The sequence below is a fragment of the Roseibium aggregatum genome (assembly GCF_014692675.1).
In the GTDB taxonomy this organism is placed as follows: Bacteria; Pseudomonadota; Alphaproteobacteria; order Rhizobiales; family Stappiaceae; genus Roseibium; species Roseibium aggregatum_C.
Map to the genome: position 1 here is coordinate 55,637 of NZ_JABFCZ010000009.1, position 112,106 is coordinate 167,742.

Genomic DNA, 112,106 nt, shown 5'->3' on the forward strand with positions numbered 1-112,106 from the left:
CCAGGCGCTTGAGCGCCAGGTCTCCGGAGCGAGCCTCGACGACCATTCGATCTGGACCTCCCGCCTGTCCGCCATGGCGGGGGCCGTCGTCATTGCCGGCTTCGCGATCATGGCGCTGGTCATGGCCTCCATGGTGCTCAGCGTGGTCTTCGCGACACAGGCGGCCATGGCGGGCAACAAGGACGTCGTTTCCGTCCTCCACTTCGTCGGCGCGGAAGACAGTTTCATCGCGCGGGAGTTCCAGCGTCACTTTCTGCTTCTCGGCCTGAAGGGCGGCGTGACCGGCGGGGCTGTCGCATCGCTTTGCTTCGTCCTGCTCGACATGTTCACCCGGGAGACCGCAGGACAGGCAAGTTCCGACCAGCTGTCGGCTCTTTTCGGAACCGTTTCGGTCAGCCTGCCGGGCTATCTCGGGGTCGTTGGCATCGTCTTTCTGGTCGCCGTATTGACCGCTCTGACCTCAGGGCTCGCGGTCAAGGCGCATCTTGCGAAGGCCGATTGATAAAATACCCTTCCGCTTTTTCCCAAAAGCAACCCATTTTGCACGCAAAAAGGCCGAATCATCTAAGATAATAAGGATATGAGCAGTACGCGGACTGCCGATGACAATCATGCGGAAGCCTGTGAGGTCAGCGGCATGCAGATACCGGCCGAACCGAAACCGGAAAGCGGCCTCTCGACACCGGCCGGAAAGACGCGCCGGCGCAGGACAGGTGTACGGTCTGTCCTGGCTCTTTTCTGCGTCCTCATTCTGACGGCAGTGACCGCATCCTTCATCCGCTTTGCGGACAAGGTCGCGTCGATAACCATGCCCGACGACATCCAGGCGGATGCCATCGTCGTCCTGACCGGGGGAACCGAGCGCGTGTCCCATGCGATCAGGCTGCTTGAGGAAAATCGCGCCGAACGCCTGTTGATCTCGGGCGTCCATCCGGGAACCACCGTGGCCCAGATCTCCACCATGACCGGCAGCGATACGGCTCTGTTCGATTGCTGCGTCGATCTCGATCGTCTTGCGTTGAACACGGAAGGCAACGCCATTGAAACCGCAAGCTGGGTCCGCAAACATGCGTTTTCGTCGCTCTTGCTGGTGACCAGTGCCTATCACCTGCCCCGCGCAGAAGCGGAACTGCAGGGCGCCTTGCCGGATGTGCGCCTTATTCCCTATCCGGTCCAGCCGTCCGGAATGGATCTGAAGTCCTGGTATCGCGAACCGGCGACAATCCGGCTTCTCTTGCGCGAATATGTGAAGTATACCGTCGCAAGCCTTCGGATCCTCGGCCAGAACGCCCTACGCTCGCTTCGCTTCTGACGGACGTGGCCAGCCGGGTACCGCGCCCCAAATGCCTCCAGGTGCCATGCTTTTCCTGCGTTCCTCCATCTTCCAGGTCCTGTTTTACACGGTCACCCTCGCCCTGATGGTCATCGGCTCTCCCTTGCTCCTGCTGCCGCACCGGTGGGGCTGGTGGATCGTTCCGTTCTGGGCCAACGTCATGCTGTTTCTCCTGCGTCTGGTCGTCGGGCTCAAGGTTGAGGTGCGCGGCAAGGAAAACATTCCGCAAGGCGGCTATCTCGTTGCCTCCAAGCATCAGTCCGCTTGGGAAACCTTCGCGCTGATCCCCCATTTCCCGAGTGTCACCTTCATCCTGAAGCGGGAACTGCGCTGGATCCCGATTTTCGGCTGGTACACCGCCAAATACCGCCAGATCCCGATCAACCGCGGCAAGCGTGCCGCAGCCCTTGCCGCCATGATCGAAGCCGCCAAACAGGCCATTGCCGACGAACGGCAAATTCTGATTTTCCCGGAAGGGACGAGGCGTCCGGCCGGCGCAGAACCGCAGTTCAAGTTCGGCATCGCGCACCTTTACCGCGACCTGGACTGCCCGGTGCTGCCCGTCGCCCTCAATGCCGGCCTCTACTGGCCCCGCGCGTCGTGGGTCATCTATCCGGGTACGGTGATCGTCGAATTCCTGCCGCCGATTGCGCCGGGCCTCGGGCCGCGTGCCTTTCACGTAACCCTCGTGGAAACCATCGAAAGGGCAACCACCCGCCTGTGCGAAGAAGCGCGAAACGCGGACAACCCGACGCCCATGCTCGCCGTCTACGACCGGAACCGGAAGGCGGCCGGCGCGAAGGCTTAGGATCAGGCCCCTGGGATATGGACTCATTCCGGCCAATATTATGGGTTCGAATCCCAGGATTGCGCTGGATCGTTTCGATTCCCATATGAAAGGGCAACCGGCAAATTCGTTCAAAACGGATTTGTCAATGTTCCTCTTCTGTTCTAGTATGCGGCATGTCTACGACGTCAGTTACCGGTTCCAGTTCCTCTCCCGGCTTTCTGAGCGGTCTCGCCCAGGCGGAACGCTATCGCTATTTCGCCGGACGCAGCGGACAACGCTATATTTTCACGAAGATGTCCGTCGCCGATCTGGAAGATTGCCGGCAGGCCGTCGTCATCCTGCTGTCGAAACCGGACCCGAGGTCGGGAAAACGAAAGAGCGACTGTCCGGTCTGGCTCGGTGAGATCGACCGGCACGGCAAGCGCCACGGCCCGCGGCTCACCAAGGGCAAACTGGCAAGATCGGACGTATTTGTGCACCTTCTGGCGGAAAATGCCGGCATGCGCCGATCGATCCTGGAAGATCTGTCGGTTCCCGACGAGGAAGATTAGGGTAGCCAATCAGCCCTTCAGCTGCTCGGCGAGCCAGCCGACGCTGTGATCGACGATCCCCAGCTCCTCCAGGTGTGCTGCGGTGCTCAGCACATAGTCCGGATTCCGGCCCGATTTCCCAACGGCGCCGATCACGATGCCGAGCTGGTCTGCAAGCGGCAGGGCGCCCGCGTATTGAGGATGCCTGCGGTCAACGACGTAGGTCAGTGCTTCAGCCGTCTCCCCGCCGCCGAGGGAAATTTTCCGCCAGCTCTCCTGATAGACGCCGGTCACCTGTTCGCGCGCCCTGAGATAGGCGATGGTCTCTTCCCGGTTGTCGCCATGAACCCGGAATGCCATCCCGCGGCAGGCGCCGCCGTGGTCCAGACCGAAGACAAGACCCGGATTTTCCTCCGTTCCGCGGTGAACCCACGAATAGACACAAAGCGACCGATGCGCCCCGCGCAGAAGCGCCGGCCGTGCCATATCGTGGTCAAAGCCGGGGTTCCACATCAAAGACCCATAGCCAAAGACCCAAAAATCGCTCATATCCGTCCGTTAAATCGTCAAGGTTTCCGCTCAGATAACAACGGTCGGAGGCCGGTGCAACGGGCAGCGCATCGCCGCAGCAGGATTTTGAAGCACAATTGCAGGAGACCGCCTTGGGCGCCGGACCGAAAAAAAACCTGAAACTCCGTTACATAACGATGGCCGCGGCCGTTGCCGTCCTCATCGCGGTCTGGTCCGGCGGCTGGTTCTACATTCGCGGCCTGGTGGATCAACGCATGACCGCCGGACTCGACGCCATCAACGGTTCGGGAAACCTGATTGCCTGCAAGGACAGGGAGATCGGCGGATTTCCCTTCCGCTTCGAAGTCGGCTGCATCGGGCCGGTCATAACCGACCCCTCCGGCCTGTCGGTTTCTCTCAAGCGTCTGGAAGCCGTCGCCCTGGTCTACAATCCCTGGCATGTAATTTTCGAGGCTGACGGCCCGGCTGCCGCAGGCCTCCCGGTGCAGGGAAATGCCCTGTCAGCCACGTGGACGTCCGCGCTTTCCAGCATGCGCGTTTCAGGTAACGGCATTCGCCGGGCCGATCTGTCGGTCAAGGATTTCGATCTCGCTTCGAACGATATCGACTTCGCGGGCCTCAAGGCCAAAACGGTCGAGTTTCATGCCAGGCCGGTTCCCGAGACGCCCGATGCCATCGAGGCATTCGGCTCGGCGGACGGGCTTCAGGTCCATCAGCCGGGCGGGCTTGCCGCCCCGGTCGACACCCGCGTGCATCTGCGCCTGGAAAACGGCCTTGCTCTTTTCTCCGCCGCTCCGTTGAGCGCACTTCCGCACGACGACGACGGGTCGCTGCCGATCGACCTTGTGTGGATGTCGCTGAAATCGGAACAAACCGAAATCACCGCCAGCGGACATCTCCGGCTGACCGCCGATGGCACCCTGTCGGGAAAGGTCGACCTGAAGATCAAGGGCATCGATCAGGCCGACGATCTGCTGTCACGCCTGTTTGCCGCCGAAACCGGCATACCTTCAACACTGAAGGGAACCGCCATCGCCTTCGGTGTCCGGGAAACGGATCCCGACGGCACCCCGGTTACCCATCTGCCGCTGACGATCGACGGCGGCGCGCTCCGCGTCGGGATCGTGCCGCTCGGCATCACGATCCCGCCGTTGGAAGCGGGCATGTCCTGAACTTTGGTGCTTCAGTCGCCCGCGATCCGGTCGATCGGAATGACATAGCTCTTGCGATGGTCGGGCTCGGCAATCTTTTCGTAGAGCGTCACGGCCGGGACGTTCTTGCCCGGAACCAGCCAGCGCAGATGCAGCCAGCCCCGGCTCTGGCCCTCCGCCACCAGGGTTTCGACCATCTTGCGGCCGATGCCCTGCCTGCGGCTGTCCGGATGCACGTAGATATCTTCAAGCTGGCCGATACGCAGACCGGTGATCAGTTCGGGCAGATCGAAGAAAACCGCGAAACCGACCAGTTGGTCCTTCTGGAACGCACCGATCACCTCGGCCGTCTTGTCGGCGAGAATCCGTTCCGCGTAGTAATCGTCGGGGCGCCGCGGGGCGCCGCGTTTCAGAGCCTGGGCATTTTCGGCAATGAGCGGTGCAAGTTTATGGGCCTCGTCGGACCTGATGGCCCTGATGTCCGTTTTGCTCATAAGATCTCCGGGAGCTGATCGGTATGTGAGTGCGCAAGATGTCCCGAAATGCGGCTGACAATCAAGCGCCCCGGTAAAATTCCGGTTGCGAATTGGCGCCCGTGTCCGCCATATGCCTCTGCAACAAACCGAACGACAACAAAAGCGCAAGGATTGGGACCCCCATGTCAGCTCACGCCGGTCGGCTGCGTGCCACGCTTATCGGGCTGAGCGCCATTCTGATGTGGGCAACCCTCGGCCTGTTCGGCGCCGGTTCGGGAAAGGTTCCGCCGTTTCTTCTGAATGCCCTGTGTTTCGGCCTCTCAGGCGTGCTTGCCATCCTGTGGCTGGCCGCGAAGGGAAAATTGTATCTGCTGCGCCAGCCCCTGAAGGTCTGGGCCTTTGGAACGCTCGGGCTTTTCGGCTTTCATTTCTTCTACTTCACGGCCATTCGCAACGCCCCTCCGGTCGACGCCAATCTGATCAACTACACCTGGCCACTCCTGATCGTGGTCTTTTCCGCCTTCCTGCCCGGCGAACGGCTGAGGCTCCATCACGTTATCGGAACCGTCCTGGGCCTGGGCGGTGCCGCCCTGCTGATTACCGGCGGCGAGGGCCTGTCCCTTGAGGGCGGCTCGGCGCTCGGCTACGGCGCGGCGGTTACATCATGCCTGTTCTGGTCCTCCTATTCGGTCCTGTCCCGCCGGCTCGGCAGCGTTCCGACCGAAGCGGTCGCCGGCTTCTGCCTGATGACGGCCCTGCTGTCCGCCCTGTGCCACGTCTTTCTGGAACAGACCGTCTGGCCCGCCGAGGCAAGCGAATGGCTGTCCGTCGCCGCCCTCGGACTGTTTCCGGTCGGACTTGCCTTCTTCACCTGGGATATCGGCGTGAAGCGCGGGGATATCCAGGTGCTGGGCGCTGCCGCCTATTCGGCGCCGCTTCTCTCCACCCTGCTTCTGATCGCCTTCGGCTTTGGCGCCTTCACCCTTTCGGTCACGCTTGCCTGCATCGCGATTACGGTCGGCGCGGTCATCGCGGCCAAGGACATGATCTTCCGCAGGCGCGCCCGGCCGGAAACCGCTTCCGAAGCCTGATCGCGGCAGGGCCGTCTTCCACCCTTAGGTGAATTCCATCCCGGATCGGCTTCCTCTAAGTTGGCTGCACGAATTTCCGGTACCGAGAGACCCTCCGATGACGACATCCATTCGCCCGCGCCGTTCCGCCCTCTACATGCCCGGGTCCAATGCCCGCGCGTTGGAAAAGGCCAAGAGCCTCGACGTCGATTGCCTGATCCTCGACCTCGAGGACGCGGTCGCACCCGACATGAAGGCCGACGCCAGGGCCCAGATCGTGGCAGCCGTTCAGGGCGGCGGCTATGGCGACCGGGAAGTCGTCATCCGCATCAACGGCCTGGACACGGCCTGGGGCGAGGACGACCTGAAGGCGGCCATCGACGCCAGGCCCGACGCGATCCTGATCCCGAAGGTCAACAGTCCGGCCGACCTGGAGCGGGCCGCACACAAGTTGGCGCTCGGCAACGCACCCCAGACCGTCAGGCTCTGGGCAATGATGGAAACGCCGCTCGCCATGCTCAATGCCGCCGCCATTGCCGCCTGCGGCCGGGACCCGGAAGTGCGCCTGTCCTGCTTCGTCATGGGCACCAACGATCTTGCCAAGGAAACCCGCGCCAAGCTCAATCCGGGCCGGGCGGTGATGATGCCCTGGCTGATGACCTGCGTGGCGGCAGCGCGCACCGGCGGCATCGACATTCTCGACGGCGTCTACAACAACTTCTCCGATCTGGACGGCTTTGCGGCGGAATGCGCGCAAGGGGTGGAAATGGGCATGGACGGCAAGACCCTGATCCACCCGAAGCAGATCGAGGCCTGCCATGCCGCCTTCAGCCCGTCGGAAGAGGAAGTGGCCTGGGCGCGCAAGATCAACGAGATCTTCGCCCTGCCCGAAAATGCCAGCAAGGGCGCAATTCAGGTGGACGGAAAGATGGTCGAGCGGCTACATGCGGATATGGGCCTGCGCGTCATCGCCATCGCCGATGCCATCGCGGCCCGCTCCAACGCATAATCCCGAGCCTGAGAAGAGACGGATATCATGAGACTTTACCGCTTCATCACCGGTGTCGATGACAGCGAATTCTGTCATCGCGTGACCCAGGCGCTCAACAAGGGCTGGGAGCTTTCCGGTTCGCCGTCGCTCACCTATGATGCGGCCCGCGGCCGGACCATGTGCGGCCAGGCGGTGACCAAGGACGTTCCCGGCGAATACACGCCGGACATCAAGCTCGGCGATTATTAAGCCCTGAGCCGCCGGTTGATGGCGTCGAACACTCGGTTATAGGCGGCTTCGGCAACGGTCGCCTGAGCGGCCCCGAGCGGATGCAGCTGATTGAGGCCCGGCGCGGCGTTCACTTCCAGAATGGCATACCCGTCTGCCGGATCAGACAGGTTGGAAACCAGCATATCTACGCCAAAATAATTCAGGCCTAGTTTTTCTCCGGCTAAGACAGCGATTTCCATAAAGGCGCTGCCGAGGTCGTCGGTCACGACAGCCCCGGTTCCCCCTGACGACAGATTGGCGGCCGGCAGAAGCCGGACAGTGCGCCCGGATTCAGGCACGGATTCAAGCGTCAGGTCCTGTTCGGCAAGTTCCGCCAATAGCCGCAGATCCGCCCGCGTCTGCCCGGGCATGTCGGACAGAAGGACCTCGACCGTCCGCACGCCGTCACCGCGGATTTCCGCGGGCCGGCGCTCAATTGCGCAAAGAACCTTGCCCTCCAGCACGACGATCCGGAGATCGCGGCCCGCAACCGCCTCCTGGACAAGCAGGTGATCGTGATGCCGGAACAGGCGGGTCAGGCCGGTTTCGAGCTGATAGGGGCTTGAAATCTTGAGGACATCGACGCCTTCCCGGCCGTCATTGGGTTTGACGAAGACGGGAAACCCGGTTTCTGCGGCAAAGCCTTGCGCGTGATCGGGACCGATCATCCTTTCGGCCCGGGCCGGATTTTTCCTGCCGATGGCATCGATTGCGGTCGGAGCGCTGACAAGAACGCCGCGCGGCACCTGGAACCCGGCTTCTTTCAGGAAATGCGCGGTATAGGCCTTGTCTCTCGCAATCTCCGCAGCGCCCAGGGGATTGAGATCGAAATGGGTTCCCTTGAACCAGGACCGCCGGCCGTTCGGCGCCTCGATGTAGCCGGCATGGCCGATCTGCGGATCAAGCGCGAGCCGCAGGCCGTTCTTGGCGCAATACTCCGACAGGAGCCGGGCCACGAGAGGCCCCTGCCCGGTCGCATGTCCGGGCGGGCCGGAAAAGGCGGAACCGCTCACTCGGATGGGTCCTGAAACGGCCTAGTTACGGCCTTGCCGGGCATTCGCCAGATAATCGATCTTGAACAGGTCCGGGTTGGTCGGGCCGTTGGCGACGACGTTATAGACCGCGACAGAGGTCTCGTAGCCTTGCGCATCCCGCACCGTCCACTGCTTCAATTCATAGGTCTTGGCATCGAAGATCAGGGTCAGGACACCGGAATTGAACGTCGTCTGGTCGGTGAGCGTCACCGTGACCAGATCGTCTTCGACCAGGACGTTGGTGACATTCGTGTCCTTTTGCAGATCGATGTTGTCCGCCAGGAGGAAGCGCAGCGGCGTCTGGCTCAAGGGCCAGATATCCTGGGTCGCCATTTTCCGGTCCTTGACCGAGACGGACTTGCCGTCGGCGATGATGTCGAGCTTGGCCGGCGGATTGTAGTAGAAGCGCACCTTGCCGGGCCGGGCGATATAGAATTTGCCGTCGGACTGGCTGCCTTCGGGACCGAACTGGACGAAATCGCCGTTCATGGTTTTGACCGAATTGAAATAGGCGTTCACGTCCTCAAGCGTCTTCGTTTCTTCCTTGCTCAGGGCGAGAGCCGGTCCGCCGGCGACAAGCGCCAGACCGGCGGCAACAATCAGCGTCTTCATGGCAAAGGCGAATTTGCGGATCGGCATGTCGTTTCCTGCGTCGGTAGTGTGGTTCGTTTCAGCCTACGTAGCGCTTTGTTGTGGCAAAGCTTGGGCATGGCACCGCCTATAGATCGTCTTCCACCCCGTTCTGTACAAGGATCTCGCGCTTTCCGGCGTGGTTGGCCGAACTGATCAGCCCCTCCTGCTCCATCCGCTCGATCAGCGAGGCCGCGCGGTTATATCCGATCGACAGCCGGCGCTGCACATAGGAGGTCGAGGCCTTCTTGTCGCGCAAGACGATGGCAACGGCGCGATCATAAAGATCGTTGCCTTCATCGCCGCCGGCAAGGCCACCGTCGTAGGGGCTGTCGACCTCATCATCTTCCTCGGTAACCGCTTCCAGATACTGCGGCGTTCCCTGAACCTTCAAGTGCGCCACGATCTCTTCGACCTCGTTGTCGGAAACGAATGGTCCGTGGACACGCTGGATCCGGCCGCCGCCGGCCATGAACAGCATGTCGCCCATGCCGAGCAGCTGTTCCGCGCCCATTTCGCCGAGGATTGTGCGGCTGTCGATCTTGGAGGTCACCTGGAACGAGATACGCGTCGGGAAGTTCGCCTTGATCGTACCGGTGATCACGTCCACCGACGGACGCTGGGTTGCCATGATCAGGTGAATGCCGGCCGCACGGGCCATCTGGGCGAGCCGCTGGATCGCGCCTTCGATGTCCTTGCCCGCCACCATCATCAGGTCGGCCATTTCATCGACCACCACGACGATGTAGGGCATTTTTTCCAGCGGCAGCTCTTCTTCCTCGTAGATCGGCTGGCCGGTATCCCGGTCGAAGCCGGTCTGGACGGTCCGGGTGAAGCTTTCGCCCTTTTCGAGCGCCTGCTTGATGCGCGTGTTGTAGCCGTCGATGTTCCGCACACCCATCTTGGACATCTTCTTGTAGCGGTCCTCCATTTCGCGGACGGTCCACTTCAAGGCAACGACGGCCTTCTTCGGATCGGTCACCACCGGGGTCAGCAGATGGGGAATGCCGTCGTAGATCGACAGTTCCAGCATCTTCGGATCGATCATGATCAGTTTGCAGTCGTCCGGTGTCAGCCGATAGAGCAGCGACAGGATCATGGTGTTGATCGACACCGACTTGCCCGAGCCGGTGGTCCCGGCCACCAGCAGGTGCGGCATGCGGGCGAGGTCCGCAACGACGCTTTCGCCATTGATCGTCTTGCCCAGCGCAAGCGCCAGCTTTGACTTGGATTTCTCGAAGTCCTGTGCAGCCAGAAGCTCACGCAGATAGACGGTCTCGCGGCGGGAGTTCGGCAATTCGATACCGATGGCGTTCTTGCCCGGAATGACCGCGACACGGGCCGATATGGCGCTCATGGACCGGGCAATATCGTCGGCAAGGCCGATGACCCGGGACGACTTGATGCCCGGCGCCGGCTCCAGTTCGTAAAGCGTCACCACGGGACCGGGGCGAACCTCGATGATTTCGCCGCGCACGCCGAAGTCCTCCAGGACGCCTTCCAGGATCCGGGCGTTCTGTTCGAGTGCATCGGGCGAAAGCCCGGGGATCTTGCCGCCGGCCTTGGGCTCGGCAAGGAGGCGGAGCGGCGGCAATTCATATTCCTCCGGAGCGCCGAGGAAAGAAGGCTGAGCCTCGGCGATCACCCGTTTGCCCTGCTTCGGCCGGGGGGCCGGCGGAATAACGCGGCCGGACGCGGCCTCGGTATTGGGTCCCGCGATACCGACCGGTACCGCTGCCGGACGGTCGGACACGGGCCCCTTGTTGATCAGGAGATCGTCGGGTTCGAAACCTTCGCCTTCGTCCTCGAAAATATCCTCTTCCGGGTCGTCATCGTGAGTCGTTTGACGGCGCTCGTAGAATTCGGACAGGCCGTCATCGTCGTCCGGCATCAGCTTGCCGGCAAGGGCGCGGCGGAACGCATGCAGGGCGCCCCTCTGGCGCGTATCTTCCGGTTCGTAGACCTCGTCGTCCTCGTCCCAGTCTTCTTCATGCGCCTGGCGGTTCATGGGCCGTCCCATCAGACGGCGGACAAAGGAGAACGCCATCAGCGACCAGTGGCCGAGCAGACCCAGGGTGGCCGCCATGAAGAGTGCGATGCGCGAATCGCCGCCGTCCTCGTCATCAAGACCGAGATCCGATTCAAGCGACTTGCCGTGACCCGTCGCCGTGGCCTTGCCGTTCGCCCGTTCCGCCTCTGCGCGCGCAAACAGGCCCGTGGCCGAAACCAGAAGGAAGATGGCGGGCAATCCGAGCCCCAGCACACCGATAATGGTCGCGGCACCTTCGGTGAAGTTGTCGGTGATCATGCCCGGAACGGAATGGACCGCATCGCCCAGGAAGCCGCCGAGCCCGGTCGGCAACGGCCAGCTTTCGGGCACCGGCAGGGCGGCAAGCGCACCCGCCGCCAGAACGGAGCCGGCGAACCAGTAAATGAGGCGCCTGCGGCCGATGCGCAGCGCATGGCCGGCCAGCAACCGCCAGCCCCAGAGCACGATCGGCACCAGAAACACGGCGGTAGCCAGCCCGATGGTCTGCATCAGGATATCGGCGATGACAGCCCCCGGTGTACCGAGGGCGTTTCGCACCGGTTCTTCCGTCGCGTGGTTGAGGCTGGGATCCGTGATCGACCAGGTTGCCAGGGCCGCCGCCAGGGCTGCGGCAAGCGCAATCACGCAAAGTCCGGAAAATCCGGCGACATTGCGTTTCAGGAACCGCTTGATCGGGCTTTGCGTATCCAGAAGATCGATGGAGGCGCGGCGCGTATTGCCGCGCATGGCTGTTGCCCGTCTCATGCCCCGTTCCCCGTACTCATGGTTCTCAGTGTCTTGTCTCCCAGCCAGTTCGCCAGCCGTTCAAGAGCGGTTTCGGTAATTTCAAGCGGAGCGCACAGTCCGACGCGAATGTAGTTCCGGCCCGGATTGGTGCCGTCGGACTGATCGGACGCCAGGTAGCCGCCGGGAAGAACCTTCACGCCTACATCGCGCCACAGATCCCGGGTCACGGAGACCGAATCGCCCCAGCGCGAAATATCGAGCCAGAGGAAGAAGCCGGCCTCCGGCGTCACCGGTCCGAGGATCGGCGACAGATACCGTTCCGCGGCCGCGAATTTTTCGTTGTAGAGCCTGCGGTTTTCGATCACATGTGCCTCGTCGCCGTAGGCCCTGACCGCGACTGCCTGATTGGGCAGCGGCACCTGGGGTGCGGCTAGCCCGCGAAACTTCGCCCATTTTTCCAGGAAATCCGGGTCGCCCGCCGCAAATCCGCAGCGCAGGCCCGCCAGGTTCGACCGTTTCGACAGGGAATTCAGGACGATGATCTTGTCGAGCCCGCCACCCATGGCTTTGGCGGCTTCCAGAATGCCGGGCGGGGGCGTATCGCGGTAGATTTCCGAATAGCACTCGTCGGCAAAGATGAAAAAACGGTGCTTGCGAGCAAGGGCAATCAGCGTCTGCAGATACTCGATGTCGGCAATCGACCCTTCCGGATTGGTCGGCGAGGCGATGTAGAAGGCAACCGTCTTATCCAGCAGATCCGCGTCGAGGCTGTCGAGATCGGGCAGGAAATGGTGCCCCGACTTGGCGTCAAGCAACAGGCTCTGCGCATCCGCGATATGGGCCGCGGCCGCATAGGTCTGATAGAACGGATTGGGCAGGATCACCACCGGATGGTCGATACCCTTCGCCAGTTGGTCCCGTGCCGCTATCGCGCCGAAAGACAGGCCCTCGCGCGACCCGTTGAGCGGCAGAACGCCACGGTCCCGGTCGATCATGCCCTCCAGCCCATAGCGCCGGTCCAGCCAGTCGGCCACCGCGCGCCGGAATTCCGGCGTTCCGTTGATCGACGGATAACGGCGGAAGTCCGCCAGATTCTCCATGAGAACCTCGCCGGTGAAATCGGGAATTGCATGCTGCGGTTCGCCGATTGTCATGATGATCGGCGGCATGCCGGGCTCCTCGCCGTCGAGCAGGGCGGCAAGGCGCTGGAATGGATTGGAGACCGGCAGGGCGGCGCCGCGCCGGTAGCTGGCAATGGAGGCAGTCATGAATGTCCTGGCCATTCGATACGCGTAACTGCCCTACCCTATCCTGCGCTTGGTAAAGCGCTTGTTAACCAACGGCTTTTCCGCGAAAGAGTTGAACGTAAAAAATGCACCGCCTTGCTGGCCGGTTCGCCGCTCATTAAGGTCACAGGCAAATCGAGTGTCAGAAGAAGGTCTTTTCAAAATGAGCCAGTCGGGCAAACCGGTCAGCGTCGTCTGCTTCGGCGATTCCCTGACCTGGGGCTTCAAACCGGGGGACCGCACGAGGTACGGCCACGACGTCCGCTGGACACGGCTTCTGCAGAAGGAACTCGGCGACGATTTTTACGTGATCGAGGAAGGCCTTAACGGCCGGACGACGGTTTTCGAAGATCCGGTGCGCGGCGACAAGAACGGCCTTGAACATCTTGCCACGGTCCGCAAGACCCACATGCCGATCGATATTCTGATCATCATGCTGGGCACCAACGACCTGCAGACCCGCTTCGGCATGAGCGCGGGCGCCATCGCGTTCGCCATGTCGCGTCTTCTGGACTATGCCCGCCAGCCGACCGACGATCCGGAAGGGCGCGCGCCGAAGGTGCTGCTGATGTCGCCCCCGCCGCTCGGCGATTTCTCGGTCTCGCCGCTGGAACCGATGTTTTCCGGCGACAAGAGCCGGGCCGAATCGGAAAAGCTGAAGGACGAGTACAAACGGATTGCCGCCGAGTACGGCGCCGCCTTCTTCGACACCGGCTCGGTGGTCACGGTGAGCAAGGTCGATGCAGTTCACCTGGATCCGGAGATGCAGCAACCGCTGGCGGAAGCGATCGCCGGCGAAGTCCGGACGCTCGCCTGGAACGACAGGGACTAGGGTCTAGCCTTAAAAATCCGAAGTCAGACCCTTGATTTCCCAGTCGTCGTAGCGGGTCGGCTCCAGGCCGCCGCGGCCGTTGACTTCCTTCGCCATGGCCGCCTGTTTGGCGTCGATGTCCTTTCGGCGTGCTTCCGCTTCCTTCAGCGCTCTTTGCGCAGCCGGCGGCAGGTCCTCGAACCGGCGCTTCGGGGTCTCTTCCACGCGCGTGTCAAGTGACGGCGCATCGGCGGCAACCTTGAATTCAGGGCTTGCGTCACTGTCCCCGGCCATCATGTCACTCCCGATTTCTCCGGATCCGTGCCGCCTCCTGCTTGCAGGATTTGCGGAACGTCCCCATTTCTAACTCGATTTGAGGCTATATAGAGCCTCGCTCCCAATTGCAAAAAGGACCGTGCCGGGAAAGCACGGCGGAAACGCAAGATGAACTACATCAAGACGGCAATGCTCCTGGCGGCGATGACCGCCCTGTTCATGGGCATCGGCTATATGATCGGCGGCCAGAGCGGCATGGTGATCGCGCTCGCGATCGCAGCCGCGATGAACATGTTCAGCTACTGGAATTCCGACAAGATGGTCCTGCGCATGCATCATGCGCAGGAGGTGGACGAGCGCACCGCGCCCGAATACTACCGCATCGTCCGGCAACTGGCCGCCAACGCCGGCCTGCCCATGCCGAAGGTCTATCTGATCGACAACCCCCAGCCGAACGCCTTTGCGACCGGCCGGAATCCGGAGAACGCCGCGGTTGCGGCGACCACCGGCCTGTTGAACATCCTCTCGGCCGAAGAGGTCGCCGGGGTCATGGCCCACGAGCTTGCCCATGTGAAGAACCGCGACACGCTGATCATGACCCTCACGGCGACCATCGCCGGTGCGATTTCCATGCTGGCCAATTTCGCGTTTTTCTTCGGCGGCAACCGCGACAACAACAATCCGTTCGGATTTGTCGGGGTGCTCCTGGCGATGATCGTCGCTCCGCTTGCCGCAATGCTGGTCCAGATGGCGATCTCGCGCACCCGCGAATATGCCGCCGACCGGATGGGCGCGGAAATCTGCGGCGAACCCCTGTGGCTGGCCTCCGCGCTGCACAAGATCGCGGGCGGTGTGGAGCACATCCACAATCCGGATGCGGAACACAATCCGGCGACCGCGCACATGTTCATCATCAATCCGCTGTCGGGCGAACGGATGGACAATCTCTTCTCCACCCACCCGAACACGGATAACCGCATCAACGAGCTGCGCAAGCTCGCAGCCTCGGGCATGGGACATGGCGGATACGGGGGCGGATACGGGGGCGGATATGATGCCGCTCCGGCGGCCGGTGCATCCGGCCCCTGGGGTTCCGCTTCCCGGGAACCCCGGCGCCCGAGAGGGCCGTGGGGCTAAAAGCCAAGGGATAAGAAAGCGCTTTCGCGACGCGAAGCCTGCGCTTATGATCAATGTATGCACGCCGCGGCCGGCAATCGGTCGCGGCGCTTCTCTTTTTATCGCACGAACCGGAAACACCCTTGGCAAAGCCTCCCCGTCCAAAACAGAAACAAGGCGCGCAAAAAAGCGCTGACAGACCGGAAAAACCCGGATTTGCCGCGCGAAAGGTCGCAGCGGACATTCTCGGCAATGTGGTCCACAAGCACCGCCCGCTCGACGGCGAACTGGACACGGTTTCCGGTCATTCCGGTTTTCGGGCGCTGGCCGCCAACGACAGGTCCCTGGTGCGGGCCATCATCGGCGCCGCCCTCCGCCACAGGGGTGAGATTTCCGAAATCCTGACCCGGTTGCTCGACCGGGATATCCCGGAAAAAACCGGACGCGTGCTCGATATTCTCCATGTCGCCATCGCCCAGATGCTCTATCTCGACATTCCCGACCGGGCGTCCGTTTCGCTGGCCGTCGATCACGCCTCCACCGACAAGCGCGCCCGGCCGTACAAGGGCCTCGTCAACGGCGTCCTGCGCCGGCTCGGACGGGAACGGGAGGATATCACCTCCGACCTCGATGCGGACCGGCTGAACACGCCTGACTGGCTGTTCGAAAGCTGGACAGAAACCTACGGCGAAGACCAGGCCCGCGCGATTGCTAGCGCCCACAAACGGGAAGCCGCACTCGATCTCACCGTCAAACAGGACCCGGAAGCCTGGGCCCAGCGCCTCGGGGGAGCCGTCGTCGGGGCCGGAACGGTGCGGCTGTCGAAGAAAGGCGCCGTCGACAAGCTGGAGGGCTTCGAAGCCGGCGCCTGGTGGGTGCAGGACGCAGCCGCCTCCCTGCCGGCGCGGCTTCTGGGCGACATCTCGGGCAAACGGGTCGCAGACCTGTGCGCGGCGCCAGGCGGCAAGACGGCGCAACTTGCCGCGGCCGGCGCAAACGTGATCGCTGTCGACATTTCCAAAAGCCGCCTGAAACGGGTGAGTGAAAACCTCGCCCGGCTGAACCTGACGGCGGAAATCGTCGCATCGGATCTGCGTGAATGGGAACCGGCCGAACCTTTCGACGCCATTCTTCTCGATGCACCCTGCAGCGCGACCGGAACGATCCGCCGCCATCCGGACGTGCCCTGGATCAAGCGGCCCGGGGACATCGAGAAACTTGCCGAGATCCAGGCAGAGCTCCTGCGCCGGGTGTCCGGCTGGCTGAAACCCGGCGGCCTGCTGGTCTATTGCACCTGTTCCCTTGAACGTTCGGAAGGGGAGGGCCAGATCGGTGCATTCCTGTCGGATGTGCCGGGTTTCGAGGTGGTCCCGGTCCTCCCGAAAGAAATCGGCGGGCTTTCCCAGTGCATCACCCCGGAAGGCTACTTGCGAACGCTGCCCTGCCATCTGACCGACACGGAAAACATCGCCGGCGGTCTGGACGGCTTTTTTGCCGCACGATTGAAACGGTTTTAACGGCACTTAAACCGTTCGTTCGCTCATAATTGAAATGATTTGATAACCTTACCGCTTCGTATAAGCCTCCTTTGAAAGGGATTTCAGTATTCGCGCGCGCGTTCATACCTATGGCGGGTTCCTTCGGTGACCATGGATGCCGTCCTGGAAAAAAGCCGCATCTGGCGGCTGATGGCGCACTATGCGTGGCAGCGCGGGCTGAGATGGATCCACGGCGGACCGCTCTTCCGTCTGCAGCCTCTGACCGGCGTGCCGCAGCGCCTGACGATTGCCCCCCAGGATCTGCGCACGACGGATGCCACCAATGCCGCCGATATCTATGGCGGACGGTTTCTGTTTTCCGGCCACCTGATCGAAACCCAGGGCCGCTCTCCGTTTGAAATCATGCCCGCCCACCCCGACTGGCAGCGCGAGTTGCACAGTTTCGGCTGGCTGCGCGATCTGAGAGCCTCCAACAGCCAGGTCGCGCGGCAGAACGCCCGGGCGCTTGTGGACGACTGGATCAAGCATTGCGGCCGGCGCCATGCCATCGGCTGGGAAACCCCGGTCGTGGCCAGGCGGGTCATGTCTTGGCTCGCCCAGTCGCCCTTTCTCCTGGAAGACGGCGACCATCATTTCTACGAGCGTTTCCTGCGCTCCCTCGGACGGCAGGTCAAATTCCTGCGCAAGACGATCAACGAGGTCAATGAGGGCGTCGAGCAGCTTCATGTCGCCATCGCCATTACCGCCGCCAGCGTTTCCATGGCAGGGCAGGGGCGGTATATCCGCCAGGCGATCCGCCGCCTCGATCAGGAGCTGAAAAAACAGATCCTTCCCGACGGCGGACATATTTCCCGCAATCCCAGGGCCATTATCGACATCCTCACCGATCTTTTGCCCGTCCGCCAGGCGCTGGTGTCGCAAGGGCTGGAATTGCCGGCGACGATGCTCCAGTCGGTCGACCGGATGATGCCGATGATGCGGTTCTTCCGCCACGGCGATGGCGCCTTCGCCCATTTCAACGGCATGGGATCCACACCCAGCGACCTTGTGGCGACGATCATGGCCTACGACGACGCCCGCGGCGCGGCGCCGTCGAATGCACCCCATTCCGGTTACCAGCGCCTTATGGGCGGCGATACGGTCGTGATCGCAGACACGGGCAAACCGCCCGACCTGTTGCTGAGCGAAGACGCGCACGCCGGCTGCCTTTCCTTTGAATTTTCCAGCCATCTCAACCGCATCGTCGTCAATTGCGGCGTGTCGCCCAGATCGGACGAGATCTGGCGCCGGGTGAGCCGATCCACCGCCGCCCATTCCACGGCGACGATCGACGATACCTCCTCCTGCCGCTTCCTGTCCGACAGGTACCTGAGCCACTGGTTGGGTGCCCCCGTCATTTCCGGACCGAAATCAGTCGAAGTCCAACGCTCCGACGAGGAAACTGGCATTCACGTCGCCGCATCCCATGACGGCTATGTCAAGGAATTCGGCGTAATCCACGCCCGGGACCTGCGGCTGGCCGGCGACGGAACCGTCCTCGACGGCATCGACATCTTCACGCCGGCCGGACCGGTCGATCCGGGCCATACCTATGCGATCCGCTTCCATCTGCATCCGCAGGTGCGCGCCAACCTGCTGCGCAGCGGAACATCTGTGCTTCTGATCTGCCGCGACGGCGAGGCCTGGGAATTCGATGCGCCGGGCGCCGAACTGACCCTTGAAGAATCCATCTACCTGTCCGACGTCTACGGCCACCGCAAGACGATGCAGATCGTGCTGTCGGGCCGATTGGGAGATGCACCCTCCCAGGCCTGGCAATTCCGCAGGACCGCGGTCGCCAAACCCCGAGCATCAGAAATGGAAATCGAGGAAGAAGCCGAGCTTCCCTTCGAATAGAGCATCAGGCGACTTTCGGTTTGCCGGCTTTCGTGATAGGGCGACGCCAAATCCCACCTCACGAGGCAAATCGATGGCCATTGTTTCCAAAAGCGTCCCAGTTCCGCCGCTCGTTCCCGTCAAGCGCGCGCTTCTTTCCGTCTTCGACAAGACCGGACTGATCGACTTCGCAAAGGCTCTTGCAGATCGTGGCGTGGAACTGGTTTCCACCGGCGGGTCCTACAAGGCCCTGAAGGACGCCGGGCTGACCGTGCTCGATATTTCCGAGGTCACCGGCTTTCCGGAAATCATGGACGGCCGGGTGAAGACGCTGCATCCGGCGGTCCACGGCGGCCTGCTGTCGATCCGTGACGATGCGGATCACCAGAAGGCCATGGCCGACCACGGCATCACCGGCATCGACCTTTTCTGCGGCAATCTTTATCCCTTCGAGGATGTCGTCGCCAAGGGTGCGGATTATGCCACCGGCATCGAGAACATCGACATCGGCGGCCCGGCCATGACCCGCGCGGCCGCCAAAAACCATGCCTATGTCACGGTCGTGACCGATCCGGCCGATTATGAAGAAGTAATCGCCGAACTGGACAAAAACGGCGGTCAGTCGCCGATCGAGCTGCGCAAGAAGCTCGCCCTGAAGGCGTTTGCACGTACCGCCGCCTATGACGCGGCCGTCTCCAACTGGATGGCCGACCAACTCGGCGAGGAAACGCCGGCCTATCGCGCGGTTGGCGGCAAGCTTGCCGAAGTCATGCGCTACGGCGAGAACCCACACCAGACGGCCGGCTTCTACAAGACCGGGGAAGACCGCCCGGGTGTCGCGACCGCCCGCCAGATCCAGGGCAAGACGCTGTCCTACAACAACATCAACGACACGGATGCCGCCTTCGAGCTGGTCAGCGAATTCGATCCGGCCCGCACCGCCGCCGTTGCGATCATCAAGCACGCCAATCCCTGCGGAGTCGCCGAAGCGGCAACCCTGAAAGACGCCTACGAACTGGCCCTGCGCTGCGATCCGGTATCGGCGTTCGGCGGTATTGTCGCCCTGAACAAGACCCTGGATGCGGCCGCAGCGGAGGAAATCGTCAAGATCTTCACCGAGGTGATTATCGCGCCGGACGCGGACGAAGCCGCGCAGGAAATCATCGCCTCCAAGAAGAACCTGCGCCTGTTGCTCACCGGCGGCCTTGCCGATCCGCGCGCCAAGGGCCTGTTCGTCAAGTCGGTCGCAGGCGGCCTGCTTGCCCAGTCCCGCGACAACGGCGTCGTCGACGATCTCGATCTCAAGGTCGTGACCAAACGGTCGCCGAGCGACCGGGAACTGGCCGACCTGAAATTCGCCTTCCGCGTCGCCAAGCACGTCAAGTCCAATGCCATCGTCTACGCCAGGGACGGCGCCACGGTCGGTGTCGGCGCCGGTCAGATGAGCCGGGTCGATTCCGCGCGCATCGCCGCCCGCAAGGCGCTCGACGCAACCGAAACGGCCGGCCTTGCCGAACCGCTCACCAAGGGCTGCGTGGTCGCTTCCGACGCCTTCTTCCCCTTTGCGGACGGTCTGCTGTCTGCGGCAGAAGCCGGTGCCACTGCGGTGATCCAGCCGGGCGGCTCCATGCGCGACGACGAGGTGATCGCGGCGGCCGACGAAGCCGGTCTCGCCATGGTGCTGACCGGCATGCGCCACTTCCGCCACTGATCGGACGCTACCTCCTGTCGAATACGAACCGCGCCGTCTGGTTTCAGGCGGCGCGGTTTTCCTTTGTCAGGAACAGAAGCACGCCGCCGACGGCGAAAAAACCCAGGATGACGGACATGCCCGCCGCCTGGCTGCCGCTCCACGCTGTCATCAGGCTGACCGACAGCGGCGCCAGAAAGCTGGTCACCTTGCCCGACAGGGCAAGCAGTCCGAAGAACTGTGTCATCTGCTCCTTCGGTGCGAGCGCGACCAGCAGGCTGCGCGACGCCGACTGAAGCGGGCCGGCCGCCATGCCGATCAGGGCGCCAAGCGCCAGAAACATCTGCTCCGGCAGGGAGCTGAAAAGACTGCCCGGCGCGCCGGGAGCCGCAGGTATCACGAACAGCACCGTGTCCCGGTCGATGGAAATCAGACCCAGCCCGCAGACGATCAGGATGCCCAGCGCGCCGAAGAGGACCGCCTTCGGGCCGTAGGCGTCGTCCATCCGTCCGCCGATAACCGCGCCGATCGTGCCGGTGATCGTCAGCAGAATTCCGAAACTGCCGATCTGGATCGAGCCCCATCCGAGCTGGCCGGCGGCATAGATCCCGCCAAAGGCAAAAAGCGCGACCAGCCCGTCCTTGTAGATCATGTTGGCGATCAGGAAGGTGAAGAGCACCTTGTTGTCCCGGGCATCGCGGAAGGTCCGTGCAAGATTGAAAAGACCTGCCCGCACCGCAGGCCCGAGCCGCGCCTTTTTCGGCGCATCCGGCACGAACAGGAACAACGGCAGCACGAAGACGATATACCAGAGCGCTGAAAACGGGCCCGACGCCCTGTCCCCTTCGCGGGTGATCGGATCGAGTCCGAACAGCGGCTTCAGGCCGAAAAGCGTATGCCCGGTTTCCGGGTTGGCGGCCAGAAAACCGAGCGCCACGACGAGGCTCAAGAGACCACCCGCATAGCCCGTCGCCCAGCCGGTCCCGGACAGGCGTCCGATCCGGCCGGGCGGCACCAGGTCGGGCATCATGGCGTTGTTGAAGACGGTCGCGAACTCGATCGACAGGGTTGCGATCGCGAAGGCCACAAGAGCGGTCGTGATACCCGACGGCTCGCCGGGCGCTGCATACCAGAGCATCAGGCAGGCCGCGACAAAGGGAACGGAGAATGCAAGAATCCAGGGTTTCCGGTGTCCCGTCGCATCGGCAACCGCGCCAAGGACCGGAGCCAGGACCGCAATGGAGAGACCGGCAGCGGCCGTTGCATATCCCCACAGTGTCTGACCCTCGGCCGGTGTTGCGGCCAGCGCGGAGGCGAAATACGGCGCAAAGACGAAGGTCGTGATCAATGTGAAAAACGGCTGCGCCGCCCAGTCGAACAACGCCCATGAGACAATGGCAAGGCGGCCCGCCCCTTTGCCCATGACATCCATGCGATCAAACCTTCAGAAAAGGGAACGTGCCCGTCGCAGACAGCCCTAGAGGGAGACCTCGGCCAGAAGGCTTGCCGCCACGGAGAATTTCGACACGGTCAGGTCGCCATCCAGAATTTCGTTGACGGTTCGGATGGTCCGCTCGACGACCTTTTCATGGGTCGAGAGCCAAGTCTCGAAACCGCCGGCAGCGATCGCCTGAACCGACAGATCCCGATGGGCGAAACCCAGCGCGGACCGGGCCCGGTCGAGGGCAAGACCGTCGTAATAGTCGTTGAGCATCAGATTGCGCGCCAGCGAATGCATGTCCTCGATGTGGAAGAATTCCGCGACCTCGAAGAAGGCCTTGGCGGCAACGTCAAGCTCCGCCTCGGTTTCCTCCGCCACCATGATGATGTCCGGAATGGCAATCTCGACCGGCTGCCAGCCGATCCGTTGCGCCAGCGCCTCCGGAACACCTGCCTCCAGATACCGCTGGGCTTCCGCATCGAGAGACTCGGCCAGCGCCTCGCTGACGGCCGTCTTGAGGCGTGGCCGCAGGTCGGCAATGCCGCGACTGAAGCGGTCGACCACATCGGCCATGCCCTGCTCGAAGGACACGTGGCGCTTGAACCAGAGCACCCGTTCCAGAAGGAGGTCCTGGACTTTGGCATAAAGTTCAAGCTGAAGAGATCCGTCGATCTTTGTGTCCAGCGCATCGATCTGATTGTTGAGATCCGTCAGGTCGAAGCTGTTGCGGACGGCGACGAAACAATTCGCGATATCCTGTGTCGTCGCGCCGGTCTGATCCTTCAGCCGGGTGAGGAAGGTCGGGCCGCCGCGGTTGACCATCGAATTGGCAAGCATGGTGGCGATGATTTCCCGCCGCAGCCGGTGTCCGCTGATCTCGTCGCTGTAGGCCTTGGCCATTTCGTCCGGAAAATACCGGAACAGTTCAAGGCCCAGATAGTCGTCGTCGGGTACCGTGCTTTCCAGCAGTTCGTCGTAGAGCGTGATCTTCGCGTAGGCGAGCAGGACACCGAGTTCGGCGCGGGTCAGCGTCTGGCCGGTCTTCACCATTTCCGCCAGGGTCGCCTCGTCGGGCAGCTGTTCCACCTGACGGTCCAGAAGGCCGGCCTGTTCCAGCCGGCGCATCATGCGCACCTGGAAGCCAAAGTCCTCCGTCCCGCGACGTTCCGTCATGGATAGGGCGAGCGTCTGCAGATAGTTGTTTCTCAGGACGAGGGCGGCCACTTCGTCGGTCATGTGCGCAAGCAGCGCGTTGCGCTCTTCGATCGACAGTTTGCCGGCCTTGACCGCCGCGCCCAGCGCAATCTTGATATTGACCTCCATGTCGGAGGAGTTGACGCCGGCCGAATTGTCGATGGCGTCGGAGTTGCAGCGCCCGCCCTTGCGGTGGAATTCGATGCGCGCCAGCTGGGTCAGACCCAGGTTGGCGCCTTCACCGATCACCTTGGCGCCGACATCCGGCGCCACGATCCGGATCGGGTCGTTGGCCCGGTCGCCCGCATCGGCATCGGTCTCGGTCGTCGCGCGGATATAGGTGCCGATCCCGCCGAACCACAACAGGTCCACCTTCAGGCGCAGGATCGCCGACATGACTTCCTGCGGTGTGGCCTTGGCCCGGGCAATGCCGAGCAATTCCTGCGTCTCGCGCGACAGCTCGATCGACTTGGCGGACCGGGAAAACACCCCGCCGCCCTTGGAAATGAGCGACGTGTCGTAGTCCTGCCAGGACGACCGGCCCATGTCGAACAGGCGCTTGCGCTCCACCCAGGAGGTTGCCGGGTCCGGATCCGGATCGATGAAGATATCCCGGTGATCGAAAGCCGCCACCAGCCGGGTGACCTTGGACAGGAGCATGCCGTTGCCGAAGACGTCGCCGGACATGTCGCCGACACCCGCCGCCGTGAACGGTTCGGTCTGGATGTCCCAGTCCATTTCGCGGAAATGCCGCTTGACCGCCTCCCAGGCGCCGCGGGCGGTGATGCCCATTTTCTTGTGGTCGTAGCCCGCCGACCCGCCGGAGGCAAAGGCATCGCCAAGCCAGAAATCCCGGCCTTCCGAAATCCCGTTGGCCGTATCGGAGAAGGTGGCTGTGCCCTTGTCGGCGGCGACGACCAGATAGGGATCGTCGTCGTCGTAGCGTTGGACGTCCTTTGGCGGCACCACCTTGTCGTCCACCAGGTTGTCGGTGACATCGAGCAGCGCGTTGATGAAAATCTTGTAGCTTTCGGTGCCTTCCTTGAAGATCGCCTCCCGGTCGCCGCCTTCCGGCAGATGCTTCGGCACGAAGCCGCCCTTCGCCCCGACGGGAACGATCACCGCATTCTTGACCTGCTGCGCCTTGACGAGACCCAGAACCTCGGTGCGGAAATCCTGCGGCCGGTCGGACCAGCGCAATCCGCCGCGGGCGACCCGCCCGAACCGGAGATGCACGCCTTCCACCCGCGGGCTGTAGACGAAGATTTCCCGGAACGGACGCGGCTGCGGCAGATCGGTGATCTTGCGCGACTCCACCTTGAACGCAAAGGTCGGCTTCGGCTGGCCCGCGTCGTCCAGCTGGTAGAAATTGGTGCGCAGGACCGAATCGATCGCGTTCTGAAACCGGCGCAGAATCCGGTCGTCGTCGAGACTGGAAACCGCTTCCAGCGCATTGTTGATTTCGCTTTCCAGGCGGGCGGTGCCGAGGGTGCGGTCTTCGCCGTCCGTGCCGGGGTTGAAACGCAGATGAAACAGCTCGACCAGCTTGGCCGCGATCTCCGGGTAACTGTTGAGCGTGGTCCACATGTAGTCTTCCGAAAACCGGACGCCCGCCTGCCGCAGGTATTTGGAAAGCGCGCGAACCACGGCGATATCCCGCCAGGCGAGACCCGCCGTCAGGACCAGACCGTTGTAGCCGTCGTTTTCGGCCCGGCTTTGCCAGACGGCCATGAACAGACGCTCCAGGCGTTCCTTCAGATCGGCGGTAAAATCGATCTCGCTCCCGCGGCTCGCCTCAAGCGTCATCTCGTGCAGATAGGAAAGCGTCCTGTCGGTGGGGGTGATCCGGTAGGTCCGCTCGTTGATGACCTTGAAGCCCATGTTTTCCAGAAGCGGAACGCGGGCGGAAAGCGGAATCGGCGCGCCCTGGTGATAGACCTTGAGCGACAGCCTGTTGGCGTTCGAACCTTCGGCACGCAGAAAGGTAACCGCCGTATCCCGTTCTTCCGACAGCGCCTCGATCTTGACCACGTCGGAGAGCGCACTTTCGGAGTTGTAGACCTCCTTGTAGCCGCCGTGGAAGGCAAGCGCATAACGCTCCGCCAATTGGCGCGCCGTGACCGGATCGAACCGGGTCCGCATCGCATCGCGCAGGCTGTCCGGCCATGTCCGGATCAGGTCGGCGACCGCACGTTCCAGCTCGGCCTGGGGCGGCTCCGGCGTCTTGCCCTTGTACCGGCCGACAATGAAATGCACCCGTGCCAGCGGGCTTTCCAGATAAGTGACGTACCAGGCCGATAGCCGGCCTTCGTAAACCCCGGCAAGATAGGTCCCGATGTTGAGACGCACCTCGGTCGTGTACCGGTCGCGCGGCACGAAACACAGGATCGAGACATAGCGGTCGAACTTGTCGGCGCGCGGCAGGACCCGGATCCGGGGGCGTTCGTCGAGCTGCAGGATCGCGATCGCGAAATCGAACAGGGTGTCCCTGTCGATCTGGAACAGCTCGTCGCGCGGGAACCCTTCCATCACGTTGATCAGCGCCCGGCCGGAATGGCTGTCCGGATCGTAGCCGGCCCGGGCCAGAACGCTGGCGACCTTCCGGCGCAGGAACGGAATGGTGCTGGTCGGTTCCGTATAGGCGGTGGATGCGAACAGGCCCACAATGCGCAATTCGCCGACCATGGCGCCGTCGTCATCGAAAATCTTGGCGCCGACGTAATCCATGTGAACCCGCCGGTGAACCCGGCTCTTCACATTGGCCTTTGCGATGATCAGCGGTTCCGGCTTCAGCAGGAACTCGCGGATTTCCGGCGTGATCTGGACGAATTCCGATCCACGGCGCAGAACGCGGACATCCGGATCGGCCAGGAGACCCAGGCCCGTTCCCTCATGAGGCGAAAGTTCGCCCCCTTCCACGCTGCCGTCGAACTTGTACTCGCGCATCCCGAGGAAAATGAAATTGTTCTTCGCCAGCCATTCCAGGAAATGAATGGCTTCCCACATCTCGTCATTGCTGCTGGCGGTTCCGGTGGTCTTGTAGGCATCGATGGCCTCAAAGAGGCGATCCTGCATCGGCTTGAAGTCCCGGACCGCGGAACGGACATCCTTGAGAACCAGGTTGAGCCGCTCTTCCAGGGCGGCTCTGGCTTCTTCGGAATCGATGCGGGCGACATGGATATGAATGAGGCTTTCCTGCCGGTCCGAGTGCTTTGCCTTCCGCTTCGGCGCAACCGCCGACTTGAGCTTCCCCTTCTTGTCCCGCTCGACGATATAGGTCGGATGCAGCACGAGGTGGACTTCAAGCTTGCTTTCCTGCAGTTCGTCCATGACGGAATCGACCAGGAACGGCATGTTGTCGTTGACGACCTCGACAACGGTCAGTTCGCCCGCTTTCTCGCCCGGCGCATCGAATGCGGGATTGGAAATGCTTACACGGTGGGTGCCGAGGTCGTGGGACTGGAAGTCCCGCCACGCCAGCCGCGCGAACCCGCACAGCTCTTCATGGGTATAGGCGACCAGGTCTTCCGCGGCACCGCGGGCGAAAAAGGCATCTGCGAAATCGGCAAGCGCCTGATCTTCCTTCGCGAGAGAAGCATGCACTTTTTCAATAAGTTGCAGCTTCTCTGCTTCGCGCGACTCCGGCATTTCCAACCCCTTTGTATTTTTATCCCTTTCGGGAAGCCCATGCTAATCTGATATGATGAACCGAATTAAAACAACGTCTGCGACCGGGAGATAAAACTTGACGGACAAACCGACGGCTCTGGATATTGAAGCCACCGCACCGCTGAGCGAGAAGACACAGGCCTATTTCGATCTGTGCCAGGAGAAACTCGGCCTGGTTCCGAATGTTCTGAAAGCCTATGCCTTCGACGAAACGAAGCTCAGAGCCTTCACGGACATGTATAACGACCTCATGCTGGCGGAATGCGGACTGTCGAAACTCGAACGTGAAATGATTGCCGTTGCGGTATCTTCCGTCAATCGTTGTTTTTATTGCCTGACCGCTCATGGTGCCGCCGTCCGTGAACTTTCCGGAGATCCGGTCCTCGGCGAACTCATGGTGATGAACTACCGGGTGGCCGATCTTTCCAAACGCCAACGTGCCATGCTTGATTTCGCTGTCAAGCTTACCGAGCGGCCGGCGGAAATCCTGGATGCGGATCGCGAAGCGCTGCGCGACGCCGGATTCACCGACCGGGACATCTGGGACATCGCCTCCGTCGCCGCCTTCTTCAACATGACCAACCGGGTCGCGGCGGCAACCGACATGCGGCCCAATCATGAGTATCACTCAATGGCCCGTTGAGTTCGCGCAAGCCTAATAGCGGTGACATTTTCACCGATTGGGTGTATGAGGCACGGGTTTTCGCAAGGAACACAGGAGAGGGAGCCGGGACGATGGTCGCGCGGGTATTCATTGATGGCGAAGCAGGTACGACGGGTTTGCAGATCCGTGAGCGCCTCGCCACGCGCACGGACATCGAACTCCTGTCGATCCCGGACCACCTGCGCAAGGATTTGAGCGCCCGCGCGGATCTCCTGAATTCCACCGACGCGGCCATCCTGTGCCTGCCGGACGATGCCGCGCGGGAAAGCGTGTCGCTGATTGAAAACGACACCACCCGGATCATCGACGCCTCGTCCGCCCACCGGGTGGCCGATGGCTGGGTCTACGGCTTTGCCGAAATGGACAAGGACCAGACCGCGAAGATCAAGTCGGCCAAGCGGGTGACCAACCCGGGCTGCTGGCCCCAGGGCCTGATCGCCCTGGTGCGCGCGCTTGTCGAAGCCGGCCTGCTACCTGCCGACCATGCGCTGACCTATAACGGCATTTCCGGCTATTCCGGCGGCGGCAAGTCGATGATCGCCGATTATGAGGCAGCCGGAGCGGCGGCGAATGTCTACGCTCCCTACGGGCTGACCTTCAATCACAAGCATCTGCCGGAAATGCAGCGCTATTCCGCGCTGACGTCCACGCCCCTGTTCACGCCGTCGGTGGGCAACTACTACAAGGGCATGCTGACCTGCGTGCCGCTGCAGCTCTCGACGCTTGACAAGGTGCCGACCGGCGCGGACCTGCATGCGGCCATCGCCGACCATTTCGCCGGTATTTCCGGCGGCTTTGTCGAAGTCGCACCGCTTGCCCCGCTCGACCGGATGCCGGAGCTCAATCCGCAAGCGCTGAACGACACCAACAACATGCGCCTGCATGTCTTTGCCAACGACGCACGGGCACAGGCGTGCCTGATCGCCGTCTACGACAATCTCGGCAAGGGCGCGTCCGGCGCCGCCGTGCAGAACCTCAACCTGATGCTGGGCGTCGACGAGGCAACCAGCCTGGCCGCCTGAGCGCAGGAACGGGCCGAATAACGACAAGAAACCACTGGAGTAATCGCCTTGGAAAAGTTCGAAACGCTGACCGGTGTCGCAGCACCGCTGCCGATCATCAACATCGACACGGACATGATCATTCCGAAGCAGTACCTGAAGACGATCAAGCGCACCGGTCTCGGCACCGCGCTGTTCAGCGAGATGCGCTACAACGAGGACGGCTCGGAAAACCCGGATTTCGTTTTGAACAAGCCAGCCTACCGGAACGCGAAGATCCTGGTCGCGGGCGACAACTTCGGCTGCGGCTCCTCGCGTGAGCACGCACCCTGGGCGCTTCTCGACTTCGGCATCCGCTGCGTGATCGCCACGTCCTTTGCCGACATCTTCTACAACAACTGCTTCAAGAACGGCATCCTGCCGATCCAGGTCTCCGAAAAGGAGCTGGAAAAGCTCATGGACGACGCCTCGCGCGGCTCCAACTCCACCATGACCATCGACCTTGAAAACCAGGTGATCAAGGGTCCGGACGGCGGCGAGATCGCGTTCGAACTCGACCCGTTCCGCAAGCATTGCCTCATGAACGGCCTGGACGATATCGGCCTGACCATGGAAAAGGCGCCGAAGATCGACGCTTACGAATCCAAGATGGCCGAAGCCCACCCCTGGGCCTGAGTTCGGCGACAATGCCCGATTTCGTCATTGATTGGATTGGGTAACTTAGAAACAGCTGCCCCCCTTGCTCCATTCTCCCCCCTTGAGGGGGAGATGCACAACCGCAGGTGACAGAGGGGGGTTACGAAGCGAACGTCACGCTCCCGCGTCGCGATACGCCGCGAGGTCCAACACCCCCCTCTGTCCGCTATTGCGGACATCTCCCCAAGGGGGGAGACGGGAGCCCTGCTTTGTCCAGCTTTTGATTTTAAACGGTTGCCGAACACCCGGCCATCACCGAGGCTTGAACAGGCGTTAGGTGAAAATTCGCTCATAGCCCTCTAAATGCAGGGCATGACAGTCGCTTCGACCCCACTCCGCTTTGCGCCTTGGACCGACCGGAAAGGCCAGCTTTCGCCGTTGCGGCTTGCGGTTTTCATCGGTCTGCTCGTGCCGGCCGTCGCGATCTTCGCCGATCTCATTTTCGGCCCCATGCGTCCGGAACCCTTCAAATACGCCCTTCTCGAAAGCGGCAGGTGGGTCGTTCGCTTCCTGCTGCTTTCCCTGGCAATCACACCGTTCCGGCGCATTCTCGGCTGGAACAGGCTAATCGGTGTCCGCCGGATGATCGGCGTCTCCGTGCTTTGCTATGCGCTGTTGCATCTCGGCTTCTACGCGGCCCAGGAAAACTGGCACCTGGGCAAGGTGGCATCGGAAATCGTGCTGCGCGTCTATCTGACCATCGGCTTTGCGGCGCTCCTCGGACTGATCGCTCTCGGCGCGACCTCTTTCGATGCGGCCGTGCGCAGAATGGGACGCAACTGGAACCTCCTGCACCGGCTGGCCTATGTGATCGGCGTGCTCGCTCTGATCCACTTCTTCATGCAGGCCAAGTCGGACGTGACGGAGCCGACCCTTATGGCCGGACTGTTCATCCTGCTGATGAGCTACCGGGTCGCCGGCATTGCGAAACTGGATATTTCCCGCAGCTGGGTGCTTGGGCTTTGCGCAGCAATCTCCGCAGCGCTGACTGCCGGCGTGGAATATAGCTGGTACGCCATTGCCACCGGCATTCCGCCCAAACTGGTTTTCCTGGCGAATTTCGACCTCGAGACGGCGATCCGCCCGGCCGTCTGGGTCGCAATTATCGGTATCGCCGTAGCATCCCTGCCGTTGCTGCGCATGCTCCTTGGCGGCATTGTCCAGCTCAGACCCGCAAAGGCCTGAGCGCAGGTCCACCGCCCGACATGTGGCGAGGTGGATTGGATCACCGGGGCTTCGCCGGGTGATGACAGAATTGGGGAAGCGCAAAGACCTATCCACAGCGATGTCATTGCACGGCGAAGTCCGGGCAATCCACTCGCGTCGGCTAAAAGGCAATTCCATCAGACTTTGGTGAAGCTGGTGGCGGCTCATGCAGAAGAGGGCTCGTCGTCGGCAGATCGATAATCTCTCAGCTGTCGCTGGAACCGCGCAGGCCGCGGGATCGGGAGATCTGTTCCAGGTCCGCCATGCGCTCGCCAATCGGGGCCAGGGCATTGGCGGTCGTCTGGAATCGGGCGGCCTGGACTTCGAACAGGCGCCTGGCGAGTTCGGGAAACTCCATGATCATGCGCTTGAACAGGGCCCGGCGGATACGGATGACGCGCACATCGCCGATCGCGACCGCGCGGCACGGACGGATCGCATCCACCAGGAGGGCGCTTTCGCCGAGCAGCGTGCCGGGGCCGGCGACATCCAGATCCTCGAAGGTCTTCTTCGCGCGCTTCTTCTGCAGGGCAACCTCGCCATCGGCAACGAGCAAGGCCCCGTCGGCCCGGTCGCCTTCGTCGAACAGCAGCTGACCGTCCCTGAAATCGGCGCTTTCCGCACTGAAGGCAAGCAGGCGCAATTGTTCGTCGGCAAAATCCGACAACATCGGGACTTTCTGCAATAACGCGATATCTTGTGCGAGACTCATGCCCCAGATTTACGACCTTTCACGGTCAGGGCACAAGCTTATATCCACCGGCTTCTGTGACCAAAAGCTCCGCATTTGACGGATCGCGCTCGATTTTCTGCCTGAGACGGTAGATGTGGGTCTCCAGCGTGTGGGTGGTGACACCGGAATTGTAGCCCCAGACCTCGTGCAGAAGCACGTCCCGGGTGACCGGCTTTTCGCCTGCCCGGTACAGGAATTTCAGGATCGAGGTTTCCTTTTCCGTCAGCCGGACCTTGGAACCCTTCTCGTCGAGCATGAGTTTCGCAGCGGGACGAAAGGAATAGCGCCCGATGGAAAAGGTCGCGTCCTCGCTCTGCTCGTGCTGGCGCAGATGCGCCCGGATCCGGGCGAGCAGCACGGCAAACTTGAACGGCTTGGGAACGTAATCGTTGGCGCCGGCTTCCAGACCCAGGATGGTGTCGGAATCGGTATCATGGCCGGTGAGCATGATGACCGGCGCCTTGAAGCCGTTCTTGCGCAATAGTTTCACCGCCTCCCGGCCGTCGATATCCGGCAGGCCGACATCCATCAGAAGAAGATCGACATGCTCTTCCTTGGCCATCGCGATCCCGCTTGCGGCCGAATCGGCCTGGATAGTCTCGAATTCGTCGTAAAGCGACAGCTGTTCGACGAGCGCCTCGCGCAGTTCGGTATCATCGTCGACAATCAGTATGGTGCGCGCGGTCATCGCCTAAGTCCTCGCCAATCAAGCTTTTTCGCCCCGTAGCCGGCGGCAAGATAACACATGGGTGTGGTGACGTGTTTGTGAAAGGGAAATCTTCGACAAACAAGCGGCAACTCGTCAATTCTTGTTCACGCGGGCTTTAAACCCGGTTTATCAAGGCTTTGCCGCTGACACTCCGGCACAGGGAATCCGAAGGGCGCAGAGATGAAAAACGCCGTGCAATGCTTGGAAGTCCGCCAGTTGCCGTGGTTAACGACCCGGGGCGTGCTGACCATTAGTGGGATCACGGTTCCGTGTGCGTTGGGGAGATCCGGCGTTACCCGCGCAAAGCGTGAGGGCGACGGGGCAACGCCGGCGGGGTCCTTTGAGCTTCTGAATGTCTACTACCGCGCCGACCGCCGGTCCCGGCCGCGAACCGCCTTGCCGGTCGAGAAGCTGGAACGGCAAGACGGCTGGTGCGACGACCCGGACCATCCGCGCTACAACCGCCCGGTGGAGCTGCCGTTTGGCGCAAGCCACGAGAAGATGTGGCGGGACGACCGGCTTTACGACATCGTCGTCGTGCTCGATTGCAACATGTACCCGGCGGTTCCGGGCAGGGGCAGCGCCATTTTCTTTCACATCGCCCGGGAAGATTACACGCCGACGGAAGGCTGCGTCGCCGTTTCACCGGAGCATATGCGCCTGATCCTGTCGAAGGTTCAGCCTGGCGCCGTCATGACCGTTTCCGGCCCGTAACCGATCTCACGCTGCGTCTTTTTTGAATTCAAGACACCCGTCTTTCCTGCTATCCAGAACGGAACGATCCCGAATGCAGGTGAAGAACGCCCATGCGCTGGAAAGGCCGCCGCCAAAGCAGCAACATCGATGACCGCCGCGGCAGGGGCGGCACGCCGCGCCTGCGCCTGCCGTCGGGACGTCGGGCGCGAAGAGGCGGCGGACTGGGCCTGACCGGGATCCTGGTGGTTCTGGTCATTGCCTGGATTACCGGCATCAATCCGCTGACGCTGCTTAACGGGCTCGACGGCGGCGGCTACGACAGCCCGTCCCATGACACCGAAACACGACAGACGCCGGCAAATGACGAGGGCGCCCAGTTCGTTTCCGTCGTGCTCGCCGATACCGAGACCACCTGGAGCCAGATCCTGGCACAGCACAATGCGGATTATCCCGAGCCGACGCTGGTGCTCTTCTCCGGGTCTGTGCCCTCTGCCTGCGGCTATGCAAGTGCTGCCACCGGACCGTTTTATTGCGGCGCCGACCGGAAGGTCTATATCGACCTGTCCTTTTACAAGCAGCTCGCCGGCCAGCTGAACGCGCCCGGAGACTTCGCCCGCGCCTATGTGCTCGCCCATGAAGTCGGCCATCACATCCAGAACCTGCTGGGCATTCTGCCTCAATACCAGAAGGCGCGGCGCACCATGAGCGAGCGGGACGGCAATGCGCTCTCCGTCCGTGTCGAACTGCAGGCGGACTGTTTTGCCGGCATCTGGGCGCATTACGCCGCCCGCCAGAAAGGGTTCGTCGAGGAAGGCGACATCGAGGAAGCCCTGAATGCGGCGAGCCGGATCGGCGACGATACGCTGCAGAAACAGGCGCAGGGCTATGTGGTTCCCGATAGTTTCAACCATGGAACCTCCGACCAGCGCGTCCGCTGGTTCAGACAAGGCTTCAAGGCCGGCGACCTCCGGGCCTGCGATACCTTCAACGCCACAAGCCTTTAAAGCAGTCGGCCTTTAACGCAATTCAGCCTGACATACGTCTCCCACTGGTAATTTGCCCGGCTTTCCGCCATATAGGGGACGAAAGCCCGGTAAAGGGCAGAACCCCCTTATCCTTTGACGAAACGAAACCGACATGGCGCACAGGCCATTTTTGAAAATGAACGGTCTTGGCAACGACTTCCTGGTCTGGGATGCGCGTGACGAGCCGTTGCGCCTGGCACCCGACGTCATTGCCGCGCTCGGCGACCGGACAGGCGGGATCGGTTTCGACCAGATGATCACGGTGGAACGCTCAACCGCCGGCGTCGACGCCTTCATGCGGATCCACAATTGCGACGGCACCCAGGTGGATGCCTGCGGCAACGCCACCCGCTGCATCGGCCGCTTGCTGATGGAAGAGGCCGGCAAGGACGTCGCCTCCGTCGAGACCAATGCCGGCCTGCTGCATGCCTTTGCGGGCACGGCGCCGCGCATGGTGACCGTCGACATGGGCAAGCCGCGGCTCAACTGGGACCAGATTCCGCTGGCCGAAGAATTCGCCGACACGCGCGCCATCGAGCTGCAGATCGGCCCGATAGACGAGCCGATCCTGCACACGCCGGCTGTCGTCAACATGGGCAATCCGCACGCGATCTTCTGGGTCGACGACATCGAAGCCTATGACCTTTCGCGGGTCGGCCCGCTTCTGGAGCGGCATCCGGTCTTCCCGGAAGGCGCCAATATCTCGCTCGCCCATGTCTTTGCCGAAAACCAGATCCGGGTGAAGGTCTGGGAACGCGGCGCCGGCCTGACCCGCGCCTGCGGCACGGCCGCCTGCGCCGTAGCGGTGGCGGCTGCGCGCGACGGCAGGGCCGGGCGCAAGTCGACCATTCATCTGCCTGGTGGACCGCTGGAAATCGAATGGCGCGAGAGCGATGGTCACGTCCTGATGACCGGACCGACGGAAGTGGAATTCGAGGGCGACATCGATCTCGACACCCTTGAATGGACCAGGACCGCGCCGGGCGACCCGGCCGAAGAGGCCGCTGCCTCATGAGCATTGACGTCGTCACCTTTGGCTGCCGGCTGAATTCCTACGAATCCGAGGTCATGAAGCGCGAGGCAGAAGCCGCAGGACTGGAAGACGCGGTCCTGATCAACACGTGCGCCGTGACCAACGAGGCCGTGCGCCAGGCCCGTCAGGCCGTGCGCAAGGCCCGGCGCGACAATCCGGGTGCCCGCATCATCGTCACCGGTTGCGCCGCCCAGACGGAAACCGCGACCTTTTCCGAAATGGCGGAGGTCGATCTGGTTCTCGGCAACACGGAAAAGCTGGAGCGGAACTCCTACGCCCGTGTCGCGGATTTCGGCATCGAGGCGAGCGAAAAGGTGCGCGTCAACGACATCATGAGCGTCGAGGAAACCGCAGGCCATCTGATCGACGGGCTGGAAGGCCGCGCCCGCGCCTTCGTCCAGGTCCAGAACGGCTGCGACCACCGCTGCACCTTCTGCATCATCCCCTACGGCCGCGGTAATTCGCGGTCCGTGCCCATGGGGGTGGTGATCGACCAGATCCGGCGTCTGGTGGAAAACGGTTACAACGAAATCGTGCTCACCGGCGTCGACATCACCTCCTACGGCGCCGATCTGCCGGGCACGCCGAAGCTCGGCACGCTGACGGCCAAGATCCTCAAACTGGTGCCGGACCTGAAGCGCCTGCGCCTGTCCTCGATCGATTCCATCGAGGCCGACGAGGAGCTGATGCGCGCGATTGCCGGGGAAGAGCGGCTGATGCCGCATTTCCATCTCTCGCTGCAGGCCGGCGACGACATGATCCTGAAGCGGATGAAGCGCCGCCACCTGCGCGCCGACACGATCCGTTTTTGCGAGGACGTGCGCCGCATGCGCCCGGACGTGGTCTTCGGCGCCGATATCATCGCCGGCTTTCCGACCGAAACGGAAGAGATGTTCGAAAACTCGCTCCGGATCGTCGACGAGTGCGGCCTGACCCATCTGCACGTGTTTCCCTTTTCACCGCGGCCCGGCACGCCGGCGGCGCGCATGCCGCAGCTGCCGCGCCAACTGGTCAAGGAACGCGGCGCCCGGCTCAGGGCAAAGGGCGAAGAGGTCCTCGGTCTCCATCTGGCAGGCGAAGTCGGCAAGGTCCGGCCGGTCCTGATCGAAAGGCAAGGCCTCGGACGGACCGAGCAATTCACGCAAGTGGAACTTTCCGGCGGCAGCGCCGGTGAGATCCTGACCACCCGGATTTCCGGACATACCGGCCGCCATCTCCTGGGCGAGGTCCTTTCCAGGGCGGCCTGACGGCTCAAACAGATCAAGGCGGGGAAATGAGCGAAAAGAAGCGCGGATTCCTGGGACGGCTTTTCAGCGGCAAGGACAAGAACGAGACGCCTGAAGCCGAAGGCCTCGAACCGTCCGCCGAAAACCCGGCCGTCGACGCTCCCGCCTCCGATCTGGAGCCGGAAGAACCCGGTTTCGATGCAACGCCCGACCTGACCGAACCGCCTGCCGAACCGCCGGTCGCGGAAGAAACGCTTTTCACCGGCATCGGCGCCGAGGAGGCGCTCGAGCCGGACCTCTCCGAAAGCCTGAGCGAACAGGCCGAACCCGAGGCCGAGGTTCCGGAAGCACCCGTTATTCCCGAGATGCCGGCGGAAACACCGCCGGCCGAGACGGACGACAAGCCGAAACGCTCCTGGTTCCAGAAGCTGAAAAGCGGGCTGTCCCGCTCGTCCTCCGCGCTGACCGACGGCATTTCGTCGATCTTCACCAAGCGCAAGCTCGACGCCACCATGCTGGAGGAGCTGGAGGACGTGCTGATCCAGGCCGACCTCGGCGTCGATACCGCCATGGCGATCACCGACCGCCTGTCGCAGGGCCGCTACGACAAGGAAATCGAACCCGAAGAGGTTCGCTCCATCCTGTCGGAAGAAGTCGAGAAGGTGCTGGAACCGGTTGCCCATCCGCTCAATCTCGACACCGGCAAAAAGCCTCACGTCGTGCTGATGGTCGGCGTCAACGGCACCGGCAAGACCACCACCATCGGCAAGCTGTCGCAGAAGCTCGCCACTGAGGGCAAGAAGGTCATGCTCGCCGCCGGCGACACGTTCCGCGCGGCCGCCGTCGAACAGCTCAAGATCTGGGGCCAGCGCACCGGCGCGGAAGTGATTGCCCGCGACACCGGCGCGGATGCCGCAGGCCTTGCCTTCGATGCCATGAAGGAAGCGAAGGACAAGGCGGTCGACGTGCTTCTGATCGACACCGCCGGCCGGCTTCAGAACAAGGCCGAGCTGATGGACGAGCTTGAAAAGGTCATTCGCGTGATCAGGAAGCACGATCCGGAAGCCCCGCACACGGTGCTTCTGACCCTCGATGCGACCACCGGCCAGAACGCTTTGAACCAGGTGGAAATCTTCGGCAAGGTCGCCGGCGTCACGGGTCTCGTCATGACCAAGCTCGACGGCACAGCCCGCGGCGGCATCCTCGTCGCCATCGCTTCCAAGCATCAGCTGCCCGTGCATTTCATCGGCGTCGGCGAGGGCGTCGACGACCTGGAACCGTTCTCGGCAAAGGATTTCGCCGACGCGATTGCAGGGCTGGCCTGACTCCCGTCGATTTCAGGTTGTCATCCCGGTTTGGAGCGAAGCGACAAGAACGGGACCCAGCACTCCGTGAGCTCGGGATTCAAGCATCAAGCCTTTGTGATTACTGGATTCCTGCCTTCGCAGGAATGACAAGAAACCGCCGGTCAGGGCCGCCTGCCTCAATACCTGACCGGGCAGATATATTTCGAATAGACCCATCCGCGCGGGCCGGAATAGCTCTGGTCCTGCAGGCTGTTCAGGACGATCACATTCCGCCAGCCGCGCTCGCCGTAAGGGTCCGTGGAAATCATGAAGGTATCCGGCCCGAGCCGGGCGATTTCCGGACACCGGGTCGAACCGCAGGTCCTGAGCGACAGGAAATTGTCGCCGTATGGGTTGAGATTACAGGTGACGAAATATTCGCCCGAATAGGCGAAGGCCGCATTAGATGTGCCCAGCGCCAGCAGTGCCGCGATGATGAATGAAGACAGCAGTTTCATCGGCGTCTCGCCCCCGTTTCGGTCCGGGCAGGTTACGCCAATGCCGCTATCTTTCATTGAGCGAGGTCAAGCGGTTCCTTGGCCCGGCTCCCAGCCTTCCGGAGCCATTTCGAAACCCTCGAACTGAAACCCCGGCGCGACCGTGCAGCCGACAAGGGTCCAGGCGCCCAGGGAACGCGCCTGCTGCCAGCCGTCCCGCGGCACGATGCCCTGCGGCCGTTGGCCGGCAGCGAGATCGGCGCCCAGGGTCAGGACATCAACCGCCTTGCCATCCGTGCTGATGGAAAGCTCCAGCGGCGCGCCGGCGTAGTGGTGCCAGGTCTCCACCGCATCAACCTTGTGCCAGCGCGAGGTCACGCCTTCCGGCAGCAGGAAATAGATCAGCGTCGAGGCCGCCCGGCCGTTTACATCAGTGACTTCGTCCCGGAAGGTCTCGACGTAAAACCCGCCTTCCGGATGCGGCTGCATATTGAGGAGTTTGACCACCTGATCTGCGGTCAAATCGCTTTTGGTGTGCCCCGGCATCGGATTACGCGTTGTCCTTGCGCGTCCTGATTTCGGCAAAGACCTCGGCATCGGACGCATCTTCCAGGCCCAGGTTCTTCCGGACGCCGGGATCGTCGGCGCGGAGGAACGGGTTGGTCGCCAGTTCCTGACCCATGGTGGTCGGCAGGGTCGGCTTGCCTGCCGACCGCAGGGCATTGACGTCTGCCGCCCGCTTCTTCAGTGCCTCGTTTTCCGGATCGATGGTCAGGGCGAATTTCGCATTGGCGGCGGTATATTCATGGCCGCAATAGATCGTGGTGTCGGCAGGCAGCTTGCGGATCAGCTGGTCCAGCGAGGCCCACATCATTTCCATATCCCCTTCGAAAACCCGGCCGCAGCCGAGCGAAAACAGCGTGTCGCCGGTATGCGCGACCTTGAGAGAGGGGATGTACCAGGAGATCTGGTCGAGCGTGTGCCCCGGCGTCGCGATCGCCTTGATCTCGAACGGCCCTGCAAGAATGTCGTCGCCGTCCTCTACCGTTTTGTCGAGACCCGTGATGACCTCCCGCGACCGTTCCGGACCGGTCACCGTCGCCATGGTCTTTTCCTTCAGCTCCGACAGCCCCTGAACGTGATCCCAGTGATGGTGGGTGATCAGAATATCGGTCAGTTTCCAGCCGGTTTCCTTCAGAACCGCCAGGTAGGGGGCCGCGTCCGGCACATCGATCGCAATGGTGGTGCCGCTGTCGGGATCGTGAATCAGGACGCCGTAATTGTCGGACAGGCAGGAAAACTGGCGGATTTCAACGTTGGATGCGGACATGAAACGATCCTTTGTCAAACGGTTGTCTAAACTTGGGCCAACAGTGACAAACTGCGCCGGACCCGACAAGTGCGAAACCCTTGCGAAACGGTCCGGATCACGTTTCAATCGCGCGGCGCCGGGTTTGGTGAGGAACCGGCGTTGAAACGGAAGCCTGCATGTATCTCGACGTTGCCGATCTGAGAACCTTTTATGATCTGCCTATCGGCCGGCTTCTGCGTGTGCTGATCGGCGGACAGATCCGCACGTTCTGGCCGGACCTGACCGGCCAGAGCCTCCTGGGGGTCGGCTATGCCGGGCCCTTCATGCGGCCCTATCTGCCGAGCGCGGAGCGCTGCATCGCCGCCATGCCGGCCCAGCAGGGCGCCGTTCCCTGGCCGCGGGAAGCCGACAATGCGGCCGCGCTGGTGGAAGACGACCGGCTGCCGTTTTCCGATGCCGCCTTCGACCGGGCCATCGTGGTTCATGCGCTCGATCATTGCGCCAATCCGGGCGAACTGCTCAGGGAGACGTGGCGCGTGCTTGCCCCCGGCGGACGGATGATCGCGGTGGTGCCCAACCGCCGCGGGCTGTGGTCCCAGTCGGAACTCTCGCCCTTCGGCTACGGCCGGCCCTATTCGCGCAGCCAGCTGAAGGCGCTGCTGCGCGGATCCCAGTTCGAGGTCATGCGCGACACGGAAGCGCTGTTCATGCCGCCGACAAGGGCCCGTTTCGTGCTCCGCTCCGCCCGGACCTGGGAAGGCATCGGCAAACGCTTCTGGCCCGCCTTCAGCGGCCTCCTGATCATGGAAGCGGAAAAGCAGGTTTTCCGGGGCGTGCCGGCGGACGGCAAACGCAGCCCGTTGCGGGTCCTGAAACCGGTCTTCATTCCCGATGGCGCGCCCGCCGGCATGAAACCAATCCGGCGCACGCATGGAAATCCGGAATTTCTGAAAAAGACCTGATCAGCGCTCCAACAGGAAGACCGCCTGTTCGGCGACGATGTTCCACATCCACCAGGGAGCCCTGACCGGAATCTTGTTGCCCTGACCGTCCAGTATCACCGTATCCACGACCGTTGCCTCCAGCTCCTCGCAAAGCTCGACAAAGTCGCTGAGTGAACAGAAATGGATGTTCGGGGTGTCGTACCATTCGTAGGGCAGGTACTTGGTCACCGGCATCCGGCCCCGGAACAGAAGCTGCATGCGGTTTCTCCAGAACGCGAAATTCGGGATCGAGACGAGCACCTGGTCACCAATGCGCAGAAGTTCCTGCAGCACGCCTTTCGGATCATGGGTCGCCTGCAGCGTCTGGCTCATGATGACCACATCGAAGGCGCCGTCCGGATAGTCCGTGAGATCCTCGTCCGCATCGCCCTGGACGACAGAAAGGCCCCGTTCGACGCATTTGTTCACGCCGTCCTGGGAAAGCTCCATTCCGCGCCCGTCCACACGGCGTTCGCGGACCAGGATATCGAGCAGGGCGCCGTCGCCGCAGCCGATGTCGAGCACCCGGGACCCTTCCGGAACAAAGTCCGCCACCACGCGGTAATCGCCGCGAACGTCATTTCCGATCGTCAGCTGGGATGTCAGCGCCATATCAGCGGCCTCCCGGGGCAGGGATGCCGCGCGCGGCGGCGGCCCCGGTCACGAAGCCGCGGATGGTCGAAAACATTTCCGGAACATCGAGCAGGAATGCGTCATGGCCGCGGTCGCTTTCGACTTCGACGAAGGAGACGTTGGCGGCGGCCGCATTCAGCGCCTTGACCACCGCCTTGCTCTCGGACGTCGGAAACAGCCAGTCGGATGTGAAGGACATAACGCAATAACGGGTCTTTGACCCCTGAAACGCCTTCGGCAGCGAGCCGAATTCCTTCGCCAGGTCGAAATAGTCCATCGCACGGGTCACATAGAGATAGGAATTGGCGTCGAACCGGTCGACGAAGGTCATGCCCTGGTGCCGCAGATAGCTCTCGATCTGGAAATCCGCATCGAAGCCGAAGGTCAGGCTGTCCCGGTCCTGCAGGTTACGGCCGAATTTCTGATGCAGCGATTCGTCGGACATATAGGTGATATGCGCCGCCATGCGCGCCACCGCCAGACCCTTGGTCGGCCGCACGCCCTTTGAGATATAATCGCCGCCGGCCCAGTTCGGATCCGCCATGATGGCCTGCCGGCCGACCTCGTGAAACGCGATGTTCTGCGAGGAATGGCGCGCGCCGGCCGCAATCGGAATGGCCGAAAACACCCGCTCGGGAAAACTCGCCGCCCATTGCAGCACCTGCATGCCGCCCATGGATCCGCCTGCAACGGCAAACAGCGTGTCGATGCCCAGGTGATCGACCAGCCGGGCCTGCGCCCGCACCATGTCGCGAATGGTGACCACGGGCATGGTCAGCCCGTAGGGTTTTCCCGTTTCCGGATTTGTGCTTGCCGGCCCCGTCGTGCCGAGACAACCGCCGAGCACGTTGGAGCAGATCACGAAATACTTGTCCGTATCGATCGGCTTTCCCGGCCCGACCATGAGGCTCCACCAGCCCGGCTTGCCGGTAATCGGGTTAGTGGAGGCGACGTACTGGTCGCCGGTCAGCGCATGACAGACCAGGACGGCATTGGACTTGTCCGCGTTGAGCGTGCCGTAGGTTTCATAGGCGATCTGCCATGGTCCGAGCGTTCCCCCGCCATCCAGCGGCAAAGCCTGGTCCACGCCGAAATGGACGCATTTGCTGCTCGGCGAATTCACCTCGTTCAAAGGGTCGGGTGTAGCGTCACTCTCGGGTATTTCCACGGCCATCGTAGCTGTTGCGAACTCGCTTGTCTGATGTTCGAAATGATTGTCAGGAGTGGTCACGCGCGTTCATTGACGCGGGCCGCACTTCGCTTGGATCAATCGATGCAAGAAGCGGTCCACTCGACTCGGCGCGGGGCGGAATATCGGCCGGACGTTATATTCCGGATTCAACTCGCCATAGACCATCGGTCCAAACGACCTATGGGCGGCTTGGGGTCGGTGTCAATGTTTTCTTTTGCCTTTGCAGCGGCAGATGCCTATGACTATGCGCCGCAAACCATGGTTACAAACGAGCTTCAAAGAGGTTTCAGGCCGGTCATGAACCAGACGCACGATCACGTGACATCGCTGGATACGCTCCGCGCCCGGATCGATGAAATCGATGCGCGTCTGCACGAGGCGCTGATGGAGCGTGCCCGGATCATCGACGGGATCGTGGCGGCAAAACGGGCAAGTGGCGCAAATGGCGTCATGTTCCGCCCCGACCGGGAAGCCGACATGATGCGCCAGCTGGTCGAACGTCATGACGGTTCCCTGCCGTTGTCGATGATCGAGCATGTCTGGCGCGACATCATCTCCACCTGCACGTTGCTGCAGGGGCCTTATGCGGTTCATCTGGACGGCAGCGCCGATCTGGCCGAGATGCTCGATCTGGCCCGGTTCTATTTCGGCTTCACCGTCGAGCTGGAGCCTTGCGGCGATGCGGCCGATGTGGTCGGCTCCGTTGCCGCCTCCAAAGGCGATCTCGGCCTCGTCGCGCTCGAAGAGCGGTCCGAATTGCCGTGGTGGCGCGGTCTGAGCGACACCGGTGCGCAGATCATCGCCCGCCTGCCGTTCCTGGTGCTTGAGGAACGTCCCGCGGACCTGCCGGCACTGGTGATCTCGCGGGCGATCCCGGACGGCGCAGTCGCCGATACGCTCGTCTTCGACGCCCGCTGGAACGGTGTCCTGCCGGGCCGCCTGATGAGCCATGGCATCGAGGTCATCAGTTTCCACCGCTCCGCGAGCGGTGTGGATGCGCTTCTGGCGGTTTCCTCCGAACTGGACGAAGCCGCAATCCTGGCAGCCTGCGCCGAAGCCGGCGCAGAGCCGGACGTATTGAGACAGGTCGGCGGCTATGCCTCGCCGATTGACGTTGAGGGAGACACGGACGAGGACTTCGCATCGGAAGAACCCGCCGTCTCCGAAGGATGAGCACAATGACTGACGCAGCGATGGAAACGGAAAACGATTTTTCAAACCGGCCAAAACCGCGGCCCGGCGTGCTGGATATCGCGCCCTATGTTCCCGGCAAATCCAAGGCGACCGGCGGCAAGAAGCTCTACAAGCTGTCTTCCAACGAAACGCCGCTCGGCGCCAGCAAGAAGGCGCAGGACGCCATCGCACGGCTGGCCGGAACCCTGGAATTCTATCCGGACGGCGCCGCCACGGACCTGCGTGAAGCCATCGGCGACGTTTACGGCCTCAATCCCGACCGCATCATTTGCGGCGCCGGATCCGACGAAATCCTGAGCCTGATCGCCTATGCCTACCTGGGCCCGGGCGACGAGGCCATCTATTCCCGGCACGGCTTCCTCGTCTACGAGATTGCGATCCGCGCCGCCGGTGCGACCCCGGTCGTCGCGCCCGAGAAGGATCTCACGACCGACGTCGACGCGATCCTGGCGAAGGTGACGGACAAGACCAAAATGGTCTTCATCGCCAATCCGAACAATCCGACCGGTACCTATCTGCCGTTCTCCGAAGTCCGGCGCCTGCACGAAAACCTGCCGCCGAACGTGATTCTGGTGCTGGACGCCGCCTACAGCGAATACGTCCGCCGTAACGACTATGAAAGCGGCATGGAACTGGCGGCCACGACCGAAAACGTCATCATGACCCGGACCTTTTCCAAGATCTACGGCCTGGCTAACCTGCGTCTCGGCTGGGGTTTCGGTCCCGCCCATGTCATCGATGCGCTGAACCGCATCCGGGGGCCGTTCAACGTCTCCGGGCTGGCCATTGCCGCCGGCGTCGAAGCGGTCCGGGACCGGGCCTTTGTCGAAAAGGCGGTCGATCACAACGAGCAGTGGCTTCCCTGGGTGACGGAAGAGCTGGAAAAGCTCGGCCTGACGGTCACCCCCAGCGTCGGCAACTTCATTCTCATCCACTTCCCCGAAGTGGACGGCAAGACGGCAACCGATGCGGACGCGTTCCTGTCGTCGCGCGGCTGCGTGCTGCGTCTGGTCGGCAACTACGGCCTGCCGAATGCCTTGCGCATGTCGATCGGCAGCGAAGAGGCCAACAAGGCCGTCGTCGCCAACCTGGCTGAATTCCTGAAGCAATAATCCGAGCTGTACTGTCTGTTTCATGTCCGAACCGCTGTTTGACCGCATAGCCCTGATCGGGATCGGCCTGATCGGCTCCTCGATTGCCCAGGCCGTCCGCGCCCGCGGGCTTGCCCGCGAAATCGCGATTTCCACGCGCTCGCCGGAAACCCTTGCGCGCGCCGAGGAACTGAACCTGGGCGACAGCTATTCGATCAACGCGGTTGATGCGGTGGAAAATGCCGATCTGGTCATCCTCTGCGTGCCGGTCGGCGCCTATGGGGCCGTGGCCAAATGGATCGCGCCGTCCCTGAAGAAGGGCGCAATCCTCACCGATGTCGGTTCGACCAAGGCCTCCGTGGTCCGCGATGTCGGCCCGCATGTTCCAGACGGCGTGAACTTCATCCCCGGCCATCCCATTGCCGGGACCGAGCATTCCGGCCCCGACGCCGGTTTCCCGACCCTGTTCGAGAACCGCTGGTGCATCCTGACGCCGCCGGAGGGAACGGATCCGGACGCGCTGGCGCGACTGACGAAGTTCTGGGAGGCCTGCGGCTCCAACGTGGATGTCATGGATGTCCAGCACCACGATCTGGTTCTGGCCATCGTTTCCCACCTGCCGCAGCTGATTGCCTACAACATCGTCGGCACCGCCGACGACCTGGAGACGGTCACCAAGTCGGAAGTGATCAAGTATTCCGCATCCGGTTTCCGCGACTTCACCCGTCTTGCCGCCTCCGATCCGACCATGTGGCGGGATGTCTGCCTCAACAACAAGGACGCCATCCTGGAGATGCTGTCCCGGTTTTCGGAGGATCTGTCGGCGTTGCAGCGGGCCATCCGCTGGGGCGACGGGGAAGCGCTGTTCGACCTCTTCACCCGGACCCGCGGCATCCGCAAATCGATTATCGAGGCCGGCCAGGACACGGACGCACCGGACTTCGGCCGCCCGCACGGCAAATAGCCGGCTTACCGGTCCCGCTGGACGATAAACCGGGCAAGCTGCAACAGGGCCGCCGCCTTGTCTCCGAAGGGGGCAAGCAGCTCCTCTGCCTCGCCGAGAAGAGCGTTGAGCTCCGCACGGGTCTTTTCCACCCCGAACAGTCCCACCAGCGTCGCCTTGCCCGCGGCCGCATCCTTGCCCGTGGCCTTTCCGGCAATTTCCGGGCTGGCTTCGACGTCGAGCAGATCGTCGGCAAGCTGAAAGGCAAGGCCGATGATTTCCCCGAAACGGGTCAGACGGTCGATATATTCTTCCGGGGCATCCGACAGGATCGCCCCGGCCCGGCAGGCATAGCGCAGCAGGGCGCCCGTCTTCATGGCCTGCAGCTTCCGGATCTCCGCTTCGCTCCGGTCGCGCCCCTCCGATTCCAGATCGAACATCTGGCCGCCCGCCATGCCGCCGATCCCCGCCGCCCGCGCCAGCTCGCGGCTGAGACGAAGCCGGATCGAAGGATCGCTGTGCACCTCATCGTCGGCAATGACATCGAAGGCGAGCGTCAGCAGCGCGTCACCGGCGAGAATGGCCGTTGCCTCGTCGAACGCCTTGTGAACCGTCGGCAGCCCCCGGCGAAGATCGTCATCGTCCATGGCCGGCAGGTCGTCATGCGCCAGCGAATAGCAATGGATCATTTCCAGCGCCGAGGCCGCCAGGGGCACGCCCTGATCGACCCGGCCGAAAAGAGCCGCGGCTTCCAGCATCAGGATCGGGCGCAGCCGCTTGCCTCCGGCCAGCGCCGCATGCCGCATGGCCGCAAGGAGGCGTTCCGGACGCTCGGTCTCGCCCTCGCGGGCCTCTGCGGACAGAATGTCTTCCAGGACCCTTTCGACCCGATCGGCCGATTTCGCCAGATGTGCCTGAAACTCGTCCGTCAAAAGTCCGTTCCAATCGTGCTGCTGCGGACCGCGGCGCTTCGAAGGGCAGGGCGGTCGCGAAAGTGGTGAGATCGTCACCGGTTCCCTGTCCTGAAAAGCCGGTCCCGTCAAGCCGTCCCGACAGGATTTATTAATAAGCGTGGTTGCATTGATATTTATGGCAGTATTAAGCTGATCCCTTCTCCATAAGGGAACAGTGATCATGCGTATGCTAGCAAGCTTACTGAAGTCCTGCGTCAAGCGAGGCCGTCTCCGGATCGTCGATGCGAATGGAAAACAGCATGAATTCGGCTCAGGTTATGACGGGCCGGAAGTATTCATTCGCTTTCATGATCCCAAACTCCACTGGAAGCTGGTGCTTCATCCCGAACTCGCGGCAGCGGAAGCCTATATGGACGGCACGCTGACGCTGGAAGAGGGCACGACCTGTCTCGATTTTATCGATCTGTTTTTCGTCAATCCTGCCCCCGAGGGGCTTTATCCGCTGCAGGAGCAGATTACCCGGGTCTGGAACAAGCTGAGCAGGTTCCACGAAAAGGCGCTTGTCTCCAAAACCAAACGCCATGTGCAACACCACTATGACCTCTCCACGGACCTGTACCGGCTGTTCCTGGATGAGGGTCTGAATTACAGCTGCGCCTATTACAATTCGCCCGAGGACACCCTCGAGGAGGCGCAGGCCGCGAAACTCGACCACCTTCTCGCCAAGCTGAATATCGAACCGGACATGCGCATTCTGGAAATCGGCGGCGGTTGGGGGTCCCTGGCCATGCACATGGGACGGGCCGGGGCCGATGTGACCTCCCTGAATGTTTCGGGAGAACAGATCGCGATTGCCGAACAGCGGGTCGCGTCCGCCGGGCTGGACCGAAAGGTCCGCTTCGTCAAACAGGACTACCGGGAATTTACCGGCAAGTTCGACCGGATCGTGTCCGTCGGGATGATGGAACATGTCGGTGTCGGAAATTACGACGGCTATTTCGGCAAGGTTCGGGACTGCCTGAAACCGGACGGATATGCGGTCATACACTCCATCGGCCGCATGGCGCCTCCGGGCACGACCGGACCGTTCATCCTGAAATACATCTTCCCCGGCGGCTATTGTCCTGCCCTTTCGGAAGTCATGCAGTCAATCGAACGGCTCGGGCTTTGGGTCTGCGACACGGAAATCCTGCGTCTGCACTATTACTACACCCTCAAGGCCTGGCGGGAACGGTTCGAAGCCAACAGGGACAAGATCGCCGAACTCTACGACGAACGTTTCTGCCGCATGTGGGAATTCTATCTTTGCGCCTGCGAAATCAGTTTCCTGCATGGCAACAACATGGTGTTTCAGCTAATGCTGTCGCTGGAACGCGACGCGGTCCCGATCGTGCGCGACTTTATCGTCGATAATGAAAAGGACCTGCGTGAAAAAGCCTCAAAAATCCGGAAAACAGCCTAGCGGGACGAAGAACGCTTCGAAGCCCTCCAACAAGGCGCAGCCGGTTACACTGAGGCGTGTCAGGCGCTGGACCTTTAGAGGACTTGCGGCGGTGATCATACTGCCGCTTGTCCTGACCGTGATTTACGCGGTCGTTCCGCCGGTGAGCACGCTGATGCTCGCCCGCTACGCGCAACTTTTATGGGTCGACCGGCAGTGGCGCTCGATCGACGAAATCTCCCCGCATCTGGTGCGCTCGGTCATCACCTCAGAGGACAGCAGCTTCTGCGAGCATGGCGGCGTCGACTGGTCCGCCCTGGAAAAGCAGATCGACACGCTTGTGAACGAGGGCGAAGCGCCGCGCGGCGCAAGCACCCTGACCATGCAGACGGCCAAGAACCTGTTTCTGTGGAACGGGCGCAGCTATATCCGGAAAGGTCTGGAACTGCCCCTGGCTCTCATGATCGACGGCGTGCTCACCAAACGGCGCATCATGGAGATCTACCTGAACATCGCCGAATGGGGGGAGGGGATCTTCGGGGCGGAAGCCGCCGCCCAGGCCTGGTTCGGAAAATCAGCAAAGGATCTGACCCGCGTCGAGGCGGCGCGGCTGGCAACGGCCCTGCCCAATCCGCTCGGCCGGAACCCCGCGAAGCCATCCTCGGGGCACCGGAAACTCGCCGCCACCAACCTTGCCAGGATCAGGTCGGCCGGCCCCATTTTCGACTGTGTCCTCAAGCCGTGACAGGGTGCTTCGGGGCGCATTCCCGGCGCTTTACGGACCATGTAAGAATTTTTGCGCTTTGGGGTGGCAAAACGCCTGGGTTCCCTGTATAACTCCGCCCATTCCAACACACTGCGTGATGCCACGCCCCGGGCTTTCCCGGTCCGGGCCGCGCGACGATGGACCACGGAGAAGAACAAAATGGCTGTTCCGAAGAGAAAAACCTCGCGCATGAAGCGCGGTTTTCGCCGTTCCGCGGACGCCCTGAAGCAACCGGCTTACGTTGAGGACAAGGATTCGGGCGAACTGCGTCGCCCGCATCACGTTGACCTGAAGTCCGGCATGTACCGGGGCCGTCAGATCCTGAGCCCGAAAGACGACGTCTGAGCTCTGGATCGCCGCACGGCAAACAGATTTAGGCCGGCCCTTACGGGGTCGGCCTTTTTCATGTCCGCTTTTGCACTTTCAATCCCGTTTTTGAGTTTGCGGCCGGAAAGTTTGTGTGCCGCCGCCTGTTTTTTGGCTAGGCTGGATCCAGCCGGCCCGTCGTTGCCGTTTTCCGGAGGCCTTTATGAAATTTCTTCTGTCCCTGCCGCTCACGATCCTGCCGCTGATCGCCTATAACGTTGTGGCCTTTTCCAATGGCGGCGCGCCGGCGGGTGACATCTGGAGCACCATCGTGTTCGAGTTCACCATGGTATCGGGTGCGAATTTCGCCATGGTGGCCGGCGATGTCATGATCACCGCCGCGCTCTTCCTGCTTTTCATCGAAATGCTGAAGGCGACCCGCACCGGCGTCGTCGCGCTGACCGACCACATTTTTTCGATGGTGGTATTCGTCGGCTACCTGGTGGAGTTCCTGGTGGTGCGCGAAGCGGCGACGTCCGTGTTTTTCATCCTGATGGCGATCGCACTGATCGATGTGATCGCAGGCTTTTCCATCACTATTTCCGGCGCCCGCCGGGACGTCAGCTTCGCCCATGGCGAAGGACATCACTGACGGTTAAGACAGCTTTTTCAGGTGTCGCCGGTTTCTTCGCTGATCGCGTGTTTCTGGATCAGCGGCAACTGGGTCATCGTGAACAGGAAGGTGATCGGCATGATGCCGAACACCTTGAAATTCACCCAGAAATCGGTCGAAAAATTGCGCCAGACAATCTCGTTGAGCGCCGCGAGGACGAAAAAGAACAGGCCCCAGCGGAAGGTGAGCTTGCGCCAGCCTTCATCGTTCAGCCGAAACGCACTGTCGAAGACATAACCAAGCAGGGACTTGCCGAACAGCAGCCCGCCCAAAAGCACGGTGCCGAACAGGCAGTTGACGATGGTCGGCTTCAGCTTGATGAAAAGATCGTCGTGCAGCCACAGTGTCAGCGCCCCGAAGACGAGAACGACCGCACCGGACACCAGCGGCATGACCGGCAGGCGCCTGGTCAACCAGAGCGACGCGACGAGAGAGATCGTGATCGCGACCATGAAAGCCGCGGTCGCGATGAAGATCGGCTTGCCCAGCGCCTGAAGCATCGGCAAGGCATTGGCGATCTGTTCGCCTCGGGCATTGAAAAGAAAGAAGACGCCCAGCGGGCCGAGTTCAAGCGCAAGCTTCAGGAGCGGCGACAGTTCCTTGCGCGTCGGATCATTCGGGGCGTGTTCAAATTCCATCGGCTCTGCCTGTTTCTAAGGGGCAGCCCAGACCGGACCGCATAGCCCGAGATAGGGGGTTAGGATGGCACCGGTCAAGACCGGTGCGGCAATTCGGTACCCCGAACGAAAAAAGGCGCCCCGATGGACGCCTTTCTCCCAATTCTCCCGGAACGCCGGATCAGCCGTTGGCGATGTACTGGCCGCCGTTGATGGTCATGACCGCACCGGTCATGAAGGCAGCCGCATCCGAAGCCAGATAGACGACGGTCGCAGCGATCTCCTCCGGATGGCCGAGACGGCCGACCGGAATTCCGGAAACGATGGATTCCAGCACCTTTTCCGGCATGGCCGCGACCATGTCCGTGTTGATGTAGCCCGGGCAGATCGCATTGACGGTAATGCCCTTGAAGGCATTTTCCTGGGCCAGCGCCTTGGTGAAACCGATGACACCGGCTTTTGCCGCCGAGTAGTTGGTCTGGCCCATCTGGCCCTTCTGGCCGTTGATGGAGGAAATATTGATCACCCGGCCGGCACCGCGGCTGCGCATGCCCTCGATCACGGGCCGCGTCATGGTGAACATGCTGTCCAGGTTCGTGGAAAGAACCTCGCGCCAATGCTCGAACGACATCTTGTGGAACATGCCGTCGCGAGTGATGCCGGCATTGTTGACCAGCACCTCGACCGGACCGAGCTCTTCTTCCACCTTGGCGATGCCGGCAACGCATTCGTCCGGGTGGGAAACGTCCCACTTGTAGACATGAATACCGGTTGCGGCCTTGAACTCTTCCGCCTTTTCCGTATTGCCGTGATAGGTAGCGGCAACCGTATAGCCCGCAGCCTTGAGACCCTTGGAGATCGCTTCGCCGATGCCGCGTGTCCCGCCGGTGACAAGTGCAACCTTACTCATGATTCCGCTCCTCCACTTTTCTTCGGGCGGTGCCGTTTCGATTCCCCGGACCGCTTCCACTGGCTAAATGCACATCTGCCATGACAAAGCATTGAACGCCCTGCCATGACAGATATCAATTCTGGCTAATCCGAACGGATTAGCGCTCCACGCACATAGCAACACCCATGCCACCACCGATGCACAAGGTCGCAAGGCCCTTCTTGGCGTCCCGGCGGCCCATCTCGTGCAGCAGGGTGACCAGAATTCGGGCACCGGATGCACCGATCGGATGCCCGATGGCAATCGCGCCGCCATTGACGTTGACGATATCCGGGTTCCAGCCCATGTCCTTGTTCACTGCACAGGCCTGGGCGGCGAAGGCCTCATTGGCCTCGACGAGATCCAGATCGGAAGCCGACCAGCCGGCCTTTTCCAGGGCCTTGCGGGATGCCGGGATCGGACCGGAGCCCATGATCGAGGGATCGACGCCGGCGGTCGCCCAGGAAGCGATACGGGCAAGCGGGGTCAGGCCGCGCTTTTCGGCTTCCGCCGCGCTCATGACCACCAGAGCCGCCGCACCGTCGTTGATGCCCGACGCATTGGCCGCGGTTACGGTACCGTCCTTGGTGAAGGCCGGACGCAGCTTGGCAACGCTTTCAAGCGTCGCGCCGTGGCGGATATACTCATCGTCTTCCACGATCGTGTCGCCCTTGCGGCCCTTGATCGTCACGGCCGTGATCTCATCCTTGAACTTGCCGGCCTTCTGGGCGGCTTCGGCCTTGTTCTGGGAGGCCACGGCGAATTCATCCTGCTGATCGCGGGAAATCTGCCATTTCTGGGCGACATTCTCAGCCGTCTGACCCATGTGGTAACCGTTGAAGGCATCCCACAGGCCATCCTTGATCATGGTGTCGATCATCTTGTAGTCGCCCATCTTGTAGCCGGCCCGCATCGGAGCGCAGTGCGGAGAGAGCGACATGCTTTCCTGACCGCCGGCGACCATGATGCTGGCGTCGCCACACATGATCTGCTGCGCGGCAATGGCGACCGTACGCAGGCCCGAACCGCAAACCTGGTTAAGACCCCAAGCCGTCGCGCCATCCGAAATGCCGGCAGCAATTGCTGCCTGCCGGGCCGGGTTCTGTCCCTGACCGGCGGTCAGCACCTGGCCGAAAACAACCTCGTTCACGTCATCGCCGCTGACACCCGCCTTTTCCATGGCGGCTTTGATCACGGTAGCGCCAAGTTCGTGGGCTGGGGTATTTGCAAAGGCACCGTTGAAGGATCCAACGGCCGTGCGCGTTGCACTGACAATAACGACATCGGTTGAAGCGCTCATGTTTCTCTCCAGGCTTTCGACCATATTCTACCGAACCGAATGGGCACTAAAACGGGTGCGCACGCGAACCGGTTGTTTCGCTCGCGACTAGAAACTCTGGTTAACCGTGAGTCAACTAGAATGGCCCTTCGATACGTCAAGTTTTCGCAGTCGCAGCATCCTCCTTTCGTCGCTCTGCACAAAAACGCTGGCAAGTTGCGCTCCGATTGGCTTAGTCTGGAACTCGGGAGAGACGGCATGAGATGAAGAACGTCTTGTCGTCAAACGGGAACTTGCCGCGAGGCTCCTTGCAACGGAAGACAAGAATGGCAAAGACCAACGAGCCAACGATCATCAAAAAATACGCCAACCGGCGGCTCTACAACACCGGCACCAGCACCTACGTGACCCTCGAGGATCTCGCGGTGATGGTGAAGGGGGAAGAAGACTTCATCGTCTATGATGCGAAAACGGGCGACGACATCACCCGTTCGGTCCTGACACAGATCATCTTCGAACAGGAAGGCAAGGGGCAGAACCTGCTGCCCGTCACGTTCCTGCGCCAGCTGATCCGGTTCTACGGCGACAGCATGCAGGGCCTGGTGCCGAGCTTTCTGGAATATTCCATGACCTCGCTCACCAAGGAGCAGGAAAAGCTGCGGTCCCAGATGAGCGAAGCCTTTGGCGCAACCGCCTTCGAAGCCATCGAGGATCAGGTCAAGCGCAACACCGAGATGTTCGAACGCGCCATGAAGATGTTCATGCCGTTTTCGACCGGCGAAACCTCGGCGCCTTCGGCCCCGTCCAAACCGGAACAGTCCGGTTCGTCCGACCTCGATGACATGAAGCGTCAGCTCTCGGAGATGCAGGCCAAGATCAACGCGCTGTCCGACAAGAAGTAGAAAGCGCGTTTTCCCGTCCGGTTCCGCCCCGACGTGTCTTGCCCGGCCAAGGCCGGGCAGATCTGCTCAAGTGACTGGCTCAAGTGACTGGCCGAGGGGGCCGTGTCAGCCGCAATCGGCGACGAGCTTGACGGCCTCGATGCCGGCGACGGCAGCGGCCTCATCATTGTCGGACGTATCACCGGTCACGCCGACAGCACCGAGAACCTCGCCGTCAGCGTCTTTCACCAGGACACCGCCCGGAACCGGAACGATCTGGCCGCCCGAAGCGCCGTTCAGGGCCTGTACGAAATGAGGGCGGGTTTCCGCATTGGCGTTCAGCCAGCGTGTTCCGGCCCCGACCGCAAGCGCGCCATAGGCTTTGCCGCCGGCGATCTGCGGCCGCATGATCGAAGATCCGTCCTGGCGCGCCATGGCGATCATGTGCCCGCCCGCATCGAGAACGACGACAGTCATGGGTTTCAGCTTGAGATCCGCGGCTTTTTCGAATGCGGATGAAATGATTTTCTCGGCGATAGAAAGCGTCAGTTTGCCCATTGACCCGGTTCTCCGTAATGTGCTGCCTCTGGCGAAGCTTGCTAACAGACTGACCCGCCTTTCGCCAGAAACCAAAACAGGTAAGGATTTCCTCCCTGGAGGAAAAATTCTGGAGACGCCCCTTGAGACGTGATTTTGAGGCCCCGGGCCGCTCCCCGGTTTATGCCCGCGAAGCAGCCGCAGCGACCTCCCATCCGCTTGCCACGAGCGCAGCACTTGAAGTTCTGCAAGATGGCGGCAATGCCGTTGATGCGGCAATCGCGGCGGTTGCCGTTCAGTGTGTCGTCGAACCCCATATGACGGGGATCGGCGGCGATTGCTTTGCCATCGTAACCGAACCGGACGGACGCATGACCGGCTTCAACGGGTCCGGTGCAGCGCCGAAAGGCAGTTCTCCGGAGGCGCTTGCCAATCTCGGCGTTACCGAAATCACACCGACCTCCGCCCATGCGGTCACGGTACCCGGTGCGGTCCGCGCCTGGGAAACTCTGCTGAAGGCCCATGGCACCCGCGGTTTCGACACCCTGTTCAAACGCGCGATATCCTATGCCCGCGGCGGTTTTCACGCGGCCCCGCGTGTGGTCCGCGACTGGGAAAAGAACGTCGAGAAGCTGGCCGCCAATCCGGCGACGAAATCCGCCTATCTCGTCGACGGCGCTGCGCCGAAACCCGGAACGCTTCTGAAGTATCCGAAACTCGCCGATACCTTGTCAGCAATCGCCGAAGGCGGTGCGGAGGCGTTTTATACCGGTACCGTCGCCAAAGACATCGTTTCGACCCTGAACGCCCTCGGCAGCCTCATGACCGAAGACGACATGGCGGCGTGCCACACCACCGCCGTGTCCCCGGTCATGCGCGATTACCGCGGCCACACGGTCGCGGAATTGCCGCCCAATGGACAAGGTGTCATTGCGCTGGTGATCCTCGGTCTTCTGGAACGCTTCGATCTGGAAAGCCTCGATCCGCTCGGACCGGAACGTTTCCACCTGGAGATGGAAGCCGCGCGCATCGGTTACGCGGTCCGCGACAAGTTCGTCACCGATCCGGGCTATATGGACGTCAGCCATCCCCGTCTGATCGCCGACGACTATCTGGATCAGCTGGCCGCAATGATGTCACCGGCGACACGGATGCCCGAGGTACCGGGAAACGGTCTCGCACCCCAGACCGATACGGTTTACCTGACCGTTGTGGACCGGGACGGTCTGACCGTTTCCTTTATCAATTCGATCTTCAACGAATTCGGCAGCGGTATCCTCGCCGCCGACAGCGGCGTGCTTCTTCACAATCGCGGCGCGGTCTTCAAGGCCAAGCCGGGTCACGCCAACTCAATTGCCGGCGGCAAGCGGCCTATGCACACGATCATCCCGGCCATGGCCCTGAAGGGCGGCCAGCCGTGGCTGTCTTTCGGCGTCATGGGCGGGCACTACCAGGCCTGCGGCCATGCCCATTTGCTGTCCAACATCATCGACTACGGCATGGACGTTCAGGCGGCCATCGATTTCCCGCGCATGTTCTTCAACATGGACGACCATGCGCTGGAAGCGGAAAAACTGGTCCCGCGCGCAACGATTGACGGTCTGGCAGCGCTCGGCCACGAGGTCCGCCCGGCCGCAAGCCCGATCGGCGGCAGCCAGGCGATCATGATCGACAAGAAAAACGGATTGCTGATCGCAGGTTCCGACCCGCGCAAAGATGGCCACGCGGCCGGTTATTGACCGTTCCGTTTCCGATTCGAACCCGGACAATCAAATGGAAGCGCCCTTTTCCGGGGCGCTTCCGGACTGTCACACCGTGAATGCGGTCGTGGCAGCCGGTGCGGGAGAAGCAGCGGTGCGGTAATAGGCATGAGCGGCACGGGTATTCAGGTCCCGCTGATGGGCATCGTCCGCTTCGAAATCATCCTGAGAGGTCAGCTGGGCGAAGAAGGACGTCGTCGCATTTGCGCGGGCGGGCTGCCGGGTTACGACTTCAAATTCGTTCCGGGCCGCCTCGCGCAAGTTGCTGAACGGCGAAACATGGGTCTGACGCTCGCTTTCAGTTTCACCCATCGAGGCCCGCTTGGGGCGGACGATGCGGTAGGAAATGGAAGAAACCGGATTGACCTGCATTTTCGTCTCCCTGGGTGGCCGTTCGGCGGCCTGTCGGGGTTTCAGCTAACTTGATTCCTTTCTAAGGCTTCGCCGTCTCCGGCGATGTGTTGCAGATCACGGTTTGCGTGATTGGCGAGGGTCAGGCCCTGCCGCCCGTTTCAATAGTCGGACGAGATCACATGACCGGCTTCCCGCTTGCGCGGCAAGGCAGCGGTTGCACGGTAAGCGGCCGTGCCGGCGACCGGCGCCGCCTTCCAGCCGTGAGGCGCGTAACGCTCCGCATCGCGGGTCGCGATCAGATGGGCGAGGAAAACAGAGTTCGTATGATAGCGATCCGGAAACGGTACATCCTGCGTGGAATGAACAGGTTGCACCGGAACAGGAAGGTTCGGCCGTTCTACGGCCTGTCTGTCGCCTTCGGTCTCCCCCGGAAAGGGACGCCTGCGCTTCACATTGGAACGCCCGAAGGCCGGAACCGGGTTAATTTGCACTGGATACGCCTCAACATGTTTCAGTTCGGGACGCCGGTGGCGTGCCACACCGAAACCACGCAACAGGTATGCCAGCGCATGGCATTTGTTAACCTTTGTTCACGCAAACGTGGGGGTTTTGCCACGTATTGGTTAACGCAGGTGAATTCGCTTTACCGGTTGTAAGTGAAAGTACAGACCCGATTGGCTTTCCGCTTTTCGCAAAAAATAAGCCTCATCGATCCGGCGTCACCGGAACTTCGACCAGACCCAGGAAATAAGCGCGGGAACCAAGAGAAACGGCAGGGCGAGACCGAAGGCGTAGATCACCCATCTATCCGATTGGACCGCGCACCAGCCGAACAGGCATTCTACCCCGAAGAATGGCAGCGCCTGGAAGAACACCACGGCCGCCACCCAGATATAGAGCGGCCAAGGGCCGTCGTCGGTCGGACCGCCGTTGCCGAGAAACTGGGGAAAGCCGTCGTACACCGGGTTTCCCTTCAATCCGCCCGGGACAGATCGAAATCGCCTGGCGAAAGCCGCCCGTTTCGCAAAAGATGCTGGAGGGTCAACGCGATCGACATGGCATCGTCAAGCGCGTCATGGCCGTTGAGCGGCGGATGATCGATCCCGAAATAGTCCGCGAGCCGGCCGCTGTTGGTCTTCTGGATGTCTTCATAGGGCATGCCGGCGTTCAGAAGCAGACGGCTGGCGTTTCCGCATCGATGGGCAGGAAGCACCGGATCGATACCGGCGACATAGCAGCTTATGCCCAACAGATAGAGCTCGTCCTTGCCCCATGACCAGAGACAGGCGCCGTCGGAAAACCCGGCCAGCCGGTCAATCGCCGATTTAAGGGAAATACCCTCGGATGTGACGGTTTCCTGGGAGATGCCGGTCAGATCGATGAAATAAGGATCCAGCGCGCATTCGCGGCCGAAGCGATCGACCGGCGTCACGTAGATCCGCTCCGTCTCCAGAACCGGGAAATCGCCTTCAAGACCCAGCTTGACCGCTCCGATCTGCACGGCAATGGGATCCGGGTCCATGGGACCGGCCCAATGCCGTTTCATGGCCCCCTCCATCGTCAGATATTCGCAATCATAGAAAACGGCGCTTCGCATCATCATTCTTCCCATCCCCAGGCAGAAGGAATAGCAGCAGCAGCAGCGCCTGGGCGCAACCGGGATATGAAGTTATGCGCGGCTAAAGCACTCTTCCGGCAATAAAAAAGCGCGCTGCCATCCGGAAGCGCGCTTTTCTATCGTCTATTTAATCAGTAGCCGCTCAGGCCAGGGCGCCATGCGCCTTGTCGACCAGCGCCTTGAAGGCATCCGGCTGATTGATCGCGAGATCCGACAGGACCTTGCGGTCGACTTCAATGCCGGCCTTGTTCAGACCGTCGATAAACCGGCCGTAGGTCAGGCCGTGCTCACGGGTGGCGGCATTGATGCGCTGGATCCAGAGCGAACGGAAATTCCGCTTGCGCACCTTGCGGTCGCGATAGGCGTACTGTCCTGCCTTCTCGACGGCCTGCTTGGCAACGCGGATGGTGTTCTTGCGGCGGCCATAGTAGCCCTTGGCAGCCTTCAGAACCTTCTTGTGACGTGCATGGGCGGTAACGCCCCTTTTAACGCGCGACATATGTGAACTCCTTCAAAGACTGGCTAATTACGCGTAAGGCAGGAACTGCTTCACGATCTTCGCATCCTGATCGCTCAGCGTGGTGGTGCCACGGGCGTTGCGGATGAACTTGGTCGTGCGCTTGATCATGCCATGACGCTTGCCGGCCTGCGCGGTCTTCACCTTGCCGGTCGCGGTCAGTTTGAAGCGCTTCTTGGCTCCAGACTTGGTCTTCAGCTTGGGCATTTTGCATCCTTTCATTGGCGCGGACCGGTTACCCGGCCGCTTCGTTTTTGGTGCATCGAGAGGTCGCCACGGCATGCCCTGTGTTTCCGGGGCCAGCTTGCCGGTCGCATCGCAAGATGTGAACGCGCAAAGACGTGCCCCGAAGAGCCGGACGACTCTGGACCGGGGGCTTATAAGCGCGCTTGCCGTTCCATGCAACCGGAATCTGAGGAAAAATGCGCCGTAAGCGGCGGCTTCAGGCCGGATAGTCCCGGTGACCGAAGATGGCCGAGCCGACGCGAACATGAGTGGCGCCGAAACTGACGGCGGTCGCGTAATCCGACGACATTCCCATGGAAAGCTGTGTCAGGCCGTTCCGCTCGGCGATCTTTCGAAGCAGCGCGAAATAGGGTCCGGGCGCGTCTTCTACCGGCGGGATGCACATCAGCCCCATGATGTTGAGACCGATCTCGTCCCGGCAGAAGGCGACGAAGGCATCTGTGTCCCTGGGCGAAATGCCGGCCTTCTGCGGTTCATCGCCAATGTTGACCTCGATGAAGCACGGCAGGTGCCGGTCCTGCTTGTCCATCTCAGTCTTAAGAGCTTTAGCGATCTTTTCCCGGTCGACCGTGTGGATGACATCGAAGGTCTGGACCGCTTCCTTGGCCTTGTTGGATTGCAGCGGGCCGATCAGATGCAGTTCGATGCCCTCGTACTCCTGGCGCAGACCCGGCCACTTGCCCATGGCCTCCTGCACCCGGTTTTCGCCGAAAACGCGCTGACCGGCATCTAGGACAGGACGGATATCCTCCTCGGCAAAGGTCTTGGAGACCGCGACCAGGGTGGTTTGTCCCGGCTTGCGGCCGAATTCTTCTTCCGCCTTGCGAATGTCGGACAGGACCTTCTGCAGCCGGTCGCCGGATGTTTCCGTCATTCTGCTTCTCCCAATCACCAATATATATTGCATTCTGATAGGCGCTGCCGATGCAAATATGCAAGCTTGTCTGCCATTTGCGGCAAGAACCGTCCGTTTGCAGCCGGTTTTTGCCGTAGCATGTTGACCGGAACGGAAATTTCTGGTGACTGTCCGGCAACACCATTCTGGTTTAATCAACACTCCCGAAGAACCAAGCGCCCTCCCAAACAGCGCGAGATAACGGCAACATTGATGGCAACGGAACGCTATAACGCACGCGACGTCGAAGCGCGCTGGCAAAAAACATGGAACGACAAGAACGTCTTCGTCACCAACAACGACGATCCGCGCGAGAAATACTACGTCCTTGAAATGTTCCCGTATCCGTCGGGCCGCATTCATATGGGCCATGTGCGCAACTATGCCATGGGCGACGTGGTTGCCCGCTACAAGCGTGCAAAGGGCTTCAACGTTCTCCATCCCATGGGCTGGGACGCGTTCGGCATGCCGGCGGAAAACGCGGCCATGCAGAACAAGGTCCATCCCAAGGACTGGACCTATGAAAACATCGCCTTCATGCGCGACCAGCTCAAGATCATGGGTCTGTCGCTGGACTGGAGCCGCGAGTTCGCCACCTGCGACGTGGAATACTATACCCAGCAGCAGCGCCTGTTCCTGCAGTTCCTGGAAGCCGGTCTCGTCTACCGCAAGAACGCGAAAGTGAACTGGGACCCGGTCGACATGACCGTGCTCGCCAACGAACAGGTGATCGACGGCCGCGGCTGGCGCTCCGGCGCCCTGGTCGAACAGCGCGAACTGACCCAGTGGTTCTTCAAGATCTCCGATTATTCCGAAGACCTGCTGGAAGCGCTCGACACCCTCGACCGCTGGCCGGACAAGGTCCGTCTGATGCAGAAGAACTGGATCGGCCGGTCCGAAGGCCTGCGGGTGCGGTTCGAATTCACCACGCCGGCACCGACCGGCGACAAGGTGCTGGAAATCTTCACCACCCGTCCCGACACCCTGTTCGGCGCCTCCTTCATGGGCCTGTCGCCGGATCATCCGATCTCGGCGAAGCTGGCGGAGACCAATCCGGAGCTCAAGGCCTTCATCGAGGAATGCCGCCGCATCGGCACGTCCGAGGAAGCCATCGAAAAGGCGGAGAAGAAAGGCATCGATACGGGTCTGCGGGTCAAGCACCCGCTGGACGACAGCATCGAGCTGCCGGTCTATGTCGCCAACTTCATCCTGATGGATTACGGCACCGGCGCGATCTTCGCCTGTCCGGCCCACGACCAGCGCGACTTGGACTTCGCCCGCAAATACGGTCTGCCCGTCAAGCCCGTCGTCCTGCCGAAGGACGCCGATCCGGCAACCTTCGAAATCGGCGACGAAGCCTTTACCGACGACGGCGCGATCTTCAATTCCGGCTTCATGGACGGCATGTCGATCGCCGACGCCAAGGAAGCCGTGGCAAAGAAGCTCGAGGCCATCACGATCGACGGCGCGCCTCAGGCCACCCGGCAGGTCAACTACCGCCTGCGCGACTGGGGCATCTCCCGCCAGCGCTACTGGGGCTGCCCGATCCCGGTGATCCATTGCGACGACTGCGGCGTGGTTCCCGAAAAAGACGAGAACCTGCCGGTTCAGTTGCCCGACGACATCAATTTCGACAAGCCGGGCAATCCGCTCGACCGTCATCCGACCTGGCGCAACACCACCTGTCCGAAATGCGGCAAGGCGGCGCGGCGCGAGACCGACACCATGGACACCTTCGTGGATTCGTCCTGGTATTTCGCCCGTTTCACCGAACCGCGTTGCGACCGGCCGACCGATCCGAAGGCGGCCAACGACTGGCTGCCGGTCGATCAGTATATCGGCGGCATCGAGCACGCGATCCTTCACCTGCTCTATTCGCGCTTCTTCACCCGCGCGATGCAGAAGGTCGGGGCGCTCGATCTGAAAGAGCCGTTCAAGGGCCTGTTCACCCAAGGCATGGTGACCCACGAGACCTACCGCCTCGGCGACGGTGCGAACGGTCAATGGGTCTCTCCCGCCGAAATCAAAATCGAGGACGTCGACGGCACCCGCTCAGCCACGATGATCTCTTCCGGCGAACCAGTCACGATCGGTTCGATCGAGAAGATGTCCAAGTCGAAGAAGAACACGGTCGATCCGACGGATATCATCGAGACCTACGGCGCGGACACCGCCCGCTGGTTCATGCTGTCCGACAGCCCGCCCGAACGCGACGTGATCTGGACCGAGGAAGGCGTCCAGGGCTCCTGGCGTTTTGTCCAGCGCGTCTGGCGCCTGATCGGCGACATTGCCGAAAAGACCGGCCCGCGCGGTGCGGCTCCCGCCTTTTCCGATGCAGCCGCGGGCCTGCGCGGCGCGACGCACAAGACGCTCGCCGCCGTCTCCAAGGACCTGGAATCGCTCGGCTTCAACCGTGCGGTCGCCCGCATCTACGAGTTCGTCAACCAGATCGGCAAGGCGCTTCACGACGGTGTGGATAGCCCGGACATGGCCTATGCGGTGCGCGAGGCCGGTGAATACCTGACCCAGATGATGGCGCCGATGATGCCGCATCTGGCCGAGGAATGCTGGCAGGCGCTGGGGCAGAAAGGCCTGATTTCCGAAACCGCCTGGCCCGCCGTCGACGAAAGCCTGCTGGTCGACGACACCGTCACCCTGCCGATCCAGATCAACGGCAAGAAGCGCGGCGAGATCACCGTTCAAAGAGACGCTTCCAAAGAGGCGGTCGAAGCGGCTACTCTGCAGCTGGATTTCGTGCAGCGTGTGCTGGAAGGCCGCGCACCCCGCAAGATTATCGTGGTGCCGCAAAGGATTGTGAATGTCGTCGCCTGATGGAATTGATCGAAGTCGCCGCAGCTTCCTGCACGTCGCACTCTCCGCGGCACTGGCCGGCGGCGTTGCCGCCGGCTGCCAGGTCCGTCCGCTCTATGGAACCATGAGCACCCCCGGCGGGCAGGCGGTTCCGGCCGAGCTGGCGGCGATCGATATCGACCCGATCAGCGACCGTTACGCGGACGAGGACGCTGCCCGGGTCCTCTACAACGAACTGACGTTCAATTTCGAACGCGGGGCCGACCGGGCCGACAAGCTTTACCGGCTCAAGATCCTGATGGATCTGGCCTCCTCGGAAGTCGGTGTGGAACAGCTTTCGGACGTGCCGGCAGCCTATACCATGACGATGAACACCACATTCGTCCTGAGCGATATCGCGACCAACAAGACGCTGATGACCGGCAAGTCGTTCGCCACCGCGTCCTACGATTTCTCCAACCAGCGTTTTGCCAATCTCCGAGCAAAAAAGGATGCCGAATCGCGCGCCGCAAAGGCCGTTGCCCAGGACATCCAGGCCCGGATTGCCGGATATTTCGCAACCAGGTCGTAGGTCATGACCGCACTCAAGGCGACCGACATCGACAGGTTCCTTGCCAAGCCGCCGGCCCATGGCGGCGTCGTGCTGATCTACGGGCCGGATACGGGTCTTGTCTCGGAACGGGCCACGAGCCTGGTCGCAAAGGCCTCCGAGGGCGACGACGATCCGTTCAATCTGATCAAGCTCGACGGCGCCGATGTCGCCTCCGATCCGGAGCGGCTGATCGACGAAGCCCTGACCGTTCCGCTCTTCGGCGGCCGGCGGATCATCTGGATCCGCGATACCGGCGGAAAATCGCTCGATAGTGCCCTGAAACCGGTTCTGAAGCTCGACGACTGCCCGTCCCTGATCGTTCTGGAGGCCGGCGATCTCAAGAAGGGCGCCGGCCTGCGCAAGCTGATCGAGGCGGACAGGAAGGCCTATGCCCTGCCCTGTTACGCGGATACCGAACGCAGCATCGATCACCTGATCGATCAGGAAACCCGCGAAGCGAACCTGACGATCACACGGGAGGCACGCGCGGCCCTGCACGGCCTTCTCGGCGGCGATCGCATGGCAAGCCGCGGCGAGTTGAAAAAACTCTGCCTCTACGCGCTCGGCAAGGGCAAGATCGACAGTGACGACGTGGAGGCTATTATCGGCGACGCTTCGGCGTTCGAGCTGTCCGAGCTGATCGACGCCGCCGCCCTCGGCGACCTTGCAACGCTCGACCACGGGTTGGAACGCCTGACGGCGGCCGGTTCCAATGCCTCGGTGATTGCCGGACGGGCCTTGAAGCATTTTCAGGACCTGCACCGCATGCGCGCCGATCTCGACCGCGGCAGGAACGCCACCCAGATCGTCGACAGTCAGCGCCCGCCTGTGTTCTTCAAGCGAAAGGCGGGTCTTGCCCGCCAGATCCAGATCTGGTCGTCAGCGGATCTGGAAAAGGCCATGGAGCGCTTGGCCGAAGCCATGCGCGTGTCCCGCCTGAACGCAGCCCTCGGCGTTCCCGTCCTCTCCGAAACGCTCCTGGTCCTGGGCCGCGTCGCCGCCAGCCGCGGCCGGCGGCGGTAACGGATTAGCCAAATTCTCTGCCGTCATGCCCGGACGAGATCCGGGCATCCATGGCGTTTTCCTGCCCTACGGCAAAGCTGTTCTCAATGGAGAAGTACCGGCATGGATGCCATGGTCGAGCCATGGCATGACGATTGGTATTGGAGGCATTATTCGAGCCCCAACCCGGCTTCGCAGAGTAGTTACGGCTGCGAATCGAGTCTTGGGATTCAAGGCCTAGCGGGTTTCGACGCCCAGCTTGCGGCACAGCTCGTCAAGCTGTTCCAGCGACGTGTACTTGATCTTGAGATCGCCTGACTCCTTGCCCGGCTTGTGTCCTACGGACACCTTCAGGCCCAGAGTGTCGGTCAGGCGCTTTTCCAGGGCCTTGGTATCGGCATCCTTGTCCGCCTTGGCCGCAGACGTCTTCGCACCGCCCTTCAGTTTCGTCAGGGCTTCCGGGTCCTGGGCGAGCTTTTCCGCGTCGCGCACGGTCAGGCCTTTTTCGACGATAATCTCTGCCAAAGCGGCCGGGTCGTCGACGGTGATCAACGCCCGGGCGTGGCCGGCGGTCAAAAGCCCCTCGGCCAGGTAATCCTTGACCGAATTCGGCAGTTTCAGCAGGCGCATGGTGTTGGCCACATGGCTGCGGCTCTTGCCGATCACCTTGGCAAGCTGTCCCTGGCTGTAATCGAACTCCGCCGTCAGCTGCTCGTAGCCCATGGCTTCTTCGATCGGATTGAGATCGGCGCGCTGGACGTTTTCGATAATCGCAATCTCGAGCGCTTCCTGATCGGTCACGTCCCGGATGATGATCGGCGCCTCGTGCAGCCCTGCCCGCTGGGCCGCCCGCCAGCGGCGTTCGCCGGCGATGATTTCGTAGCGGTCTGTCTTTCCCGCCGCCGGCCGAACCAGGATCGGCTGAATGATCCCCTTTGCCTTAAGGGATTCCGACAGATCCGCCAGGTCCTTTTCGGTAAAGGTCTTGCGAGGATTGCGCGGGTTGGGCTCCAGGTGCTCGATCGGCACCTTGCGAGTATCCCGCGGCGGCGTCCGTTCAGGTGCGGATCCCGGAGTAGGAGCCGCCTCGCCGATCAAAGCCGCGAGACCGCGCCCCAAACGTTTGTTCTTGCCGCCTTCATCCGCCATGCCGCACCTGTTTTTCTTTTTATTTCAATAAGTTATTTAGATACCTTCCGATCCGTCCAAGGGCTGAGCACCCTTGGGTCAATTCGGATCCGATTCATTTGTCGCTGCGGTCAGGCCGCAACCCGCCGCAGCTCGCGTTCCCGCTGGATAATCTCCGATGCAAGGCGAAGATAAGCCTGGCTGCCGGAACATTTCAGATCGTAAAGCAAGGCCGGCTTGCCGTAGGACGGCGCCTCGGAAATGCGGACGTTGCGCGGAATGATCGTTTCGTAGACCGCATCCCCCATGGTTTCGCGCACATCCGCGACCACCTGGCTAGAGAGGTTGTTGCGGCTGTCGTACATGGTCAGCACGATGCCGTGGATCGTCAGTTCCGGGTTGAGCGCATTACGCACCTGCTCGACGGTGCTGAGCAGCTGGCTGAGGCCTTCAAGCGCGAAGAACTCGCATTGCAGCGGCACCAGGATCGAATGGGAAGCCGACAGCGCGTTGATCGTCAGCAGGTTCAGGGACGGCGGACAATCGACCAGAACATAGGTAAAGCCCGCGTCGTGAAACAGATCGGACCGGGTGAACTGCTCGATGGCATTGCGCAGACGGAACGCCCGGTCACCACTGGAGGCGATTTCCAGTTCGAGGCCGAGCAGATCCATGGTCGACGGCGCAACCCACAGCCGCGGGACGGCCGTGTCCTTGATCGCCTCTTCCAGCGAACAGTCGCCGCTCAGGACATCGTAGGTCGAAAGACCGCGGTCCCGGCGCTCGATCCCCAGGCCTGTGGATGCGTTCCCCTGCGGGTCGAGGTCAATGACCAGAACCTTTTCGCCGATTGCGGCAAGCGCGGTTCCCAGATTGATGGCTGTCGTGGTTTTCCCGACGCCGCCTTTCTGATTGGCGAGAGCAAGCACACGCGGAGACTCTGGAAGCATGCTCATCAGGCGACACCTTCCTGGTTAGGCCGGGCGGAAATATTGGAAAGAAGAAGCATCCGGCTCGTTGGATCAATGAGACTTTTCTTTTCTACCAGATCGAATGTCCAAGTGTGAGACGCTTCGTTAATCTCCCGTTGAAAATCTTGACCTTTGTGGAAAACAGCGGTCGCCCCTTGCCTCGTAAACGGTTCTGAAAGCTTCAATAACAGATCCAGCGAGGCAAGCGCGCGGGCGGAGACGGCATCAACCGGGCCTTGGCGCCATTCTTTCGCAACCGATTCGATTCTTCCCGGATGGACCGTGCCTTTTGACCCGGTCTCGCGCAGGGCCGTGCGCAGGAAGGCGGCCTTGCGCTGGTTGCTCTCGATCAGATGAACATGGGCGTCCGGCACATCGGCCAACAGAATGGCCGTAACGATACCGGGAAAGCCCCCGCCGCTGCCGATATCCACCCAGGTCTTCGCACTCGGAAAGTTCCATTGGGTCTGCAGGCTGTCGACCACATGCCGGACCCAGATATCGGGAATGGTCGACGGCGCGATCAGGTTCTGCGCCGGCTGCCACTTCAGGACCAGGTCGACATAGATCTGCAGGCGTTCCACAGTTTCACGTGAAACATCCCCATACTTATGCACAATCTGTGCAGTGTGGTTCAGCTCGGGCACCCTTGCCATCAAGCCGCACCTTTGCGCGGCTGAAGGCGTTTGACGTGAGACAGAAGCAGGGTCAGCGCCGCAGGCGTCATACCTTCCATGCGCGACGCCTGGGCCAGCGTGGATGGCCGGACCGTTTCAAGCTTCTGCTTCACCTCGTTGGAAAGACCCGCCAGCGCATTGAAATCGAAGTCCTCCGGGATCGCCAGGGCCTCGTCCCGTTTCAAGGCTTCGATGTCGGCCGCCTGCCGCTCCAGATAAACGGCATAAAGCGCGTCCGTCGCCACCTGCTCGGCTATGTCCTTTTCAATCTCACCCAGCTCCGGCCAGAGCTCTGTCAGACGATCGTAGTCCATGTCCGGATAGGACAGCAGATCGAAAGCAGTCCGGCGGATGCCATCCTGGTTGATCGGGATCCCCTTCTTTACCGCTTCGGCCGGCGTGACCGATAGGGACATCAGCAGAGCCCGAGCCTCGTCGATGGCACGCAGCTTCGTTTCGAAGGCGATTCGTCGGGTCTTTGAAACACAGCCGAGGTCCATACCGAGTGGCGTCAGCCGTTGATCCGCATTGTCCGCCCTGAGCGACAGGCGGTATTCGGCGCGCGATGTAAACATGCGATAGGGTTCGGTGATGCCGCGCGTCGTCAGATCGTCGATCATGACGCCGATATAGCCCTGGCTGCGATCGACCGTAAACGGATCGCCACCCGACGCCTTCAGCGCCGCATTGAGTCCGGCAACCAGCCCCTGCGCACCGGCTTCCTCATAACCTGTCGTCCCGTTGATCTGACCGGCCAGGAACAGGCCGTCGCATTTGTGCAGTTCCAGGGTCTGCTTCAGCTCGCGCGGATCGACATGGTCATACTCGATGGCATAACCCGGCTGGAACACCGTGACTTTCTCCAGACCCGGGATGGTCTTCAAAAAGGCAAGCTGCGCATCTTCTGGAAGCGAGGTCGAGATGCCGTTCGGATAGACGGTATGATCGTCCAGCCCCTCCGGCTCCAGAAAGATCTGATGGCCGTCCCGATCGCCGAAGCGGACGATCTTGTCCTCGATCGACGGGCAATAGCGCGGCCCCCGCCCCTTGATCTCGCCGGAATACATGGCCGAGCGGGACAGGTTGTCCCGGATGATCTGATGGGTCTCAGGCGTGGTCCGGGTTATATGACACGGCACCTGCGGCGTGGTGATCCTGTCCGTCAGCGTCGAGAACGGCACCGGATCCTCATCGCCCGGCTGCTCCTCGAGAAGATCCCAATTGATCGTCCGGCCATCGAGCCGTGCCGGCGTGCCCGTCTTCAGGCGGCCGAGCTGCAGACCCAGTTCTTCGAGCGACAGCGACAGGCCCATCGCAGGCTCCTCGCCCGATCGCCCCGCCGGGATTTTTTTATCTCCGATATGGATCAGTCCGCGCAAGAAGGTACCGCTGGTCAGCACGGCTGCGCCGCAGGAAATTTCCCCGCCGTTGGCGAGGACTACGGCAACGATGCGGCCATTGTCATAGACGAAACGATGCGCCTCGCCTTCGACCACATCGAGATTTTCGATCGCCGAAATTTCCGCCTGCATGGCTTCACGGTAAAGCTTGCGGTCGGCCTGGGCCCGGGGCCCGCGAACGGCCGGACCCTTGCGCCGGTTGAGAAGCCGGAACTGAATCCCCGCCCTGTCGGCGACCCGGCCCATGAGCCCGTCGAGCGCATCGATCTCGCGGACGAGATGGCCCTTGCCGAGACCGCCGATTGCCGGATTGCACGACATCACCCCGATGGTATCGAAGCGATGGGTGACGAGAGCGGTGCGTGCGCCTAAGCGCGCGGAAGCCGCCGCCGCCTCGCAGCCGGCATGACCGCCACCGATCACGACCACATCATATGTCAGCTTCTGTTCGCTCATCATTGTCACCGTGCCCGAGATCCATCTGCTCTCGAACCGCCTCACGCTCTCTTTTTAGAAACCATCCTGCGCGCCTCTTTATCATATCAGGCCGGACAGGAAATGAACGCGCCTTCTAAGTGGCGCCAATCTTTGGCGACCTTATAAGGGTCCCGGGAATTCAGGTCAAAGACAAACGGCACCCGCCCGCCTCCGTTAACCGGGGGCAGATTCTTCCAATGTCGAACCTCATGAATGATTCACGTGAAACACGTTCCGGTTCAGAATCGATCCTTGGATTCCTTAGGAAAAGTGATTCACGTGAAACACCTCACTTGCCGATGCAGAAGTCCCGGAAGATCACATCGAGCAGATCCTCCACATCGATCCGCCCGGTGATCCGCCCAAGCGCATCCGCCGCCCGGCGCAGATCCTCGGCACGAAGTTCCAGCGGCAGACCGGCACTGGCAAGGGCATCGGACAAGGCCTGCTGACATTCGATCAGGTAATGGCGGTGCCTTTGACGGGTCGCCAGCGGCTCCTCGCCAATGGAGATCGTTTCTTTGGCGAAACTCGAAAGCCGGTTTAACAACGGCTCCATTCCGCCTGCCGATTTAACAGAACAAGGAATTTCAAGGATTGTTCCGGAAGAGTCTCGTTCCGGAAGAGTCTCAAGATCGGTCTTCGTCCGAACCGTCCAGACCGGAACCCATTCATGAATGGTGGCCGGCAAACCGGCTTCCGGATCATCCGCTTCGATCCCGCCAGGCTCGACGGCCCATAAAATAAGGTCCGCCGTTTCTCCGCGCTCCCGTGCGCGCCGGATCCCTTCCCGCTCCACCACGCCTTCCGTCTGCCGCAGCCCCGCCGTATCGACCAGGGTGACCGGATAGCCTTCGAGGTCCAGATGCACCTCGATCACGTCCCGGGTGGTCCCTGCTTCCTCGGTCACGATGGCGACATCCCGTCCGGCGATGGCATTCAGTAGGCTCGACTTGCCGGCGTTCGGCGCGCCCATGAGGACGACCTGCAATCCGCTCCGCAGTCGCTCTCCGCTTCTGGACCTCGCCAGATGACCCCCGATCTCGTTGATCAGGATCTGTCCCTCGGCCCAGATCTCGTCCGCGACACTGCCGGGCACATCCTCCTCGTCGGCGAAATCGAAGTCCGCCTCGATCATCGCCCGCATGTGGATCAGCCGGTCCCGCCAGTCATCATAGAGCTCACCGAGTGCTCCACCCATCTGGCGCAGCGCCTGGATTCGTTGGGCTTCGGTTTCAGCCGCAATCAGATCGGCCAGTCCCTCCACCTCGGTCAGGTCCATCCGTCCGGCCTCGAAGGCGCGACGGGTGAACTCCCCCGCCTCCGCCGGCCGGCAATTGTCCATGCGGGACAGCACCTCGAGCACGGCCGCGACAACGGCCCTACCGCCGTGGCACTGCAGCTCGACCACATCCTCTCCGGTAAAGCTTGCCGGTCCCTCGAAGACAAGGACAAGGGCCTCGTCCAGCATGTCGTCGGTCACCGGATCGCAGAGCTCCCGGACGGCGGCAAATCGGGGCTCCGGCACGTCCCCGCAAATCAGGCGCAGGATATCAATGGCGTCGGGCCCGGAAATCCGGATCACCGCGACGCCGGACGGGACCGCACCGCTTGAAAGCGCAAAGATCGTTTCAGCCATTCACCACCAACCTGCTTGAAGCGGAACCGGACCTTCACCCCTGAAACGGCTTGCCCTGCCCGTCCGCTTCACTACCTTCTTGTTCCAGAGAGAACCTAACCGATTCCGCCAACCAGAAAGATCCCCTTTCCGATGACCGAAAACCGCCTGGCACGTTCCACCAGCCCCTACCTGCTCCAGCACAAGGACAACCCGGTCCACTGGTATCCCTGGGGCCCGGAAGCCCTTGCCGCGGCCAAGGCGGAAAACAAACCGATCCTGCTGTCGGTCGGCTATGCGGCCTGCCACTGGTGTCACGTCATGGCCCATGAAAGCTTCGAGGATGCCTCTACCGCGGAAGTCATGAACCGCCTCTTTATCAATATCAAGGTCGATCGTGAAGAACGTCCCGACATCGACCAGATCTATATGAAGGCGCTGCATGCGCTGGGGGAACAGGGCGGCTGGCCGCTCACCATGTTCCTCACGCCGGACGGCGAACCGTTCTGGGGCGGCACCTATTATCCGAAAGAGGCCAAGTGGGGACATCCGGCCTTCGTCGACATGCTGGAAGCCGTGTCGCGCACCTTCCATACGGATCGGGAACGAATCGAAACCAACCGCTCCGGCCTGCTGGAAGCCCTGAAGACGGAAATCACACCCACCGCTCCCATCGACCGAAGCCTGATGATGGCCGCCGGCGAACGGCTTCTGTCGCTCTACGATCCCGAGCATGGCGGCATCAAGGGCGCTCCGAAGTTCCCCCAGGCCTCTATTCTGGACCTCCTCTGGCGCACAGGCCTCAGGGCCGGAAACGACAAGGCCAAGGAGACCTTCCTCCATACGTTGAGACAGATCGGCAACGGCGGCATCTACGATCACCTGAAGGGCGGCATCGCCCGCTATTCCGTCGACCATCTCTGGCTCGTTCCCCATTTCGAAAAGATGCTCTACGACAACGGCCAGTATCTCGACCATCTCGTCACCGCTTACCTCGCAACCGGCGAAGACCTGTTTCGAAACCGAATCGAGGAGACCGTCGGCTGGCTCCTGGACGAGATGCGTATGGAGGGCGGCGCCTTTGCCGCAAGCCTCGACGCAGATAGCGAAGGTGTCGAGGGCAAATTCTACGTCTGGACCGCGGACGAAATTGCGGATGTTCTCGGCGAGGAAGACGCCGCTCTTTTCGCCAAGGCCTATGACGTTTCGCCGGGCGGCAACTGGGAAGGCGTCACGATCCTCAACCGCCTGAAGGCTCCCAGCCTGTCAGCAAAGGAGGAGGCTCGCCTTGCCCGGTTGCGGAAGAAGCTCCTTGAGCGCCGCAGTGGCCGCATCAGGCCCGGCCTGGACGACAAGATCCTCGCCGACTGGAACGGCCTAACGATCGCTGCCCTTGCCCGTGCAGCGCGTTTTGTTTCACGTGAATCATGTCTGGAGGCCGCACAGAGCGCCTATGACTTCGTCATGGAAACCATGATGCATGACGGTCATCTGGGCCATTCCTGGCGCGCGGGCCGTCTGCTCCTGCCGGGCTTTGCCTCCGATTACGCGAATATGATGAATGCAGCGCTCGCCCTGGCCGAGACCTGTCCCGAAGAGGCCATGACCTACATCGCCAATGCGGAGAAGCTCGGAAAGGCTCTGGTCGAGGACTACCAGACGGCTGAAGGGGCGTTTTATCTGACGGCGGCCGATGCGGAAGGACTGATCGTGCGTCCGGTGACGTCCGCCGACGAGGCAACGCCCAACCCCAATTCCATGGCTGCCCTCGCCTTTGCCAAACTCTACATACTCACAGGAAAGACCGAGTACCGGGACCTGGCCGACAAGGTCCTGATCGCCTTGTCGTCAGACATTCCGAAGAACGTCTTTGCGACCGCATCCCTGTTGACAGCCTTCGACACCCGAACCAATGGCCGGCTCGCGGTGATCGTCGGGCCAAGCGGTTCGGATCCGAATCCTTTCCTGAAGGTGCTTTCGAAGACCGTCGACCCGGCACTTCATTGTCTCGTTCTCGAATCGACCGATGACTTGCCGGAAGATCATCCGGCCAAGGGCAAGAATGCGCTTGAGGACAAGACGACGGTCTATCTCTGCCGCGAAGGTGCCTGCTCGTTTCCGATCACGAGACGCAAGGAACTGGAAGAAGCCCTGACTGTCATATCGTAAGGCCACGCGTCCAGTCGGTCCGCGAGAGCCGGTAAAGCACATGCAGCGCCAGGAGGTGTCCCGGCTCGATCGCCGAATGAAAAAAAATCATCCTCCGCGTTTCGCCGCATGCCGAGGCGTTGCATCACCCGTTGGGAGGGTTGATTCGGCACGGCTGTAAAGGAGACGATTTCATTAAGCCCCAAGGTTTCGAACCCGAATCCAATCCAGGCCCTCGCTGCCTCCGTGGCATAGCCTTGTCCCCATACGGAGCGGTCCATCCTCCAGCCGATTTCAATGCATGGGTCGAACGGCAGCGGGCTGGCATAGCGCGGCCGAGACAAACCGACGAAACCTAAGAAGCGTCCCGTCGCCTTTTCCTCGACCGGCGAAAAGCAGAAGCCGTCTTCCCGCGTTCTTTCCCGGGCAATATCGATCAAGGCGTCGCTTTTCTCCCGCGTCAGCGCGGAAGGAAAATACCGCATCACTTCGGGGTCGGCATTGAGCCGGGCAAACGGCTCCCGGTCATCCTCTTGCCAGGGACGGAGGATCAGCCGTTCCGTTTCCAGATACATGATAGCAAAGGCCTTTGACCCGGGTCCGAATCATTAAGGCATTTCTGCCTGATTCACGTGAAACAGGTCGTTAACAAATGGTTAAGGCGCGGCTTCCTTCCGGAGGCCGCGCCCTGACAAATTTCTGACCGGATCCGAATCGGATCAGGCGTTCATGCTGTCGAAGAAATCGTCGTTCGATTTCGTCTGCCGCAGCTTGTCGAGCAGGAACTCGATTGCATCCACCGTCCCCATCGGATTGAGGATACGGCGCAGGACGAACGTCTTCTTGAGCTTCTCGGCCGGAACCAGGAGTTCTTCCTTACGCGTACCGGACCGCTGGATATCGATTGCCGGGTAAACGCGCTTGTCGGAAATCTTCCGGTCAAGGATGATTTCGGAGTTACCGGTCCCCTTGAACTCTTCGAAGATGACTTCGTCCATACGGCTGCCGGTATCGATCAGGGCCGTCGCGATGATCGTCAACGACCCGCCCTCTTCGATGTTACGGGCGGCACCGAAGAACCGCTTCGGGCGCTGCAGGGCGTTCGCATCGACACCACCAGTCAGGACCTTGCCCGAAGACGGCACCACCGTGTTGTAGGCGCGGCCCAGACGGGTGATGGAGTCGAGCAGGATGACGACATCGCGGCCGTGTTCGGTCAGGCGCTTGGCCTTCTCGATCACCATCTCCGCGACCTGGACGTGACGGGACGCCGGTTCGTCGAAGGTGGAGGACACCACCTCGCCGTTCACCGTGCGCTGCATGTCTGTCACTTCTTCCGGACGTTCGTCGATCAGAAGAACGATCAGATAGCATTCCGGATGGTTGGTGGTGATCGACTTGGCGATGTTCTGCAGGAACATCGTCTTACCGGTCCGCGGCGGCGCGGTGATCAGGGCGCGCTGGCCCTTGCCGAGCGGAGCAACCAGATCGATCACGCGGGACGAAAAGTCCTTGCTGGTCGGATCCTCGATTTCCATCTTGAACCGCTCGTTCGGATAGAGCGGCGTCAGGTTGTCGAAATGGACCTTGTGGCGGGCCTTGTCCGGATCCTCGAAATTGATCGTGTTCACCTTCAGAAGCGCGAAATAGCGTTCGCCTTCCTTCGGGCTACGGATCTGGCCTTCCACCGTATCACCCGTACGCAGGGAGAAGCGGCGGATCTGGGACGGAGACACATAGATGTCGTCCGGCCCGGGGAGATAATTTGCGTCCGGAGAGCGCAGGAAACCGAATCCATCCTGCAGCACTTCCACGACACCCTCGCCGATGATGTCGACGTCCTGGGCGGCGAGGTTTTTCAAAATAGCGAACATCAGCTCCTGCTTGCGCATGGTGCTGGCGTTTTCAACTTCAAGCTCCTCCGCAAACTGCAGAAGTTCCGTCGGTGTTTTTTCTTTTAGGTCTTTGAGTTTCATTTCCCGCATCAAGTTGGGGTTCACTTATGGAGTTATGTTAGGAAGGTACTTCTGTCGCTGTAGCTGGAAAGCGCAGTCAGAAGGATAGTGAGGGAACTGCCGGATTTGTCTTGATTAGACGACCGCTGCCTGAGGAATCCGAGAATTGTCCTGGCGCCGGTAGGAAGTTGCGCAGAACATAAGGTGTTTCGGAAAAATTCGCAAGCCCGCAATATACCGGATACCGCAACGGATCCCTCCGCTGCGGTATCCATCGTTTTGGGTGCGAATCCTTAGAAGGGCTTCACGATCACCAGGATGACAATGCCGATCATCAGGACCGTCGGCACTTCGTTCAGCATCCGGTAGAATTTCGCCGGCCGGGTGTTTTCATCGCGCGCAAAGGTCTTCACGCAGCGCGACAGATATCCGTGCACGCCGGACATGAGCAGGACCAGTGCGAATTTCGCGTGGAACCAGCCCTGGGTGTAGAAACCGCTGTCATAGGCCAGCCACAATCCGAACACCCAGGCCGCAACCATGGACGGGTTGATGATGGCCTTCAAAAGCCTCCGTTCCATGATCTTGAAGGTTTCCGACTGCCTGGACCCGGGTTCGGCGTCGACGTGGTAGACGAAGAGCCGCGGCAGATAGAGCATCCCCGCCATCCAGGCGATGATCGAAATGACATGCAGCGCCTTGATCCAGGCGTAGAGATCCATCGCCATGGCCCTTATCCCTTCCTGACCAGCTCGACCATGCGCGTGACATTCTCCGGATCCGCATCCGGCGTGATGCCATGGCCCAGGTTGAAGATCAGGGGACCCTTGTTGAAGGTTTTCAGGATGTGGTCGACCCCTTCGTCCAGTGCCCGGCCGCCGGCCACCAGCCGCATCGGATCGAGATTACCCTGTATCGGAACCCGTTTCTGGATCTCCAGCGCGAGTGTGTCCGGCGCTGTCCAGTCGAAACCGACCGCATCCACGCCGGTCCCTTCGATGAACTTGGCCATTCGTGCCGATGAGGCTTTCGGGAAACCGATGATCTTCGCACCGGGACGTTCCGCCCTCACGCCATCGACGATCGCCCGTGTCGGTCTGATCGACCAGCGCTCGAAACCGGCATCGTCGAGCACGCCGGCCCAGGTATCGAAAATCTGGACCGCATCGGCTCCGGCATCGAGCTGGCGGATGAGGTAGCGGATCGAAGCGCTGACAAGCTGATCGATGAATCTCTGCATCAGCTCCGGATCGCGATAGGCGCCGACACGTGCGGCTACCTGTTCCTGGGTCGTATGGCCGGCAACGGAATAACAAGCCACGGTCCAGGGAGCGCCGCAGAAGCCCAAGAGGGTGGTCTCAGTGGGCAGTTCTGCTCTCAGGCGTGAAACCGTCTCTATGACCGGTTTGAGATGATCTTCGGCCCGGTCCTGTTCCAGACGGTCCAGAATGTCGGATGACAGAGGGTCCAGTACCGGACCCCGTCCCTCTTCAAAGCGAACCGGATAACCGATTGCATCGGGAACGACGAAGATGTCTGAAAACAGGATCGATGCATCAAAGCCATAACGGCGGATCGGCTGGAGTGTGACTTCCGTTGCCAGGTCCGGGTTGTAGCAGAAGTCGAGAAAGTTCTTCGCCTTGGCTCTGACTTCCCGGTACTCGGGGAGGTACCGGCCGGCCTGGCGCATCATCCAGACGGGAGGTGGCCAGAGCTTCTCTCCGGCTAACACACGCATTACGGCTCGGTCCTGAGACTTCATGAGGCAATGACCCTTTCACACATTCCAGCTCTTAAAGAATCTTATATTTGGATTCTGTTTTTTCTTATTGTGCGTGGATTAGCTGGATCATTTGATATCCACAATCACTCAAGCGCACATTCGGATCGGGATAAATCGTCTCAGATTCTGGACAACCAATCCTCCACAGGAGTCAATAAGTCGGAAAAACAATGAAAATCAATGCCTTATAGAAAAATTTACGATTGGTTAATAAATAGGGCAGCGGTGAATCACTTGTCAATTTCTCATCGCCATTCTGTTAATCCACATGACCCTCAGATCGTTTCGCTGGGAGTCGAAGCAAATTAACGGACTGTTCATAAATCCGGCTCAGCGGGTACAAACACCATGACACGAACGCCGGCCGCCCTTACGGCCACAAATAATCAACAGCCCTGGGGATGACACCGTGAACAAGTCCAGACACTATTTTCATCTCCATCTGGTCTCCGATTCCACCGGCGAAACGCTGATGACCGTCTCCCGCGCGGCGACGGCGCAATATGAGAACGTGCAGGAAATCGAGCATGTCTATCCGCTGGTGCGGACCCAGAAGCAGCTCGACCGGATTCTCAATGAAATCGAGGCGGCACCGGGGATCGTACTCTACACTCTGGTCGATACCGAACTTGCCACCAGGCTGGAACGCAGCTGCAAGGACCTGGGCATTCCGATCGTTAATATTCTGGCGCCGGTCTTTGCCGTGTTCCAGTCCTATCTGAATGTGACCCAGACCCACCGGATCGGCGGCCAGCACGAGCTCGATGCGGAATATTTCAAGCGCATGGAAGCGCTGAACTACACCATGATGCACGACGACGGACAGATCTGGGAGGACCTGGAATCCGCCGATATCGTCCTGCTCGGAATTTCCAGAACGTCCAAGACGCCGACCTGCATCTATCTGGCGAACCGGGGCATCAAGGCGGCGAATGTGCCGCTTATTCCGGATATTCCCCTGCCGCCGGCGGTCACAGACCTCAAGAAGCCTCTGATCGTCGGCCTGATTGCGTCGGCGGAACGCATTCAGCAGATCCGCAGAAACCGCGTCCTGTCGCTTCATTCGGAAAACTACAACGAGACCTATGTGGACCGGAAGGAAATCGCCCGGGAAATCACCATGACAAGACGGCTGTGTTCGGAAAACGACTGGCCGCTGATCGATGTCACCCGCCGGTCGATCGAGGAAACGGCTGCGGAAATCATGGCGCTTTTCCGTGAAAAAAAGGCACGCGAGGAAGAAGAAGCCTGATAGGACTTCCTGAAACAGAAAACAGACAATATCCGAAAGGATCGCAATGGCACTCGTTCTGGCAAGCGGCAGCCGAATCCGCGCCGAACTTCTGGAAAATGCCGGACTTTCGATTGAAATCGATCCGGCCGATATCGATGAGCGGGCCGTCGAGGAACCGCTGTTGAAGGCGGGATTTTCGCCCGAGGACCTGGCGCTGGTCCTGGCGGAAGCCAAGGCGAATGATGTCAGTGAACGCCGGCAGGGCGATCTCGTCATCGGCGCCGACCAGATCCTGGCCTTCGAGGGAGAACGCCACACCAAGCCGGAAAACATGGAGGCCGCCCGCCGCCAGCTCCTGGCCTTTTCCGGAAAGACCCACGAACTCCTGTCGGCGGTGGTGATTTCGAAGGACGGCGAAGCGGTCTGGCGGCACGTCTCGATTGCCCGGCTCACCATGCGCGACCTGTCCCCGGCCTTCGTCGGCCATTACCTGGCGCAGGTCGGCGACATCGCGCTTTCAAGCGTCGGCGCTTACCAGCTGGAAGGCCCGGGCGTTCAGCTCTTTGAAAAGATCGAAGGCGATTATTTCACCGTTCTCGGCCTGCCCCTGCTGCCGCTCCTTGCCGAACTCCGCAAACTGAACGTGCTCGAAACATGACTGCAAAGATCAGGGCCGGGAAAATCAGGGCCGCCGTTACCGGCTGGCCCGTCGCCCACTCCCGCTCGCCGCTGGTTCACGGCCACTGGCTGAAGAGATACGGCATCGACGGATCCTACGAGAAGATCGCCGTTGCGCCGGAAGACGCCGAAGCATTTTACGGCAATTTAGCAACCTCCGGCCTGAAGGGATGCAACGTGACCATTCCTCACAAGGAAACGGCCGCGGCTGCCTGTGATGTCCTGGACGAGGCCGCTCAAAAAATGGGGGCCGCCAACACGCTTTGGCTCGATGAAACCGGCCGGCTCTGCGGCGCCAACACCGACGGCGCCGGTTTTCTGGGAAATCTGGACCAGATGGCACCCGGCTGGGACGACAGACACGGCTGCGCGATTGTCCTGGGCGCCGGCGGTGCGGCCCGCGCAATCGTCTGGGCCTTGTGCTCAAGGAAATTCACAGAAGTGCATATCTTCAACCGAACCTTCGAAAAGGCGAGGCAGATAGCGGATCAGTTCGGATCGATCGTTCATGCCCATTCGTGGGACAAGCTGGGGACATATATTGGAAAAGCCGATCTTCTGGTCAATACAACATCCCTTGGAATGACCGGAAAGGCGCCGCTGGAGCTGGACCTCGCCGATCTGCCGAAAGAGGCGCTGGTGACCGATATCGTCTATGTGCCGCTCATGACCGGTTTGTTGAAACAGGCGGCCGCAAGGGGGAACCGCACGGTCGACGGCGTGGGTATGCTCCTGCACCAGGCCGTCCCGGGATTTGAAAAATGGTTCGGCGTCCGTCCGGAAGTGGATGACGACTTGCGCCGGCTCGTGCTCGACGATCTGGAGCAATCGTCATGATCAAGCTCGGCCTGACCGGCTCCATCGGCATGGGCAAGTCGACCACGGCGAAAATGTTTGCCGCCCAGGGCGTTCCCTGCCATGACGCGGATGCGATGGTGCACCGGCTCTACGCTGGCCGCGCCGCGGCCCTGATCGAAGCCGAATTTCCCGGAACGGTGGTGGATGGAAAGGTCGACCGGACCCTGCTCTCGCCCCATGTCATCGGCAAGCCGGAGGCGATGAAGCGCCTGGAGGCGATCATCCACCCGCTGGTTCATGAGGAAGAAAAAATCTTTCTTCAAAAGGCCCGGGCCGAAGGCCGGCGGATCGTCGTTCTCGACATTCCCCTTCTGTTTGAAACCGGCGGCGAGCGCCGGGTCCATGCAACGGTTGTCGTGACGGCGGATGCGGCGATCCAGAAGGAACGGGTGCTCGGCCGGGACGGCATGAGCGAGGACCGGTTCAATGCGATCGTCGCCAAACAGATGCCGGACCATGAAAAACGCCGCCGTGCCCATTTCCTGATCGATACCGGTCTGGGGCTGGAAGCGGCCGAACGGTCGGTTGCGGCGGTGCTGAGAGCCGTTGCCGGGATGGTTTGACCGGGGAACCGGGGACAAATGTTTCCCGGACCTTGCCTCACGCAACACAATCAGCAGACTGAAACCGGCGGAAACCTTCGAAAAGACCGGAAAAGATGCGCGAAATATCCTTCGATACGGAAACGACGGGCCTGAACCCGCGCGGCGGCGACCGGCTGGTGGAAATCGGCGGCGTCGAGCTGTTCAATCACGTTCCGACCGGAAATTTCTATCACGTCTACATCAACCCGGAACGGGACATGCCCGTCGAGGCCTTCAACGTTCACGGGCTGTCCGAGGAATTCCTGTCCGACAAGCCGCTTTTTGCGCAAATTGCCGATGAATTCCTGGAGTTTGTCGGCGACGCGACGCTGGTGATCCACAACGCAGCCTTCGACATGGGCTTCATCAACATGGAGCTGGAACGCGCGGGCCGGAGGATCATTCCCAATTCCCAGGTGCTCGACACGCTGGATCTCGCCCGCCGCAAACATCCGGCCGGGCCGAATTCCCTGGACGCCCTGTGTTCGCGTTACGGTATCGACAATTCCAGGCGGACGAAACACGGCGCGCTTCTCGATTCCGAGCTGCTGGCGGAAGTTTATATCGAGCTGATCGGCGGCAAGCAGGCGGCACTCAGCCTGACGCCGGACGAGGATCTGTCAGCCGCCAATGCCGGAAACGGCTCCGCGGAATTCGGCGGTCTCGGCAGTTTTTCCGCCCGGCAAAGACCGGAACCCCTCCCGCCCCGGATTCGCGACGAAGAGTTTACCGCCCACAAGGCTTTCATCGAGGGCATGGGCGAAGACGCGCTCTGGAACAGGTACCGCTGAATAAAAAAACCCGCCGGTTTGGCGGGTTTTTCGATTGGAGCGGATCCGAATCCGTCAAAGCCCGAATCCGTCAGAGCATGGACGGCAGGACCCGGTCCGGCGGACGGTGGCCGTCCATGAAGGTCTTGATGTTGATGATCACCTTCTCGCCCATCTCGATACGGCCTTCGATGGTCGCCGAGCCCATATGCGGCAGCAGCACGACGTTTTCCAGTTCAACGAGCTTCGGATTGACCGCCGGCTCGTGTTCGAACACGTCGAGGCCTGCGCCGGCAAGGTCGCCGGATTCAAGCATCCGGATCAGGGCGTTTTCGTCGATCACTTCACCGCGGGCGGTGTTGACCACGTAAGCCCCCTTCTTCAAAAGCTTCAGCCTGCGGGCCGACAGAAGATGGAAGGTTGCCGGCGTGTGCGGGCAGTGGATGGAAACCACATCCATGCGGGCGAGCATCTGGTCGAGACTGTCCCAATAGGTGGCTTCGAGGGCGTCTTCCACGTCGGCCGCCACCCTGCGGCGGTTGTGATAGTGGATCGACATGCCGAATGCCTTGGCACGGCGGGCGACGGCCTGGCCGATCCGGCCCATGCCGATGATGCCGAGGCGTTTTCCCCAGATCCGGTGACCCAGCATCCAGGTCGGCGACCATCCCGACCATTCGCCGGTTTCGATCGCCTTGATCCCTGCGGCCAAACGGCGCGGCACGGCAAGCATCAGCGCCATGGTCATGTCGGCGGTGTCTTCCGTCAGCACGCCGGGCGTGTTGGTGACGTTGATGCCCCGGTTGTTGGCCGTCAGCACATCGATATTGTCGACGCCGTTACCGAAGTTGGCGATCAGCCGAAGATTCGGGCCGGCCTGGGACAGAACCGAGGAATCGATCCTGTCGGTAACCGTCGGCACCAGAACATCGGCGGTTTTGACCGCTTCAACGAGTTCGGCCTGGCTGAAAGGCCGGTCGTTTTCGTTCAGCCGCGTCTCGAACAATTCGCGCATGCGGGTTTCAACGACATCCGGCAATTTCCGGGTTACGACGACCACAGGCTTCTTTTTCGCCATCCCAAACGCCTTTTGCGTTTCGTTGAGGTCACATTAACCACAACAGTCCAACCTTGTGACGCAACCGTATCCGGGAGCGCCCGCCAATACTCCCTTCTCCTTACCAGATGGCCCGGCAGAAACAAGTAGACGGAAGCGCCCGGTGCATAGCCTTTCAGGGCATACTGGTTTTTCAGCGCCGATTTCGCTACAGGTTTTGCATGAAGTCAGGCCCCTTTGAAATTGGACAACCGAATAATATGGCCCGCTTGATGACAAGACGTCAGCCCGGACTCCTCACCCTGTTCGCATTTTTGCTCCTGGCCGTCCTTCCGCTGAAGGTGCTGGCCCAGGCCAGCCAGACCGGCGCCAGCGGATTGACCGTTCCCCGTTTCGTCAGTCTGAAGTCGGATCGGGTCAATGTGCGTGTCGGCCCGTCGCGCGAACATAACATCGCCTGGACCTTCGTTCAGGCCGGTCTGCCGGTCGAGATCATCCAGGAATTCGAGAACTGGCGCCGCATTCGCGATTGGGAGGGCAAGGAAGGCTGGGTGTTTCACTCGCTCCTGTCCGGCCGACGTACCGCGCTTGTGACTCCATGGGAAACGACCGGCCGTACGCCCTTGCGCGCCCGGTCCAAGTCCGATGCGGATATTGTGGCGGAACTGGAGCCGAAGGTCCTGACAACTGTCGAGGAATGCGCCGGCGGCTGGTGCAAGGTCAGTGGCGAAGGTTATGAAGGCTGGCTCGATCAGACCCGCCTCTTTGGCGTTTACCCCGACGAAGTGATCAACTGACGCAAGCTTCGGTTCAAACAAAAAGGGCGGCTTTCGGCCGCCCTTTGTTATTCCGGAACAGGTCGAAGCCTTAGTCTGTCGTATGTTCCTGAACTTTCAGCTCATCGAGCCGCGGCATGGAAATAATGTTGTAGCCGCTGTCGACGAAATGGACCTCACCGGTCACGCCGCCGGAAAGGTCCGACAGAAGATAGAGCCCGGTTCCGCCGATTTCCTCCAGCGACACCGTCCGGCCCAGCGGCGAATTGCGCTTCTGGTAGTTGAACATCAGCCGGGCATCGGAGACGCCGGAACCGGCAAGGGTCCTCACCGGACCTGCGGAAATCGCGTTCACGCGGATGTTCTGCTCGCCGTAGTCGACCGCCAGATAGCGCACGGAGGATTCAAGGGCTGCCTTGGCCACGCCCATGACGTTGTAGTTCGGCATCACCCGTGTCGACCCGCCGTAGGTCAGCGTGATCATCGATCCACCCTCCGGCATGAGAGTGGCCGCCCGCTTTGCGATCTCGGTGAACGAGAAACAGGAAATCAGCATGGTCCGGGTGAAGTTTTCCCGGGAAGTATCGGCGTATTTTCCGCGCAGCTCCGCTTTGTCGGAAAAGGCGATGGCGTGAACGAGAAAATCGATCGTGCCCCATTTTTCCTTCAGGGTCTCGAAGACCGCATCGACGGTGGCGATGTCTTCCACATCGCACGGCAGGAGAATGTCGGATCCGACCGATTCGGCCAGAGGCCTTGTCCGCCGTCCGAAGGCTTCGCCCTGATAGGTGAACGCTAGTTCCGCGCCATGGTCCGACAGGGTCCTGGCAATGCCCCAAGCAATGGAGTGATCGTTGGCCACGCCCATGACGAGGCCGCGCTTACCCTTCATCAAACCCGACATGCAAGGCTCCTCACCCGTGATAACGCGACAGGGCGAGAGAGGCGTTTGTGCCCCCGAAGCCGAAGCTGTTGGACAGCACGGTGTCGAGCCCGGCATTGTCGCGCCGCTCGGTGACGATTTCGTCCTTGTGCAGGGCAGGGTCGAGTTCGGTGATATTCGCCGAAGCCGTGATGAAGTCGTTCTGGAGCATCAGCAGGCAGTAGATGGCTTCCTGAACGCCGGTGGCGCCGAGGCTGTGGCCGGTCAGGGACTTTGTCGACGAGGCCGGCGGCTGGTTGTCGCCGAACACGCGGCGGATCGCTTGGATTTCGCCGATGTCGCCGACCGGGGTCGAGGTCCCGTGCGTGTTGATGTAGTCGACCTTGCGGTCGCCAAGCGTGGAGATCGCCAGCTGCATGCAGCGTTCGCCGCCTTCGCCGGACGGTGCCACCATGTCGTAGCCGTCGGAATTGGCGGCGTAGCCGGTCACTTCCGCATAGATCTTCGCGCCGCGCGCCTTGGCGTGTTCCAGTTCTTCCAGAACGACGACACCGCCGCCGCCGGCAATCACGAAACCGTCGCGGGTCACATCGTAGGGCCGCGAGGCGGTGGACGGCGTGTCGTTATACTTGGAGGACATGGCGCCCATGGCGTCGAACAGGCAGGACAGCGTCCAGTCGAGTTCTTCGCCGCCGCCTGCGAACATCACGTCCTGCTTGCCCCACTGGATCTGTTCCGTGGCCGCACCGATACAGTGCGCCGACGTGGAACAGGCCGAGGTGATCGAATAGTTGATCCCCTTGATCTTGAAAGGGGTCGCCAGGCAGGCGGAGTTGGTCGAGCTCATGCCGCGCGTGACCATGAACGGCCCCATGCGCTTCGGCGAGCCTTTTTCCAGGACGATCTGATGGGCCTGGAACAGGTTCTTGGTCGACGGACCGCCGGACCCCATGATCAGGCCGGTCTTCGGATTGGAAACGTCGGTTTCTTCCAGACCGCTGTCGGCGATCGCCTGCTGCATGGCAATGTAGTTATAGGCCGCGCCGTCGCCCATGAAGCGAAGCTGGCGTTTGTCGACCAGGGAGGGAATGTCGACGTTCGGCATTCCGTGAACCTGGCTTCGGAAACCGTGTTCGGCATAGTCGGGCGCAAAGACGATCCCGGATTTGCCTTGCCTAAGGCTTTCCAGAACTTCCTGGGTGTTGGCGCCGATTGACGACACGATCCCCATTCCGGTGACGACTACCCGCCTCATTACGGTCTCCTGTTCACTCTGAAACCGGTTCGGCGTGCACGAGCCGTCCGGTTTGTCAATTTTTGAAAATAGGTCCGGCTCCGGCCGGATGCTAGGCATTCAGGTACCCGAACGCCTTATCGGCGAAGCGGATCAGCTTTGGGCAAGACCGACCCGGAGATCCTTTGCCTGGTAGATCTGTTTGCCATCGGCCTTGAGCCAACCGTCGGCAATGCCCAGGACCAGACGGCCTTTCATCACACGTTTGAAATCGATGCCGTATTCGACCAGCTTCACGTCCGGCGTCACCATGCCCTTGAATTTCACTTCACCGGTGGACAGTGCCATGCCCTTGCCCGGCAGGCCGAGCCAGCCGAGGAAAAAGCCGGTCAGCTGCCACATGGCGTCGAGGCCGAGACATCCCGGCATGACCGGATTGCCCTGGAAGTGGCAGGGGAAGAACCAGAGGTCCGGCTTTATGTCGAATTCCGCGCGAATGAACCCCTTGTCAAATTCGCCGCCGGTTTCGGAGATTTCCGTGATCCGGTCGAACATGAGCATGGGCGGCAGCGGCAGTTGTGCGTTGCCTGGTCCGAAAAGCTCACCGCGTCCGCAGGTGAGAAGATCTTCGTAGTCGTAGCTGGAGCGCCGCTCGGTCATTCAGGGTCCGTTTGTGTGCTTTGCATCTGGCTCTCGCGAAAGCGCCAGGCCAGAGGTTGGTTTTCATTTGGTATTCGGCGCCTTCCTAACACAGGGTTACCGGCTCTGGAAGTCCACGAAGGCGGTAAGTTTCCGCCGTTTGCGTCAGTTTTTTCACAATGCCCGCGTCAAATTGACAAAGCTGTGCACGGAAGTCGGATTTTATCCTTCAAGGAAAAACTTGCGTCTCAAGGCCAAGAAATGGCAGAAAAGGGGGAATGGCGGTTTGATTTTCTCCCAAACAGCCTTACGGCACAAATTTGAAAGCCCTTTCAGGTTATCGTCTAGGACGAAGCGGAAGACAGGACTAAAGACGCGGAAATGACAGACATCACGCCGATTCATCACACCGATACGGATGTCTCCGATATATTGCGCCGGGCAGGCCTCCGGCCGACACGCCAGCGCGTGTCGCTCGCCGAGATCCTGTTCTCCAAGGGTGACAGGCATGTTTCCGCCGAACTGCTTCATGAGGAAGCCGTGGCCGTCAATGTTCCTGTCTCGCTGGCGACCGTTTACAACACCCTGCACCAGTTCACCGAAGCAGGGCTTCTGCGCGAAGTGGCGATCGAGGGCACGAAAACCTATTTCGACACCAATGTCTCGGACCACCACCACTTTTTCATCGAGGGTGAAAACGAGGTGTTCGACATTCCCGGCGAAGGCGTCGGTATCGGCTCTATCCCGCAGGCGCCGGAAGGCATGGAGATCGTCCGCGTCGACGTGGTCGTCCGCCTGCGTCCGAAGCGCTGAGTTCGGCTCTCCGCATCGGCTGCATTTTCTTATCTCGCGCTGTCGCTCTTTTAGCTTCGCTCCAGTCGGGGCCTCGCATGAGCCCGGGCCATTCTTCGCCTTACGAACCCTGCGGGTTCGACCTTTCTAGCCAACTTCCCGGTTTCAGGACCCGGCAGCTTTCTGCCGTTCGATCTGTGCCCTGGTTCTGAGCGCGATTTCCGGAATGGAATCCAGCTGTTCCTTTTCCGGGCTCTTGCACAGGTCGTAGATGACGCAGCGCCGGCATTCCGGCTTGCGCGCCTTGCAGATATAGCGGCCATGCAGGATCAGCCAGTGATGCGCATGGCGGCCGAATTCCGCAGGCACCGCCTTCTCCATCGCCTTTTCCACGTCAAGCGGCGTCTTTCCCGGAGCAATGCCGATCCGGTTGCCGAGGCGGAACAGGTGGGTGTCGACGGCAATCGTCGGGTGGCCGAAAAAGATATTGAGCACCACATTGGCGGTCTTCCGGCCGACGCCCGGCAGTTTTTCCAGCGCTTCCCGATCTTCCGGAACCTCGCCGCCGTGATCGCGGATCAACTGTTCCGACAGGAGAATGACGTTTTTCGCCTTGGTCTTGTAAAGTCCGATGGTGCGGATTTCCTCCCGCACCTTGTCTTCACCGAGCGCGAGCATTTTTTCCGGCGTGTCGGCAATCTCAAAAAGATGTTTCGTTGCCCGGTTGACGCCAACGTCGGTCGCCTGTGCCGACAGGACGACGGCAACCAGCAGCGTATAGGCGTTCACATAGTCCAATTCCCCTTCCGGCTCCGGATTGTCGGCGTGGAACCGTTCGAAGATCGCGTAGGTCTCAGCCCGGGTGTAACGGGATTTTTTCAGGACGCGGCCCGGATTCGCCACCGACGGCGTCTTGCTCTTTTTCTTCTTTGCCGATTTTGCCGAAGATTTGTGCGGAACGGGGGTCTTTGTTTCTGCCATGCTCTCTCTATAATCACGCCTCATGAACGATCACAATCCGAAACCCGAGCAGCAGGCGCAGGATACCGGGGATGATGCCCCGTTTTTTTCTGCGATCCTGACGCCTTACCGGTCTCTCGGGCCGAACGGCTTTCTGCTACTGATGCTCTTCGTCGGGGCGGTGAGCTTTGTTTCCGGGCTTGCGTTCCTGCTGATGGGCGCCTGGCCCGTATTCGGGTTTTTCGGCCTGGATGCGTTTCTGATCTGGCTGGCCTTCCGCCTGAACTACGCCTCCGCACGCGCCTATGAGGAAGTGATCGTCTCACGCACGGAAATCATCATCCGCAAGGTGGGTCCGGGAAAACACCGGCAGGAATACCGCTTCAATCCCTATTGGGTCCGCCTTTCGATAACGCGGATCGAGGACGAGGGCGTGACCAAGCTGACCCTGACGTCGCGGGGCAAAAACGTCGATCTCGGCAATTTCCTCAATCCGGATGACCGCACCAGCTTCGCCGGTGCCATGGCAAACGCGCTTGCAACTGCCAAGGCGGGTGGAATCTGATCGGCAACTTCTGATTTTTATCTTGCGCGCGGGCTTATTTTGCGTCGCAATATAGTCTGTCCGATGGACGGATGCATTCTGACGCCCGTTTTTGAGAAGGAATTGCCCCATGCCGTCTCTCAAGCTCCCTCTGTCCGGCGATGTGCTGCAGTCGATCAATCCCTGGTCCGACATGTTCAAGGCGTTCGGCAGCCAGTTCGGTCTGATCAACATCAATCTCGGCCGGTCGTCCGCGCCGGAAGTCGAGCAGGATATTCTGACTGAAGTCGGCAGTTACGGCCGCCAGATCGGCCGGATCGGCGAGGCGCTCGAGGTTCTGATCGATCACCTCGATCTCAAGTCCCTGACGCCGAAGGAACAAGCCGCTCTGGCCGCCTTCAAGGCAATGCAGGCGGAAATCGCCGAGATCAAGGCCTATCATCAAAGGTCCGATACCGCAGCCTGAGACGAGTTCCGGATTACGGTCCGGCGGTTATTTCTGCAGGGACTTGAGCCGGTAGAGCGCTTCGAGCGCTTCCCGTGGCGTCATGTCGTCCGGATCCAGATCCTCCAGGGCCTCTGTAAGCGGATCCGGTTCGCTTTCGGTCCGGGCGGTGCTGGGCGCAGGCGTTGGAATGGCGGCAAAAAGCGGCAATTCATCGATCAGCGCCTCGGCGGGCGACCGCCTGTCCTGTTCCTCCAGCTGGCTCAGCACCTGCTGGGAGCGCTGGACGACGCTTGCCGGAAGACCGGCGAGCTTGGCGACCTGGATGCCGTAGGACCTGTCGGCGGCTCCGGGCACGATTTCATGCAGGAACACGACCTCGCCGTTCCATTCCTTAACCTGTACGGTTGCATTCGACAGCCGGTCGAGTTTGGCCGAAAGCGCGGTCAGTTCATGGTAGTGGGTGGCGAACAGGGCGCGGGACCTGTTGACCTCGTGCAGATGCTCGATAGTCGCCCAGGCAATGGAAAGCCCGTCGAAGGTGGCCGTGCCGCGGCCGATTTCGTCCAGGATCACCAGGGACCTGTCGCCGGCCTGATTGAGGATCGCCGCCGTTTCCACCATTTCCACCATGAAGGTGGAGCGGCCGCGCGCCAGGTCGTCGGCGGCCCCCACACGGGAAAACAGCCGGTCGACCACACCGATATGGGCGCTTGCCGCCGGAACGAAGGCGCCCATCTGGGCAAGAACGGCAATCAGCGCGTTCTGGCGCAGGAAGGTGGATTTACCGGCCATGTTCGGACCGGTAATCAGCCAGATCCGGCCGGTCTTGTCATCGCCTTCCGGTCCGAGATGGGCGTCATTGGCGACGAAACTGTCGCCGCCTGCCGCTTTCAGGGCCTGCTCGACCACGGGATGGCGGCCGCCGGAAATGTCGAAGGCGCGCGTGTCATCCACGACCGGGCGCACGTAAGCATCTTCCTGGGCAAGCTTCGCCAGAGCGGCGGAGACATCCAGGATCGACAGGCCGTGCGCTGCGGCCTTGATGGCGTCGCCGCTTGCGACGATTTCTGCCGCAAGCCGGTCGAAGATTTCCAGTTCGATGGCAAGTGACCGCTCGCCGGCGCTTGCGATTTTCGATTCCAGATCCGCCAGTTCCGTCGTGGTGAAGCGCATGGCGCCGGCCATGGTCTGGCGGTGAATGAAACGGCCCGGATCTGCGGTCAGCTTTTCCGTCTGTGCGCTGGGCGCCTCGATGAACCAGCCGAGCACGTTGTTGTGCTTGATCTTCAGCGAGCGCAGGCCGAGTTCTTCCGAGTAGTCGGCCTGAAGCTTGGCGATCACCTTGCGGGATTCGTCGCGCAGTGCGCGCAACTCGTCGAGGGTTTCGTCATACCCGGTGGCGACGAAATTGCCGTCGCGCTTCATCAGCGGCGGGTCTTCCTTGATCGCCCGGGTCAATTCCTCGCCAAACTCATGCGGCGCCTGCTCGAGGCTGGCGCGGGCCGCCGCGATTTCCGCCGGTACGGTCGCGGCCATGCCGATCTGGTCGATCACCTGCCTGGCAGCCTGCATGCCCTGGGCAACGGCAAGGATATCCCGCGGACCGCCCCGCTGGAGCGCGATCCGCGACAGGGCGCGAGCCATGTCCGGAGCGCCCTTTAGCGTCCGGCGCAGGGCTTCGCGCATCATTTCGTTTTCCAGGAAGAACTCGACGGAATCGTGCCGCCTAGAAATTTCCTCCGGATTGACCAGCGGTCCCGCGAGACGGCTTGCCAGAAGTCGTGATCCGCCGCCGGTCACGGTCCGGTCGATGGTGGCAAGCAGGCTGCCCTGCTTTTCGCCGCCGAGCGTGCGGGTCAGTTCCAGATTGGCCCGGGTCGCCGGATCGATCAGCATCCGGCCCGCACCGGCTTCCCGCGTCGGCGGATCGAGCGGCGGGCGTTCGCCGAGCTGGGTCTTTTCCACGTAGGCGAGAATGCCGGCGGCCGCCGACAGTTCCGAACGGGAGAACGTGCCGAAACCGTCCAGCGTCTTCACCCCGAAATACTGGGCCAGCCGGTCGGTTGCCGTGGAGCTGTCGAAAAAGGCCCGCGGTACCGGCGAGAGTGCTGCGCCCGACTGCTCGGCAACCTGCCGGACTTCGGCTTCCTGCAGAAGATTGTCGGGCAGGATCAGTTCGCGCGGCGAGATCTGGGCAAGGTCCGCTGCAAGACGCTGGTCATCGGTTTCAGACACCTGGAACGAACCGGTCGACATGTCGATCCAGGCAAGGCCGTAGACCGCATCGCCGGAAAGCGATCCGCTCCTGAGGCGGGACATGGCGGCCAGGAAATTGTTCGCCGAGGAATCGAGCAGCCGTTCCTCGGTGAGGGTTCCCGGCGTGACCAGCCGGATTACGTCCCGGCGCACGACGGATTTCGATCCGCGTTTCTTGGCTTCTGCGGGGTCCTCGGTCTGTTCGCAAACCGCGACCCGGTGCCCGCGGGCGATCAGTTTCTGCAGGTAATCGTCGGCGGCGTGGACCGGGACGCCGCACATGGGGATGTCCTCGCCCAGGTGCTTGCCGCGTTTGGTCAGCGTGATGCCCAGGGTCTGCGATGCGATTTCCGCGTCTTCGAAAAACAGTTCGTAGAAGTCGCCCATCCGGTAGAACAGCAGGCTGTCCGGATTGGCGGCTTTTATTTCCAGGAACTGTGCCATCATCGGTGTGACGCGATGATCGGCCGGCTCGATTTTCGCAAGGGCTTGGTCAGACATGGTGCGAAACTAGCAAACCCTTTTACGGGTTTCACAATTGCTATGCCTTTTGGTGGTCTTGAGCCGGTAATTTTCAGGGGATAAGGTCGCTGTCCCGCCAGGCTAGCAATGCGATAAAAAAATCGCCATCAGAGGAAACGCCGAGATCATGCCCGCCACAGACAAAACATCCAGGACCGGCCTCAGTTTTACCGAGCAGGAAGCGCTGCAATTCCACCAGGAAGGACGCCCGGGAAAGCTGGAAATCAGCCCGACCAAACCGATGGCCACCCAGAGGGATCTTTCGCTCGCCTATTCGCCGGGGGTGGCGGTGCCCGTGCTGGCGATTTCCGAAGATCCGAGCCGGGCCTTCGACTACACCACCCGCGGCAACATGGTCGCCGTCATCACCAACGGCTCGGCGATTCTCGGTCTCGGCAATCTCGGTGCTCTGGCCGCCAAGCCGGTCATGGAGGGCAAGGCGGTGCTCTTCAAGCGGTTCGCGGACATCGATTCCATCGATCTGGAAGTCGATACCCAGGATGTCGACGCTTTCATCAATTCGGTCCGTTATCTCGGCCCGTCCTTTGGCGGCATCAACCTGGAAGACATCAAGGCGCCCGACTGTTTCATCATCGAACAGCAGTTGCGCGAGATGATGGACATTCCCGTCTTTCACGACGATCAGCACGGCACGGCGATCATCGCGGCAGCCGGCCTGATCAATGCGCTTCATCTGACCGGTCGGGAGATGAAGGATACGAAGGTGGTCTGCAATGGCGCGGGTGCAGCCGGTATTGCCTGCATCGAGCTGGTCAAGGCCATGGGCATACCCCATGACAACGTCATTTTGTGCGATACCAAGGGTGCGATCTACAAGGGCCGCACCGAGGGCATGAACCAGTGGAAGTCGGCCCATGCGGTGGAGACCGACGCCCGGTCCCTTTATGACGCGGTCAAGGGCGCCGACGTGTTCCTCGGCGTTTCGGTCAAGGGCGCGCTGACCCCGGACATGCTGCGTGTCATGGCGCCGAACCCGATCATTTTCGCCATGGCCAATCCGGATCCGGAAATCACCCCGGAAGAGGCTGCCGAGGTGCGCGACGACGCCATTGTCGCCACCGGCCGGTCCGATTATCCGAACCAGGTCAACAACGTGCTCGGCTTTCCCTACATCTTCCGCGGCGCGCTCGACGTTCAGGCAACGACCATCAACGACGAGATGAAGGTTGCCTGCGCCCATGCGCTGGCCGAACTGGCCCGCGAGGAGGTGCCGGATGAGGTCGCCGCCGCCTATCGGGGCAACCGGCCGAAATTCGGCCCGGAATACATCATTCCGGTTCCCTTCGATCCGCGGCTCATTTCCGCGATCCCGCCGGCGGTGGCTCAGGCGGCGATGGATTCCGGCGTCGCCCGCCGGCCGATCGTCGACATGGACCGGTACCGGGAAGAGCTCTCCGCCCGGCGCGATCCGGTCGCCGGCACCCTGCAGCGGATCTTCTCCAAGGTCCGCCAGATGCCGAAAAAGGTGGTCTTTGCCGAAGGCGAGGAAGAGCCCGTTATCCGCGCGGCTGCCAGCTTCGTGGCCCAGGGCCTTGGCGAGGCGATCCTGATCGGCCGCGAGGACGAGATCAAGCAGATGGCCCAGAGTGCCGGTGTCGACATCAACCGCCCCGGCATCACAGTTCAGAACGCAAGGCTTTCCAACCGCAACAAGGACTATGCCCAGTTTCTCTACGGCCGCCTGCAGCGGAAAGGCTACCTGCAGCGCGACTGCCAGCGTCTGGTCAACAACGACCGCAACTACTTCGGTGCGATCATGGTCGCCCGCGGCGACGCCGATGCCATGGTCACCGGCCTGACCCGGAATTATTCGGTCGCTCTCGACACGGTGCGCACCTGTCTCGACGTCAAACCGGGGCACCGGGTGATCGGCGTTTCGCTCTGCCTTGCGCGCGGCCGGACGGTCCTGATCGCCGACACGGCGGTGATCGACATGCCGAATTCGGAAGAACTGGCGGATATTGCGGAAGAGGCTGCGCATGTGGCGCGCAAGCTCGGCTACGAACCCCGGGTCGCCATGCTCGCCTATTCGACGTTCGGCCATCCGCGCGGCGAACGCTCCGAGCGGGTGCAGGAAGCGGTCAAGATTCTCGACCGGCGCCGTGTGGACTTCGAATATGACGGCGAAATGGCAGCCGACATCGCCCTCAACATGGACAAGATGGGCGTCTATCCGTTCTGCCGCCTGACCGGCCCGGCCAACGTTCTGGTCATGCCGGCGTTCCACTCCGCATCGATCTCTACCAAGATGCTGCAGGAGCTTGGCGGCTCGACCGTGATCGGTCCTCTGCTCGTCGGCCTCGACAAGCCGGTCCAGATCGTGCCGATGGGCGCGAAGGACAGCGATATCGTCAACATGGCGGCGATTGCGGCCTTCAACGTGACCTGACCGGCGTCATTTGGAATCGGTTAGAAAAAACACTAGATATCGGGGGCAGGCTGTGGTTTTCAGCCGCTGCCCCTGAAAGCGGAAGACCATGAACGACATGAAGATCAAAATCTGCGGTCTTTCGACCGAAGAAACCATGCAGGCGGCCCTGGATGCCGGCGCGGATATGGTCGGTCTGGTGTTCTTTCCCAAAAGCCCGCGCCATGTACCGCTTTCGACCGCCTGCCGGCTGGCGGATATGGCCCGCGGCAAGGCGGAAATCGTCGCGCTCACGGTCAACATGGATCTGGACGGGCTGTCGCGGATCAACGAACTGGTGAACCCGGACTGGTTTCAGTTTCACGGGGAAGAGACGCCGGAAGCCTGTGCCGCAGCCAAGGTCATGTTCCAGAAGAAAATCATGAAGGCGGTGCCGGTTTCGGAACGGGCCGATCTTGAACAGGCGCAGTTCTACGCTATCGTTGCGGACATGATCCTGTTCGACGCGAAGCCGCCGAAAGGCTCGGATCTGCCGGGCGGAAACGGCGTTTCCTACGACTGGACCCTGCTCAAGGACCTTGACCTTGCCAAGCCCTTCATGCTTTCGGGGGGGCTGGACGCTTCCAATGTGGCCGAGGCGATCGAAAAGAGCGGCACCACCGCCGTCGATGTGTCCTCCGGCGTCGAGCGGGAAAAGGGCGTCAAGGATTGTGATCTTATCCGCGCATTCGTGGCAGCCGCCCGGGGCGCAACAGTGGCAGGGGAGTAACTTGCGTTGACCACGATGGCAAACAGCATGCGCAGCGGACCGGACGACCGCGGGTTTTTCGGCATTTTCGGCGGCCGCTACGTTGCCGAAACCCTGATGCCGCTGATCCTGGACCTTGAGCAGGCCTATGAGGACGCCAAGAACGACCCGGCCTATGCTGCGGAGATCGAGGACCTCAACACCCATTACACCGGCCGGCCGTCGCCGCTTTATTTCGCCGAGCGCCTGACCGAGCATCTGGGCGGTGCGAAGATCTACTTCAAGCGCGACGAGCTGAACCACACCGGATCGCACAAGATCAACAATTGCCTGGGCCAGATCCTGCTGGCCAAACGCATGGGCAAGACCCGGATCATCGCCGAAACCGGTGCCGGACAGCACGGTGTGGCAACGGCCACCGTCTGCGCCCGCTTCGGCCTGCCCTGCGTGGTCTACATGGGCAAGACCGATGTGGAACGGCAGAAGCCGAATGTTTTCCGGATGAAGCTGCTCGGCGCGGAGATCGTTCCGGTCACCGCCGGTGCCGGCACGCTGAAAGATGCCATGAACGAGGCGCTGCGCGACTGGGTCACCAACGTGGACAGCACCTATTACCTGATCGGCACCGCCGCGGGCCCGCACCCCTATCCGGAAATGGTGCGCGATTTCCAGTCGGTGATCGGCAAGGAGCTCCGCGAGCAGATGATGGCGGCCGAAGGCCGTCTGCCCGATGCCTTGGTGGCAGCCGTCGGCGGCGGTTCCAACGCCATCGGCCTGTTCCATCCCTTCCTCGACGATCCGGACGTCAAGATCTACGGCGTGGAAGCCGGTGGCCGGGGGCTCGAAGGCGAGGAACACTGCGCGTCGCTGACGGCCGGCAAGCCCGGCGTCCTGCACGGCAACCGCACCTATCTGCTTCAGGACGACGACGGCCAGATCCTCGAAGGTCACTCGATTTCCGCCGGTCTCGACTATCCGGGCATCGGTCCGGAGCACTCCTGGCTCAAGGAAACCGGCCGCGTGACATATGTTCCGGCCATGGACGACGAGGCGCTGGAAGCCTTTCAGCTGCTGACCAAGATCGAGGGCATTATCCCGGCGCTCGAGCCGGCCCATGCTCTGGCGCACGTGATCAAGCTGGCGCCGCAGATGGACAAGGACCAGATCCTTGTCATGAACCTGTGCGGCCGCGGCGACAAGGACGTCTTCGCCGTCGGCAACATGCTCGGCTTCGACCTCTGATCTGAATTCCTGAAAAAAATCTGCGCGGCCGGCTTAGTGGCCGCGCATGAGCCCGTAGGCCGCCGCCGGTGAAATCCGGAAGATCAGGCGAAGAAGCTTCGTCTTTTCCACCCAGATCTCCTGCCGTCCGGCTGCAAGACCCGCCAGAACATCCGCCGCCGCTTGCGCCGGCGGATATTTTTTTGCCGAACCGGGTTTGGAAAGCGTCGTGTCGACCAGGGTCATGATCACGTCCGTCACCTGAACGGGCAGGTTCCTGGCGCGGCATTGATCGCGGAACGACCGCGTGAAATTCGACAGCCCCGCCTTGGTGCCGCAATAGACGGATGCATCGGGGATCGGTGCAAGCGCCAGGCCTGAGGAAATATTGGCGATCGCGCCGCCGCCCGGCGCCCCTGCGAGCATCGGCAGAAGGGTCGCGCAGAGTTGCAGCGGGGCGATGAGGTTGATCGCAATTTCATGGGCGATCAGTTCTTCCTGTCCTTCCGTTCCGGCGGTCAGGTCGTCGTGGCGCATGATCGCGGCATTGTTGATCAGGACGCTGCAGTCGGGGTGTTGTTCCTGAACCCATTCCGCGATCGAAGTGGCGCCGCGCGGTTCGCCGAGATCGGCAGCGAACGTGTGAACCTTGCCGGGAAAGGCGATGGCCAGATTGTCCAGATGACCCTTGTTGCTGCCAACGGCCAGCACGCTCGCGCCCTGATCGATCAGTTGCCGGGAGAGTTCCAGTCCGATACCGCGCGCGCCGCCGGTGACGAGCACCTTGCGCCCGGCAAAGTTAAGTCGTTGAGCCATTCCTGCCTCTGAAATGCGAGTGTTTCATTGAGTGCGGCGCCGTGAATAGAGCGAGCTGAGCTTGGATTGGACCATTTGACCGATACGATATTGTCGACTGACTAGGCGGCTTGCGCGCGGTGGTGTCGTTCCACCACAAGCGCGAGCCAACACAGTCAGTGGTCAAAATCGTCCGGCCCTTCGGGTGGCAAGAAGCGGCCCATCGGCAGCGTTGCGCCGTTTGCCCGATGCGCCGCATCGCTCTTCACGACGCGCCTTGCCGAGTGAACCGCTTTTTGCCATCAAATGATTCAATCCAAGCTCAGCTCGCTCTTATAATGTGAGCTTTTACTCGCATCACGCAACTCGCATTCAGAGGCAGCGATGAACCAGCGCCTGACCCCCCGGAAACAGCCGCGCCAGAAGCGCAGCCAGGAAACCTGCGCCATTATTTTGGAAGCCGCTGCTCGCATTCTGGAAAGTGATGGTCTCGGCGGACTGACCACCAACCGCGTGGCGGAAATCGCCGGCGTGTCGGTTGGGTCGCTCTACCAGTATTTCCCGTCGAAGGAAGCGATCCTGGCGGAGATGATCCGCGGTCTCCGCCGCAGCCTGCTCTTGGACTGCGAGGCGGCTGTCGAAACCGTGCGCGGCAGACCGTTATCGGATGCGGTCGATGTCATGGTTCGGGCAAGCCTTCGCCATCACCTGGTGCGCCCCGGCCTTGCGCGTGTACTGGAACGCGCCGAGGAGGAATTGCCGCTGGAAGAGGATCTGAAGGCCATCAAGGGAGAACTGATGACCTTGGTGACCGGGGTGTTGGAGGAAAGGGACGTGGCGAATGCCGGTCAGGCCGCCTTTGACCTGATTGCGCTGAGCCACGGTCTGGCCTCAGCCGCCATTGCCGGCGGCGAAACCGACCTTGAAAACCTGTTTCAGCGCCTGCGGCGTGCGGCCTTGGGTTACCTGGGCCTGCAATCAGACAGGACCGGTTCCGATGCGGGCGGTGTCAGCGCCGCCTGATCGGGTCTGAGGCGAGCGCGTCTTGCAGGAAAAGCTGGCGGCCGCGGGCATCCAGATTGTCCGCCTGCCGGGCGGCATCGTGATCCGCGAGCGGTGCCGGCCTGTCCATGGCAGCCGGAGCGGACTGCAGGCCGATGTTCAGATGTTTCATTTTCCGCCAGAACCTTGATGAAAACGGTTCGGGTGCCGGTTCGAAGAGCGAGCGGGCCATTTCCAACCTCGTTATTATGTTTGTTGCGGCAAAAAGTGCACTGAGTGCTACATAACAAGGTGCCGCCTGCGCCGCAAGTCATGGCACGCAATGCCGCCATGCGATTTCAGTTGGGCTCTGCGTCTTTTCGCACCGGATTAGACGGCTAGCCATTCCAAAGGCGCAGGGCTGCTGCCCGCTCTTGTATATTGCAGTGCAAAATAATCGTCCTATCTTATTGGAATAACAAGAAAGCAGCGCACCATTTCGGTTCGACGCGCTTCAGCCCCGACCATTAAAAGGAACAGCAAAAATGGCCGCCACGACATCTGCTTCTGTATTCGAACTTGCCTCCCACGCCCTTTCCTCCGCCGGCAAGGGCATCCTTGCCGTTCTGGAAGAATTCGGCCGGGCCCGTGCCGCCAAGGCGCTCTACACCGAACTTGCCGCCATGAGCGATGAAGAACTCGATGCGCTCGGCCTTGTCCGCAGCGACATTTCCCGGACCGTTTACAACAAGGTCTACGATCTCCGCTAAGCCGGATCGTTCCCGGATCGTTCAATCGCCGGTAACGGTACGCGCGAAATCGCCCGCACATCCGCAAAGGCGGATTGACACGGGGCAATGCAGCCCCCTACACCCTTCCGGGATTGAAGTCCGGCCGGACCGTTGCCGGGCTTCCATGTCGAGTAGGGTAGTGACGCATGACGGAAACGCGTATCGATCGCCGGTTCAAGGCCTGTGCCGAAAAGGGTCGTCCGGCTCTGGTGACCTTCATCACAGCGGGTGATCCGGACCTGGAAACCTCTCAGGCGATCCTGGAAGCCCTGCCCGCTGCCGGCGCCGATGTCATCGAACTCGGCATGCCGTTTTCCGATCCCATGGCGGAAGGTGTTCCGATCCAGCTGGCCACCCAGCGCGCCCTCAAGGCGGGTCAGACAATGAACAAGACCCTGCAGATGGTGCGCGACTTCCGTGAAAAAGATCAGGACACGCCGATCGTGCTGATGGGCTACTACAATCCCATCTATGTCCGCGATCCGAAGAAGTTCGTCATCGAAGCCAAGGAGGCCGGTGTCGACGGGCTGATTGTCGTCGATATTCCGCCGGAGGCCGACGACGAACTCTGCCTTCCGGCCTTGGAAGCGGGTCTCAACTTCATCCGCCTCGCGACGCCCACCACCGATGACAGGCGGCTGCCGGCCGTTCTCGCCAACACCTCCGGCTTCGTCTACTACGTCTCGATCACCGGCATCACCGGGACTGCAAGCCCCGACGCCAACCGGGTTGCGGCTGCTGTCAACCGGATCAAGGGTCACACCGACCTTCCGGTCGCGGTCGGCTTCGGCGTCAAGACCGCCGACCAGGCGGCGGAAATCGGCAAGGATTCCGATGGCGTTGTGGTTGGGTCGGTTCTGGTGACGGCCATCCGGGACAGCCTCAATAATGCCGGAAAGGCAACCGATAAGACCGTATCGGCGGTAACGGACATCGTCGCCGACCTCGCAAGCGGTGTTGCGCGTGCACGTTCGGCGTAAAGCCGCTAGGATGCAGCAGACCGTAATCGTACCGGGTAACAGTTTTAGAAAACGGATACGCCTCTCGTGAACTGGATCAACTCCCTCGTCCGGCCCAAAATCCGCGATCTCCTGAAGAAGCGCGAAGTGCCGGAGAATCTCTGGATCAAATGCCCGGAAACGGGCGAGATGGTGTTTCACCGGGATCTGGAGGCGAACCTCTGGGTCGTGCCGAATTCCGGCCACCACATGCGCATGCCGGCGGTCAAGCGCCTCGAAACCCTTTTCGACGGCGGCGACTACGAGACGGTGGAAACGCCTGAAGCCCATGCGGATCCGCTGAAATTCCGCGACACCAAGAAATATGTTGATCGGCTGAAGGAATACCGCACCAGGACCGGCGAGAACGATGCCATACGGGTCGCCCGGGGCAAGGTGAACGGCGCTCCCCTGACGGCCGCGGTCCAGGATTTTGCCTTCATGGGCGGCTCGCTCGGCATGGCCGCCGGCGAAGCGATCCTGACCGGCATGCAATCCGCGGTGACCCATCATACGCCCTTCGTGCTGTTTGCCGCTTCCGGCGGCGCGCGCATGCAGGAGGGCATTCTGTCGCTGATGCAGATGCCGCGCACCACCGTCGGTGTGCAGATGCTGCGCGAGGCGGGCCTGCCCTATATCGTCGTGCTCACCAATCCGACCACCGGCGGCGTCTCCGCCTCCTACGCCATGCTCGGCGATGTCCACATTGCCGAGCCGGGGGCCCAGATCGGCTTTGCCGGCCGCCGCGTGATCGAACAGACCATCCGCGAAAAGCTGCCTGAAGGGTTTCAGAGTGCGGAATACCTGCTCGAGCACGGCATGGTCGACATGGTTGTCAAGCGGCACGACCTCAAGGACACCATTGCTCGCATTTGCGATATCCTGATGAAGCGCAAGGTCGAAGTTCCGTCACTGGCACCTCCCGAACCCGCAGGGGACACCATTGAGACGGAAGCCGGCGAGACAGATCAGAAGGCAGCCGCGGGCTGACGGGTCGAACCCGCCGGCCAATACGCCAGCACGTGTTCAAAAACCGACAATCGCCGGCAGGTTTGGGCCCAAGGGGTTGTTTCTGTTCGCATGACTTCTTATTCCGGAAGTCGACCCGCAAGTATTGTCCGGCCTGGGGATTTGAACCGGGAGGGAATTTTGGACCAAATCACAGCGATCCTTGACCGCCTTCTGGCGCTTCACCCCAAGGAAATCGATCTGTCCCTCGGCAGGATGCACCGCCTCCTGAAAACGCTGGGCTCTCCGGAAAAGCATCTTCCCCCGACGATTCACATTGCAGGGACCAACGGCAAGGGGTCCGTGACGGCCACGCTTCGCGCCATTCTGGAAGCGGACGGAAAGCGCTGTCACGTCTACACATCCCCTCATCTGGTGGCCTTCAACGAGCGGATCCGGCTCGGAACGGACGGAAATTTCGTCTCCGATCCGAAGCTGTTCGACGCGCTCTACCGCTGCGAGGAAGCAAACGGCGGCGAGGAGATCACCTTCTTCGAAATCACCACGGCGGCTGCGCTTCTGCTGTTTGCCGAAAATCCGGCGGATGTGCTGTTGCTCGAAGTGGGTCTCGGCGGCCGGCTCGACGCTACCAACGTGATCGATGCGCCGATCGCTTCCGTGATTACGCCGATTTCCATGGACCATGAGAAGTTCCTGGGCGGTTCGCTTGAAGAAATCGCCGCCGAGAAGGCCGGAATTCTCAAGCGCGGCTGCCCGGCGGTCATTGCCCCTCAGGATGAGGCCGTACAGGCGGAAATCGAACGGGTGGCGAAAAGGGTCGGAACGCCTCTTTTGAGCTTCGGCCAGGATTTTGTCGCCATGCAGGATCAGGGACGGCTCGCCTTTCAGGATGAAGACGGCCTTTTCGACCTGCCTCTGTCCAATCTGCCCGGCGCCCACCAGGTGACCAACGCGGCGCTGGCGATTGCCACCTTGAAGGTGGCGGGCCTGTGGCCCGGTGAGGAGGTTGCCGGGAAGGGTCTGAGGTCCGTCAACTGGCCCGGCCGGCTGCAGCTCCTCACCCACGGGCCCCTGGTCAAAAAATGCCCGAAGAATTCGGAAATCTGGCTCGATGGCGGGCACAATCCGGGCGCGGGTGTTTCCATCGCCGCCTTCATGGGCGAGCAGGAAGAACACGGCCCCAAGCCGCTCTATCTTGTGACAGGCATGCTGACGACCAAGGATCCGGTCGGCTTCTTCCGTCCCTTCCAGGGACTGGCCCGTCATGTGGGAACGGTTCCGATCACCACGTCGACGACGGCGCGGGATCCTTTGGAGCTCGCCGATTTTGCACGTGTGGCTGGCCTGGAGGCGACGCCGTTCGCCTCGCTGGATGAGGCAATTGCGGATATAGTCGCCTGCGCCGAACAGGACGGTGAGCCGCCCCGCATCCTGTTTTGCGGATCGCTCTATCTGGCCGGCGAAATCCTGGCGCGAAACGGAATGGCACCCAGATAGCCGGGTCCGGTCGGCCGGTTCTCGCGCAGCTGAGAGGACGGTATGTTGAGACGAACCAATATTCTGTTCACCGCCTTTGCGGTCTCCATGCTCTTCCTCGCAAGGGCGGAAGCCTTTTCGGACAATTTCGAGACGCCCCCGGAACAGGATCCGCGCACGGTTCTGGGCAAGCTGGCGTCCGGGCCGGGTTACGGGGTGCTGACGCCGGTGCGCAGCGACGGCTTTCTGAGGGTCTACGACCTGAAAACGGAATTCGGGACCGAGCATGTGGTCGGCGACGGGCTGTTGAAGCTTCGGATCCATGAAATCGCCGCCTATACCGCCCTCAAAAGCCTGGAATCGCAGCAAAGCTTTGTTGACGGTCTCAAGGAAGCCGCCAAAAAGCCGGCTGAATTTGTCGAAAGCACGGTGACCGATCCGCTGGGAACAGCCAAGTCGACGGTGTCCGGTGTCGGCAGGCTGTTCGGCCGGATCTCCAAAGGGGTCGAGAAGGCGGTCTCCGGCGAGACCACGTCTCCGGGGGAACTGGCGGCCATCGTGACCGGCCGGGACCGGGCCCGAAGAGAGCTTGCCGTCAAGCTGGGTGTCGATCCCTATACCACCTACCAGCCCCTGTCGGAGCAGCTGGATCGCGCGGCCACGGCCTCGACTGCCGGAAACCTGAGTGTCGGCGTAATCATGTCGCTGATCCCCGGCGGCATGATTACCAATGTGGCCAGCTCGGCGGAATCCCTGCGCAACCTCATCGTCGACAATACCCGCTCGGAACTGGAGGCGCGTACGGTGACAGTCCTGCGCAGCCTGAATATTCCCGAACGGGTGATCGGCGAACTTGCGGCAAACACGAACTATACGCCCACGGAACGCGCGATCATCGCCTATCAGCTTCAGGCCATGAGCACCGTCGACGGTCTCGAAATTCTGGTCGCCCGGGCAGCGGATACCAAAAACCGCGAAGAAGCCTATTTTCTCCTGCGCCGGATCGTCCTGACCGAGCATTACAGCAGCTCGGTTGCCAGCATTTCGCAGATCCGGAAGATTGCCGATTTCCCGATCGCCATCCGCCGCGACGGTGGTGCGGCGCTCGTCATGCCGCTGGACATGCTGTCCTGGAACGATGCGACCGCAAAGGCGTTTTCAGGCCTTCAGGACGGGCTGTCCAGGTTGCCGTTCCCGCCCACCGGGGTCGATTTCCAGATCACCGGGGACATCACCCCCGATGCCGCCGAACGGCTGGCCTCCTTCGGCTGGGACGTCACCGCCGACCTGCCGATGCCCCAGGGGCCGGTTTTTTAGTCCGTCGCCGGACCGGTCAGCCCGGTCTCCCAGCCGATAATGGCGCGCTTGCGGGTCAGGCCCCAGTGGTAGCCGCACAGGTTTCCCGTGCGGCCCAGAACTCGATGACAGGGAACCACGAAGGAAATCGGGTTCCGGCCGACGGCGGTCCCGACCGCGCGTGCGGCACTCGGCTTGCCGAGCGTGCGGGCAATATCAGAATAGGTGGTCGCCCGGCCCATGGGGATCTTCAAAAGCGTCTGCCAGACCCGGATCTCGAAATCGGTCCCGATCAGAACGATGTTGAGCGGGGTTTCCTCCTGCCACAGCGACGGATTGAAGATTCGCGCCGCATAAGGGGCGGTTGCCTGTGCGTCTTCGACGAACCTGGCGGCCGGCCAGCGGGCGCGCATATCCTCGAAGGCCGCCTGTTCCTCGCCCGGATCGGCGAAGGCAAGCCCTGCCAGGCCCTTGTCGGTGATCATCAGAAGCACTTCCCCGAACGGACAGGGATGAATGCCGTAGGAAATGGTGAGCCCCTCGCCCCGGCTGCGGTAGGCCCCGGGCGTCATGGCTTCGTGGGTGACGAACAGGTCGTGCAGGCGGCTTGAGCCGGAAAGCCCGACTTCGAAGCTCGCGTCGAGAACGCTCGCCGAATCCCGCAGCAAGGCCTTGGCATGGTCCAGCGTGATCGCCTGAAGGAACTGCTTCGGCGTCAGGCCGGCCCAGCGGGAAAAGACGCGCTGGAGCTGGATCGGCTGCAGCCCGGCTTCGCCTGCAAGCTGTTCCAGGCTCGGCTGGTCGCGCCAATGTTCCGTAATCCGCTCCAGTGTCCGGCGCACGACCAGGTAATCCTGTTCGGCCTGTTTGCCGACGGCAATCGGCTGAGGATTGGGAGCGAGGCTGGAAATGTCGAGTGGCTTGGTCATGGCATATACGGCTGTTTTGTCGTCTATGCCGGGACTCTAGGCGCCTTGAACACCGTTCGCTACCCGATTTGCGAGTGGCCGGATAAAAGCGTTTTCAGCGAGGGTGGTCGAAATCCGACGCGGAAACCGCCGGCCCCTTGCGGGTAGACAGGAGGAGATTGCTCTCCGAGCCGGCGATGCCTTCGATCAGCCGGATGCGGTTCAGGACATCGTCGAAAGCCGCCAGGTCCCGCGTCGCGATGTCGAGCACCAGATCCCATTTGCCGTTGGTGGAATGGATCGCCCGGACTTCGGTCAGCGCCGTAAGGGCGCGGATGACCGGTTCGGTATTGCGCCCGGCGACCTCGACCAGCATGACCGCCCGGATTGGCAGGTCGCGCCAGTCGTCGCGCAGAACGGCGGTAAACCCGAGGATTTCGCCGCTTTCCTGCAGACGTTCCATGCGGGCACGAACGGTCGCCCGCGAGATCTTCAGATCCTTTGCCAGGTCCGAAACCGACCGCCGGCCGTCGGACCGCAACGCCGAGATCAGTTGAAGGTCGAGATCGTCCATTTGAAGCTGTAACTGCCATTATGAAGGTATGACTTATCAAAATGATAAATCAGAGCTCAAATTTGCGCAACCAGCCGGATTTATTCCGCCATTTCTTTGCGGCATTCTGAAGCATCTGAGATTTGATCGAATTGGAGGGTATGCCCGTTGGCACCGCAGGATATCGTTTTGGTCGGAGCACCCATCGAGGCCGGCGCCGGGCGGCGCGGCTGCCTGATGGGGCCGGATGCCTATCGCACGGCCGGCCTGGCGGAAAACCTTCAGGCGCTGGGCCACAGGGTTCAGGATCTCGGCAATCTGGTGCCCGAGACCGATGCGGGCTCAAAGCCGCCGAATGGCGTGGTCAGGAACTTTGCCGAAGTCGCCGGGTGGACGAGGGTCCTGCATGATTGCGCGCGGCAGCTCGGCAGCGAGGCGGCCTTCCCGATCTATATGGGCGGCGACCACGCGCTTGCCCTTGGAACGGTGACCGGTCAGGCGGCCAGTGCCGCAGCGAAGGGCCGGCCGCTGTTCGTGCTCTGGCTCGACGCCCATTCCGATTTTCATACGTTCAATTCCACCGAGAGCGGCAATCTCCACGGAACGCCGCTTGCTTATGCCTGCGGTCTGCCCGGCTTCGAAGGTCTTCTCGGCGGCCCCCTGGAGCATGTCGTCGACCCAGAAAACGTCGAGATCCTGGGCGTACGCTCAATCGATGCCCAAGAACGCGAATTGCTCGTTGCCCATGGGGTTGGCGTCAGTGATATGCGCGCGATCGACGAGGAAGGCGTGGCCGTCCTGCTTAAGCCGTTCCTGAAGAGAGTGGCCGACGCCAACGGATTGCTGCACGTCAGCCTCGACGTCGATTTTCTCGACCCCGGCATTGCGCCCGCGGTCGGCACCACCGTTCCCGGCGGCGCCACCTTCCGCGAGGCCCATCTGGTCATGGAAATGCTCCATGACAGCGGCCTCGTCTCCTCGCTCGACCTCGTCGAACTCAACCCCTTCCTGGACGAACGCGGCCGGACCGCGCGTCTGATGGTCGAACTGACTGCGAGCCTCTTCGGCCGCCGTGTGTTCGACCGCCCGACCCGGAGTTACTAAAATGACAATCAAACAAAACGGCCTTGCCCCATCGGCCACTTTCATCTCCGGTCCGGTTCCCTCGGATCTGGCTTACGTACCCTTTGTCAGCGTCGACAACATGATGAAGAACGTCCTTGCCGTGGGCGTGGAGGATTTCATTGAAGGCCTTGCCGCCTATATCGAAGAGGATTTCCGGCGCTGGGAAAGCTTCGACAAGAAGCCGCGCATCCCCGCCCATGCGCCCCAGGGCGTGATCGAGCTGATGCCGACCAGCGACGGCAAGACCTTCGGCTTCAAATACGTCAACGGCCATCCGGGAAACACGAAAAGCGGCCGGCAGACCGTGACCGGTTTCGGTGTCCTGTCGGATCTGTCAAACGGCTATCCGCTTCTCTTTACCGAGATGACGATCCTGACGGCCCTGCGCACGGCGGCGAATTCCGCCCTTGCGGCCAAATACCTGGCGCGCAGGAATGCCCGCACCATGGCGATCATCGGCAACGGTGCCCAGTCCGACTTTCAGGCGCTCGCCTTCAAGGCGCTGCTCGGCATCACCGATATCCGCGCCTATGATATCGATTTTCAGGCAAGCCTGCGCTTGTCGCGCAACCTGGCCGGTTCCGGCATCGACGTGACGGTGTGCAAGACGGCAGAAGACGCAATCGAAGGCGCGGATATCGTCACCACGGTCACCGCGGACAAGCGCTACGCCACGATCCTGACCGACAACATGGTCGGGCCGGGCATCCACATCAATGCCGTTGGCGGCGATTGCCCTGGCAAGACGGAACTGCACAAGGATATCCTGATGCGCTCCGACATCTTCGTGGAATTCCCGGATCAGACGTGGATCGAGGGCGAATGCCAGCAGTTGCCGCGCGACCATCCGGTGACCGAGCTCTGGCAGGTCTATACCGGTGTGGCGCCGGGCCGGACGTCGGACGACAGCATCACCCTTTTCGACAGCGTCGGCTTCGCCGTGGAGGATTTCGCGGCCCTGCGCTACGTGCACGACCTGCTGCCGAAGACCGGCCATTTCGAAAAGCTCGACCTCCTCGCCGATCCGGACGATCCGCGCGATCTCTTCGGCATGGTGCTGCGGTCGCAGGCGGCAAGCACAGGCGCCGCGGCTTAGGTCAACCGGCTGCGGACCGGATGCCGCCGTAATTTCCCATGTCGGCGGTAATTCCGAGCTCCTGCATGAACGCCTGCGGATTGAAACTCGTCCTCGCGTATTCGGCCGCGGCGATTGCGCGCGCGTTTTCCATGGCTTCCTGGCTGGCCCATTCCACGATGGTGACGAAATTGAACGTGCCGGGCCCTGAAACCTGTTCAAGCACCAGGTTCTGAAGGCAGCCCTCGAGGTTATCGAGAAGGGTCTGGATCGTCCTGAGCCGCTCGACGAAGGCATCGCGGGCCGCTTCGGGAACGATGAACTTGTCGACACGGAAAATCGAAGTTGTCTGCGGGACTGCCGTCATGATGGTGCTCCGGTGTTTGAAACGTGGGAGCAGACGCCTACCGCCTCAAGTTAAGTTGAGGTCAAGAGGCAACACAGAACTGGCATAGCCTGTAGGCGACGGAGCGCAGGGCTTAACGCCTCGCTTTCGCTTCCAGCACATCCCAGACCCGTGCGGCCACATCCGGCCCGCCGAGGTTCCGAATGGCGCGGATGCCGGTCGGGGCGGTGACGTTGATTTCCGTCAGCCAGCCGTCGATCACGTCGATCCCGACCAGGATCAGGCCCTTTTCCCGTAACGAGGGACCAAGCCTCTCGCAGATATGCCGCTCGCGGTCGGTCAGTTCGCTGTCCGTCGGCGCGCCGCCGCGGACCATGTTGGACCTGAGGTCGCCCTTGGCCGGAACGCGGTTGACTGCGCCGGCGAATTCGCCGTCGACAAGCAGGATGCGCTTGTCGCCATGCTTCACGTTCGGCAGGAACTGCTGGATCACCCAGGGTTCGCGGAAGGTGGCGGCGAAGAAATCGTAGAGCGAGCCGTAATTGAGGTCGTCGGCGGTAATCCGGAACACCGCGGCGCCGCCGTGACCGAACAGCGGTTTCATGACGATGTCGCCGTATTCGGCGCGGAACAGGTCAATCTCCGCCTTGTCGCGGGTGATCAGCGTCGGCGGCATCAGGTCGGCGAATTCGGTGACGAACAGCTTTTCCGGCGCATTGCGGACTTCGACCGGGTCGTTGACCACCAGCGTCTGCGGATGGATTTTCTGCAGGATATGGGTCGCTGCGATATAGGCGAGGTCGAACGGCGGATCCTGGCGCATCAGCACCACATCCATTTCCGCCATATTGAAGCGCTCTCGTTCGCCGAGGGTGAAATGGCTGCCCTTCTCGTCGCGGACGGTTACGGGCTCCAGGGCGCAGAAGACGTCGTCGCCGATCATGGCCAGCCGGTCGGGCGTGTAGTGATAAAGCGCGTGGCCGCGGGCCTGGGCTTCCAGCATCAGCGCAAACGCGCTGTCACCGGCAATATTGATCGAGGAAATATGGTCCATCTGGACCGCGACCTTGAGGGGCATGAAGGTTTCTCCCGGCGGGCGCGCCTGATCGAGCGCATTGGGATGAGTGTCTGTTGTGGGCATGATATGCGTCTGCCCGGGCCATTTGTCCAGAAGCGCGACGCAAACAGAACGTTCAGCCAAAGGCCTCGAAAGCGTTGGCGATGCGTTCCGGCCATCGCCAGGGCCGGACGATCACCACATCGAAACGCAGCGTATAGAAACCGGCCTTGGGGTGCTCCGCCACGAAGATCTTTGCCGCGTTCGCGATCCTGCGTTGGCTGGCGGGCGTGACGGCGTCGAGAGCGGCCTCCCGGGTTTTGCGCGCCTTGACCTCGATGAAGGCGATCGTCTTGCGCCGCTTGGCAATCAGATCGATCTCGCCGGACTTCGTCTTGTAGCGGCTTTTCAGGATGCGCCAGCCGGTGAGCCTCAAGGCCCAGGCGGCCCGGGTCTCGGCGGATAGACCCAGCGCATGGGCCCTGCGTCGTTTCTGCGGATCCTGACTGGGCTTTGTCCGGGTCCCCACGGTCAGTTTCCGTCCGATTTCAGATCCAGCGCCAGCTTGTAGAGCGCGTTGCGGTCGAGCCCGGTCTGTTTCGCCACCTGTTTGGCGGCCGCACTCACCGGCATCTCCGTCAGCGCCTGGCGAAGCAGCTCTTCCGCGTCTTCCTCGCTGGCTTCCTGGCTGTCCTGCGGCGGGCCGACCAGAATGACGATTTCCCCCTTGGGCGGGTCGCCGGCGAATTTTTCTGCCAGTTCGGCAAGCGTTCCCCGCTCGAAGGTCTCGAACCGCTTGGTCAGTTCCCGGGCGACGACGGCTTCACGTGCCGGCCCCATGATCTCCGACATGGTGGCAAGCGTCGCCCCCAAGCGTCTGGGCGATTCGAACAGGATCACGGTTGCCGGAATGGCACCCAGTTCCGCCAGACGGGTTTTCTTCGGGCCGCCCTTTTGCGGCAGGAAGCCTGCAAACAGCACCGTGTCACTCGGAAGGCCGGAGCCGACGAGGCCGGCAAGCGGCGCAGAGGCTCCGGGGATCGGCACGACCTTGTGACCGGCCTCCAGCACGTCCCGGACCAGCCTGTAGCCCGGATCGGAGACGAGCGGCGTGCCCGCATCGCTGACCAGGGCGACCGCCTCGCCCTTTTCAAGCGCGGCCAGGATCTTCGGACGTTGCTTGTCCGCATTGTGCTCGTGGTAGGGCATCAGCGGCGTCTTCAGGCCGAAACGATGGGTCAGGGTGCCCGTGGCGCGTGTGTCCTCGCAGGCGATTACGGCAGATGCAGCCAGGGTTTCCAGCGCACGCACGGTGATGTCGCCCAGGTTTCCGATGGGCGTGGCAACGATATAGAGCCCGGCCTCCAGACGTGGCGCGCTGAAATCATGTTCGCCTATGATGAACCGCCGGGTGGCCGGCTGGTCGGTCCCGGCCCCAGTTCCGGCAATGCCTTTTGTCATGCAGCCTCTCGATCCGCCGGCGGCTGCAGAAACCGCGTTGCAGCCAGCCGGAACCCTTGCGCTAATCGTGCCGGAGCGCCAATGCAAGTGCAAATCGGACCGAAGGTGCCCGGGCAGGATCAGGCTATGTGCCTAGAAATTACGGACTAAACTGGACAGCGGCCTGGTGAATCCGTAAGTGTTTACCAACAAGCGGCGAGGAGGCTGATTTGAATATCAAGCGGGTATTTCAGGTGAGAAAGCGCCCTAAAGCGATCGCTCGTGCCGGTATCATGCTGGCAGCGGCCTTCACGCTGGCCGGTTGCCAGGGGTCGAGCCTCGGATCCCTCCCCGGCTCGGCAATCACAACGGGTCAGGGCCCGGCCGTGAGCGGCGAAGTCATCGGGACCGGCTCCGTCCGCGTCGGGCTGCTGTTGCCGTTGAGTGCCGGCGGCGGCCAGTCGATCGGAACCGTCTTCCGCAATGCCGCCGAACTGGCCCTGGCCAATTTCCCCAATTCCGATATCCAGCTTCTCGTCAAGGATACGACGGGAACGGCGGAAGGCGGCCGTGCGGCGGCCCAGTCCGCCATTGCAGAAGGCGCCGAATTGATTCTCGGTCCCGTCTTTGCGCCAGCGGTTTCCGGCGCCGGGGCGGTGGCCCGGTCGTCCGGCATCCCGGTCGTCGCCTTTTCAACCGATGTGTCGGTCGCCTCCCGTGGCATTTATCTCTTGAGCTTCCTGCCCCAGGGCGATGTGTCCAGGATCATCGGCTATGCCGGAACCCAGGGCAAGCGGTCCTTTGCCGCGCTTATTCCGGACGACAGTTACGGCGCGGTGACCGAAGCCGCCTTCCGCCAGGAAGTCGGCCGGATCGGCGCCCGGATCGTCAGCATTCAGCGTTACAAGCTGAACGGCTCGGATACGTCCGATCTGATTGCCAAGACGAATGCCATCGGCGATGCAATCGGCAAGATCGACAGCCTGTACATTCCGGCCGGAGGCGGTGTCGCGCCGCTGGTTGTGCAGACGCTGGCGCAAAAGGGGATCAAGACCGGAGCCGTCAAGATCCTCGGCAGCGGCCAGTGGGACGGGCCGAACATGAAGAACAATCCGATCATGGCCGGCAGCTGGTACCCGGGACCGGACGATACCGGTTTCAAGGCCTTTTCCGCCCGGTATCAGGCCGCTTACGGTTCGGCGCCGCCGCGCAATGCGACCCTTGCCTATGACGGCGTCACCCTGGCGGCGGGTCTGGTCCGTTCGGCCGGGCCGCAGCGCTTTTCGACACGCATTCTCACCAATCGTGACGGCTTTATCGGGATCGACGGCCTGTTCAGGTTCCGCCCCAACGGGGAGAACGAACGCGGATTGGCGGTTTATCAGCTGACCGGATCGGGCGTGCAGGTGATCTCGCCGGCGCCGCGCGATTTCCGCTCGGGAACCTGATCCGTTTTTGCAACCCGCAACCCGGGTTGTCTTCTGGAGAAACGCGCATGCTCGCGGACAAGCGGATCGTCCTGATCATCAGCGGCGGAATTGCGGCTTACAAGGCGCTCGATCTGATCCGGCGGCTGCGGGAGCGCGGCGCGCAGGTCCGCCCGGTCATGACCCGCGGCGCCCGGGAATTCATCACGCCTCTGGCGGTCGGCGTCCTGGCGGCGGAAAAAGTCTACACCGATCTGTTCGACCGGGAGGCCGAACAGGATGTCGGCCATATCCGCCTCGCACGCGACAACGACCTGATCGTGATCGCGCCGGCAACGGCGGATCTCATGGCGAAGATGGCCCATGGCATTGCCGACGATCTGGCCACCGCGGTCCTGCTGGCAACCGACAAGCCGGTTCTCGTGGCGCCGGCCATGAACCCGAAAATGTGGTCGCATCCGGCAACCCGGCGCAATGTCGCGACCCTGGAAGCCGACGGTCTGTATTTCGTCGGTCCTGGCAAGGGAGAAATGGCGGAAAGCGGCGAGGCAGGCGTCGGACGCATGGCCGAGCCGCTCGAAATCGCAGAGGCTGCGGAGGCCATTCTGTCTGGCAAGGACGTTCCCGCACCGGCCGAAAAGCCGCTCGTCGGACGCCATGTGGTGATCACCTCCGGACCGACCCATGAGCCGATCGATCCGGTGCGCTATATCGCCAACCGGTCGTCGGGCAAGCAGGGGCATGCGATTGCCGCCGCTGCCGCCGCCGCCGGCGCCAGGGTCACGCTCGTTTCAGGGCCGGTGACCATTCCCGATCCGGAAGGGGTGAGCGTGGTCCATGTGGAAACCGCGTCAGAGATGCTGCAGGCGGTCAAGGCCGCCCTTCCCGCCGATGTGGCCATCATGGCTGCGGCGGTTGCCGACTGGCGGGTAGCCGGAGAAAGCAGCCAGAAGATCAAGAAGGAGGGGTCGGGCAAACCGCCGGCCCTCGATCTGGTCGAGAACCCGGATATTCTGGCGACCGTCGGCCATGACGAAGCGCTGCGGCCGCCTCTCTTGATCGGGTTCGCCGCCGAAACGCGGAACTTGATCGAAAACGCCCAGTCAAAACTGCAGCGCAAGAACGCCGACTGGATCGTCGCCAATGACGTCAGCCCGGAAACCGGCATCATGGGCGGGGATGCCAACACAGTGCGTATCGTGACCCGGCAGGGTGTCGAGGACTGGCCGGCCCTCGACAAGAAAGAAGTGGCAACCCGTCTCGTCGCCCGGATTGCCGGGCAACTGGCTGCCGAATAGGGTCAGGCCGCCTCGGCTGCAGGAAAGCTGTAGTAACTCATGCTGATCGAGCCGTGGGAATAGCTGCGGTGCAGGAGTTTGGCGGGCACATCCCGGCCGGCGGCGCCCATGGCGAAGAACAGTGGCAGCAGATGTTCCTCGGTCGGATGCGCCCGCCTGAATTCCGGCGCCTGGCTCAGGTCCGCGAACCAGGAAATATCTCCTTTACGCAGCCCGTCATCGATCCAGTCGTCAAAGGTCTTCGCCCACAGAGGTGCCGGCGCGCCTTCGCGATCGATCAGGCGCAGATTATGGGTCGTGCTTCCCGAACCGACGAGGAGGATTCCCTGTTCGGCGAGCGGAGCCAGACTGCGTCCGAGCGCATGCACGCTTTCCGGTGTGCTGCCATGGGGCAGGGAAAGCTCGACAACGGGCACGCTAAGCTTCGGATAGAGCAGCGAAAGCGGCACCCAGGCCCCGTGATCGAGACCCCAGGTCGTGTCTTCTGATGCGTCGATTCCCGCCGTCTGCAGCAGAGCCTCCACTTGCCCGACCAGTTCGGCGCTGGCTGCCGCCGGGTAGTTGATGTCGTAAAGCGGCTTGGGGAATCCATAAAAGTCATGGATGGTCTTCAACGGCCCCGGCGCGGACAGTTTCTGTCCGTCAGTCTCCCAGTGCGGAGACAGGATGACAATGCCTTTCGGCGCGGGAATTTTGTCGCCGAGTTCTTTCAGGAATCGCTGGGCCGGAATGTCGGTCAGAGCCAGCATCGGCGATCCGTGGGCAAGGAACAGGGGCGAGAGGGTTTCCGGTCCGGTGGTCATGGGCGTCTCCGGGATGCCTGCCGATCGTGACCGACAGGTTTCTTCTTGAACAATGATGTTTCGATTATCTCAAGAATGGGTCCGGCACCCGTTCGGCGGAAGAGAACTAAATTTCAAAGGCCCGTTCGCTATTTTCGAACAATAGCAAGGATGGCTTTTAAAGCTTTGGTTTTTAGCGGAGAATCAGAAAATGCGCGGCTGTTCCTGCCGCGCATTTCGCGAGTGACCTGTCCTGTCGGGCATCAGTAACCGACGTTGATCAGCTGAACCCGGCGGTTGACCTCGCTGTCCGGATGGGCGGGGTCGCGCAACTGCTCCTCGCCCAGCCCGACGGCTTCGAGCATTTCCGGCGGAACCCGGAAGGTCGTGATCAGGGCATCGCGGATGGCATCCGCCCGTCTCTGGGACAGTTTGAGATTGTATTCCCGGTCTCCCTTGGCGTCGGTGTGTCCGACGACGAAAAATTTCTGGCCCAGCAGATAAGGCGTGTGCAGGGCGTCGGCCATGATGCCGACGGTCTCATAGGATTCAGGACGGATGCGGGCGGAATCGAAATCGAAGGTGATTTCGACGACGAACTGGCGCAATTGGGCGAGCTTTGCCGCGAGCGGAAGCGCCTGGGATGCATTGTCTCCCGGATATTTCTGGATGTTCTCCAGCGCCTGCTTGCGCAGTTCATCGGTGCTGATGTCCACCTTGTTCTGGGCCCCTTGCAGGGACTGGATGATTTCATTGCGTGATAATTTGGTCTGGGCCGATGCGGGAACCTGCAGCAGGAGGGCGGCAACGCCGGCAGCGGCCAGGAAAGGCATGATTTTCATGACTTGCTCCATGAATACTTGAAAACTTACCGGTACCCGGCGAGATCAATGGCTTCGTTGCATTTGTCGCTGACGGTGCGCTGGGCTTTCAGAAGGCAGCGGAGAATGTAGCCGCTGCCTGCCTTGACGCCCTTGCATTTTTGCGCGGCGTCCCGGGCGCAGATTTTCGGGGCAGCCGCCTGCGCGGCAAAGCGGGCTTCGAGAAGGGCAGCCACTTTCACGCGGTCGGCATTGCACTGGGCCGAAATCTTTGACTGGTTCTTGTCTAGGCACTTGCCGATTTCGTTGTTGGCGAGATTGGCGCTCTTGCAGTAGGTCTCGATGTCCTTGCCGCAGCTTGCGCCCAGGATCTTGATGGCATCGCCAAACCCGACCGTCTGTGCCGTGGCGGGCATCGCCAGCCCTATTGCAAAGGCGGTCGATAGTGCCAGAAACATTCCACGCATTGACGTCTCCCTCGGTTGCTTCAACGGCAGATTGCAGCTTTTCATCCAGGCT

General features: G+C 61.6%; 112 protein-coding genes (1 of these 112 cut by a window edge). 58 read left to right on the forward strand and 54 right to left on the reverse strand.

Annotated features, from left to right (window positions below):
* From HK439_RS09375 to HK439_RS09390, 4 genes are all read left to right on the forward strand, one after another.
* Positions 1-502 carry the final stretch of a cell division protein FtsX gene (locus HK439_RS09375; protein ID WP_209011678.1) on the forward strand. The gene continues 548 nt to the left of window position 1, outside the view, so only the last 502 of its 1,050 coding nucleotides appear in the window; the start codon falls outside the window, past its left edge; its stop codon occupies positions 500-502.
* Positions 503-580: 78 nt separating this feature from the next.
* A complete protein-coding gene (locus HK439_RS09380) occupies positions 581-1,312 on the forward strand; it encodes a YdcF family protein (RefSeq protein ID WP_190291145.1) in 732 nt (243 codons plus the stop codon).
* A 46-nt stretch (positions 1,313-1,358) separates the two neighbouring features.
* Complete coding sequence (locus tag HK439_RS09385; RefSeq protein WP_190291146.1) at positions 1,359-2,141, forward strand: lysophospholipid acyltransferase family protein; 783 nt, start codon at positions 1,359-1,361, stop codon at positions 2,139-2,141.
* Between the two features lie 155 nt (positions 2,142-2,296).
* A complete protein-coding gene (locus tag HK439_RS09390; protein WP_190291147.1) occupies positions 2,297-2,674 on the forward strand; it encodes a hypothetical protein in 378 nt (125 codons plus the stop codon).
* A 9-nt stretch (positions 2,675-2,683) separates the two neighbouring features.
* Here HK439_RS09390 and HK439_RS09395 read toward each other — a convergent pair whose 3' ends face one another.
* Positions 2,684-3,202 carry a gamma-glutamylcyclotransferase gene (locus HK439_RS09395; RefSeq protein WP_190291148.1) on the reverse strand — a complete coding sequence of 173 codons (519 nt, stop codon included), beginning with the start codon at positions 3,200-3,202 and terminating at the stop codon, positions 2,684-2,686.
* A gap of 113 nt (positions 3,203-3,315) precedes the next feature.
* Here HK439_RS09395 and HK439_RS09400 point away from each other — a divergent pair, with 113 nt between their 5' ends.
* Entirely contained in the window at positions 3,316-4,356 is a 1,041-nt protein-coding gene (locus HK439_RS09400; RefSeq protein WP_190291149.1) for a DUF2125 domain-containing protein, read from the forward strand.
* An 11-nt stretch (positions 4,357-4,367) separates the two neighbouring features.
* Here the strand turns inward: HK439_RS09400 and HK439_RS09405 are convergent, their stop codons facing one another.
* On the reverse strand, positions 4,368-4,829 hold the full coding sequence (locus HK439_RS09405; RefSeq protein WP_190291150.1) for a GNAT family N-acetyltransferase: 462 nt from the start codon (positions 4,827-4,829) through the stop codon (positions 4,368-4,370).
* Positions 4,830-4,993: 164 nt separating this feature from the next.
* Here HK439_RS09405 and HK439_RS09410 point away from each other — a divergent pair, with 164 nt between their 5' ends.
* The 3 genes from HK439_RS09410 (at position 4,994) to HK439_RS09420 (ending at position 7,121) form a co-directional block, all read left to right on the forward strand.
* Positions 4,994-5,902: a DMT family transporter gene (locus tag HK439_RS09410; protein WP_190291151.1), complete on the forward strand. Its 909-nt coding sequence runs from the start codon at positions 4,994-4,996 to the stop codon at positions 5,900-5,902.
* Positions 5,903-5,999: 97 nt separating this feature from the next.
* Positions 6,000-6,890, forward strand: a complete 891-nt coding sequence (locus HK439_RS09415) for an HpcH/HpaI aldolase/citrate lyase family protein (RefSeq protein ID WP_190291152.1) — start codon at positions 6,000-6,002, stop codon at positions 6,888-6,890.
* A 27-nt stretch (positions 6,891-6,917) separates the two neighbouring features.
* Positions 6,918-7,121, forward strand: a complete 204-nt coding sequence (locus HK439_RS09420; protein WP_190291153.1) for a DUF1737 domain-containing protein — start codon at positions 6,918-6,920, stop codon at positions 7,119-7,121.
* Here the strand turns inward: HK439_RS09420 and HK439_RS09425 are convergent.
* The 4 genes from HK439_RS09425 to HK439_RS09440 form a co-directional block, all read right to left on the reverse strand.
* Positions 7,118-8,155, reverse strand: a complete 1,038-nt coding sequence (locus HK439_RS09425) for a hypothetical protein (RefSeq protein ID WP_209011679.1) — start codon at positions 8,153-8,155, stop codon at positions 7,118-7,120. The two genes, HK439_RS09420 and HK439_RS09425, sit on opposite strands and share 4 nt — an antisense overlap.
* A 21-nt stretch (positions 8,156-8,176) precedes the next feature.
* On the reverse strand, positions 8,177-8,815 hold the full coding sequence (locus HK439_RS09430; RefSeq protein ID WP_190291154.1) for an outer membrane lipoprotein carrier protein LolA: 639 nt from the start codon (positions 8,813-8,815) through the stop codon (positions 8,177-8,179).
* Between the two features lie 79 nt (positions 8,816-8,894).
* Positions 8,895-11,600 (reverse strand): FtsK/SpoIIIE family DNA translocase, encoded by a 2,706-nt coding sequence (locus HK439_RS09435; protein WP_190291155.1) that lies wholly within the window; start codon positions 11,598-11,600, stop codon positions 8,895-8,897.
* On the reverse strand, positions 11,597-12,850 hold the full coding sequence (locus tag HK439_RS09440) for an aminotransferase class I/II-fold pyridoxal phosphate-dependent enzyme (RefSeq protein ID WP_190291156.1): 1,254 nt from the start codon (positions 12,848-12,850) through the stop codon (positions 11,597-11,599). Before HK439_RS09440 ends, HK439_RS09435 begins: the two co-directional genes overlap by 4 nt.
* Positions 12,851-13,031: 181 nt before the next feature.
* Between HK439_RS09440 and HK439_RS09445 the strand changes: the two genes are divergently transcribed.
* Positions 13,032-13,700 (forward strand): SGNH/GDSL hydrolase family protein, encoded by a 669-nt coding sequence (locus tag HK439_RS09445; RefSeq protein WP_190291157.1) that lies wholly within the window; start codon positions 13,032-13,034, stop codon positions 13,698-13,700.
* A 9-nt stretch (positions 13,701-13,709) separates the two neighbouring features.
* Here HK439_RS09445 and HK439_RS09450 read toward each other — a convergent pair whose 3' ends face one another.
* Positions 13,710-13,973, reverse strand: coding sequence for a DUF1674 domain-containing protein (locus HK439_RS09450; protein WP_190291158.1), 264 nt, complete (start codon positions 13,971-13,973; stop codon positions 13,710-13,712).
* 150 nt (positions 13,974-14,123) lie between these two features.
* On the opposite strand from HK439_RS09450, the gene htpX reads away from it, so the two are divergent.
* The 4 genes from htpX to purH all read left to right on the forward strand — a co-directional run bounded on the left by htpX (position 14,124) and on the right by purH (position 20,156).
* Positions 14,124-15,092, forward strand: coding sequence for a zinc metalloprotease HtpX (gene htpX, locus HK439_RS09455; RefSeq protein WP_190291159.1), 969 nt, complete (start codon positions 14,124-14,126; stop codon positions 15,090-15,092).
* 122 nt (positions 15,093-15,214) lie between these two features.
* A complete protein-coding gene (gene rsmB, locus HK439_RS09460) occupies positions 15,215-16,588 on the forward strand; it encodes a 16S rRNA (cytosine(967)-C(5))-methyltransferase RsmB (RefSeq protein ID WP_235987730.1) in 1,374 nt (457 codons plus the stop codon).
* A 132-nt stretch (positions 16,589-16,720) separates the two neighbouring features.
* Complete coding sequence (locus HK439_RS09465) at positions 16,721-18,466, forward strand: heparinase II/III family protein (RefSeq protein WP_235987743.1); 1,746 nt, start codon at positions 16,721-16,723, stop codon at positions 18,464-18,466.
* Between the two features lie 73 nt (positions 18,467-18,539).
* Positions 18,540-20,156: a bifunctional phosphoribosylaminoimidazolecarboxamide formyltransferase/IMP cyclohydrolase gene (gene purH / locus HK439_RS09470; protein WP_190291161.1), complete on the forward strand. Its 1,617-nt coding sequence runs from the start codon at positions 18,540-18,542 to the stop codon at positions 20,154-20,156.
* A gap of 43 nt (positions 20,157-20,199) precedes the next feature.
* On the opposite strand, the gene HK439_RS09475 is transcribed toward purH, so the two are convergent.
* Complete coding sequence (locus tag HK439_RS09475) at positions 20,200-21,567, reverse strand: MFS transporter (protein ID WP_190291162.1); 1,368 nt, start codon at positions 21,565-21,567, stop codon at positions 20,200-20,202.
* A gap of 45 nt (positions 21,568-21,612) precedes the next feature.
* On the reverse strand, positions 21,613-26,418 hold the full coding sequence (locus tag HK439_RS09480; RefSeq protein WP_190291163.1) for an NAD-glutamate dehydrogenase: 4,806 nt from the start codon (positions 26,416-26,418) through the stop codon (positions 21,613-21,615).
* A gap of 97 nt (positions 26,419-26,515) precedes the next feature.
* On the opposite strand from HK439_RS09480, the gene HK439_RS09485 reads away from it, so the two are divergent.
* From HK439_RS09485 to HK439_RS09500, 4 genes are all read left to right on the forward strand, one after another.
* Positions 26,516-27,082 (forward strand): peroxidase-related enzyme, encoded by a 567-nt coding sequence (locus tag HK439_RS09485; RefSeq protein ID WP_190291164.1) that lies wholly within the window; start codon positions 26,516-26,518, stop codon positions 27,080-27,082.
* A gap of 92 nt (positions 27,083-27,174) precedes the next feature.
* On the forward strand, positions 27,175-28,125 hold the full coding sequence (gene argC, locus HK439_RS09490) for an N-acetyl-gamma-glutamyl-phosphate reductase (protein WP_190291165.1): 951 nt from the start codon (positions 27,175-27,177) through the stop codon (positions 28,123-28,125).
* Positions 28,126-28,173: 48 nt separating this feature from the next.
* Positions 28,174-28,779: a 3-isopropylmalate dehydratase small subunit gene (gene leuD, locus HK439_RS09495; RefSeq protein WP_190291166.1), complete on the forward strand. Its 606-nt coding sequence runs from the start codon at positions 28,174-28,176 to the stop codon at positions 28,777-28,779.
* Positions 28,780-29,112: 333 nt separating this feature from the next.
* The gene (locus HK439_RS09500) at positions 29,113-29,985 is read left to right on the forward strand and encodes a sulfite oxidase heme-binding subunit YedZ (RefSeq protein WP_209011681.1); all 873 of its coding nucleotides are present in this window, start codon (positions 29,113-29,115) and stop codon (positions 29,983-29,985) included.
* A gap of 226 nt (positions 29,986-30,211) precedes the next feature.
* Here HK439_RS09500 and HK439_RS09505 read toward each other — a convergent pair whose 3' ends face one another.
* Both HK439_RS09505 and HK439_RS09510 read right to left on the reverse strand, forming a co-directional pair.
* On the reverse strand, positions 30,212-30,676 hold the full coding sequence (locus tag HK439_RS09505; protein WP_209011682.1) for a cyclic nucleotide-binding domain-containing protein: 465 nt from the start codon (positions 30,674-30,676) through the stop codon (positions 30,212-30,214).
* A gap of 67 nt (positions 30,677-30,743) precedes the next feature.
* Positions 30,744-31,427: a response regulator transcription factor gene (locus tag HK439_RS09510; protein WP_190291169.1), complete on the reverse strand. Its 684-nt coding sequence runs from the start codon at positions 31,425-31,427 to the stop codon at positions 30,744-30,746.
* A 261-nt stretch (positions 31,428-31,688) separates the two neighbouring features.
* Between HK439_RS09510 and HK439_RS09515 the strand changes: the two genes are divergently transcribed.
* The 5 genes from HK439_RS09515 (at position 31,689) to ftsY (ending at position 36,753) form a co-directional block, all read left to right on the forward strand.
* Positions 31,689-32,162 carry a L,D-transpeptidase family protein gene (locus tag HK439_RS09515; RefSeq protein WP_328804128.1) on the forward strand — a complete coding sequence of 158 codons (474 nt, stop codon included), beginning with the start codon at positions 31,689-31,691 and terminating at the stop codon, positions 32,160-32,162.
* A 92-nt stretch (positions 32,163-32,254) separates the two neighbouring features.
* On the forward strand, positions 32,255-33,148 hold the full coding sequence (locus HK439_RS09520; protein ID WP_190291171.1) for a neutral zinc metallopeptidase: 894 nt from the start codon (positions 32,255-32,257) through the stop codon (positions 33,146-33,148).
* 133 nt (positions 33,149-33,281) lie between these two features.
* The gene (gene dapF, locus HK439_RS09525) at positions 33,282-34,184 is read left to right on the forward strand and encodes a diaminopimelate epimerase (RefSeq protein WP_190291172.1); all 903 of its coding nucleotides are present in this window, start codon (positions 33,282-33,284) and stop codon (positions 34,182-34,184) included.
* Positions 34,181-35,449 (forward strand): tRNA (N(6)-L-threonylcarbamoyladenosine(37)-C(2))-methylthiotransferase MtaB, encoded by a 1,269-nt coding sequence (gene mtaB, locus HK439_RS09530; protein ID WP_190291173.1) that lies wholly within the window; start codon positions 34,181-34,183, stop codon positions 35,447-35,449. The genes dapF and mtaB overlap by 4 nt, the downstream gene beginning before the upstream one ends.
* A 26-nt stretch (positions 35,450-35,475) precedes the next feature.
* Positions 35,476-36,753: a signal recognition particle-docking protein FtsY gene (ftsY, locus tag HK439_RS09535; RefSeq protein ID WP_190291174.1), complete on the forward strand. Its 1,278-nt coding sequence runs from the start codon at positions 35,476-35,478 to the stop codon at positions 36,751-36,753.
* A gap of 158 nt (positions 36,754-36,911) precedes the next feature.
* Here ftsY and HK439_RS09540 read toward each other — a convergent pair whose 3' ends face one another.
* The 3 genes from HK439_RS09540 to gloB form a co-directional block, all read right to left on the reverse strand.
* Positions 36,912-37,232 carry a hypothetical protein gene (locus tag HK439_RS09540; protein ID WP_190291175.1) on the reverse strand — a complete coding sequence of 107 codons (321 nt, stop codon included), beginning with the start codon at positions 37,230-37,232 and terminating at the stop codon, positions 36,912-36,914.
* A gap of 66 nt (positions 37,233-37,298) precedes the next feature.
* Entirely contained in the window at positions 37,299-37,757 is a 459-nt protein-coding gene (locus tag HK439_RS09545) for a cupin domain-containing protein (protein WP_190291176.1), read from the reverse strand.
* A gap of 4 nt (positions 37,758-37,761) precedes the next feature.
* Entirely contained in the window at positions 37,762-38,541 is a 780-nt protein-coding gene (gloB, locus tag HK439_RS09550; RefSeq protein WP_190291177.1) for a hydroxyacylglutathione hydrolase, read from the reverse strand.
* A gap of 158 nt (positions 38,542-38,699) precedes the next feature.
* On the opposite strand from gloB, the gene HK439_RS09555 reads away from it, so the two are divergent.
* Positions 38,700-39,485 carry a methyltransferase domain-containing protein gene (locus HK439_RS09555; protein WP_190291178.1) on the forward strand — a complete coding sequence of 262 codons (786 nt, stop codon included), beginning with the start codon at positions 38,700-38,702 and terminating at the stop codon, positions 39,483-39,485.
* Here HK439_RS09555 and metW read toward each other — a convergent pair whose 3' ends face one another.
* Positions 39,486-40,118 carry a methionine biosynthesis protein MetW gene (metW, locus tag HK439_RS09560; RefSeq protein ID WP_190291179.1) on the reverse strand — a complete coding sequence of 211 codons (633 nt, stop codon included), beginning with the start codon at positions 40,116-40,118 and terminating at the stop codon, positions 39,486-39,488.
* A 1-nt stretch (position 40,119) separates the two neighbouring features.
* Positions 40,120-41,313: a homoserine O-acetyltransferase MetX gene (metX, locus tag HK439_RS09565; protein ID WP_190291270.1), complete on the reverse strand. Its 1,194-nt coding sequence runs from the start codon at positions 41,311-41,313 to the stop codon at positions 40,120-40,122.
* Between the two features lie 222 nt (positions 41,314-41,535).
* On the opposite strand from metX, the gene HK439_RS09570 reads away from it, so the two are divergent.
* Genes HK439_RS09570 through HK439_RS09580 form a run of 3 tightly spaced genes read left to right on the forward strand, consistent with a single transcriptional unit; the run spans position 41,536 to position 44,580 of the window.
* Positions 41,536-42,504 (forward strand): chorismate mutase, encoded by a 969-nt coding sequence (locus HK439_RS09570; RefSeq protein ID WP_190291180.1) that lies wholly within the window; start codon positions 41,536-41,538, stop codon positions 42,502-42,504.
* Entirely contained in the window at positions 42,501-43,637 is a 1,137-nt protein-coding gene (gene hisC / locus HK439_RS09575; RefSeq protein ID WP_209011683.1) for a histidinol-phosphate transaminase, read from the forward strand. The genes HK439_RS09570 and hisC overlap by 4 nt, the downstream gene beginning before the upstream one ends.
* Before the next feature lie 22 nt (positions 43,638-43,659).
* Positions 43,660-44,580 (forward strand): prephenate/arogenate dehydrogenase family protein, encoded by a 921-nt coding sequence (locus HK439_RS09580; protein WP_190291181.1) that lies wholly within the window; start codon positions 43,660-43,662, stop codon positions 44,578-44,580.
* Between the two features lie 5 nt (positions 44,581-44,585).
* Here the strand turns inward: HK439_RS09580 and HK439_RS09585 are convergent, their stop codons facing one another.
* Complete coding sequence (locus HK439_RS09585) at positions 44,586-45,491, reverse strand: polyprenyl synthetase family protein (protein ID WP_419247584.1); 906 nt, start codon at positions 45,489-45,491, stop codon at positions 44,586-44,588.
* Between the two features lie 202 nt (positions 45,492-45,693).
* Here HK439_RS09585 and HK439_RS09590 point away from each other — a divergent pair, with 202 nt between their 5' ends.
* From HK439_RS09590 to HK439_RS09605, 4 genes are all read left to right on the forward strand, one after another.
* Positions 45,694-46,935 (forward strand): SAM-dependent methyltransferase, encoded by a 1,242-nt coding sequence (locus tag HK439_RS09590; protein ID WP_190291183.1) that lies wholly within the window; start codon positions 45,694-45,696, stop codon positions 46,933-46,935.
* Complete coding sequence (gene mtgA, locus HK439_RS09595) at positions 46,886-47,659, forward strand: monofunctional biosynthetic peptidoglycan transglycosylase (protein ID WP_190291184.1); 774 nt, start codon at positions 46,886-46,888, stop codon at positions 47,657-47,659. Before HK439_RS09590 ends, mtgA begins: the two co-directional genes overlap by 50 nt.
* Before the next feature lie 180 nt (positions 47,660-47,839).
* On the forward strand, positions 47,840-48,025 hold the full coding sequence (rpmF, locus tag HK439_RS09600; RefSeq protein WP_190291185.1) for a 50S ribosomal protein L32: 186 nt from the start codon (positions 47,840-47,842) through the stop codon (positions 48,023-48,025).
* A 184-nt stretch (positions 48,026-48,209) separates the two neighbouring features.
* Positions 48,210-48,638, forward strand: coding sequence for a hypothetical protein (locus HK439_RS09605; protein ID WP_190291186.1), 429 nt, complete (start codon positions 48,210-48,212; stop codon positions 48,636-48,638).
* 17 nt (positions 48,639-48,655) lie between these two features.
* Here the strand turns inward: HK439_RS09605 and HK439_RS09610 are convergent, their stop codons facing one another.
* The 3 genes from HK439_RS09610 to HK439_RS09620 form a co-directional block, all read right to left on the reverse strand.
* The gene (locus tag HK439_RS09610) at positions 48,656-49,297 is read right to left on the reverse strand and encodes a septation protein A (protein WP_190291187.1); all 642 of its coding nucleotides are present in this window, start codon (positions 49,295-49,297) and stop codon (positions 48,656-48,658) included.
* A gap of 160 nt (positions 49,298-49,457) precedes the next feature.
* Entirely contained in the window at positions 49,458-50,186 is a 729-nt protein-coding gene (gene phbB, locus HK439_RS09615; protein WP_190291188.1) for an acetoacetyl-CoA reductase, read from the reverse strand.
* A 139-nt stretch (positions 50,187-50,325) separates the two neighbouring features.
* A complete protein-coding gene (locus HK439_RS09620) occupies positions 50,326-51,507 on the reverse strand; it encodes an acetyl-CoA C-acetyltransferase (protein WP_190291189.1) in 1,182 nt (393 codons plus the stop codon).
* Positions 51,508-51,812: 305 nt separating this feature from the next.
* Here HK439_RS09620 and phaR point away from each other — a divergent pair, with 305 nt between their 5' ends.
* Complete coding sequence (phaR, locus tag HK439_RS09625) at positions 51,813-52,388, forward strand: polyhydroxyalkanoate synthesis repressor PhaR (RefSeq protein ID WP_190291190.1); 576 nt, start codon at positions 51,813-51,815, stop codon at positions 52,386-52,388.
* 105 nt (positions 52,389-52,493) lie between these two features.
* On the opposite strand, the gene HK439_RS09630 is transcribed toward phaR, so the two are convergent.
* Complete coding sequence (locus HK439_RS09630) at positions 52,494-52,925, reverse strand: GlcG/HbpS family heme-binding protein (protein WP_190291191.1); 432 nt, start codon at positions 52,923-52,925, stop codon at positions 52,494-52,496.
* Positions 52,926-53,047: 122 nt separating this feature from the next.
* On the opposite strand from HK439_RS09630, the gene ggt reads away from it, so the two are divergent.
* Positions 53,048-54,643 carry a gamma-glutamyltransferase gene (gene ggt / locus HK439_RS09635; RefSeq protein WP_190291192.1) on the forward strand — a complete coding sequence of 532 codons (1,596 nt, stop codon included), beginning with the start codon at positions 53,048-53,050 and terminating at the stop codon, positions 54,641-54,643.
* Positions 54,644-54,712: 69 nt separating this feature from the next.
* Here ggt and HK439_RS09640 read toward each other — a convergent pair whose 3' ends face one another.
* The 7 genes from HK439_RS09640 to HK439_RS09670 form a co-directional block, all read right to left on the reverse strand.
* Positions 54,713-55,036 (reverse strand): hypothetical protein, encoded by a 324-nt coding sequence (locus HK439_RS09640; protein WP_190291193.1) that lies wholly within the window; start codon positions 55,034-55,036, stop codon positions 54,713-54,715.
* A 140-nt stretch (positions 55,037-55,176) separates the two neighbouring features.
* Positions 55,177-55,509: a hypothetical protein gene (locus HK439_RS09645; protein WP_190291194.1), complete on the reverse strand. Its 333-nt coding sequence runs from the start codon at positions 55,507-55,509 to the stop codon at positions 55,177-55,179.
* Positions 55,510-55,737: 228 nt separating this feature from the next.
* Entirely contained in the window at positions 55,738-55,980 is a 243-nt protein-coding gene (locus HK439_RS09650) for a hypothetical protein (protein WP_190291195.1), read from the reverse strand.
* Between the two features lie 11 nt (positions 55,981-55,991).
* Positions 55,992-56,564 (reverse strand): exonuclease, encoded by a 573-nt coding sequence (locus HK439_RS09655; protein WP_328804129.1) that lies wholly within the window; start codon positions 56,562-56,564, stop codon positions 55,992-55,994.
* 214 nt (positions 56,565-56,778) lie between these two features.
* Complete coding sequence (rplT, locus tag HK439_RS09660; protein ID WP_190291197.1) at positions 56,779-57,135, reverse strand: 50S ribosomal protein L20; 357 nt, start codon at positions 57,133-57,135, stop codon at positions 56,779-56,781.
* Between the two features lie 27 nt (positions 57,136-57,162).
* Complete coding sequence (gene rpmI, locus HK439_RS09665) at positions 57,163-57,360, reverse strand: 50S ribosomal protein L35 (protein WP_190291198.1); 198 nt, start codon at positions 57,358-57,360, stop codon at positions 57,163-57,165.
* Positions 57,361-57,595: 235 nt separating this feature from the next.
* Entirely contained in the window at positions 57,596-58,273 is a 678-nt protein-coding gene (locus HK439_RS09670; protein ID WP_190291199.1) for a YggS family pyridoxal phosphate-dependent enzyme, read from the reverse strand.
* A 234-nt stretch (positions 58,274-58,507) separates the two neighbouring features.
* Between HK439_RS09670 and leuS the strand changes: the two genes are divergently transcribed.
* The 3 genes from leuS to holA are packed head-to-tail and all read left to right on the forward strand — an operon-like array spanning position 58,508 to position 62,720.
* Positions 58,508-61,126 (forward strand): leucine--tRNA ligase, encoded by a 2,619-nt coding sequence (gene leuS, locus HK439_RS09675; protein ID WP_190291200.1) that lies wholly within the window; start codon positions 58,508-58,510, stop codon positions 61,124-61,126.
* Positions 61,113-61,676: a hypothetical protein gene (locus HK439_RS09680; RefSeq protein WP_190291201.1), complete on the forward strand. Its 564-nt coding sequence runs from the start codon at positions 61,113-61,115 to the stop codon at positions 61,674-61,676. Before leuS ends, HK439_RS09680 begins: the two co-directional genes overlap by 14 nt.
* Positions 61,677-61,679: 3 nt before the next feature.
* The gene (gene holA, locus HK439_RS09685) at positions 61,680-62,720 is read left to right on the forward strand and encodes a DNA polymerase III subunit delta (protein ID WP_190291202.1); all 1,041 of its coding nucleotides are present in this window, start codon (positions 61,680-61,682) and stop codon (positions 62,718-62,720) included.
* Between the two features lie 216 nt (positions 62,721-62,936).
* Here holA and HK439_RS09690 read toward each other — a convergent pair whose 3' ends face one another.
* From HK439_RS09690 to mnmE, 5 genes are all read right to left on the reverse strand, one after another.
* Positions 62,937-63,848, reverse strand: a complete 912-nt coding sequence (locus HK439_RS09690) for a ParB/RepB/Spo0J family partition protein (RefSeq protein ID WP_190291203.1) — start codon at positions 63,846-63,848, stop codon at positions 62,937-62,939.
* Between the two features lie 110 nt (positions 63,849-63,958).
* Positions 63,959-64,783, reverse strand: coding sequence for a ParA family protein (locus HK439_RS09695; protein WP_190291204.1), 825 nt, complete (start codon positions 64,781-64,783; stop codon positions 63,959-63,961).
* Positions 64,783-65,454 (reverse strand): 16S rRNA (guanine(527)-N(7))-methyltransferase RsmG, encoded by a 672-nt coding sequence (rsmG, locus tag HK439_RS09700; RefSeq protein ID WP_190291205.1) that lies wholly within the window; start codon positions 65,452-65,454, stop codon positions 64,783-64,785. The genes HK439_RS09695 and rsmG overlap by 1 nt, the downstream gene beginning before the upstream one ends.
* Positions 65,454-67,334 (reverse strand): tRNA uridine-5-carboxymethylaminomethyl(34) synthesis enzyme MnmG, encoded by a 1,881-nt coding sequence (gene mnmG, locus HK439_RS09705; protein WP_209011684.1) that lies wholly within the window; start codon positions 67,332-67,334, stop codon positions 65,454-65,456. The genes rsmG and mnmG overlap by 1 nt, the downstream gene beginning before the upstream one ends.
* 307 nt (positions 67,335-67,641) lie before the next feature.
* The gene (gene mnmE, locus HK439_RS09710; RefSeq protein WP_190291207.1) at positions 67,642-68,991 is read right to left on the reverse strand and encodes a tRNA uridine-5-carboxymethylaminomethyl(34) synthesis GTPase MnmE; all 1,350 of its coding nucleotides are present in this window, start codon (positions 68,989-68,991) and stop codon (positions 67,642-67,644) included.
* Positions 68,992-69,123: 132 nt separating this feature from the next.
* Between mnmE and HK439_RS09715 the strand changes: the two genes are divergently transcribed.
* On the forward strand, positions 69,124-71,139 hold the full coding sequence (locus tag HK439_RS09715) for a thioredoxin domain-containing protein (RefSeq protein ID WP_190291208.1): 2,016 nt from the start codon (positions 69,124-69,126) through the stop codon (positions 71,137-71,139).
* On the opposite strand, the gene HK439_RS09720 is transcribed toward HK439_RS09715, so the two are convergent.
* The 4 genes from HK439_RS09720 to hemE form a co-directional block, all read right to left on the reverse strand.
* Entirely contained in the window at positions 71,058-71,693 is a 636-nt protein-coding gene (locus HK439_RS09720; RefSeq protein ID WP_328804130.1) for a GNAT family N-acetyltransferase, read from the reverse strand. The genes HK439_RS09715 and HK439_RS09720 overlap by 82 nt on opposite strands.
* 144 nt (positions 71,694-71,837) lie before the next feature.
* Positions 71,838-73,103, reverse strand: a complete 1,266-nt coding sequence (gene rho / locus HK439_RS09725) for a transcription termination factor Rho (protein WP_190291209.1) — start codon at positions 73,101-73,103, stop codon at positions 71,838-71,840.
* Between the two features lie 263 nt (positions 73,104-73,366).
* A complete protein-coding gene (gene hemJ, locus HK439_RS09730; protein WP_190291272.1) occupies positions 73,367-73,795 on the reverse strand; it encodes a protoporphyrinogen oxidase HemJ in 429 nt (142 codons plus the stop codon).
* Between the two features lie 11 nt (positions 73,796-73,806).
* Positions 73,807-74,811 carry a uroporphyrinogen decarboxylase gene (hemE, locus tag HK439_RS09735; RefSeq protein ID WP_235987732.1) on the reverse strand — a complete coding sequence of 335 codons (1,005 nt, stop codon included), beginning with the start codon at positions 74,809-74,811 and terminating at the stop codon, positions 73,807-73,809.
* Between the two features lie 454 nt (positions 74,812-75,265).
* Between hemE and HK439_RS09740 the strand changes: the two genes are divergently transcribed.
* The 5 genes from HK439_RS09740 (at position 75,266) to dnaQ (ending at position 79,001) form a co-directional block, all read left to right on the forward strand.
* Positions 75,266-76,108: a pyruvate, water dikinase regulatory protein gene (locus tag HK439_RS09740; RefSeq protein ID WP_190291211.1), complete on the forward strand. Its 843-nt coding sequence runs from the start codon at positions 75,266-75,268 to the stop codon at positions 76,106-76,108.
* Between the two features lie 40 nt (positions 76,109-76,148).
* The gene (locus tag HK439_RS09745) at positions 76,149-76,748 is read left to right on the forward strand and encodes a Maf-like protein (RefSeq protein ID WP_190291273.1); all 600 of its coding nucleotides are present in this window, start codon (positions 76,149-76,151) and stop codon (positions 76,746-76,748) included.
* Positions 76,745-77,605: a shikimate dehydrogenase gene (locus tag HK439_RS09750; RefSeq protein WP_190291212.1), complete on the forward strand. Its 861-nt coding sequence runs from the start codon at positions 76,745-76,747 to the stop codon at positions 77,603-77,605. The genes HK439_RS09745 and HK439_RS09750 overlap by 4 nt, the downstream gene beginning before the upstream one ends.
* Complete coding sequence (gene coaE / locus HK439_RS09755; protein ID WP_190291213.1) at positions 77,602-78,189, forward strand: dephospho-CoA kinase; 588 nt, start codon at positions 77,602-77,604, stop codon at positions 78,187-78,189. Before HK439_RS09750 ends, coaE begins: the two co-directional genes overlap by 4 nt.
* A gap of 95 nt (positions 78,190-78,284) precedes the next feature.
* Entirely contained in the window at positions 78,285-79,001 is a 717-nt protein-coding gene (dnaQ, locus tag HK439_RS09760) for a DNA polymerase III subunit epsilon (RefSeq protein WP_190291214.1), read from the forward strand.
* A 70-nt stretch (positions 79,002-79,071) separates the two neighbouring features.
* On the opposite strand, the gene HK439_RS09765 is transcribed toward dnaQ, so the two are convergent.
* The gene (locus tag HK439_RS09765) at positions 79,072-80,058 is read right to left on the reverse strand and encodes a 2-hydroxyacid dehydrogenase (RefSeq protein WP_190291215.1); all 987 of its coding nucleotides are present in this window, start codon (positions 80,056-80,058) and stop codon (positions 79,072-79,074) included.
* Positions 80,059-80,309: 251 nt separating this feature from the next.
* On the opposite strand from HK439_RS09765, the gene HK439_RS09770 reads away from it, so the two are divergent.
* Complete coding sequence (locus HK439_RS09770; RefSeq protein ID WP_190291216.1) at positions 80,310-80,834, forward strand: SH3 domain-containing protein; 525 nt, start codon at positions 80,310-80,312, stop codon at positions 80,832-80,834.
* Between the two features lie 70 nt (positions 80,835-80,904).
* Here the strand turns inward: HK439_RS09770 and fabI are convergent, their stop codons facing one another.
* The 3 genes from fabI to fabA all read right to left on the reverse strand — a co-directional run bounded on the left by fabI (position 80,905) and on the right by fabA (position 83,590).
* On the reverse strand, positions 80,905-81,717 hold the full coding sequence (fabI, locus tag HK439_RS09775) for an enoyl-ACP reductase FabI (RefSeq protein ID WP_190291217.1): 813 nt from the start codon (positions 81,715-81,717) through the stop codon (positions 80,905-80,907).
* A gap of 10 nt (positions 81,718-81,727) precedes the next feature.
* Entirely contained in the window at positions 81,728-82,951 is a 1,224-nt protein-coding gene (gene fabB / locus HK439_RS09780) for a beta-ketoacyl-ACP synthase I (RefSeq protein ID WP_190291218.1), read from the reverse strand.
* 132 nt (positions 82,952-83,083) lie between these two features.
* Positions 83,084-83,590: a 3-hydroxyacyl-[acyl-carrier-protein] dehydratase FabA gene (gene fabA, locus HK439_RS09785; RefSeq protein ID WP_190291219.1), complete on the reverse strand. Its 507-nt coding sequence runs from the start codon at positions 83,588-83,590 to the stop codon at positions 83,084-83,086.
* A gap of 360 nt (positions 83,591-83,950) precedes the next feature.
* Here fabA and irrA point away from each other — a divergent pair, with 360 nt between their 5' ends.
* Positions 83,951-84,382: an iron response transcriptional regulator IrrA gene (gene irrA / locus HK439_RS09790; RefSeq protein WP_190291220.1), complete on the forward strand. Its 432-nt coding sequence runs from the start codon at positions 83,951-83,953 to the stop codon at positions 84,380-84,382.
* Between the two features lie 144 nt (positions 84,383-84,526).
* Here the strand turns inward: irrA and nth are convergent, their stop codons facing one another.
* Positions 84,527-85,342 carry an endonuclease III gene (gene nth / locus HK439_RS09795; RefSeq protein ID WP_190291221.1) on the reverse strand — a complete coding sequence of 272 codons (816 nt, stop codon included), beginning with the start codon at positions 85,340-85,342 and terminating at the stop codon, positions 84,527-84,529.
* 22 nt (positions 85,343-85,364) lie between these two features.
* Between nth and HK439_RS09800 the strand changes: the two genes are divergently transcribed.
* Complete coding sequence (locus HK439_RS09800; protein ID WP_190291222.1) at positions 85,365-85,886, forward strand: DUF2244 domain-containing protein; 522 nt, start codon at positions 85,365-85,367, stop codon at positions 85,884-85,886.
* A 109-nt stretch (positions 85,887-85,995) separates the two neighbouring features.
* The gene (locus HK439_RS09805) at positions 85,996-86,331 is read left to right on the forward strand and encodes a hypothetical protein (RefSeq protein ID WP_190291223.1); all 336 of its coding nucleotides are present in this window, start codon (positions 85,996-85,998) and stop codon (positions 86,329-86,331) included.
* 27 nt (positions 86,332-86,358) lie between these two features.
* On the opposite strand, the gene mutS is transcribed toward HK439_RS09805, so the two are convergent.
* Entirely contained in the window at positions 86,359-89,070 is a 2,712-nt protein-coding gene (gene mutS, locus HK439_RS09810; protein ID WP_190291224.1) for a DNA mismatch repair protein MutS, read from the reverse strand.
* Between the two features lie 148 nt (positions 89,071-89,218).
* On the opposite strand from mutS, the gene HK439_RS09815 reads away from it, so the two are divergent.
* The 3 genes from HK439_RS09815 (at position 89,219) to trpB (ending at position 93,470) form a co-directional block, all read left to right on the forward strand.
* Positions 89,219-91,501, forward strand: coding sequence for an NADP-dependent malic enzyme (locus HK439_RS09815; protein WP_190291225.1), 2,283 nt, complete (start codon positions 89,219-89,221; stop codon positions 91,499-91,501).
* Positions 91,502-91,598: 97 nt separating this feature from the next.
* Positions 91,599-92,249, forward strand: a complete 651-nt coding sequence (locus tag HK439_RS09820) for a phosphoribosylanthranilate isomerase (RefSeq protein ID WP_328804131.1) — start codon at positions 91,599-91,601, stop codon at positions 92,247-92,249.
* 15 nt (positions 92,250-92,264) lie between these two features.
* Positions 92,265-93,470, forward strand: a complete 1,206-nt coding sequence (gene trpB, locus HK439_RS09825; protein ID WP_190291274.1) for a tryptophan synthase subunit beta — start codon at positions 92,265-92,267, stop codon at positions 93,468-93,470.
* A gap of 33 nt (positions 93,471-93,503) precedes the next feature.
* Here trpB and HK439_RS09830 read toward each other — a convergent pair whose 3' ends face one another.
* A complete protein-coding gene (locus HK439_RS09830; protein ID WP_190291227.1) occupies positions 93,504-94,265 on the reverse strand; it encodes an SDR family oxidoreductase in 762 nt (253 codons plus the stop codon).
* Between the two features lie 363 nt (positions 94,266-94,628).
* Here HK439_RS09830 and HK439_RS09835 point away from each other — a divergent pair, with 363 nt between their 5' ends.
* Positions 94,629-95,267, forward strand: coding sequence for a TetR/AcrR family transcriptional regulator (locus tag HK439_RS09835; RefSeq protein WP_190291228.1), 639 nt, complete (start codon positions 94,629-94,631; stop codon positions 95,265-95,267).
* Here HK439_RS09835 and HK439_RS09840 read toward each other — a convergent pair.
* Positions 95,254-95,418 carry a hypothetical protein gene (locus tag HK439_RS09840; protein WP_190291229.1) on the reverse strand — a complete coding sequence of 55 codons (165 nt, stop codon included), beginning with the start codon at positions 95,416-95,418 and terminating at the stop codon, positions 95,254-95,256. The genes HK439_RS09835 and HK439_RS09840 overlap by 14 nt on opposite strands.
* Positions 95,419-95,770: 352 nt before the next feature.
* On the opposite strand from HK439_RS09840, the gene HK439_RS09845 reads away from it, so the two are divergent.
* The 5 genes from HK439_RS09845 (at position 95,771) to HK439_RS09865 (ending at position 100,776) form a co-directional block, all read left to right on the forward strand.
* On the forward strand, positions 95,771-95,995 hold the full coding sequence (locus tag HK439_RS09845; RefSeq protein WP_190291230.1) for a DUF1127 domain-containing protein: 225 nt from the start codon (positions 95,771-95,773) through the stop codon (positions 95,993-95,995).
* 167 nt (positions 95,996-96,162) lie between these two features.
* Entirely contained in the window at positions 96,163-96,996 is an 834-nt protein-coding gene (gene trpA / locus HK439_RS09850; protein ID WP_190291231.1) for a tryptophan synthase subunit alpha, read from the forward strand.
* Positions 96,997-97,062: 66 nt separating this feature from the next.
* Complete coding sequence (gene accD / locus HK439_RS09855; protein WP_190291232.1) at positions 97,063-98,004, forward strand: acetyl-CoA carboxylase, carboxyltransferase subunit beta; 942 nt, start codon at positions 97,063-97,065, stop codon at positions 98,002-98,004.
* Positions 98,005-98,163: 159 nt separating this feature from the next.
* Entirely contained in the window at positions 98,164-99,480 is a 1,317-nt protein-coding gene (locus tag HK439_RS09860; RefSeq protein ID WP_190291233.1) for a bifunctional folylpolyglutamate synthase/dihydrofolate synthase, read from the forward strand.
* A 42-nt stretch (positions 99,481-99,522) separates the two neighbouring features.
* Entirely contained in the window at positions 99,523-100,776 is a 1,254-nt protein-coding gene (locus tag HK439_RS09865; RefSeq protein ID WP_190291234.1) for a hypothetical protein, read from the forward strand.
* Here the strand turns inward: HK439_RS09865 and HK439_RS09870 are convergent.
* Together HK439_RS09870 and HK439_RS09875 are read right to left on the reverse strand one after the other, a co-directional pair.
* Positions 100,773-101,684 carry a methylated-DNA--[protein]-cysteine S-methyltransferase gene (locus tag HK439_RS09870; protein ID WP_190291235.1) on the reverse strand — a complete coding sequence of 304 codons (912 nt, stop codon included), beginning with the start codon at positions 101,682-101,684 and terminating at the stop codon, positions 100,773-100,775. The two genes, HK439_RS09865 and HK439_RS09870, sit on opposite strands and share 4 nt — an antisense overlap.
* A 94-nt stretch (positions 101,685-101,778) precedes the next feature.
* Positions 101,779-102,237, reverse strand: coding sequence for an Lrp/AsnC family transcriptional regulator (locus tag HK439_RS09875; RefSeq protein WP_190291236.1), 459 nt, complete (start codon positions 102,235-102,237; stop codon positions 101,779-101,781).
* 162 nt (positions 102,238-102,399) lie between these two features.
* Here HK439_RS09875 and rocF point away from each other — a divergent pair, with 162 nt between their 5' ends.
* Both rocF and HK439_RS09885 read left to right on the forward strand, forming a co-directional pair.
* Positions 102,400-103,320, forward strand: a complete 921-nt coding sequence (gene rocF / locus HK439_RS09880) for an arginase (protein ID WP_328804132.1) — start codon at positions 102,400-102,402, stop codon at positions 103,318-103,320.
* 1 nt (position 103,321) lies between these two features.
* Positions 103,322-104,437, forward strand: coding sequence for an ornithine cyclodeaminase (locus HK439_RS09885; RefSeq protein ID WP_190291238.1), 1,116 nt, complete (start codon positions 103,322-103,324; stop codon positions 104,435-104,437).
* 1 nt (position 104,438) lies between these two features.
* Here HK439_RS09885 and HK439_RS09890 read toward each other — a convergent pair whose 3' ends face one another.
* The 4 genes from HK439_RS09890 to rsmI form a co-directional block, all read right to left on the reverse strand.
* Positions 104,439-104,783 (reverse strand): antibiotic biosynthesis monooxygenase family protein, encoded by a 345-nt coding sequence (locus HK439_RS09890; protein WP_190291239.1) that lies wholly within the window; start codon positions 104,781-104,783, stop codon positions 104,439-104,441.
* 112 nt (positions 104,784-104,895) lie between these two features.
* A complete protein-coding gene (gene gshB / locus HK439_RS09895) occupies positions 104,896-105,840 on the reverse strand; it encodes a glutathione synthase (protein WP_190291275.1) in 945 nt (314 codons plus the stop codon).
* A gap of 115 nt (positions 105,841-105,955) precedes the next feature.
* Positions 105,956-106,348, reverse strand: coding sequence for a YraN family protein (locus HK439_RS09900; RefSeq protein WP_190291240.1), 393 nt, complete (start codon positions 106,346-106,348; stop codon positions 105,956-105,958).
* Between the two features lie 2 nt (positions 106,349-106,350).
* Positions 106,351-107,280: a 16S rRNA (cytidine(1402)-2'-O)-methyltransferase gene (gene rsmI, locus HK439_RS09905; RefSeq protein ID WP_190291241.1), complete on the reverse strand. Its 930-nt coding sequence runs from the start codon at positions 107,278-107,280 to the stop codon at positions 106,351-106,353.
* 233 nt (positions 107,281-107,513) lie between these two features.
* Here rsmI and HK439_RS09910 point away from each other — a divergent pair, with 233 nt between their 5' ends.
* Both HK439_RS09910 and coaBC read left to right on the forward strand, forming a co-directional pair.
* Positions 107,514-108,707 carry a penicillin-binding protein activator gene (locus tag HK439_RS09910; protein WP_209011688.1) on the forward strand — a complete coding sequence of 398 codons (1,194 nt, stop codon included), beginning with the start codon at positions 107,514-107,516 and terminating at the stop codon, positions 108,705-108,707.
* Between the two features lie 47 nt (positions 108,708-108,754).
* Positions 108,755-109,984 carry a bifunctional phosphopantothenoylcysteine decarboxylase/phosphopantothenate--cysteine ligase CoaBC gene (gene coaBC / locus HK439_RS09915; RefSeq protein ID WP_190291242.1) on the forward strand — a complete coding sequence of 410 codons (1,230 nt, stop codon included), beginning with the start codon at positions 108,755-108,757 and terminating at the stop codon, positions 109,982-109,984.
* A gap of 2 nt (positions 109,985-109,986) precedes the next feature.
* Here the strand turns inward: coaBC and HK439_RS09920 are convergent, their stop codons facing one another.
* From HK439_RS09920 to HK439_RS09930, 3 genes are all read right to left on the reverse strand, one after another.
* A complete protein-coding gene (locus HK439_RS09920; RefSeq protein ID WP_190291243.1) occupies positions 109,987-110,787 on the reverse strand; it encodes a DODA-type extradiol aromatic ring-opening family dioxygenase in 801 nt (266 codons plus the stop codon).
* A gap of 242 nt (positions 110,788-111,029) precedes the next feature.
* On the reverse strand, positions 111,030-111,599 hold the full coding sequence (locus HK439_RS09925) for an OmpA family protein (protein WP_190291277.1): 570 nt from the start codon (positions 111,597-111,599) through the stop codon (positions 111,030-111,032).
* 35 nt (positions 111,600-111,634) lie between these two features.
* Positions 111,635-112,054 (reverse strand): hypothetical protein, encoded by a 420-nt coding sequence (locus HK439_RS09930; RefSeq protein ID WP_209011689.1) that lies wholly within the window; start codon positions 112,052-112,054, stop codon positions 111,635-111,637.
* Positions 112,055-112,106: the final 52 nt, after the last annotated feature.

Coding starts and splice junctions, on each gene's coding strand:
- HK439_RS09875 (WP_190291236.1), bottom strand. CDS start 102,237: ATGGACGATCTCGACCTTCAACTGATCTCGGCGTTGCGGTCCGACGGC.
- HK439_RS09500 (WP_209011681.1), top strand. CDS start 29,113: ATGACAGTCGCTTCGACCCCACTCCGCTTTGCGCCTTGGACCGACCGG.
- HK439_RS09680 (WP_190291201.1), top strand. CDS start 61,113: ATGTCGTCGCCTGATGGAATTGATCGAAGTCGCCGCAGCTTCCTGCAC.
- fabA (WP_190291219.1), bottom strand. CDS start 83,590: ATGACCGAGCGGCGCTCCAGCTACGACTACGAAGATCTTCTCACCTGC.
- HK439_RS09840 (WP_190291229.1), bottom strand. CDS start 95,418: ATGAAACATCTGAACATCGGCCTGCAGTCCGCTCCGGCTGCCATGGAC.
- rpmF (WP_190291185.1), top strand. CDS start 47,840: ATGGCTGTTCCGAAGAGAAAAACCTCGCGCATGAAGCGCGGTTTTCGC.
- HK439_RS09520 (WP_190291171.1), top strand. CDS start 32,255: ATGCGCTGGAAAGGCCGCCGCCAAAGCAGCAACATCGATGACCGCCGC.
- nth (WP_190291221.1), bottom strand. CDS start 85,342: ATGGCAGAAACAAAGACCCCCGTTCCGCACAAATCTTCGGCAAAATCG.
- HK439_RS09865 (WP_190291234.1), top strand. CDS start 99,523: ATGTTGAGACGAACCAATATTCTGTTCACCGCCTTTGCGGTCTCCATG.
- HK439_RS09670 (WP_190291199.1), bottom strand. CDS start 58,273: ATGACGGAAACATCCGGCGACCGGCTGCAGAAGGTCCTGTCCGACATT.
- HK439_RS09435 (WP_190291155.1), bottom strand. CDS start 11,600: ATGAGACGGGCAACAGCCATGCGCGGCAATACGCGCCGCGCCTCCATC.
- HK439_RS09830 (WP_190291227.1), bottom strand. CDS start 94,265: ATGGCTCAACGACTTAACTTTGCCGGGCGCAAGGTGCTCGTCACCGGC.
- rsmI (WP_190291241.1), bottom strand. CDS start 107,280: ATGACAAAAGGCATTGCCGGAACTGGGGCCGGGACCGACCAGCCGGCC.
- HK439_RS09845 (WP_190291230.1), top strand. CDS start 95,771: ATGGCCGCCACGACATCTGCTTCTGTATTCGAACTTGCCTCCCACGCC.
- HK439_RS09630 (WP_190291191.1), bottom strand. CDS start 52,925: ATGGGCAAACTGACGCTTTCTATCGCCGAGAAAATCATTTCATCCGCA.
- metX (WP_190291270.1), bottom strand. CDS start 41,313: ATGGCCGTGGAAATACCCGAGAGTGACGCTACACCCGACCCTTTGAAC.
- HK439_RS09545 (WP_190291176.1), bottom strand. CDS start 37,757: ATGCCGGGGCACACCAAAAGCGATTTGACCGCAGATCAGGTGGTCAAA.
- HK439_RS09440 (WP_190291156.1), bottom strand. CDS start 12,850: ATGACTGCCTCCATTGCCAGCTACCGGCGCGGCGCCGCCCTGCCGGTC.
- HK439_RS09480 (WP_190291163.1), bottom strand. CDS start 26,418: ATGCCGGAGTCGCGCGAAGCAGAGAAGCTGCAACTTATTGAAAAAGTG.
- HK439_RS09445 (WP_190291157.1), top strand. CDS start 13,032: ATGAGCCAGTCGGGCAAACCGGTCAGCGTCGTCTGCTTCGGCGATTCC.
- gloB (WP_190291177.1), bottom strand. CDS start 38,541: ATGTCCGCATCCAACGTTGAAATCCGCCAGTTTTCCTGCCTGTCCGAC.
- gshB (WP_190291275.1), bottom strand. CDS start 105,840: ATGCCCCTCAAGGTCGCGGTCCAGATGGACCATATTTCCTCGATCAAT.
- hemJ (WP_190291272.1), bottom strand. CDS start 73,795: ATGGATCTCTACGCCTGGATCAAGGCGCTGCATGTCATTTCGATCATC.
- HK439_RS09770 (WP_190291216.1), top strand. CDS start 80,310: ATGACAAGACGTCAGCCCGGACTCCTCACCCTGTTCGCATTTTTGCTC.
- HK439_RS09590 (WP_190291183.1), top strand. CDS start 45,694: ATGCGTATGCTAGCAAGCTTACTGAAGTCCTGCGTCAAGCGAGGCCGT.
- HK439_RS09380 (WP_190291145.1), top strand. CDS start 581: ATGAGCAGTACGCGGACTGCCGATGACAATCATGCGGAAGCCTGTGAG.
- fabI (WP_190291217.1), bottom strand. CDS start 81,717: ATGTCGGGTTTGATGAAGGGTAAGCGCGGCCTCGTCATGGGCGTGGCC.
- mnmG (WP_209011684.1), bottom strand. CDS start 67,334: ATGATGAGCGAACAGAAGCTGACATATGATGTGGTCGTGATCGGTGGC.
- HK439_RS09580 (WP_190291181.1), top strand. CDS start 43,660: ATGTCCGAACCGCTGTTTGACCGCATAGCCCTGATCGGGATCGGCCTG.
- argC (WP_190291165.1), top strand. CDS start 27,175: ATGGTCGCGCGGGTATTCATTGATGGCGAAGCAGGTACGACGGGTTTG.
- HK439_RS09610 (WP_190291187.1), bottom strand. CDS start 49,297: ATGGAATTTGAACACGCCCCGAATGATCCGACGCGCAAGGAACTGTCG.
- hemE (WP_235987732.1), bottom strand. CDS start 74,811: ATGCGTGTGTTAGCCGGAGAGAAGCTCTGGCCACCTCCCGTCTGGATG.
- HK439_RS09465 (WP_235987743.1), top strand. CDS start 16,721: ATGGATGCCGTCCTGGAAAAAAGCCGCATCTGGCGGCTGATGGCGCAC.
- HK439_RS09450 (WP_190291158.1), bottom strand. CDS start 13,973: ATGGCCGGGGACAGTGACGCAAGCCCTGAATTCAAGGTTGCCGCCGAT.
- HK439_RS09395 (WP_190291148.1), bottom strand. CDS start 3,202: ATGAGCGATTTTTGGGTCTTTGGCTATGGGTCTTTGATGTGGAACCCC.
- coaBC (WP_190291242.1), top strand. CDS start 108,755: ATGCTCGCGGACAAGCGGATCGTCCTGATCATCAGCGGCGGAATTGCG.
- HK439_RS09430 (WP_190291154.1), bottom strand. CDS start 8,815: ATGCCGATCCGCAAATTCGCCTTTGCCATGAAGACGCTGATTGTTGCC.
- HK439_RS09540 (WP_190291175.1), bottom strand. CDS start 37,232: ATGAAACTGCTGTCTTCATTCATCATCGCGGCACTGCTGGCGCTGGGC.
- HK439_RS09820 (WP_328804131.1), top strand. CDS start 91,599: ATGAAGATCAAAATCTGCGGTCTTTCGACCGAAGAAACCATGCAGGCG.
- hisC (WP_209011683.1), top strand. CDS start 42,501: ATGAGCACAATGACTGACGCAGCGATGGAAACGGAAAACGATTTTTCA.
- HK439_RS09390 (WP_190291147.1), top strand. CDS start 2,297: ATGTCTACGACGTCAGTTACCGGTTCCAGTTCCTCTCCCGGCTTTCTG.
- rpmI (WP_190291198.1), bottom strand. CDS start 57,360: ATGCCCAAGCTGAAGACCAAGTCTGGAGCCAAGAAGCGCTTCAAACTG.
- leuS (WP_190291200.1), top strand. CDS start 58,508: ATGGCAACGGAACGCTATAACGCACGCGACGTCGAAGCGCGCTGGCAA.
- HK439_RS09640 (WP_190291193.1), bottom strand. CDS start 55,036: ATGCAGGTCAATCCGGTTTCTTCCATTTCCTACCGCATCGTCCGCCCC.
- HK439_RS09605 (WP_190291186.1), top strand. CDS start 48,210: ATGAAATTTCTTCTGTCCCTGCCGCTCACGATCCTGCCGCTGATCGCC.
- HK439_RS09890 (WP_190291239.1), bottom strand. CDS start 104,783: ATGACGGCAGTCCCGCAGACAACTTCGATTTTCCGTGTCGACAAGTTC.
- fabB (WP_190291218.1), bottom strand. CDS start 82,951: ATGAGGCGGGTAGTCGTCACCGGAATGGGGATCGTGTCGTCAATCGGC.
- rsmG (WP_190291205.1), bottom strand. CDS start 65,454: ATGGCAAGGGTGCCCGAGCTGAACCACACTGCACAGATTGTGCATAAG.
- HK439_RS09815 (WP_190291225.1), top strand. CDS start 89,219: ATGCCCGCCACAGACAAAACATCCAGGACCGGCCTCAGTTTTACCGAG.
- HK439_RS09750 (WP_190291212.1), top strand. CDS start 76,745: ATGACTGCAAAGATCAGGGCCGGGAAAATCAGGGCCGCCGTTACCGGC.
- purH (WP_190291161.1), top strand. CDS start 18,540: ATGGCCATTGTTTCCAAAAGCGTCCCAGTTCCGCCGCTCGTTCCCGTC.
- irrA (WP_190291220.1), top strand. CDS start 83,951: ATGACAGACATCACGCCGATTCATCACACCGATACGGATGTCTCCGAT.
- HK439_RS09620 (WP_190291189.1), bottom strand. CDS start 51,507: ATGAGCGCTTCAACCGATGTCGTTATTGTCAGTGCAACGCGCACGGCC.
- HK439_RS09925 (WP_190291277.1), bottom strand. CDS start 111,599: ATGCCTTTCCTGGCCGCTGCCGGCGTTGCCGCCCTCCTGCTGCAGGTT.
- HK439_RS09655 (WP_328804129.1), bottom strand. CDS start 56,564: ATGAAACGGCATTGGGCCGGTCCCATGGACCCGGATCCCATTGCCGTG.
- mnmE (WP_190291207.1), bottom strand. CDS start 68,991: ATGGCTGAAACGATCTTTGCGCTTTCAAGCGGTGCGGTCCCGTCCGGC.
- HK439_RS09695 (WP_190291204.1), bottom strand. CDS start 64,783: ATGAGCATGCTTCCAGAGTCTCCGCGTGTGCTTGCTCTCGCCAATCAG.
- HK439_RS09800 (WP_190291222.1), top strand. CDS start 85,365: ATGAACGATCACAATCCGAAACCCGAGCAGCAGGCGCAGGATACCGGG.
- coaE (WP_190291213.1), top strand. CDS start 77,602: ATGATCAAGCTCGGCCTGACCGGCTCCATCGGCATGGGCAAGTCGACC.
- HK439_RS09805 (WP_190291223.1), top strand. CDS start 85,996: ATGCCGTCTCTCAAGCTCCCTCTGTCCGGCGATGTGCTGCAGTCGATC.
- HK439_RS09410 (WP_190291151.1), top strand. CDS start 4,994: ATGTCAGCTCACGCCGGTCGGCTGCGTGCCACGCTTATCGGGCTGAGC.
- rho (WP_190291209.1), bottom strand. CDS start 73,103: ATGCGGGAAATGAAACTCAAAGACCTAAAAGAAAAAACACCGACGGAA.
- rplT (WP_190291197.1), bottom strand. CDS start 57,135: ATGTCGCGCGTTAAAAGGGGCGTTACCGCCCATGCACGTCACAAGAAG.
- HK439_RS09715 (WP_190291208.1), top strand. CDS start 69,124: ATGACCGAAAACCGCCTGGCACGTTCCACCAGCCCCTACCTGCTCCAG.
- HK439_RS09420 (WP_190291153.1), top strand. CDS start 6,918: ATGAGACTTTACCGCTTCATCACCGGTGTCGATGACAGCGAATTCTGT.
- HK439_RS09765 (WP_190291215.1), bottom strand. CDS start 80,058: ATGGCGAAAAAGAAGCCTGTGGTCGTCGTAACCCGGAAATTGCCGGAT.
- HK439_RS09930 (WP_209011689.1), bottom strand. CDS start 112,054: ATGCGTGGAATGTTTCTGGCACTATCGACCGCCTTTGCAATAGGGCTG.
- HK439_RS09555 (WP_190291178.1), top strand. CDS start 38,700: ATGTATCTCGACGTTGCCGATCTGAGAACCTTTTATGATCTGCCTATC.
- htpX (WP_190291159.1), top strand. CDS start 14,124: ATGAACTACATCAAGACGGCAATGCTCCTGGCGGCGATGACCGCCCTG.
- HK439_RS09405 (WP_190291150.1), bottom strand. CDS start 4,829: ATGAGCAAAACGGACATCAGGGCCATCAGGTCCGACGAGGCCCATAAA.
- HK439_RS09885 (WP_190291238.1), top strand. CDS start 103,322: ATGACAATCAAACAAAACGGCCTTGCCCCATCGGCCACTTTCATCTCC.
- HK439_RS09505 (WP_209011682.1), bottom strand. CDS start 30,676: ATGTTGTCGGATTTTGCCGACGAACAATTGCGCCTGCTTGCCTTCAGT.
- HK439_RS09690 (WP_190291203.1), bottom strand. CDS start 63,848: ATGGCGGATGAAGGCGGCAAGAACAAACGTTTGGGGCGCGGTCTCGCG.
- HK439_RS09920 (WP_190291243.1), bottom strand. CDS start 110,787: ATGACCACCGGACCGGAAACCCTCTCGCCCCTGTTCCTTGCCCACGGA.
- metW (WP_190291179.1), bottom strand. CDS start 40,118: ATGGCGCTGACATCCCAGCTGACGATCGGAAATGACGTTCGCGGCGAT.
- dnaQ (WP_190291214.1), top strand. CDS start 78,285: ATGCGCGAAATATCCTTCGATACGGAAACGACGGGCCTGAACCCGCGC.
- HK439_RS09510 (WP_190291169.1), bottom strand. CDS start 31,427: ATGACCGCGCGCACCATACTGATTGTCGACGATGATACCGAACTGCGC.
- HK439_RS09720 (WP_328804130.1), bottom strand. CDS start 71,693: ATGTATCTGGAAACGGAACGGCTGATCCTCCGTCCCTGGCAAGAGGAT.
- phbB (WP_190291188.1), bottom strand. CDS start 50,186: ATGAGTAAGGTTGCACTTGTCACCGGCGGGACACGCGGCATCGGCGAA.
- HK439_RS09870 (WP_190291235.1), bottom strand. CDS start 101,684: ATGACCAAGCCACTCGACATTTCCAGCCTCGCTCCCAATCCTCAGCCG.
- dapF (WP_190291172.1), top strand. CDS start 33,282: ATGGCGCACAGGCCATTTTTGAAAATGAACGGTCTTGGCAACGACTTC.
- HK439_RS09415 (WP_190291152.1), top strand. CDS start 6,000: ATGACGACATCCATTCGCCCGCGCCGTTCCGCCCTCTACATGCCCGGG.
- mtaB (WP_190291173.1), top strand. CDS start 34,181: ATGAGCATTGACGTCGTCACCTTTGGCTGCCGGCTGAATTCCTACGAA.
- HK439_RS09570 (WP_190291180.1), top strand. CDS start 41,536: ATGTTTTCTTTTGCCTTTGCAGCGGCAGATGCCTATGACTATGCGCCG.
- mtgA (WP_190291184.1), top strand. CDS start 46,886: ATGAAAAGGACCTGCGTGAAAAAGCCTCAAAAATCCGGAAAACAGCCT.
- HK439_RS09835 (WP_190291228.1), top strand. CDS start 94,629: ATGAACCAGCGCCTGACCCCCCGGAAACAGCCGCGCCAGAAGCGCAGC.
- mutS (WP_190291224.1), bottom strand. CDS start 89,070: ATGTCTGACCAAGCCCTTGCGAAAATCGAGCCGGCCGATCATCGCGTC.
- ftsY (WP_190291174.1), top strand. CDS start 35,476: ATGAGCGAAAAGAAGCGCGGATTCCTGGGACGGCTTTTCAGCGGCAAG.
- trpA (WP_190291231.1), top strand. CDS start 96,163: ATGACGGAAACGCGTATCGATCGCCGGTTCAAGGCCTGTGCCGAAAAG.
- HK439_RS09475 (WP_190291162.1), bottom strand. CDS start 21,567: ATGGATGTCATGGGCAAAGGGGCGGGCCGCCTTGCCATTGTCTCATGG.
- phaR (WP_190291190.1), top strand. CDS start 51,813: ATGGCAAAGACCAACGAGCCAACGATCATCAAAAAATACGCCAACCGG.
- holA (WP_190291202.1), top strand. CDS start 61,680: ATGACCGCACTCAAGGCGACCGACATCGACAGGTTCCTTGCCAAGCCG.
- trpB (WP_190291274.1), top strand. CDS start 92,265: ATGGCAAACAGCATGCGCAGCGGACCGGACGACCGCGGGTTTTTCGGC.
- HK439_RS09385 (WP_190291146.1), top strand. CDS start 1,359: ATGCTTTTCCTGCGTTCCTCCATCTTCCAGGTCCTGTTTTACACGGTC.